This is a genomic window from Aeromicrobium sp. HA, from assembly GCF_027171405.1.
Taxonomy (GTDB): Bacteria; Actinomycetota; Actinomycetes; order Propionibacteriales; family Nocardioidaceae; genus Aeromicrobium; species Aeromicrobium tamlense.
On the sequence record NZ_CP114372.1, the window covers coordinates 731,860 to 843,673 of the forward strand.

Annotated in this window: 113 protein-coding genes, 1 tRNA gene and 1 other RNA gene (1 of these 115 cut by a window edge); 76 read left to right on the forward strand and 39 right to left on the reverse strand. The window is 71.3% G+C overall.

Annotated elements, in window-relative coordinates:
• On the reverse strand, positions 1–919 hold the 5' end (the start) of the coding sequence (gene cofG, locus O3S82_RS03540) for a 7,8-didemethyl-8-hydroxy-5-deazariboflavin synthase CofG (protein ID WP_269305563.1). The gene continues 1,277 nt to the left of window position 1, outside the view; only the first 919 of its 2,196 coding nucleotides appear in the window; the start codon lies at positions 917–919; its stop codon lies off the left edge, out of view.
• A 187-nt stretch (positions 920–1,106) separates the two neighbouring features.
• On the opposite strand from cofG, the gene ftsE reads away from it, so the two are divergent.
• The 6 genes from ftsE (at position 1,107) to ssrA (ending at position 5,981) form a co-directional block, all read left to right on the forward strand.
• Entirely contained in the window at positions 1,107–1,796 is a 690-nt protein-coding gene (ftsE, locus tag O3S82_RS03545; RefSeq protein ID WP_179426068.1) for a cell division ATP-binding protein FtsE, read from the forward strand.
• 5 nt (positions 1,797–1,801) lie between these two features.
• Positions 1,802–2,716 (forward strand): permease-like cell division protein FtsX, encoded by a 915-nt coding sequence (gene ftsX / locus O3S82_RS03550; protein WP_179426066.1) that lies wholly within the window; start codon positions 1,802–1,804, stop codon positions 2,714–2,716.
• Between the two features lie 120 nt (positions 2,717–2,836).
• Positions 2,837–4,147, forward strand: coding sequence for a peptidoglycan DD-metalloendopeptidase family protein (locus O3S82_RS03555; protein ID WP_269305567.1), 1,311 nt, complete (start codon positions 2,837–2,839; stop codon positions 4,145–4,147).
• Positions 4,148–4,197: 50 nt separating this feature from the next.
• Positions 4,198–4,671: an SsrA-binding protein SmpB gene (smpB, locus tag O3S82_RS03560; RefSeq protein ID WP_179426062.1), complete on the forward strand. Its 474-nt coding sequence runs from the start codon at positions 4,198–4,200 to the stop codon at positions 4,669–4,671.
• Positions 4,668–5,540, forward strand: coding sequence for an amidohydrolase family protein (locus O3S82_RS03565; protein ID WP_269305570.1), 873 nt, complete (start codon positions 4,668–4,670; stop codon positions 5,538–5,540). Before smpB ends, O3S82_RS03565 begins: the two co-directional genes overlap by 4 nt.
• Before the next feature lie 70 nt (positions 5,541–5,610).
• Positions 5,611–5,981: a transfer-messenger RNA gene (gene ssrA, locus O3S82_RS03570) on the forward strand.
• 77 nt (positions 5,982–6,058) lie between these two features.
• Here ssrA and O3S82_RS03575 read toward each other — a convergent pair.
• On the reverse strand, positions 6,059–7,138 hold the full coding sequence (locus O3S82_RS03575) for an NADH:flavin oxidoreductase (RefSeq protein WP_269305571.1): 1,080 nt from the start codon (positions 7,136–7,138) through the stop codon (positions 6,059–6,061).
• A gap of 64 nt (positions 7,139–7,202) precedes the next feature.
• On the opposite strand from O3S82_RS03575, the gene O3S82_RS03580 reads away from it, so the two are divergent.
• Both O3S82_RS03580 and O3S82_RS03585 read left to right on the forward strand, forming a co-directional pair.
• Positions 7,203–7,604: a pyridoxamine 5'-phosphate oxidase family protein gene (locus O3S82_RS03580; RefSeq protein WP_179426052.1), complete on the forward strand. Its 402-nt coding sequence runs from the start codon at positions 7,203–7,205 to the stop codon at positions 7,602–7,604.
• Positions 7,605–7,608: 4 nt separating this feature from the next.
• Positions 7,609–8,394, forward strand: coding sequence for an MBL fold metallo-hydrolase (locus O3S82_RS03585; protein WP_269305573.1), 786 nt, complete (start codon positions 7,609–7,611; stop codon positions 8,392–8,394).
• A 74-nt stretch (positions 8,395–8,468) separates the two neighbouring features.
• On the opposite strand, the gene O3S82_RS03590 is transcribed toward O3S82_RS03585, so the two are convergent.
• The 3 genes from O3S82_RS03590 to O3S82_RS03600 form a co-directional block, all read right to left on the reverse strand.
• Positions 8,469–8,672, reverse strand: a complete 204-nt coding sequence (locus O3S82_RS03590; RefSeq protein WP_179426048.1) for a cold-shock protein — start codon at positions 8,670–8,672, stop codon at positions 8,469–8,471.
• Positions 8,673–8,846: 174 nt separating this feature from the next.
• Positions 8,847–9,830, reverse strand: coding sequence for an NYN domain-containing protein (locus tag O3S82_RS03595; RefSeq protein ID WP_269305576.1), 984 nt, complete (start codon positions 9,828–9,830; stop codon positions 8,847–8,849).
• Positions 9,831–9,861: 31 nt separating this feature from the next.
• A complete protein-coding gene (locus O3S82_RS03600; RefSeq protein WP_269305578.1) occupies positions 9,862–10,995 on the reverse strand; it encodes a cation:proton antiporter in 1,134 nt (377 codons plus the stop codon).
• 160 nt (positions 10,996–11,155) lie between these two features.
• Between O3S82_RS03600 and O3S82_RS03605 the strand changes: the two genes are divergently transcribed.
• The 10 genes from O3S82_RS03605 to O3S82_RS03650 all read left to right on the forward strand — a co-directional run bounded on the left by O3S82_RS03605 (position 11,156) and on the right by O3S82_RS03650 (position 20,837).
• Complete coding sequence (locus tag O3S82_RS03605) at positions 11,156–11,317, forward strand: Flp family type IVb pilin (RefSeq protein ID WP_269305580.1); 162 nt, start codon at positions 11,156–11,158, stop codon at positions 11,315–11,317.
• Between the two features lie 228 nt (positions 11,318–11,545).
• Positions 11,546–11,728 (forward strand): Flp family type IVb pilin, encoded by a 183-nt coding sequence (locus O3S82_RS03610; RefSeq protein ID WP_218845863.1) that lies wholly within the window; start codon positions 11,546–11,548, stop codon positions 11,726–11,728.
• 119 nt (positions 11,729–11,847) lie between these two features.
• Complete coding sequence (locus tag O3S82_RS03615; RefSeq protein ID WP_223303439.1) at positions 11,848–12,237, forward strand: TadE family protein; 390 nt, start codon at positions 11,848–11,850, stop codon at positions 12,235–12,237.
• Positions 12,228–13,412: a TadE/TadG family type IV pilus assembly protein gene (locus O3S82_RS03620; protein WP_179426038.1), complete on the forward strand. Its 1,185-nt coding sequence runs from the start codon at positions 12,228–12,230 to the stop codon at positions 13,410–13,412. The genes O3S82_RS03615 and O3S82_RS03620 overlap by 10 nt, the downstream gene beginning before the upstream one ends.
• 26 nt (positions 13,413–13,438) lie before the next feature.
• Positions 13,439–14,113: a Flp pilus assembly protein CpaB gene (gene cpaB, locus O3S82_RS03625; protein ID WP_269305583.1), complete on the forward strand. Its 675-nt coding sequence runs from the start codon at positions 13,439–13,441 to the stop codon at positions 14,111–14,113.
• On the forward strand, positions 14,110–15,309 hold the full coding sequence (locus O3S82_RS03630; protein ID WP_269305585.1) for an AAA family ATPase: 1,200 nt from the start codon (positions 14,110–14,112) through the stop codon (positions 15,307–15,309). The genes cpaB and O3S82_RS03630 overlap by 4 nt, the downstream gene beginning before the upstream one ends.
• Positions 15,306–16,667: a CpaF family protein gene (locus O3S82_RS03635; protein WP_179426032.1), complete on the forward strand. Its 1,362-nt coding sequence runs from the start codon at positions 15,306–15,308 to the stop codon at positions 16,665–16,667. The genes O3S82_RS03630 and O3S82_RS03635 overlap by 4 nt, the downstream gene beginning before the upstream one ends.
• A complete protein-coding gene (locus O3S82_RS03640; RefSeq protein ID WP_269305587.1) occupies positions 16,664–17,614 on the forward strand; it encodes a type II secretion system F family protein in 951 nt (316 codons plus the stop codon). Before O3S82_RS03635 ends, O3S82_RS03640 begins: the two co-directional genes overlap by 4 nt.
• On the forward strand, positions 17,614–18,501 hold the full coding sequence (locus O3S82_RS03645; RefSeq protein ID WP_269305589.1) for a type II secretion system F family protein: 888 nt from the start codon (positions 17,614–17,616) through the stop codon (positions 18,499–18,501). Before O3S82_RS03640 ends, O3S82_RS03645 begins: the two co-directional genes overlap by 1 nt.
• Before the next feature lie 56 nt (positions 18,502–18,557).
• Complete coding sequence (locus O3S82_RS03650) at positions 18,558–20,837, forward strand: hypothetical protein (RefSeq protein ID WP_269305591.1); 2,280 nt, start codon at positions 18,558–18,560, stop codon at positions 20,835–20,837.
• Between the two features lie 68 nt (positions 20,838–20,905).
• Here O3S82_RS03650 and O3S82_RS03655 read toward each other — a convergent pair whose 3' ends face one another.
• The gene (locus tag O3S82_RS03655; protein ID WP_269305593.1) at positions 20,906–21,511 is read right to left on the reverse strand and encodes a vitamin K epoxide reductase family protein; all 606 of its coding nucleotides are present in this window, start codon (positions 21,509–21,511) and stop codon (positions 20,906–20,908) included.
• Between the two features lie 145 nt (positions 21,512–21,656).
• Between O3S82_RS03655 and O3S82_RS03660 the strand changes: the two genes are divergently transcribed.
• On the forward strand, positions 21,657–23,132 hold the full coding sequence (locus O3S82_RS03660; RefSeq protein ID WP_269305595.1) for a flavin-containing monooxygenase: 1,476 nt from the start codon (positions 21,657–21,659) through the stop codon (positions 23,130–23,132).
• A gap of 43 nt (positions 23,133–23,175) precedes the next feature.
• Positions 23,176–24,204: an NAD(P)/FAD-dependent oxidoreductase gene (locus O3S82_RS03665; RefSeq protein ID WP_269305597.1), complete on the forward strand. Its 1,029-nt coding sequence runs from the start codon at positions 23,176–23,178 to the stop codon at positions 24,202–24,204.
• Positions 24,205–24,282: 78 nt separating this feature from the next.
• Here O3S82_RS03665 and O3S82_RS03670 read toward each other — a convergent pair whose 3' ends face one another.
• Both O3S82_RS03670 and O3S82_RS03675 read right to left on the reverse strand, forming a co-directional pair.
• A complete protein-coding gene (locus tag O3S82_RS03670; RefSeq protein ID WP_269305599.1) occupies positions 24,283–25,104 on the reverse strand; it encodes a DNA-formamidopyrimidine glycosylase family protein in 822 nt (273 codons plus the stop codon).
• Entirely contained in the window at positions 25,097–29,629 is a 4,533-nt protein-coding gene (locus tag O3S82_RS03675; RefSeq protein ID WP_269305601.1) for an ATP-dependent helicase, read from the reverse strand. The genes O3S82_RS03670 and O3S82_RS03675 overlap by 8 nt, the downstream gene beginning before the upstream one ends.
• Positions 29,630–29,774: 145 nt before the next feature.
• Between O3S82_RS03675 and O3S82_RS03680 the strand changes: the two genes are divergently transcribed.
• The gene (locus O3S82_RS03680; RefSeq protein WP_269305603.1) at positions 29,775–30,764 is read left to right on the forward strand and encodes a DUF3048 domain-containing protein; all 990 of its coding nucleotides are present in this window, start codon (positions 29,775–29,777) and stop codon (positions 30,762–30,764) included.
• 3 nt (positions 30,765–30,767) lie between these two features.
• On the opposite strand, the gene O3S82_RS03685 is transcribed toward O3S82_RS03680, so the two are convergent.
• Positions 30,768–31,532, reverse strand: coding sequence for a MerR family transcriptional regulator (locus tag O3S82_RS03685; protein WP_269305605.1), 765 nt, complete (start codon positions 31,530–31,532; stop codon positions 30,768–30,770).
• Positions 31,533–31,579: 47 nt separating this feature from the next.
• Here O3S82_RS03685 and O3S82_RS03690 point away from each other — a divergent pair, with 47 nt between their 5' ends.
• From O3S82_RS03690 to O3S82_RS03710, 5 genes are read left to right on the forward strand one after another with little or no spacing between them, the layout of a single operon-like run.
• Positions 31,580–32,131 carry a YqgE/AlgH family protein gene (locus O3S82_RS03690; RefSeq protein ID WP_179426003.1) on the forward strand — a complete coding sequence of 184 codons (552 nt, stop codon included), beginning with the start codon at positions 31,580–31,582 and terminating at the stop codon, positions 32,129–32,131.
• Between the two features lie 54 nt (positions 32,132–32,185).
• Positions 32,186–32,461, forward strand: coding sequence for a DUF3039 domain-containing protein (locus O3S82_RS03695; protein WP_179426001.1), 276 nt, complete (start codon positions 32,186–32,188; stop codon positions 32,459–32,461).
• Entirely contained in the window at positions 32,458–34,149 is a 1,692-nt protein-coding gene (locus O3S82_RS03700; RefSeq protein ID WP_179425999.1) for a DEAD/DEAH box helicase, read from the forward strand. Before O3S82_RS03695 ends, O3S82_RS03700 begins: the two co-directional genes overlap by 4 nt.
• A 45-nt stretch (positions 34,150–34,194) precedes the next feature.
• Positions 34,195–35,160: an alpha/beta hydrolase gene (locus tag O3S82_RS03705; protein WP_269305608.1), complete on the forward strand. Its 966-nt coding sequence runs from the start codon at positions 34,195–34,197 to the stop codon at positions 35,158–35,160.
• Complete coding sequence (locus tag O3S82_RS03710; RefSeq protein WP_269305610.1) at positions 35,157–35,984, forward strand: oxygenase MpaB family protein; 828 nt, start codon at positions 35,157–35,159, stop codon at positions 35,982–35,984. The genes O3S82_RS03705 and O3S82_RS03710 overlap by 4 nt, the downstream gene beginning before the upstream one ends.
• A 98-nt stretch (positions 35,985–36,082) precedes the next feature.
• On the opposite strand, the gene O3S82_RS03715 is transcribed toward O3S82_RS03710, so the two are convergent.
• On the reverse strand, positions 36,083–37,114 hold the full coding sequence (locus O3S82_RS03715; RefSeq protein WP_269305612.1) for an aminotransferase class V-fold PLP-dependent enzyme: 1,032 nt from the start codon (positions 37,112–37,114) through the stop codon (positions 36,083–36,085).
• Between the two features lie 54 nt (positions 37,115–37,168).
• Here O3S82_RS03715 and O3S82_RS03720 point away from each other — a divergent pair, with 54 nt between their 5' ends.
• The gene (locus O3S82_RS03720) at positions 37,169–38,197 is read left to right on the forward strand and encodes an LLM class flavin-dependent oxidoreductase (RefSeq protein WP_269305613.1); all 1,029 of its coding nucleotides are present in this window, start codon (positions 37,169–37,171) and stop codon (positions 38,195–38,197) included.
• 7 nt (positions 38,198–38,204) lie between these two features.
• On the opposite strand, the gene O3S82_RS03725 is transcribed toward O3S82_RS03720, so the two are convergent.
• A complete protein-coding gene (locus O3S82_RS03725) occupies positions 38,205–38,765 on the reverse strand; it encodes an isochorismatase family protein (RefSeq protein WP_442864726.1) in 561 nt (186 codons plus the stop codon).
• On the reverse strand, positions 38,762–40,051 hold the full coding sequence (locus O3S82_RS03730; RefSeq protein ID WP_269307025.1) for a nicotinate phosphoribosyltransferase: 1,290 nt from the start codon (positions 40,049–40,051) through the stop codon (positions 38,762–38,764). Before O3S82_RS03730 ends, O3S82_RS03725 begins: the two co-directional genes overlap by 4 nt.
• A 65-nt stretch (positions 40,052–40,116) precedes the next feature.
• Here O3S82_RS03730 and clpS point away from each other — a divergent pair, with 65 nt between their 5' ends.
• From clpS to O3S82_RS03760, 6 genes are all read left to right on the forward strand, one after another.
• Positions 40,117–40,413 (forward strand): ATP-dependent Clp protease adapter ClpS, encoded by a 297-nt coding sequence (gene clpS, locus O3S82_RS03735; protein ID WP_179425985.1) that lies wholly within the window; start codon positions 40,117–40,119, stop codon positions 40,411–40,413.
• Positions 40,410–40,973, forward strand: coding sequence for a DUF2017 domain-containing protein (locus tag O3S82_RS03740; protein WP_179425983.1), 564 nt, complete (start codon positions 40,410–40,412; stop codon positions 40,971–40,973). The genes clpS and O3S82_RS03740 overlap by 4 nt, the downstream gene beginning before the upstream one ends.
• A gap of 78 nt (positions 40,974–41,051) precedes the next feature.
• Positions 41,052–41,531: a Mov34/MPN/PAD-1 family protein gene (locus tag O3S82_RS03745; protein WP_179425981.1), complete on the forward strand. Its 480-nt coding sequence runs from the start codon at positions 41,052–41,054 to the stop codon at positions 41,529–41,531.
• Entirely contained in the window at positions 41,531–41,809 is a 279-nt protein-coding gene (locus tag O3S82_RS03750) for a MoaD family protein (protein WP_179425979.1), read from the forward strand. Before O3S82_RS03745 ends, O3S82_RS03750 begins: the two co-directional genes overlap by 1 nt.
• A 2-nt stretch (positions 41,810–41,811) precedes the next feature.
• Positions 41,812–42,759 (forward strand): PLP-dependent cysteine synthase family protein, encoded by a 948-nt coding sequence (locus tag O3S82_RS03755; protein WP_179425977.1) that lies wholly within the window; start codon positions 41,812–41,814, stop codon positions 42,757–42,759.
• A 39-nt stretch (positions 42,760–42,798) separates the two neighbouring features.
• Positions 42,799–43,773, forward strand: coding sequence for a ribose-phosphate diphosphokinase (locus O3S82_RS03760; protein WP_179425975.1), 975 nt, complete (start codon positions 42,799–42,801; stop codon positions 43,771–43,773).
• A 3-nt stretch (positions 43,774–43,776) separates the two neighbouring features.
• Here the strand turns inward: O3S82_RS03760 and O3S82_RS03765 are convergent, their stop codons facing one another.
• Positions 43,777–44,214 (reverse strand): MarR family winged helix-turn-helix transcriptional regulator, encoded by a 438-nt coding sequence (locus O3S82_RS03765; RefSeq protein ID WP_179425973.1) that lies wholly within the window; start codon positions 44,212–44,214, stop codon positions 43,777–43,779.
• Positions 44,215–44,266: 52 nt separating this feature from the next.
• On the opposite strand from O3S82_RS03765, the gene O3S82_RS03770 reads away from it, so the two are divergent.
• Positions 44,267–44,683: an organic hydroperoxide resistance protein gene (locus tag O3S82_RS03770; RefSeq protein WP_179425971.1), complete on the forward strand. Its 417-nt coding sequence runs from the start codon at positions 44,267–44,269 to the stop codon at positions 44,681–44,683.
• Positions 44,684–44,780: 97 nt separating this feature from the next.
• Here the strand turns inward: O3S82_RS03770 and O3S82_RS03775 are convergent, their stop codons facing one another.
• Together O3S82_RS03775 and O3S82_RS03780 are read right to left on the reverse strand one after the other, a co-directional pair.
• Positions 44,781–46,001 (reverse strand): MFS transporter, encoded by a 1,221-nt coding sequence (locus O3S82_RS03775; RefSeq protein WP_269305620.1) that lies wholly within the window; start codon positions 45,999–46,001, stop codon positions 44,781–44,783.
• Complete coding sequence (locus tag O3S82_RS03780) at positions 45,998–47,326, reverse strand: GH1 family beta-glucosidase (RefSeq protein WP_179425968.1); 1,329 nt, start codon at positions 47,324–47,326, stop codon at positions 45,998–46,000. The genes O3S82_RS03775 and O3S82_RS03780 overlap by 4 nt, the downstream gene beginning before the upstream one ends.
• Positions 47,327–47,453: 127 nt before the next feature.
• Between O3S82_RS03780 and murI the strand changes: the two genes are divergently transcribed.
• The 7 genes from murI (at position 47,454) to dapE (ending at position 54,589) form a co-directional block, all read left to right on the forward strand.
• Complete coding sequence (murI, locus tag O3S82_RS03785; protein WP_269305622.1) at positions 47,454–48,260, forward strand: glutamate racemase; 807 nt, start codon at positions 47,454–47,456, stop codon at positions 48,258–48,260.
• The gene (locus O3S82_RS03790) at positions 48,257–49,018 is read left to right on the forward strand and encodes an MBL fold metallo-hydrolase (RefSeq protein ID WP_179425964.1); all 762 of its coding nucleotides are present in this window, start codon (positions 48,257–48,259) and stop codon (positions 49,016–49,018) included. Before murI ends, O3S82_RS03790 begins: the two co-directional genes overlap by 4 nt.
• Positions 49,019–49,138: 120 nt before the next feature.
• Positions 49,139–51,331, forward strand: coding sequence for an immune inhibitor A domain-containing protein (locus tag O3S82_RS03795; RefSeq protein WP_269305624.1), 2,193 nt, complete (start codon positions 49,139–49,141; stop codon positions 51,329–51,331).
• A gap of 119 nt (positions 51,332–51,450) precedes the next feature.
• Complete coding sequence (rph, locus tag O3S82_RS03800; RefSeq protein ID WP_179425962.1) at positions 51,451–52,170, forward strand: ribonuclease PH; 720 nt, start codon at positions 51,451–51,453, stop codon at positions 52,168–52,170.
• A complete protein-coding gene (gene rdgB / locus O3S82_RS03805; RefSeq protein ID WP_269305626.1) occupies positions 52,167–52,781 on the forward strand; it encodes an RdgB/HAM1 family non-canonical purine NTP pyrophosphatase in 615 nt (204 codons plus the stop codon). Before rph ends, rdgB begins: the two co-directional genes overlap by 4 nt.
• Before the next feature lie 46 nt (positions 52,782–52,827).
• Positions 52,828–53,490 carry a VOC family protein gene (locus tag O3S82_RS03810; protein WP_269305627.1) on the forward strand — a complete coding sequence of 221 codons (663 nt, stop codon included), beginning with the start codon at positions 52,828–52,830 and terminating at the stop codon, positions 53,488–53,490.
• A 34-nt stretch (positions 53,491–53,524) separates the two neighbouring features.
• Positions 53,525–54,589: a succinyl-diaminopimelate desuccinylase gene (dapE, locus tag O3S82_RS03815; protein WP_269305629.1), complete on the forward strand. Its 1,065-nt coding sequence runs from the start codon at positions 53,525–53,527 to the stop codon at positions 54,587–54,589.
• A gap of 1 nt (position 54,590) precedes the next feature.
• Here dapE and O3S82_RS03820 read toward each other — a convergent pair whose 3' ends face one another.
• The gene (locus tag O3S82_RS03820) at positions 54,591–55,484 is read right to left on the reverse strand and encodes an SGNH/GDSL hydrolase family protein (RefSeq protein WP_179425953.1); all 894 of its coding nucleotides are present in this window, start codon (positions 55,482–55,484) and stop codon (positions 54,591–54,593) included.
• Positions 55,485–55,614: 130 nt separating this feature from the next.
• Between O3S82_RS03820 and O3S82_RS03825 the strand changes: the two genes are divergently transcribed.
• The 3 genes from O3S82_RS03825 to O3S82_RS03835 all read left to right on the forward strand — a co-directional run bounded on the left by O3S82_RS03825 (position 55,615) and on the right by O3S82_RS03835 (position 56,731).
• Positions 55,615–56,127, forward strand: a complete 513-nt coding sequence (locus tag O3S82_RS03825) for a hypothetical protein (RefSeq protein WP_179425951.1) — start codon at positions 55,615–55,617, stop codon at positions 56,125–56,127.
• Between the two features lie 91 nt (positions 56,128–56,218).
• The gene (locus O3S82_RS03830; RefSeq protein WP_078700305.1) at positions 56,219–56,380 is read left to right on the forward strand and encodes a DUF3117 domain-containing protein; all 162 of its coding nucleotides are present in this window, start codon (positions 56,219–56,221) and stop codon (positions 56,378–56,380) included.
• A 24-nt stretch (positions 56,381–56,404) separates the two neighbouring features.
• The gene (locus tag O3S82_RS03835) at positions 56,405–56,731 is read left to right on the forward strand and encodes a hypothetical protein (protein ID WP_269305635.1); all 327 of its coding nucleotides are present in this window, start codon (positions 56,405–56,407) and stop codon (positions 56,729–56,731) included.
• A 12-nt stretch (positions 56,732–56,743) separates the two neighbouring features.
• Here O3S82_RS03835 and O3S82_RS03840 read toward each other — a convergent pair whose 3' ends face one another.
• Positions 56,744–57,373, reverse strand: a complete 630-nt coding sequence (locus O3S82_RS03840) for an O-methyltransferase (protein WP_179425947.1) — start codon at positions 57,371–57,373, stop codon at positions 56,744–56,746.
• 150 nt (positions 57,374–57,523) lie between these two features.
• Here O3S82_RS03840 and O3S82_RS03845 point away from each other — a divergent pair, with 150 nt between their 5' ends.
• Positions 57,524–58,084: a sigma-70 family RNA polymerase sigma factor gene (locus O3S82_RS03845; RefSeq protein ID WP_269305637.1), complete on the forward strand. Its 561-nt coding sequence runs from the start codon at positions 57,524–57,526 to the stop codon at positions 58,082–58,084.
• 6 nt (positions 58,085–58,090) lie between these two features.
• Here the strand turns inward: O3S82_RS03845 and O3S82_RS03850 are convergent, their stop codons facing one another.
• The 4 genes from O3S82_RS03850 to O3S82_RS03865 are packed head-to-tail and all read right to left on the reverse strand — an operon-like array spanning position 58,091 to position 61,378.
• On the reverse strand, positions 58,091–58,402 hold the full coding sequence (locus O3S82_RS03850; protein WP_269305639.1) for a sec-independent translocase: 312 nt from the start codon (positions 58,400–58,402) through the stop codon (positions 58,091–58,093).
• 10 nt (positions 58,403–58,412) lie between these two features.
• Positions 58,413–59,564: an Mrp/NBP35 family ATP-binding protein gene (locus O3S82_RS03855; RefSeq protein ID WP_179425943.1), complete on the reverse strand. Its 1,152-nt coding sequence runs from the start codon at positions 59,562–59,564 to the stop codon at positions 58,413–58,415.
• 43 nt (positions 59,565–59,607) lie between these two features.
• Positions 59,608–60,153, reverse strand: a complete 546-nt coding sequence (locus tag O3S82_RS03860) for a DUF1003 domain-containing protein (RefSeq protein WP_179425941.1) — start codon at positions 60,151–60,153, stop codon at positions 59,608–59,610.
• Positions 60,146–61,378: a magnesium transporter MgtE N-terminal domain-containing protein gene (locus O3S82_RS03865; RefSeq protein WP_269305641.1), complete on the reverse strand. Its 1,233-nt coding sequence runs from the start codon at positions 61,376–61,378 to the stop codon at positions 60,146–60,148. The genes O3S82_RS03860 and O3S82_RS03865 overlap by 8 nt, the downstream gene beginning before the upstream one ends.
• 217 nt (positions 61,379–61,595) lie before the next feature.
• Between O3S82_RS03865 and O3S82_RS03870 the strand changes: the two genes are divergently transcribed.
• The 12 genes from O3S82_RS03870 to O3S82_RS03925 all read left to right on the forward strand — a co-directional run bounded on the left by O3S82_RS03870 (position 61,596) and on the right by O3S82_RS03925 (position 70,792).
• Positions 61,596–62,477, forward strand: coding sequence for a DMT family transporter (locus O3S82_RS03870; RefSeq protein WP_269305644.1), 882 nt, complete (start codon positions 61,596–61,598; stop codon positions 62,475–62,477).
• A gap of 83 nt (positions 62,478–62,560) precedes the next feature.
• Entirely contained in the window at positions 62,561–63,754 is a 1,194-nt protein-coding gene (locus O3S82_RS03875) for an acyl-CoA dehydrogenase family protein (protein WP_179425935.1), read from the forward strand.
• Between the two features lie 74 nt (positions 63,755–63,828).
• Entirely contained in the window at positions 63,829–64,305 is a 477-nt protein-coding gene (locus O3S82_RS03880; RefSeq protein WP_179425933.1) for a general stress protein, read from the forward strand.
• A gap of 109 nt (positions 64,306–64,414) precedes the next feature.
• Entirely contained in the window at positions 64,415–65,719 is a 1,305-nt protein-coding gene (locus O3S82_RS03885; protein ID WP_269305647.1) for an endonuclease/exonuclease/phosphatase family protein, read from the forward strand.
• Between the two features lie 46 nt (positions 65,720–65,765).
• The gene (locus tag O3S82_RS03890) at positions 65,766–66,800 is read left to right on the forward strand and encodes a MaoC family dehydratase (protein ID WP_269305649.1); all 1,035 of its coding nucleotides are present in this window, start codon (positions 65,766–65,768) and stop codon (positions 66,798–66,800) included.
• A 4-nt stretch (positions 66,801–66,804) separates the two neighbouring features.
• Complete coding sequence (locus O3S82_RS03895; protein ID WP_269305651.1) at positions 66,805–67,410, forward strand: histidine phosphatase family protein; 606 nt, start codon at positions 66,805–66,807, stop codon at positions 67,408–67,410.
• Positions 67,411–67,420: 10 nt separating this feature from the next.
• Positions 67,421–68,245: a PHP domain-containing protein gene (locus O3S82_RS03900; protein ID WP_269305653.1), complete on the forward strand. Its 825-nt coding sequence runs from the start codon at positions 67,421–67,423 to the stop codon at positions 68,243–68,245.
• 86 nt (positions 68,246–68,331) lie between these two features.
• Positions 68,332–68,760, forward strand: a complete 429-nt coding sequence (locus O3S82_RS03905) for a hypothetical protein (RefSeq protein WP_269305655.1) — start codon at positions 68,332–68,334, stop codon at positions 68,758–68,760.
• Positions 68,757–69,041, forward strand: coding sequence for a transcriptional regulator (locus O3S82_RS03910; RefSeq protein ID WP_269305657.1), 285 nt, complete (start codon positions 68,757–68,759; stop codon positions 69,039–69,041). Before O3S82_RS03905 ends, O3S82_RS03910 begins: the two co-directional genes overlap by 4 nt.
• A 179-nt stretch (positions 69,042–69,220) precedes the next feature.
• On the forward strand, positions 69,221–69,679 hold the full coding sequence (locus O3S82_RS03915) for a hypothetical protein (RefSeq protein ID WP_269305659.1): 459 nt from the start codon (positions 69,221–69,223) through the stop codon (positions 69,677–69,679).
• A complete protein-coding gene (locus tag O3S82_RS03920; RefSeq protein WP_269305660.1) occupies positions 69,676–70,152 on the forward strand; it encodes a hypothetical protein in 477 nt (158 codons plus the stop codon). Before O3S82_RS03915 ends, O3S82_RS03920 begins: the two co-directional genes overlap by 4 nt.
• 4 nt (positions 70,153–70,156) lie before the next feature.
• A complete protein-coding gene (locus tag O3S82_RS03925) occupies positions 70,157–70,792 on the forward strand; it encodes a TetR/AcrR family transcriptional regulator (protein ID WP_269305662.1) in 636 nt (211 codons plus the stop codon).
• 137 nt (positions 70,793–70,929) lie between these two features.
• Here O3S82_RS03925 and O3S82_RS03930 read toward each other — a convergent pair whose 3' ends face one another.
• The 4 genes from O3S82_RS03930 to O3S82_RS03945 are packed head-to-tail and all read right to left on the reverse strand — an operon-like array spanning position 70,930 to position 75,029.
• Complete coding sequence (locus tag O3S82_RS03930; protein ID WP_269305664.1) at positions 70,930–71,763, reverse strand: alpha/beta fold hydrolase; 834 nt, start codon at positions 71,761–71,763, stop codon at positions 70,930–70,932.
• Between the two features lie 4 nt (positions 71,764–71,767).
• On the reverse strand, positions 71,768–72,526 hold the full coding sequence (locus O3S82_RS03935) for an SDR family NAD(P)-dependent oxidoreductase (protein ID WP_179425919.1): 759 nt from the start codon (positions 72,524–72,526) through the stop codon (positions 71,768–71,770).
• A gap of 17 nt (positions 72,527–72,543) precedes the next feature.
• Positions 72,544–74,124, reverse strand: a complete 1,581-nt coding sequence (locus O3S82_RS03940; protein WP_269305667.1) for an ABC transporter permease — start codon at positions 74,122–74,124, stop codon at positions 72,544–72,546.
• Positions 74,121–75,029: an ABC transporter ATP-binding protein gene (locus tag O3S82_RS03945; protein WP_269305669.1), complete on the reverse strand. Its 909-nt coding sequence runs from the start codon at positions 75,027–75,029 to the stop codon at positions 74,121–74,123. The genes O3S82_RS03940 and O3S82_RS03945 overlap by 4 nt, the downstream gene beginning before the upstream one ends.
• Positions 75,030–75,118: 89 nt before the next feature.
• On the opposite strand from O3S82_RS03945, the gene O3S82_RS03950 reads away from it, so the two are divergent.
• On the forward strand, positions 75,119–75,877 hold the full coding sequence (locus O3S82_RS03950; protein WP_179425915.1) for a ParA family protein: 759 nt from the start codon (positions 75,119–75,121) through the stop codon (positions 75,875–75,877).
• Between the two features lie 86 nt (positions 75,878–75,963).
• On the forward strand, positions 75,964–76,647 hold the full coding sequence (locus tag O3S82_RS03955; protein ID WP_269305670.1) for a L,D-transpeptidase: 684 nt from the start codon (positions 75,964–75,966) through the stop codon (positions 76,645–76,647).
• A 106-nt stretch (positions 76,648–76,753) separates the two neighbouring features.
• Here O3S82_RS03955 and O3S82_RS03960 read toward each other — a convergent pair whose 3' ends face one another.
• Complete coding sequence (locus O3S82_RS03960) at positions 76,754–78,214, reverse strand: DEAD/DEAH box helicase (RefSeq protein ID WP_269305672.1); 1,461 nt, start codon at positions 78,212–78,214, stop codon at positions 76,754–76,756.
• A 170-nt stretch (positions 78,215–78,384) separates the two neighbouring features.
• Here O3S82_RS03960 and O3S82_RS03965 point away from each other — a divergent pair, with 170 nt between their 5' ends.
• Positions 78,385–79,083 carry a ferritin-like fold-containing protein gene (locus O3S82_RS03965; protein WP_179425909.1) on the forward strand — a complete coding sequence of 233 codons (699 nt, stop codon included), beginning with the start codon at positions 78,385–78,387 and terminating at the stop codon, positions 79,081–79,083.
• Positions 79,084–79,096: 13 nt separating this feature from the next.
• Here the strand turns inward: O3S82_RS03965 and O3S82_RS03970 are convergent, their stop codons facing one another.
• Both O3S82_RS03970 and O3S82_RS03975 read right to left on the reverse strand, forming a co-directional pair.
• A complete protein-coding gene (locus O3S82_RS03970) occupies positions 79,097–79,333 on the reverse strand; it encodes a DUF3107 domain-containing protein (RefSeq protein WP_317628336.1) in 237 nt (78 codons plus the stop codon).
• Positions 79,330–79,965: a TetR/AcrR family transcriptional regulator gene (locus O3S82_RS03975; protein ID WP_269305675.1), complete on the reverse strand. Its 636-nt coding sequence runs from the start codon at positions 79,963–79,965 to the stop codon at positions 79,330–79,332. The genes O3S82_RS03970 and O3S82_RS03975 overlap by 4 nt, the downstream gene beginning before the upstream one ends.
• A gap of 171 nt (positions 79,966–80,136) precedes the next feature.
• On the opposite strand from O3S82_RS03975, the gene moeZ reads away from it, so the two are divergent.
• The 5 genes from moeZ to nudC are packed head-to-tail and all read left to right on the forward strand — an operon-like array spanning position 80,137 to position 88,865.
• Positions 80,137–81,309, forward strand: coding sequence for an adenylyltransferase/sulfurtransferase MoeZ (gene moeZ / locus O3S82_RS03980; RefSeq protein WP_179425905.1), 1,173 nt, complete (start codon positions 80,137–80,139; stop codon positions 81,307–81,309).
• A 41-nt stretch (positions 81,310–81,350) separates the two neighbouring features.
• The gene (locus tag O3S82_RS03985; RefSeq protein WP_179425903.1) at positions 81,351–81,641 is read left to right on the forward strand and encodes an MGMT family protein; all 291 of its coding nucleotides are present in this window, start codon (positions 81,351–81,353) and stop codon (positions 81,639–81,641) included.
• Between the two features lie 49 nt (positions 81,642–81,690).
• Positions 81,691–84,873 (forward strand): ATP-dependent helicase, encoded by a 3,183-nt coding sequence (locus tag O3S82_RS03990; protein ID WP_269305678.1) that lies wholly within the window; start codon positions 81,691–81,693, stop codon positions 84,871–84,873.
• The gene (locus O3S82_RS03995; protein ID WP_269305680.1) at positions 84,870–87,998 is read left to right on the forward strand and encodes an ATP-dependent DNA helicase; all 3,129 of its coding nucleotides are present in this window, start codon (positions 84,870–84,872) and stop codon (positions 87,996–87,998) included. Before O3S82_RS03990 ends, O3S82_RS03995 begins: the two co-directional genes overlap by 4 nt.
• 3 nt (positions 87,999–88,001) lie before the next feature.
• Entirely contained in the window at positions 88,002–88,865 is an 864-nt protein-coding gene (gene nudC, locus O3S82_RS04000; RefSeq protein WP_269305682.1) for an NAD(+) diphosphatase, read from the forward strand.
• Here the strand turns inward: nudC and O3S82_RS04005 are convergent, their stop codons facing one another.
• Genes O3S82_RS04005 through O3S82_RS04015 form a run of 3 tightly spaced genes read right to left on the reverse strand, consistent with a single transcriptional unit; the run spans position 88,866 to position 89,785 of the window.
• Entirely contained in the window at positions 88,866–89,261 is a 396-nt protein-coding gene (locus tag O3S82_RS04005; RefSeq protein ID WP_269305683.1) for a type II toxin-antitoxin system VapC family toxin, read from the reverse strand.
• A complete protein-coding gene (locus O3S82_RS04010) occupies positions 89,258–89,494 on the reverse strand; it encodes a type II toxin-antitoxin system VapB family antitoxin (RefSeq protein WP_269305685.1) in 237 nt (78 codons plus the stop codon). The genes O3S82_RS04005 and O3S82_RS04010 overlap by 4 nt, the downstream gene beginning before the upstream one ends.
• A gap of 45 nt (positions 89,495–89,539) precedes the next feature.
• The gene (locus tag O3S82_RS04015) at positions 89,540–89,785 is read right to left on the reverse strand and encodes a mycoredoxin (RefSeq protein WP_269305687.1); all 246 of its coding nucleotides are present in this window, start codon (positions 89,783–89,785) and stop codon (positions 89,540–89,542) included.
• A gap of 151 nt (positions 89,786–89,936) precedes the next feature.
• Here O3S82_RS04015 and O3S82_RS04020 point away from each other — a divergent pair, with 151 nt between their 5' ends.
• Positions 89,937–91,928 carry an ATP-dependent helicase gene (locus O3S82_RS04020; protein ID WP_269305689.1) on the forward strand — a complete coding sequence of 664 codons (1,992 nt, stop codon included), beginning with the start codon at positions 89,937–89,939 and terminating at the stop codon, positions 91,926–91,928.
• A gap of 3 nt (positions 91,929–91,931) precedes the next feature.
• On the opposite strand, the gene O3S82_RS04025 is transcribed toward O3S82_RS04020, so the two are convergent.
• The 3 genes from O3S82_RS04025 to O3S82_RS04035 form a co-directional block, all read right to left on the reverse strand.
• Positions 91,932–93,293, reverse strand: coding sequence for an ABC1 kinase family protein (locus O3S82_RS04025; protein WP_269305691.1), 1,362 nt, complete (start codon positions 93,291–93,293; stop codon positions 91,932–91,934).
• Between the two features lie 36 nt (positions 93,294–93,329).
• On the reverse strand, positions 93,330–94,121 hold the full coding sequence (locus O3S82_RS04030) for a hypothetical protein (RefSeq protein ID WP_179425888.1): 792 nt from the start codon (positions 94,119–94,121) through the stop codon (positions 93,330–93,332).
• Positions 94,122–94,217: 96 nt separating this feature from the next.
• Complete coding sequence (locus O3S82_RS04035; RefSeq protein WP_179425886.1) at positions 94,218–94,376, reverse strand: DUF5679 domain-containing protein; 159 nt, start codon at positions 94,374–94,376, stop codon at positions 94,218–94,220.
• A 291-nt stretch (positions 94,377–94,667) separates the two neighbouring features.
• On the opposite strand from O3S82_RS04035, the gene O3S82_RS04040 reads away from it, so the two are divergent.
• The gene (locus tag O3S82_RS04040) at positions 94,668–95,174 is read left to right on the forward strand and encodes a M48 metallopeptidase family protein (RefSeq protein WP_269305694.1); all 507 of its coding nucleotides are present in this window, start codon (positions 94,668–94,670) and stop codon (positions 95,172–95,174) included.
• On the opposite strand, the gene O3S82_RS04045 is transcribed toward O3S82_RS04040, so the two are convergent.
• Complete coding sequence (locus O3S82_RS04045; RefSeq protein ID WP_269305696.1) at positions 95,098–95,670, reverse strand: NUDIX hydrolase; 573 nt, start codon at positions 95,668–95,670, stop codon at positions 95,098–95,100. The two genes, O3S82_RS04040 and O3S82_RS04045, sit on opposite strands and share 77 nt — an antisense overlap.
• Positions 95,667–96,971, reverse strand: a complete 1,305-nt coding sequence (locus O3S82_RS04050; RefSeq protein ID WP_269305698.1) for a zinc-dependent metalloprotease — start codon at positions 96,969–96,971, stop codon at positions 95,667–95,669. The genes O3S82_RS04045 and O3S82_RS04050 overlap by 4 nt, the downstream gene beginning before the upstream one ends.
• A 68-nt stretch (positions 96,972–97,039) precedes the next feature.
• On the opposite strand from O3S82_RS04050, the gene O3S82_RS04055 reads away from it, so the two are divergent.
• The 3 genes from O3S82_RS04055 (at position 97,040) to O3S82_RS04065 (ending at position 101,620) form a co-directional block, all read left to right on the forward strand.
• A complete protein-coding gene (locus O3S82_RS04055; protein WP_269305700.1) occupies positions 97,040–98,110 on the forward strand; it encodes a YlbL family protein in 1,071 nt (356 codons plus the stop codon).
• Positions 98,103–98,648, forward strand: coding sequence for a PPA1309 family protein (locus tag O3S82_RS04060; RefSeq protein ID WP_218845860.1), 546 nt, complete (start codon positions 98,103–98,105; stop codon positions 98,646–98,648). Before O3S82_RS04055 ends, O3S82_RS04060 begins: the two co-directional genes overlap by 8 nt.
• Positions 98,649–98,785: 137 nt before the next feature.
• The gene (locus tag O3S82_RS04065) at positions 98,786–101,620 is read left to right on the forward strand and encodes a UPF0182 family membrane protein (protein WP_269305703.1); all 2,835 of its coding nucleotides are present in this window, start codon (positions 98,786–98,788) and stop codon (positions 101,618–101,620) included.
• A gap of 19 nt (positions 101,621–101,639) precedes the next feature.
• Here the strand turns inward: O3S82_RS04065 and O3S82_RS04070 are convergent, their stop codons facing one another.
• The gene (locus O3S82_RS04070) at positions 101,640–102,107 is read right to left on the reverse strand and encodes an aminoacyl-tRNA deacylase (RefSeq protein WP_179425874.1); all 468 of its coding nucleotides are present in this window, start codon (positions 102,105–102,107) and stop codon (positions 101,640–101,642) included.
• Positions 102,108–102,126: 19 nt separating this feature from the next.
• Positions 102,127–103,842: a ubiquinone-dependent pyruvate dehydrogenase gene (gene poxB, locus O3S82_RS04075; protein WP_269305705.1), complete on the reverse strand. Its 1,716-nt coding sequence runs from the start codon at positions 103,840–103,842 to the stop codon at positions 102,127–102,129.
• A 195-nt stretch (positions 103,843–104,037) separates the two neighbouring features.
• Between poxB and O3S82_RS04080 the strand changes: the two genes are divergently transcribed.
• Both O3S82_RS04080 and O3S82_RS04085 read left to right on the forward strand, forming a co-directional pair.
• A complete protein-coding gene (locus tag O3S82_RS04080) occupies positions 104,038–104,244 on the forward strand; it encodes a hypothetical protein (protein ID WP_269305707.1) in 207 nt (68 codons plus the stop codon).
• Positions 104,241–105,197: a TerC family protein gene (locus tag O3S82_RS04085; RefSeq protein WP_269305709.1), complete on the forward strand. Its 957-nt coding sequence runs from the start codon at positions 104,241–104,243 to the stop codon at positions 105,195–105,197. Before O3S82_RS04080 ends, O3S82_RS04085 begins: the two co-directional genes overlap by 4 nt.
• A 9-nt stretch (positions 105,198–105,206) precedes the next feature.
• Here the strand turns inward: O3S82_RS04085 and O3S82_RS04090 are convergent, their stop codons facing one another.
• A complete protein-coding gene (locus tag O3S82_RS04090) occupies positions 105,207–106,106 on the reverse strand; it encodes a LysR substrate-binding domain-containing protein (protein ID WP_269305711.1) in 900 nt (299 codons plus the stop codon).
• 81 nt (positions 106,107–106,187) lie between these two features.
• Here O3S82_RS04090 and O3S82_RS04095 point away from each other — a divergent pair, with 81 nt between their 5' ends.
• From O3S82_RS04095 to O3S82_RS04110, 4 genes are all read left to right on the forward strand, one after another.
• Positions 106,188–109,619: a bifunctional proline dehydrogenase/L-glutamate gamma-semialdehyde dehydrogenase gene (locus O3S82_RS04095; RefSeq protein ID WP_269305713.1), complete on the forward strand. Its 3,432-nt coding sequence runs from the start codon at positions 106,188–106,190 to the stop codon at positions 109,617–109,619.
• Between the two features lie 69 nt (positions 109,620–109,688).
• Positions 109,689–109,765, forward strand: a tRNA-Met gene (locus O3S82_RS04100).
• A gap of 176 nt (positions 109,766–109,941) precedes the next feature.
• On the forward strand, positions 109,942–110,169 hold the full coding sequence (locus tag O3S82_RS04105) for a helix-turn-helix transcriptional regulator (RefSeq protein ID WP_269305715.1): 228 nt from the start codon (positions 109,942–109,944) through the stop codon (positions 110,167–110,169).
• Between the two features lie 16 nt (positions 110,170–110,185).
• Positions 110,186–111,403: a tyrosine-type recombinase/integrase gene (locus tag O3S82_RS04110; protein WP_269305716.1), complete on the forward strand. Its 1,218-nt coding sequence runs from the start codon at positions 110,186–110,188 to the stop codon at positions 111,401–111,403.
• The last annotated feature ends 411 nt before the right edge of the window (positions 111,404–111,814 follow it).

Consider the following 111,814-nt stretch of genomic DNA (forward strand, 5'->3'; position numbering starts at 1 on the left):
CGAGGAGGGAGAGCTCGGCGGGATCGGAGAGGTTCGGAGGCGCCTGGATGCGGGCGTCGGGGCCCAGCACGATGCGCGCGGTGGCGACGGCGGCGATGTAGGCATCGGTCTCGGCGTCGGCGACGCCCTGCATCGCGGTGGCGGGCTTGGCGCGGAAGTTCTGCACGATCACCTCCTGCACGTTGCCGTGGCGGTCCGACAGGTCGCGCAGCGCGAGGATCGAGTCGAAGCGCTCCTCGACCGTCTCGCCGATCCCCACGAGGATGCCGGTGGTGAACGGAATGCGCTGGCGGCCGGCGTCCTCGAGCACCTGCAGCCGCAGCGCCGGGTCCTTGTCGGGGGAGCCGAAGTGCGCCTGGCCGGGCTCGGCGAACAGCCGGTGACTGGTGGTCTCGAGCATCATCCCCATCGACGGGGCGGTGGGGCGCAGGACCCGCAGCTCCTCGGCGGTCATGACGCCGGGGTTGAGGTGCGCCAGCAGGCCCGTCTCGGCGGTGATCCGCCGGGCCAGGTGGCCGACGTAGTCGAGCGTGGACGCGAAGCCGTGCGCGTCGAGCCACTCGCGCGCGACGTCCCAGCGGTCCTCGGGACGGTCGCCGAGGGTCAGCAGCGCCTCCTTGCAGCCGAGCGCCGCTCCTTGGTGGGCGATCGCGAGCACGTGGTCCTCGGAGAGGTACGGCGCGATGCCCTTGCGCTCGAGCTTGGCGGGGGTGTCGACGAAGACGCAGTAGTGGCAGCGGTCGCGGCACAGCGTGGTGACGGGCACGAACACCTTGCGCGACCACGTGATGACGCCGGGCCGGCCGGCGCGGGAGAGGCCCTCGTCGCGGATTCGTCCGGCCTCGCGGACGAGCTCCTCCAGGTCGGTGCCCCGAGCCGAGAGCATCGAGGCGGCGGCCTCGACTGCATGCAGACTCATGTGAACTCCCGGCGTGCTGACTCGCTCTCACCCTAGCCGCCGCGACCACGGCAGGTCGCGCCGGAGGAACGCCCCTCGGACGGCCCTGCCCCGCGTTCGAGGGCGCATCCGCAGTGAGGCACTCCTCACGGGAAACGGGCCCGGCGGCTGCCGGGTTTCCTCAGGTCACACACCTACACTCAATCGGGTGATTCGCTTCGACAAGGTCACCAAGACCTACCCCGGCCAGAAGCGCGCCGCCCTCGACCGGCTCGACCTGGAGATCACGAAGGGCGAGTTCGTCTTCCTCGTGGGCGCCTCCGGCTCCGGCAAGTCGACCTTCCTGCGCCTGATCCTGCGTGAGGCCCGTCCGACCTCGGGCCACGTCTACGTCGCGGGCAAGGAGATCAACAAGCTCTCCAGCTGGAAGGTGCCGAAGCTGCGCCGTCAGCTGGGCACCGTCTTCCAGGACTTCCGGCTGCTGCCGAACAAGACCGTGTTCGAGAACGTCGCGTACGCGCTCGAGGTCATCGGCAAGCCGCGCGAGGAGATCAAGCGCCTCGTCCCCGAGACCCTCGACCTGGTCGGCCTCGACGGCAAGGGCCACCGCCGGCCCGACGAGCTCTCCGGTGGCGAGCAGCAGCGCGTCGCCATCGCGCGGGCCTACGTCAACCGGCCGATGATCCTCATCGCCGACGAGCCCACCGGCAACCTCGATCCCAGCACCAGCGTCGGCATCATGAAGCTGCTCGACCGGATCAACCGCGAGGACACCACCGTCCTGATGGCCACCCACGACTCCTCGATCGTCGACCAGATGCGCAAGCGCGTCATCGAGCTCGACGAGGGGCGCGTCGTGCGCGACGAGGCCCGCGGCATCTACGGCTACGAGAACTGAGACCCATGCGAGCGATCCTCAACGAGCTGCGCGCCAGCCTGACCCGCAACACCTCCATGACGATCTCGCTGATCGTCACGATGAGCGTGTCGCTGCTGCTGGCCTCCCTCGGCCTGCTGATCCAGGCCCAGGCCGAGCGCACCGAGCAGTACTTCGGCGACCGCCTGCAGCTGCAGGTGAACCTGTGCACCAAGAACTCCCCGGCGGCCACGTGCGTCGGCGGTGCGGCCACCGACGAGCAGAAGCAGGCCGTCCAGGACGCCCTCACCGACAACCCCGAGGTGCGCGACTTCACCGTCCGCAGCCCTCAGGAGAACTACGCCCAGGCGCGTGAGCTCCTCGGCCAGACCGACACGGGCCGCAAGCAGCTCGAGACCCTCGGCGTCGACTCGTTCCCCGAGTCGTACTTCGTCACGCTGAAGGACCCACAGCAGTTCGACGGCGTCGTCAGCGAGGTCTCGGGCATGGACGGCGTGGGCAACGTCAACTCGCTCCGCGACCTGCTCGGGCCGCTGTTCGAGATGCTCGACAAGATGCAGTGGGCGGCGCTCGCGACAGCGGGCCTGCTGATCATCGCGGCGATCCTGCAGGTCTCCAACACGATCCGGATGACGGCCTTCGCGCGGCGCCGCGAGATCGGCATCATGCGGCTCGTCGGCGCCTCCAGCTGGCACATCCAGGCGCCGTTCGTCCTCGAGTCGCTCGTCGCGGCGTTCATCTCGGCGGCCCTCGCGGCGGGTGGCCTCGCGGCGTTCATGCACTTCGTCGTCTACGGCTACCTGCGCGACACGCTCGGCCGGATCACCACGTGGGTGCGCTGGGAGGACGCGTTCCTGGTCATGGGCATGACCACGGTCCTCGCCCTGCTCCTCGCGCTCGTGCCGACGTTCGTGATGACCCGCAAGTACCTCGACGTCTGAGGTCCGGCGGCGACACGCGCGGCGCGGAGCGCCCACCAAACCCTCAACCTGAGGCGTAGAGTCACTCGAGTCACATCGCACGATTCCGTCCTGACGGACACTTCCCCGGATTCGAGGCACATGACGAGATTGCGCAAGCCGCTGCTCGCCCTCGCCCTCAGCGCCCTGCTGGTGGCCGGATTCAGCGCGCCCACCTTCGGTGACGAGAAGGACGACGTCAAGCGCGAGCAGCGCGAGAACGACAAGCGCCTCAAGGACGCCAAGAACGACGTCCAGGAGTCCACGAAGGCCGCCCGCGACGCGAAGCTCGCCTTCATCAACGCCAACACGAAGCTCGCCGACGCGCAGTCCCAGCTGGGGCAGACGCGCGGCCGGCTCGCGGTCGCCCAGGCCGAGGACGCGCGCCTGCGCGCCGCCCTGGACAAGGCGGAGGCCGAGCTCTCCGCCGCCGAGGCCCGCCTCGAGCGGGCCGAGAAGGAGCTGCGTCAGTCGCGCGGCGCCGTGGAGTCCTTCGCCGTCGAGTCCGTCATGGCCGGCGACGCCGGGCTGAAGGCCTTCGGCGACCTCCTCCGCGGCTCCGACCCCGGACTGTTCTCCGAGCAGATGAGCGCCAAGACCTCGATCGGCGACGCCCAGATCGCCGTCATGCAGGAGCTCGCGGCCTCCGAGGTCATGCTCGGCATCGAGCGCGACAAGGTCGAGGAGCTCCGCGACCAGGTGGCGAAGCAGAAGCAGCAGGCCGAGGCCGTCGTCGTGCAGATGCAGGAGCTGACCGCCCAGGCCGAGGCGCAGGCCGCCTCCGTGGCGAAGCTGGTCACCGCTCGGGCCGGTGCCAAGCGCACCGCCGACGCGACCCTCGCCGAGGACCTGGCCCTCCAGGCCGAGCTCGAGGCCGACCGTCGTCGCCTCGAGAGCCAGATGGCCGAGATCGTCCGCAAGGAGCTCGAGGCCGCCGAGCGCGCCCGCAAGGAGAGGGAGAAGAAGGGCGGCGGCGGTGGAGGCGGCGGCGACGGCGGTGGCACCACCGGCGACTCCGGTGGCGCCCTGAGCCGCCCGGTCAACGGCCCGATCACCTCGCCCTACGGCATGCGTCGTCACCCGATCACCGGCGTCTACAAGCTGCACGACGGCACCGACTTCGGCGTCGGCTGCGGCGTCCCGATCCGCGCGGCCGCCGGCGGCACGATCGTGTCGCAGTACTACAACGGCGGCTACGGCAACCGCGTCATCCTCAACAACGGCGTCAAGCGCGGCAAGAGCGTCATCACGACCTACAACCACCTGTCGCGGTTCGCCCGCAGCAGTGGCGCGAAGGTCAAGCGTGGCGAGGTCATCGGCTACGTCGGCTCCACCGGCTACTCCACGGGCTGCCACCTGCACTTCATGGTGCTGGTCAACGGGTCGACGACGAACCCGATGAACTGGCTCTGAGCGTCCGGTCGCCCCCAGCTGACGCTCGCCCGACCTGACACAATGGTCGAATGGCCAAGGAGACCGGTCGCAAGCTGATTGCGCAGAACAAGAAGGCGCGGCACGACTATCACATCGAGGACACCTTCGAGGCGGGTCTGGTGCTGACCGGCACGGAGGTCAAGTCGCTGCGCCAGGGCCGGGCCTCCCTCGTCGACGGGTTCGGTGAGATCGACCGCGGCGAGGCCTGGCTGCTGCAGGTGCACATCCCGCAGTACGACAACGGCACGTGGACCAACCACGAGACGCGCCGTCGCCGCAAGCTGCTGCTCAACCGGCACGAGATCGAGCGCATCGAGCACCGCACGCAGTCCAAGGGCCTCACGATCATCCCGCTGAGCCTGTACTTCAAGGACGGCCGCGCCAAGGTCGAGATCGCCCTCGCCCGCGGCAAGAAGGCCTTCGACAAGCGCCACGCCATCGCCGAGCGCCAGGCGTCCCGCGACGCCGAGCGCGAGGTCGGTCGCCGGCTCAAGGGCATATGACCTGGCAGGACGCCGACCTCGCCGCGTACCTCGAGCGGCTGGGCGTGCCGGGGATCGTCGACGTCCACGTGCACTTCATGGCGCCGCAGGTGCTGGCGAAGGTCTGGGCGTACTTCGACTCCGCAGGCCCGAAGCTGGGCCGCGCGTGGCCGATCCACTACCGCACGAGCGACGAGGAGCGCGTCGAGACGCTGCGCTCGCTCGGCGTGAGGCGTTTCACCGCGCTGTCCTACGCGCACAAGCCGGGCATCGCCCCGTTCATGAACGAGTGGCTCGCCCGGTTCGCCCAGCGGGTGCCCGACTCGGTGCCGTCGGCCACGTTCTTCCCCGAGCCCGAGGCGGCCGAGTACGTCCCGGCCGCCCTCGCGTCGGGCGTGCGGATCTTCAAGGCCCACCTGCAGGTGGGGGAGTTCGCCGCCGACGACCCGTTGCTCGACCCCGTCTGGGCGGCGCTCGAGGAGGCGCAGGTCCCGATCGTGCTGCACGCCGGCTCCGGGCCGGCGCCCGGTCCGCACACGGGCCCGCGCGGCGTGGCCGCCGTGCTGGAGCGCTTCCCGCGGCTGCCGCTCGTCATCGCCCACCTCGGCATGCCCGAGGTCGATGCGTTCTGCGACCTTGCCGAGCAGTACCCGAACGTGCGGCTGGACACGACGATGACCTTCGTCGACTTCTTCGACGACCCGCCGCCGGTGGACCCGAAGCGGCTGTTGGCGCTGCAGGACCGGATCGTCTTCGGGAGCGACTTCCCGAACATCCCGTACCCCTACGCGCACCAGGTCGAGGCCCTCGACCGTCTCGGCCTCGGCGACGACTGGATGCGCTCGGTGCTGTGGCACAACGGCGCCGACCTCGTCGGCCCCGTCGACTGACCGCTCGCGAGCCCGACGGGAACAATTCGCACCGGCAGCCGGTTAGAATGGGTGCATTGACAATTTCAGAGGGGCTGATCGGTTTCGACTGTGGTCGTTCGATCCAAGAGAAGCGGGTAGAGAAGGCAACGTCATCTCTCAAACGATCGTTGCAAACCCATAAGTGCCGATTCCAAGCGCACTGACTTCGCCCTCGCTGCCTGACAGCGACCTGCGAAGGGTGGACCCGGGAGCGTCCTCGTCCCGGATCGTCCATCTCATCTAGAGGACTTGCTGGTCTGACCGCGTAGCGAGGTCAGATCGGGACTTCTCCGCTACTGAGCCTGTCGGTGACGCGTTCGTCCGAGCACCGGGGCCGAGAAAAGCGCCAGACGAACTGCACCCGGAGAAGTCTTGGTTCAGCGTCATAGGACCCGGGTTCGATTCCCGGCAGCTCCACCAGCCCTCATGAGTCAACGCGACAGGGCCACCCCGCACACGGGGTGGCCCTGAGTCGTTCCCGGGTGTCGTTCCCGGGATCAGGCGACGAAGTCGTCCCAGCCGTCGGCGAGGTAGTCGATGAAGTCGCGGCCGAGGTGCTCCTGCTCGAGGCGGCCGCGGCTGAAGGGCTGCGGCTCGCTGACGAAGCCGGGCGTCGTGGCCACGAGGCGCGGGAGGTCGTGGTGGATGATCGCTGCGGTGCCCACCGTGACGAAGTCGGCACCGCGCTCGAGGCACCAGTCGGCGTCCTGTGCCGCCAGGATCTTCCCGGCCACGCCGAGGCGAGTGCCGTGACGCGGCAGATCGACGTACTGGTCGATCAGCAGGCCGTCCACCGCGGTGTCGCGCGGCTCCTTCGCGACGTCCCACAGCGACAGGTCGACGTAGTCGGCGTCGCCCGACGCGAGGATCTGCTCGACGAGGGCACGCGAGTCGGCGACCGTGATGCCGTAGCCCTCCGGTGAGACCCGGACGCCCACCTGGAAGTCCGCGCCGGTGGCGGCGCGGATCCCGATCAGGACCTCGCGCAGCGGTCGGCTGCGACCCTCGAGCGAGCCGCCGTACCCGTCGGTGCGGTGGTTCTTGCGCGCGTCGAGGAACTGGCACAGCACGTACCCGTGGGCGCCGTGGATCTCGACGCCGTCGAACCCGGCCTTCTCGGCGCGGACGGCGGCGGCCACGAAGTCGTCGATGACGCGCTGGACGTCGCTCGTCGAGAGGGCGTGGACGCCGCGGTCGGGGTCGTCCCACGGCGCGACGAGCGGGTGGCCCGAGATCGACGCGTCCGCGCGCATGCCGCCGTGGTGCAGTTGGATCGAGGAGACGGCACCGAGCTCGCGGATGCCGTCGGCGAGCCGTCGCAGGCCCGCGTCGTGCCGGTCGTCGCTGATGCCGAGCTGCCCCTTCCAGGCCTGGCCCTCGGGCGAGACGTAGGCGGCGCAGGTCATCACGAGGCCGAAGCCACCGCGGGCCCGCGCGACGAGCCACTCGTACTCGTCGTCCGACAGGGTGCCGTCGGCGTGGCTCTGCTTGTTCGTCAGGGGAGCGAGCGTCCAGCGGTTCGGCCAGGCGGGACCGTGGGCGAGCTCGAGGGGCGCGGCGGGGTTCGGGGTCGACACGTCCTTCACCCTACGATCCGGCACCCGAGCGGGAGCGCGGGCGCCCGCCCGCGATGATGGACCCATGACCGACGTCTGGCTGCCCGAGGGCGACTTCCTGACCGATCGCCACCTCGCGACCCTGTCCACGATCGGACCCGGCGGACGGATCCACGTCGTCGCGGTGGGCTTCACCGTGCACGAGGGCATCGTGCGGATCACCACGATGGACGGCAGCCAGAAGGTGCGCAACGTCGAGCGAGACCCGCGCGCCACCGTGGCCCAGGTGGCCGGACCGCAGTGGCTGAGCATCGCCGGCACCGCCGAGATCCTGCGCGACCGCGAGTCGATCACCCTGGCCGAGCAGCTCTACGCGCAGCGCTACCGCCAGCCGAAGGAGAACCCGCGCCGCGTCGTCATCGCGATCACGCCCGAGAAGGTCATGTGCTCGCCCGGCCTGCGCGGCGAGGCGCCGGCGCACGACTGAGCCCGTGGAGGTCCTGCTGCTGGGCACCGGCTCGGCCGACGGGTGGCCGTCGCCGTTCTGCCGCTGCGCCTCGTGCACGACGATGGGCGAGCGCGGCGAGCTCCGGACGCCCACCAGCGTGCTCGTCGACGGGCGGCTCTGGATCGACCCCGGTCCCGAGGCCGCGCGGCAGGCCCTGCGCGCCGGGGTCGACCTCGTCGATGTCGACACGGTGCTCGTGTCGCACGCGCACTCCGACCACCTCGACCCGGCGTTCCTGCTGCACCGCGGCTGGGTCAGCGAGCGGCCACTCACGGTCTTCGGACCGGCGCCCGCGATCGCGCGGTGCCGCGACTGGCTCGCTCCCGGCCAGACCGCGGTGCGGCTCGTCGAGGTGACGGCGGGCGACGCGGTCGAGGCGGGACCGTTCGGGATCACCGTGGTGCCCGCGGCCCACGAGGCCCTCGGGGAGGCCGTGCTCTACCGCGTCGACGCCGCCGGCAGCCTGCTCTACGGCTGCGACACGGGGCCGTGGGCGCCCGGCGCCTTGGAGGCGATCGGGGCGCGGCGGCTCGACGTGGTGCTGCTGGAGCAGACGTTCGGCGACCGGATCGACCTGGCGGGGGAGCGGCACCTGGGACTCGCGACCTTCGCGGACGCGGTCGAGGCGTTGCGGTCGGCCGGCGTGGTGGACGCGGCGACGCAGGTCGTTGCGGTGCACCTCAGTCACCACAACGACCCCGACGTCGAGCAGCGGCTCGCGGCCCTCGGCGCCGCCGTCGGGCGCGACGGTGACCGCCTCCGCGTCTAGCAGGGAGACCCGGAAAAGCGGAAAGCCCCCGCCAGTGGCGGGGGCTTTCCGGGGAGTTCTCGCGTTGCGAAAGCTCAGATCGCGCGGATCTTGGCGGCCTGCAGGCCCTTCTGGCCCTGCGTCACCTCGAACTCGACCTTCTGGTTGTCCTCGAGCGAACGGTAGCCGTTGCCCTGGATCTCGCTGAAGTGCGCGAACAGGTCCTCGCCGCCGTCGTCGGGGGCGATGAAGCCGAAGCCCTTCTCAGCGTTGAACCACTTCACAGTTCCGGTAGCCATGTTGTCTCCTTGGGAGTTGTGCGCACTCGTGAGTCGCGTGCGGCTGGATGTCACGCGTCACTACCAACCAAAGAGAAAACCGATAAGCCTCGAAGAGAGGCTCGACCATCAATCTGCTGAGTCATGCCATGCAACGTGTCCAGTCTAGGGCATAAGTCCCACGCGGGGCCAATCTCAGTGGCCGGGTCGCAGCCGAACCTTGCGCGTCTGGCCGGACTCGTCGACCTCGACAGCGGACTTGCGCGACTTGAGGAAGTCCGTGAACGACTTGAATCCCAGGTCCTTCTCGTTGAACGAGGAGTCCATGCGCTTCATCTGGCTCTTCACGGTCCCCGAGTGGACCCACTCGTCGTCCGAGTCCTTCTCGCCCAGCAGGCGCATCGCCCGCAGCAGCAGGCGGGTGGCCTGGCGCGCCAGCGCGCGCTCGTCGTCCTGCTCGTCGTCGGAGTCGGGGGCGGCGGCCACGAAGATCGGCTTGAGCGCGACGGCGGGCGTTTGAGCGGGCTCGGGATCGGCCTCGGGATCGGCCTCGGGAGCCGCCTTCGTGGACTTCCTGGCCGTCTTCTTCGCGGCCTTCTTCGCCGGGGGCGCGGTCTCCTCGACCTCGTCTGAGCCCTGCGAGAGACCCGGCAGGCTGTCGTACGTGAGCAGCTCGTCGCACGCGGCGGCCAGCGAACGGCTGGTGGCGCCCGCGACGCCGACGGCCACGACGTAGCGCCCCATCCGCTTCAGGCGCTGGGCCAGCGGGATGTAGTCGGAGTCGCCCGCGGCCAGCACGACCGTGCCGACCTGCGGCATCCGTGCCATGTCCTCGAGCGCGTCGACGGCGAGCCGGATGTCGGCGCCGTTCTTCGAGCCCGACGCGGGGAAGAGCTGGATGAGGTCGATGGCGCGGTCGACGAGCTGCTTCTTGTAGCGGGTGTTCACCGGCATCGACCAGTCGGCGTAGGCGCGCGTCAGTGCGAGCCGCCCGAAGGAGGAGGCGTAGTCGAGGATCGCGTGGACGTCGACCTCGGCCGCCTTGAGCCTGGCGTCGTCGAAGCCGGCGTCGCGGTCGCGCCAGAAGGACTGCTTGCCGTGCACCTGGTCGTACCGCGAGATGACGATGTTGTCGAAGTCCAGGTAGACGGCGACGGCGGAGTCGCTCGAGCTGTTCATGGGTCCAGTCTGCCGGTCGGGGTGGGCACGGTCAGTCCGCCGGGGTCGGGGAGGGCAGGAAGCGCGCCGCGACCGACACCGCCGCCACGGTGAGGAGTGCCCCAAGGATCAGCGCCGCCGGCAGCCCACCCTCGAGCTCGCCGGTCTGCGTGCCGATGGCGGCAGCGGCGACGGGCACCCCGACCTGGCCGGCCGTCAGCACCGTGAGCGGCACGGGCAGCCCGGTCAGCCGCACGACGAGGTGGGTGAGCAGCGCGCCGAGACCGAGGCAGACGCCGAGGGCGATCAGTCCGGGCTCGTCGAGCAGGCCCGTGAGGTCGAGGGAGGCGCCCAGCCACACGAAGAACACCGGGCCGAGGAAGCCGTCCGCCAGGGCGAACAGCTGGCGTGCGAGTCGCCGCGGGGGACCGACGGCGGCGATCGCGAGCCCGCACACGAAGCCGGCGAGCATCACGGTGACGTGCGTGGCCACCGCGAGTGCCGCGATGGCGGTCAGCACGATGAGGCTGAACCGCAGTTCGACGGCGAACCGGCGCTCCTTGCTCTCCTCGTGCACGGCCTCCCAGATGCCGCGAGCCTCCAGCGTGCGCAGGGCGAGGAACAGGGCCACCCCGGCCACCACGACGAACAGCGAGCCGAGCGCGGCCTCCGCGGCCCGGTCCGGCGCGATGGCCAGCGGCAGCGCGAGGATGCACGCCACGTCGGCAACGGCGATCTGCGTGAGCATCGGGACGAGATGGGGTCCGTCGAACTCCTCGTCCTCGAGGACCGGCATGGCCAGCGCTGCCGACGACGAGGCCATGAGGACCGCGAACACCGCGGGGTGAGGGGAGTCGAACGCCCAGGCCAGCGTTGCGCCGGCCACGGCCGCAGCGACGCCGACGAGCGCCGCCCGGCCCGCCCCGACGACGAGCGCCGACCTCAGTCCGCGCTCGGGGATCGGCACCCGCGTGCCGACCACGAACATCGTCATGGCGAAGCCGAGCTCGGCCAGGAACGTGAACGTCTCGTCGCCGGGATCGAGCCAGCCGGCGCCACTCGCGCCGACGACGAGCCCGCCGATCAGCTCGCCGACCACCACGGGGATGCGCCAGGTCGACGGCACCGCCAGCAGGGGCCCGAGCAGACCGATCACGCAGATGAGCGCGAGGGTCTGGAAGTCCATCCTTCGATTGTCTGCCGGTTCGTCCGCGGGCGCGGCCGGAAAGGCCTGCGGTTTCTCGGTGAAACCGGCGCGGCCGGGTCGGGGGTGGACTACCTTCAGCCCCAAGCGTCACAGCGGCCCACGTCTCGGGGACGGGCGCGACGATCCCCAGGAGACGACCATGCACCAGCAGCAGCCCACCCCGCGCCGGGGAGAGCGTGGCGCGAGCGCCACGGAGTACGCGCTGTTGATCAGCGGCGTGGCGATCATGCTCGTCGCGATCATCGTGATGTTCGGCGACTCGCTCGCCGCGAACTGGCTGCGCTTCGCCGCCCTGTTGTGACCAGTGAGACGTGGTTGATCCGGGCCATGCGGCTGATCCGAGTTAGCCCTGCCGTCCCAGACACAAATCACATCAGTCACATGAGCCTCAGTAGTCCCAAAGAACCATTTTCTGAACTTCGGCGTGTTTGTTTCTCAGAAAGCAACACCGATGCGATACAGCCCCACTAGTTTTCGATCTGTGACTTGCAGTATGCGAGCTCACCACGACACACAGAGGAGAAAACCCATGCTGCAGATCTTCAGCTTCCTGACCGCCGTCCTGTCCGAGCGTGACGAGAAGGGCGCCACCGCGACCGAGTACGCGCTCATCATCGCCGGCATCGCCGTCGCGATCGTCGGCGCCATCGCCGTCTTCGGTGGCGAGCTCACCGGCTTCTGGAACGGCCTCGGCGGCCAGCTCGGTCTCTGAGTCCGAGCGGTTCGCACGACGAACCGACCTGGGGTGTGCCGCGTCGCGAATCGCGGCGCGGCACACCCGTCCCCGGGGCACCGACGCCCCACCCACGAGTCCTTGAGGGAGGAGACGTGATGCTGCACTTCACGACCTGGACACGACGTTCGCGCCGCGAGCGCGAGCGCGGTGTTGCGGCCGTGGAGTTCGCCCTCGTCGTCCCCATCCTGATGACGATCATCATCGGGATCGTCGAGTTCGGCATGGCGTTCAACTACCGGACCCAGCTGAACAACGCGACGCAGATCGCGGCCCGGAACTACGCGGTCGACCGCAACTGGAACACGGCACGAGCCAACGTGACCGGGATGGCCCCGACGGCCAACGTCACCCGGAACATCGACTGCACGACCGCCACGGCCGGCCAGGCGGTCACCGTGACGACCACGGTCACCCGACCCACCTACACCGGTCTCTTCGGTGCCAGCTTCACCTACCGCGGAAAGGGCGTGGCGCAATGCAACTGACGACTCGTCCCCGGTCGCGCCGGTTCGGGCTCCGCAAGAAGGAGAAGGGCGCCACGATCGTCCTGGTGACCCTCTCGATGGTCGCCCTGCTCGGCATGGCCGCCGTCTCCATCGACTTCGCCGTCGCCTCCAGTGAGAAGGCCGCGGTGCAGAACGCCGCCGACCAGGCCGTCCTGGCGCTGGCCACGGACTGCTCGCTCAAGAAGACCTCGTCATGCAACCCCAGCACCGCGACCTGGTACGCCCAGCAGAACGCCGGCGCCAGCGTCTCGGCCCAGACGCTCAAGGACGGAGTGACGAAGAGCCCCGTCTTCGACGACGGCAAGGTCACCGTGCGCGTCTCGAAGAATGTCAACCACACCTTCGCGCGCGTCCTGGGCGACTCGGCCAGTACGGTCCGGGCCGAGGCCACTGCGTCGTGGGGCACCGTGCCGTTGGTCGGCACGAAGCTGATCCCGATGGGCCTGCCCTACTGCGACTGGCTGGCGGCCCAGCCGGGCTCGGCGACGTCGCCCGGTGCGATGCGCACCTATCTGTGGGCCCGCTACAGCACGAACGAGTCCAGCTGCCCGGGTACGGGCGCGACGGCGGCCACGGTCTACGGCAAGCGCGGCTCGGCCTCGGGCTACACCTCGGTCGGCCAGGCCATGTACTTCACGCGCTCGTTCTTCCCGGGCGTCAACACGAACTGCGACTTCAGCGCCAACCTCTGGGATGTCTACCGCAACATGCTGGACGACTGGTCGCTCATCACCGCCGACACGTGCATGGAGAGCAAGCTCGCCGGCGTCGGTAACGGCAGCGTCGTCATGATGCCGATCTACGCGGTGGAGAAGAAGTCGGTCTTCTGGGGCTCGGTGACCTACCCGAGCCGCCTGGTGATCCTCGGCTTCGCGCCCTTCAGGGTCGACAAGTGGGTCAACTACCCGTTCATCTACTTCGGCGTGCAGCCCAGCTTCTCGGCGCTCAGCTACACCAACAACTGCGACATGAAGTTCAACTTCGCCACCATCGGCGGCGGGTGCGCCGGCGTCCGCGGGCAGTTCGTCCGCTCGTCCGAGGGCGCCCTCTTCAACGGCTTCACCCAGTACGGGTCGTTCTACAACAACACGGGCTCCGGCCTCAGCGGCGAGGCGCCCAACCTGGGCCTCGCCAGCGTCAAGCTCGTCGACTGACACTCACTACCTGAAGGACACGGTTCATGAACTCTCGCGTGATCGCCGCCATCGCCGCCGCTCTGTTCGCGATCATCGGCATCGGCGCTGTCGTCGCGTACGCGGCGAGCGCCAAGAACCGCGCGTTCGAGGGTGCCGAGATGGTGGAGGTCTACCGGGTCGCGAACGACATCAGCGCGAACGCCGACGCTGCGACCGTGAAGGACAACGTCGAGCTCGTCCAGCTGCCCAACGCCGCCACCGCGAAGGGTGCCATCAACGACCTCAAGAAGATCGAGGGTCTGAAGTCCACCGTCCCCCTCGTCGCGGGCGAGCTCCTGCTGGAGTCTCGCTTCGACGAGAAGGGTGCCAAGGCCGCGTCGCAGGCGGACGTGCCGGACGGCCTGCAGGAGATGTCGGTCTCGCTCGACGCCGCGGCCGGCGTCGGGGAGCGCATCGAGGAAGGCGTTCGCGTCGGTGTCATCGCCACCGTCGAGCAGGACAAGGACAAGCGCAGTCGCATGATCGCGCAGAACGTCCTGGTCACGAACGTCAAGTCCAACGAGGACAACACCATGGTGGTCACCCTCGCGGTGAACACCTCCCAGGCCACACAGGTGGCTGCCGCTGCCCAGTTCGGACAGGTCCGTCTCACCGTGCAGAACGAGAAGACCAACCGTGACGGTGCCTCGGCCGTGGATGTGGGGACACTCTTCAAGTGAGCATCATCGTCGTCATCACCGAGTCCAGCCCCTACGCGGGAAGGCTGCGGCGCGTCGCAGACCGTCAGGTCGTGGGCCTCAAGCCCACGTTCACCGAGCACGCGCTCAACTCCATGCTGGGCACGATGAGGGCGATCGACCTCGTGGTCATCTGCGAGGACGTCGATGACGAGCAGTCCATGGAGCTGGCCGACATCGTCCATGACCACCAGCTGGACGTCCCCGTCGTGCTGGTCCGAGAGTCCCCTGAGCCGCTGTCCTCCGAGCAGCGGCAGTTCGGCGTCGTGGAGGCGGTTGCGGCGATCTCCTCCGACCTCGAGATCGAGCGGCTGCTGGCCCGTCACATCGGCTCGGCCATGCCGGGCGCGACCAGTGAGCGCGACGCGACTCCGCCGGTCCCCGCGGCGCCCGTCGTCAAGATCGACCCCGACGAGCACCGCGTGGTCGTGGTGCTGTCGCCCAAGGGCGGGGTCGGCAAGACCACCATCTCCACGAACCTCGCGATCGCCCTGTCGCGGCGCGCCCCGCTCGACACGGTCATCGTCGACTTCGACTCCCAGTTCGGCGACGTCGCGAGCGTCCTGAACATCAGTGCCCAGCACACCCTCGAGGACGCGTTCACCGAGGAGGCCGTTCATCCGCCCCTCGTGGTGAAGGGCCTGCTCAACGCCTTCGACGAGAAGCTGCTCGTGCTGGCCGCCTCCGAGTCGCCGGCGGCCCTGGAGAAGATCTCGCCGCACCAGGAGAGCAACCTGCTGCGCCAGCTGTCCACGGACTACGCGTTCGTCGTCGTCGACACGGGCTCGGGCCTCACCGACGAGACGATGGCCGCGCTCGAGGTCGCAACCGACGTGATCATGGTGACGACGATGGACGTGTCGAGCGTCAAGGCGCTGCGTCGTGCCGCCGACCTGCTCGACCGGATCGACCTGCTGCCGCGGAACCGCCACCTCGTGGTCAACATGACCGAGTCCGGCACCGGCCTGGAGATCGACGACATCGCCCAGGCGATGCGGATGCCGGTCGACGTGTCGATCGCTCGCTCGGTCGACATCGCGCTGTCGGTCAACACCGGCAGGCCCCTGGCGCAGGCGAAGCGCTCGGCCGAGCTCTCCGGAGCCGTCGACGCGCTCGTGGCGAAGCTGCGCGGCGAGACCGCTCGCCGCCGAGGTGGACTGTTCAGGAGGGACGAATGAGCATCACCGACCGGCTCTTGGCCGCCGAGAAGGTCTCCGACACCGCCAACCGCCCCACGACCGTCCTGCAGCGCTCCGCGGTGCTCGACGACCTGAAGAAGCGCTCGGTGGAGTCGCTGTTCCGACGCATCGGCTCGCGCATCAACGACGCCTCGCTGACCGACCTGCAGCTGCGTGACTTCGTCCGCTCCGAGCTCGAGCTCATCCTGCAGGAGGAGCACGTCCAGCTCGGTGCCTCCGAGCGCGCGCAGCTCATGCGCGAGATCGAGGACGACGCGCTCGGCCTCGGCCCCATCCAGCGCCTGCTCGACGACGACGACGTCAGCGAGATCATGGTCAACCACCCGGAGCAGATCTTCGTCGAGCGCAAGGGCAAGCTGACGCTGGCCGACGAGTCCTTCAGCTCCGAGGACCAGCTGCGGCGCGTCATCGAGCGCATCGTCGGCAAGGTCGGCCGCCGCATCGACGAGTCCTCGCCGCTGGTTGACGCCCGCCTGACCGACGGCTCGCGCGTCAACGCCGTCATCCCGCCGCTGGCCGTGCGCGGCTCGTCGCTCACGATCCGCAAGTTCGCCAAGAAGGCGCTCAGCATCCAGGACCTCATCAACTACGGGTCGATGAGCCCGCAGCTTGCCGAGCTGCTCGAGCTGTGCGTGCGCGGTCGCCTCAACATCCTGGTCTCGGGCGGTACCGGCACCGGCAAGACCACCCTGCTCAACGTGCTCTCGTCGTTCATCCCCGAGGACGAGCGCATCGTCACGATCGAGGACGCCATCGAGCTCAAGCTGCAGCAGACGCACGTCGTCCAGCTCGAGGCTCGGCCCGCGAACATCGAGGGTCGCGGCGAGGTCACGATCCGCGACCTGGTCAAGAACTCGCTGCGCATGCGTCCCGACCGTGTCGTCATCGGCGAGTGCCGCTCGGGAGAGGCGCTCGACATGCTGCAGGCGATGAACACGGGTCACGACGGCTCGATCTCCACCCTGCACGCCAACTCGCCGCGCGACTGCATCGCGCGTCTCGAGACGCTCGTGCTGATGGCCGGCATGGACCTGCCGCTGCGCGCGATCCGCGAGCAGATCGGCTCGGCCGTCGACATGATCGTCCAGATCTCGCGCCTGCGCGACGGCTCGCGCCGCATCACCTACGTCACCGAGCTGGTCGGTGTCCAGGACGACGAGCCCGTGCTGCGTGACCTCTACCGCTTCGACTTCGGTGCCGGCTACGACGAGGACGGCCACCCCCGTGGCACCGTCAAGGCCGTCGGCGACGGCGCCCACCTGGTCGACCTGCTCGAGGAGCGCGGCATCCACGTGCCGCCGCACCTGCTCACCGCACGCGAGGAGTCCGCTTCATGACCGGTCTGCTGTCGATCGGCGTCGTGTCGATCCTGGTCGCCGTCGCGGCGTTCGGCTACGCCATGCTGCAGCCGGACCTGGCCAACCTGCGCTCCGAGCAGATGAGGGCCGAGGCCGCCGGCGGCGTGGCCACGGAGGGTCAGCGGATCCAGACGTCGACCCCGGTCTACGACCTCATCGACAAGGTCCTCTCGACGTTCGGCCTCAAGCCGTTCTCGGAGGAGGAGCTGGCGCTGGCCGGGATCAAGTCCAGCGTCACCTCGGTGGTCGCCACGACGCTGCTGATCGCGTTCGTCGCGTTCACGGCGGGCCTCGCGCTGACGAGCTCGCTGTTCTTCGGTGTCATCCTGCTGCTGGCGGCTCCGTTCCTGGTGAAGATGTACGTCGGCGTGAAGACCTCGCGCCGCCGCGAGAAGTTCGGCCAGCAGATGTCCGAGACCATGTCGCAGTTCAGCTCGGCGCTGAAGTCGGGCATGAACGTGCCGAATGCGCTGGGCAGCGTCGCCGCCGAGATGGACGAGCCGATGGGCGAGGAGCTCGCCCGGATCGTCAACGAGACCCGCTTGGGTCGCGATCTGATCGACGGCATGAAGGACACCGCCGAGCGGATGCAGAGCGCCGACTTCATGTGGGTCACCGAGGCCGTGGCGATCCAGCGTGAGTCGGGCGGTCGCCTGAGCGAGATCCTCGACCGCGTCACCGAGACGATCTCGCAGCGCAACGAACTGCGGATGAAGGTCGAGTCGCTCGCCGCCGAGGGCAAGGCATCGGCGCTCATCCTGATGAGCCTGCCGGTGGCCGTCGGCCTGCTGTTCCTGCTGGTGAACAGGGCCTACATGATGCCGCTGTTCAACACCGGCGCGGGCAAGATCCTGCTGATCATCAGCCTGGTGTTCTACACGCTCGGTGGCCTGTGGCTCCGGTCCATCACGAAGGTGAAACTCTGATGCTCCTCATCGGTATCGTCTCGATCTTCATCGCGCTGGGCCTGCTGTTCAAGGCGCTCGGCGTCTTCGGCAAGCAGGAGTCGGCGGCCGCCGCGCGCCTGCGCGAGCTGACCGAGTCCGAGGTCGTCGTCGGAGGCTCGGCGAAGGACCTGCACCAGGGCACGACGAAGAGCGGTCTCGGCTACCGACTGACGCCGCGCTCGATCGTGGACAAGGCCGAGCGCAACTACATGCTCGCCGGTCGCCCCGAGGGCTCGAGCGTCGCCAAGATCCTCCTGCAGAAGGTCATCTTCGGAGCCTTCGGCGTGGGCGTCGGCATCATGATCTTCTCGGGCCAGGGCGGCCTGCTCGGCTGGATGCTGCTGATCGGCGCGCCGGTCATGGGCTACTTCGCGCCCGACATCATCATCAACGGCAAGGCGGTGCGGCGCCAGGAGGAGATCCAGTACGCGCTGCCCGACATGCTCGACCAGATCACCATCTCGATCGAGTCCGGCACGAGCTTCGAGAACGCGCTCGCCCGCACCGGACAGACCGGCAAGGGCCCGCTGGCCGACGAGATCGTCCGCACGGTCCAGGACATCAGCCTGGGCCTGCCGCGCCGCGAGGCCTACGAGTCGCTCGTCGCCCGCACCGACGTGGACGAGCTGCGCAAGTTCGTGCGCTCGATCCTGCAGGGCGAGGAGTTCGGCGTCCCGGTGTCGGACATCGTGCGCGACCAGGCCAACGAGATGCGCATGGGCCGACGCCTGCGCGCGGAGGGTGTCGCCAACCAGATTCCCGTCAAGATGCTGCTGCCCCTCATGGGCACGATCCTGCCGGTGCTGTTCATCATCGTCATCGGTCCCGCGATCATCGCGGCGATCGCTCAGTTCAAGGCTGCATGACCCGCCGCCGGGGAACTGCACCCGGCGTCGGCTTTTCGGATCAGAGGGGACATCCAATGCGCAGGTACACCAGCCCGGTCATCGCGGGCACGCTGCTGGGCGGACTGCTCGCGGCGTCGTCGGTGGGCACCGCCCACGCTGACGCGTCCGACGCCGCCCTGGCGACCGCACTCGATCTGCCGGCCGGCATCACGGTCACGCAGGCGGGCGACCCGCGGGGCTTCGGCGTCCAGACCCGGAAGTTCAACGACTTCCCGAGCCGGTTCGGCAACGCGCAGTACGCGGTGCTCTCGACCGGTCTGGCGTCCGACCTGTTCAACATGAGCGTGCCGGGCCTCCAGCCGTCGACGAACCTGGACGGTGACGACGACAAGGTGTCGCTGACGTTCGACGTCGCATCCGCGTCGGCGAACGAGTGCCTGCTGGTCGACGTCGCGATGGGCACCGAGGAGCGCGTCCACACGTACGCCGAGACGGTGCCGGGCGACACGATCTCCTTGAAGCGTGCCGGCGACGAGACCGAGTACGCGATGCACACCGGTGTCCGTTACTTCAGTCAGATTGTCCAGGACCGGCCGAACGACTCGCGCTACCTCGAGCCCAAGCCGATGAACGTCAACGCCGTCAAGTACTGGCACGGCATCAACCAGGAGTTCGAGCGTCAGCCGGAAGATCAGTCCGCTCCGCTGCTCCCGGACGTCACGCCCTTCAACCACTTCACGTCTGTGGAGACGTTCGAGGTGCCGCTCGCGGGCCAGTCGTCGGTCACGCTGTCGATCGCGGACGCCGGGAACAACTCGCTCGACTCCGTCGCGCTGGTCGACCGCGTGCGCAAGACGACGTGCTCGACGTCGTCCGCCGCGGAGACGGGCCTCATGCCGCTCCAACCGTCCGTCGTCGTCGGCCACCGTGGGGTGCAGAACATCCTGACGGTCGACCTCAAGCCCGACACCCCGCAGATCGAGCGCTACGACGCAGCGGACAACGGTTGGCACCCCGGAGGGGTCGACCTGCGCTTCCGCTGGTACCGGTACTGGATCGAGACGCCGAACTGCAACGACCCGATCATGAAGAACTGGCAGTTGATCCCCGACGCCGACCGTCAGTCCTTCGCGCCGACGATCGACGAGAAGGGCCACTGCCTGATGGCGGTGGTCACCGGCAAGAAGGACGGCTACCGGTCGGAGACCTTCCCCAGCCCCGCCTCGGCCCAGTGGACCCCCACGCTGCCCATCCAGGACGGCGTCTTCACGAACAACGCGGTGCCGACGATCACCAAGCCGCGAGCCGACATCCAGGTCAACGACACGCTGAGTGCCTCCACGGGCAGCTTCTCGCCCCGACCGGACTCCTTCTCCTACCAGTGGTGGATGGACAACCAGCCGATCTCGGGCGAGACGGGTGAGACGTTCAAGGTCACCGCTGCGCAGGCGGGCAAGGTCATCCGCGTTCGGGTGACCGCGCGTCGGCTCAACTTCGACGACATGACCATCGAGAGCTCTCCCACGGTCCCCGTGACGAATCTCGACTTCACCTCCACCCCGACTCCTCGCATCGAGGGATCGGGCGTCCAGGGCAAGCCCCTCACGGCTGTTCCTGGCACGTGGACGCCGCTGGCCGACAAGTTCGAGTACGAGTGGTTCGCCGACGGTGTGAAGATCCCGAGTCAGACGCGCGCCACCTTTACGCCGACCTCGGGGCTGATCGGTTCCGACGTGCACGCCGTGGTCAAGGGCATCCGTGCCGGTTACAACCCCAAGTCGTTCGCCACCCCGACCGTCAGGATCACGGGTGCCTCGTTCACCGGGGGCAAGGTGGCGGTGACCGGCACGCTGCGCGTGGGTCAGCGCCTGACGGCCAGTGCGACGGGATGGACTCCGGTCTCGCCTGCGACGCGTCGCTACACGTGGCTCGTCGGCGGACGCATCGCGCAGGAGGGCACCTCGACGATGTACACCGTTCCTGCGAGCGCGGTGGGCAAGTCGATCGTCGTCCAGGTCCGGGGTGAGCGCACGGGGTACGCGCCGATCACGATCTCGAGCCCGGCGACCCGTGCGGTGGCCCGTGGCGTGCTGACGACGAACACGCCGCGTGTGTTCGGCTCGGCCCGCTACAAGGGCACGTTGCGAGCCTCGGCGTCGTGGCGTCCGGCTCCGGTCACGTACCGCTACCAGTGGTACGTGGGCTCGAAGCGGATCTCGAAGGCGACGAAGTCGAGCTACAAGATCCCGAAGAAGTACCGCGGCAAGAAGATCCGCGTGCGGATCACCGCGTACAAGTCGGGGTACACCACGGTGTCCCGGTACTCCGGATTCACGAAGATCGCCAAGAAGTAGCACCAGAACGACGACGGCCCGGCTGGATCACCAGCCGGGCCGTCGTCGTTGCGTGGGGGAGAAGGGCGTCAGGCCCAGAGGGTCTCGCCGAACTCGAACCAGATCGTGGCCACGACGGCGACGATCCACAGGGCCGAGATCAGAACCGCCCAGTTCTTGAGGAAGCGGCTGCCGGTGACGCGGCCGGCGACCACGACGAACATCGGGATCATCATCGCCCAGACGACCATGCACCAGGGGCAGAGCTTCCCGATTTCGAAGATCGCCTGGTACTGCAGCCAGGTGACGAAGCCGATGCCGAACAGCGTGCCGAGTCCGAGGCCGACCCAGATCCAGCGCGGGAACACCACGCCGGAGGCCAGCAGGACGCCCAGCGTCACCACGACGCTGAAGCCGACGATGCCCATGAACGTGTTCGGGAAGCCGAACGCCTCGGACTGGTCCGAGCTGACGACGCTGCTGCAGCTGACGAACGCCGACAGGTCGCAGCCGAGCTCCTTCGCGGTGCCCGCGGCCTCGCCCTTGAGCAGCGAGATCTTATCGTACGTGAGGATCAGCGACGACCACAGCGCGATGGCTCCGGTCACGACGAGGAAGATCCCCAGTCCGCGATCGGAGCGCGGGGAGTCTTCGGCAGGTGCCGGCGCAGGCGCGTCGGAGGCAACGGCGGTCATGCCGCACATTCTAGAGGGGCACGGGTCATGGCTCCGGCGCTGAACGGGCTCACGAGCCGCTCCGCAACTCCGAGTGACGCGAGCCGGTGACGTGCGCCACACGTGCTGCTAATGTGACATCACCAATGTCACATAGGAGTGTGCAATGACCGAACACGTCGACGTCCTCATCGTCGGTGCCGGCCTGTCGGGCATCGGGGCCGCCTACCGCCTCCAGGAGCGAGCCCCGGGCAAGTCGTACGCCGTGCTGGAGCAGCGTGACGCGATCGGCGGCACCTGGGACCTCTTCCGGTACCCGGGCGTCCGGTCCGACTCCGACATGTACACGCTGAGCTTCCCGTTCGAGCCGTGGACGCACCCCAAGGCGATCGCGGACGGCGACGACATCCGCCACTACCTCGAGACCACGGCCGCCAAGCACGGCATCGCCGACCGGATCCGGTTCGGGCGTCGCGTCACCACCGCCGAGTGGTCGAGCGACGACGCCACCTGGACGGTCACCAGCACGGTGAAGGACGGCTCCACCGAGGTCGTCACCGCCTCGTTCCTCTATCTCTGCAGCGGCTACTACTCCTACGAGGAGGGCTACACGCCCGACTTCCCGGGCCTCGAGGACTTCGAGGGGGAGGTCGTGCACCCGCAGTTCTGGCCCGAGGGCCTCGACCACGCCGGCAAGAAGGTCGTCGTGATCGGCTCGGGCGCCACGGCCGTCACGCTGCTGCCGTCGATGGCCAAGGACGCCGAGAAGGTCACGATGCTGCAGCGCACGCCCACCTACGTCCTGAGCCAGCCCGGCAGCGACCCGGTCGCCAACGCGGCCCGCAAGGTGCTGCCCGCCGGCCTCGTCCACCGGGTCGCGCGACTGCGCTACGCCGTGATGACCGTGGGCTTCTACATGTTCTGCCGCGCGTTCCCGCGGGCGTCGCGGTCGATCCTGCTGGGACTCACCGGCAGGTCGATGCCCGGCGTCGACCGCGACAGCCTGACGCCGCCGTACAAGCCGTGGGACCAGCGGCTGTGCGTCGTGCCCGGCGGCGACCTCTACCAGGCGGTGCGCGCGGGCAAGGCCGAGATCGTCACCGACCGGATCACCGAGCTCACGCCGAAGGGCGTCGCGCTGGCGTCCGGCGAGCACCTCGACGCCGACATCGTCGTCACGGCGACGGGCCTCAAGCTGGTGGCGCTGGGCCAGATCGACGTCAGCATCGACGGCACCAAGGTGAACCCGCACGAGCTCTACACCTACAAGGGGCAGATGTTCAGCGGCGTGCCCAACCTGGCGTGGTGCGTCGGGTACACGAACGCGTCGTGGACACTGCGGGCCGACCTGACCTGGAAGTACGTGGCCGACTACCTGAACCATCTCGACGCGAAGGGCTACGCGTACGGCATCCCCGACCCGGACGCCGACTTCGGCCACGACGCGCGACTGCTCGACCTGTCCTCGGGCTACATCGCACGCGCCGACGAGCTGCTGCCGAAGTCGGGCGCCCGCACGCCGTGGAAGGTGCGGCAGAACTGGTTCCTCGACAGCTGGGACGCGCGGCGCACCGACCTCGACGAGGACATGGTGTGGGTGCGTCGCGCCGACCTTCCGGCCACGCGCTCCGGCGTGGCCTGACGGTTCACCCGCCGTTCCCGCGCGGGTCGGCCATGATGGGTCGATGGACGTCATCGTCATCGGCGGCGGGATCTCCGGCGTCGCCGTCGCGTACGAGCTGGCCGCCGACCGCGAGGTCCTCGTGCTGGAGGCCGAGCGGTCGCTGGCCGTGCACACCACCGGCCGGTCGGCCGCGACCTGGATCGGCAGCTACGGCCCACCCGTGGTCCGCGAGCTGACCACCGCCTCCCGCGACTACCTGATCGACCCGCCGTTCGACGTCGACGGGCCCGTCGCGTCGCCGATGTCGTGCCTGTGGCTCGGGGTGAACGGGCGCGACGCCGAGGTCGAGCGGCTCGCGGCCGAGACGCAGGCGCACCTGATCGACGGCGCCGAGGCCGAGCGGCTGTGCCCCGTGCTGAGGCCCGGCGAGATCAGGGTCGCCGCGTGGGACGAGACGGCGCTGGCCCTCGACGTCATGGGCCTGCACCACGCCTACGCCCGCGCGTTCCGGGCGCGCGGCGGCACGATCGCGACCTCGGCCCGGGTGGCCTCGGCGCTGCGCGAGGGCTCGGAGTGGGTGGTCACGACGACCGCTGGCGACGTGTTCCGTGCCGACGTGGTGGTGAACGCCTCGGGCGCCTGGGGCGACGTCGTGGGCGCGCTGTTCGGCGCCGAGCGGCTGCGGCTCGAGCCGCGGCGCCGCACGATCTTCCAGTCCTCGACGAACGCGTCTCTGGACGGCGTGCCGTTCACGGCGGGCATCGACGACGGCTTCTACTTCAAGGCCGAGGGCGGTGCGGTGCTGTGCTCGCCGCAGGACGCATCGCTGCACGAGCCGGGCGACCCCAAGCCGGACGAGCTCGAGATCGCGCGCGCCATCGAGGCCGTCAACGCGGTGACCACGCTCGGTCTGCGCAGCGTGCGCACGGCCTGGGCGGGGCTGCGCACGTTCGCTCCCGACGGCAACCCCGTGGCCCGCTGGGACGCCAAGGCTGACGGCTTCTTCCACTACGTCGGCCAGGCCGGCTACGGCATCCAGATGGCCCCGGCCCTGGCCCAGCTGGCCGCCCCGCTGATTCGCGAGCGCTGACCACGGCCCCGGCCGCGCGAGATCTGTAGCGGTATCCACCCTTTTTCGTCGGTTGAGTCCGAGAAAGGGTGGACAGCGCTACAGATCTGGCCCGCCGGAGGCGGGGGAGGGGGCCTGACAGTTCGGGCAGAAGTAGACGCGGCGCTCCTGGGTGGGAGGGCCGAGGGCGATCTCGCGGATGGTCGTGCCGCAGCGGTGGCACGGACGGTCGGTGCGGCCGAAGACCCAGTGCAGCTCGCCGGGGCGCAGGCTGCCGGTGAACGAGCGCTCGGTGCGGTCGCGGTTGAGGCGGATGAGCTTCACGCCACGGTCGACCACGCGGCCGAGGTCGACGTCGGCGACCGGGGTTCGGGGGTCGACGGCCGACAGGAACAGCATCTCGTTGACGAACTCGTTGCCGAAGCCGGCGAGGTCCCGCTGGTCGTGCAGCGCCACGAAGATCGGCCGGTCGGGCTGGCGCGCGAGGTTCGCCAGCGCCAGCTCGCGGTCGAAGTCGGGATCGAGGACGTCGGGTCCGAGGTGACCGACGACGGTGTCCTCGTCCTCGCGTCGCAGCACCTCGACGACGCCCAGGCTGAAGCCGACCGCCGACCACTCCTCGGTGCTGACGATTGCGCGCACCGTGTGAGCCGGACGCCGCAGCCCGCGCCCGCCGCGGCGCAGGGTGGCGGGGCGGTAGAGGTGCCACGAGCCCTCCATCTTCAGGTGCGAGTGGATCGTCCAGTCGTCGGTGCGCATCAGCAGGTGCTTGCCGCGCGGCACGACCTCGCGCAGGACCTGGCCGGCGAGGTCGGTGGTGGCGTAGCGCGGCACCCGGAACTCCGTGGACGTCAGCACGTGCCCGGCCATCGCCTCGTGGAGGTGGTGACAGGCACGCCAGACGGTGTCGCCCTCAGGCATCGAGTCGCAGCCCCTTCAGGTGGGCCTCGAAGCCGGCCGCGGCCAGCGCCTCGCCCAGCGGCGTGGACGCCACCGGCTCGCCGTCGGCGGTCTGCACCGTGACCCGACCGAGGCGGCCCCGCCGCACGGTCTGCACGAGGGACTCGGCCGCGGCGGCCAGCGCGACGGGCTCGTCGCTGAAGGTGAGCGCCGACTTGCCGCCGCGCTCGAGGTAGATGACCGGCCGGCCGTCGTGGATGACCACGAGGGAGCCGGCCTTGCGCGCCGGGCGGTGGCCGTCGCCACCGCGATCGGGCCACGGCAGCGCCGCGCCGAACGGGTTCGCCGGATCGGTGGCCGCGAGCGTGACCGCGGGGGAGTCGGCGGGCTCGTCGGCGTCGCGCACGAACGAGCGCAGCCGGTCGACGACGCCCGGCGCCGCGAACTGGGCGGCCCCGAGCGAGTCGACGAAGTAGCCGCGCAGGGCCGTGCCGTTCTGCTCCATCTCGCGCAGGACGCGGTAGGCGGCGGCGAAGCCACCCGGGGTCTGCTCGGCCTGCACCGAGCCGCGCGTGACGACCCCGTACCGGTGCAGCAGGGTCTCGGCCCGGGCGATGTGCTCGGCCGTGGTCTGCCCGCCGAGTGGGACCGAGAACCAGCGGCCCGAGGCGATCGGAGGCACCACGGCACGGGGCGCGCGCATGCGCCCACCCACCATCCGCGCCCGTGGAGCCTGCCGCTTCGTGCGGTGTGAGCCGCCACCCGCCACGAGGCTGCGGACCGGGGCGAAGGTGTCGTTGCTGACCTGGCCGCTCCAGACCAGCTCCCACAGCGCCTCGACCAGACCTTCGCGCTCGCCCTCCACGCGGTCGGCGAGCTCGCCGAACAGCCAGGCGCCCGAGTCGCCGAGGACCTCGAGCAGGCGCCCGGCGGGGGTGTCGGAGCCGGCCTCGACGAGCTCGCCGGTGGCGGGCCCGGCGGTGTCGCCCGGCAGCAGCCGGATCCAGCCGTCGCGGCCGGGCAGGGTGCCGGCGCCGGTCCACGTGACCTCGCCCGCGGTGGTCAGCTCGTCGAGCATGGCGGGGGAGTAGTCGCTGATGCGCGAGGGCAGCACGAGCGACTCCCACGCGCTGGCGGGCAGCGCGGCGCCGGCCAGCTGCTCGACCACGGTGAGGACGCCGTCGACGCCGCGCAGGCGCGAGCCGACGTGCTGCCAGGCCGGCAGGAAGCGCGCGAACGCGGCGGAGTCGACCGGCTCGACCTGCTTGCGGGCCGCGGCCAGCGAGCGGTTCCGCAGTCGTCGCAGCACCTCGGTGTCGACCCACTCGGCCTCGCCGGACGCGACCGGCAGGAACTCGCCGCGGGTGACCCGGCCGGACTCGCTGAGGCGCTGCAGCGCGTCGCGGACGACGGCCCGACCGAGTGCGAGGCGCTGCGAGACGTGCTCGCCGGTGAACGGGCCGTGGGTGCGGGCGTAGCGCGCCACGAGCTCGCCGAGCGGGTCGGCACCGGTGGCGAGGTGGGCCTCGGCGACACCGAGCGGCAGCGCGGTGCCCAGCGCCTCGCGCAGCCGGCCGGCGTCCTCGATCGCGGCCCAGCGCGCCTGCCCGCCGACCTGCACCTCGATGGCGCGCCGCGACTCGCGCAGCTCCTTGAGCCAGCCGCCGGCCTGCAGTCTCACGTCCTCACGGGTGCGCTCGGCGACCTCCTCGACCGAGAGCGGTCCGAGCAGGCGCAGCAGATCGGCCACGCCCTCGAGGTCCTTGGCGTGCCGCTCGGGGACGAGGCGCTGGAGCTCGGCCTCGGTCTGCGCGACGACCTCGGGATCGAGCAGCTCGCGCAGGTCGGCCCGCCCCAGCAGCTGACCCAGCAGCTCGGGGTCGAGCGTGAGCGCGGCCGCGCGCCGCTCGGCCAGGGGCAGGTCGCCGTCGTAGAGGAACGCGCCGACGTAGCCGAACAGCAGCCGCTGGGCGAACGGCGAGGCGTTGTCGGTGCCGACCTCGACCAGGGCGACCTCGCGCGAGCGGATCCGCCGGGCGAGCGTGACCAGCGCGGGCAGGTCGTAGACGTCCTGGAGCACCTCGCGCGCGGTCTCGAGCAAAATCGGGAAGTCGGGGTACTTGCGCGTGACGTCGAGCAGCATGGAGGCGCGCCGGCGCTGCTGCCACAGGGGCGCGCGGGCGCCGGGATTCCGCCGCGGCAGCAGCAGCGCCCGCGCCGCGCACTCGCGGAAGCGCGCCGCGAACAGCGCCGAGCCGCCGACGAGCTCGGTGACCTGGGGCTCGAGGTCGTCAGGGTCCTCGAGGTCGAACAGCTCGGCACCCGGCGGCTCGCCACTGACGTCGGGGACGCGCGCGACGATGCCGTCGTCGGAGGCCACGACCGCGCCGTCGACGCCGTAGCGCTGCTCGATCCGGCGGCCGACGACGAGCGCCCACGGCGCGTGCACGGCACGGCCGTACGGCGAGAGCAGCACGAGCCGCCAGTCGCCGACCTCGTCGCGGAACCGCTCGACGACGAGCGTGGTGTCGGTGGGCAGCTGGCGCGTGGCCTCGTACTGGTCGGCGACGAGGGCGGACAGGTTGCCCACGGCGTAGGCGTCGAGGCCGACCTCCTCGACCCGCCGGCGCTGCTTCGCCGGCGACATCGCGCTCAGCTCGCGCAGGAACGCGCCCATCGCCTCGCCGAGCTCGTAGGGACGCCCCATCGCGTCGCCACGCCAGAACGGCAGCCGCGCGGGCAGGCCGAACGCGGGCGTGACGATGACCCGGTCGGCCGTGATCTCCATGATCCGCCAGCTGGTGGCGCCGAGGGCGATCACGTCGTTGATGCGCGACTCGTAGACCATCTCCTCGTCGAGCTCGCCGACGCGGCGCCCGGCCGTGCCCTCCTCGCCCGCCAGCACCACCGAGAACATGCCGCGGTCGGGGATCGTGCCGCCGCTGGTGACTGCCAGGCGCTGGGCGCCCGGCCGCCCGGTGAGGGTGCCGGCGTGACGGTCCCACACGGCGCGCGGGCGCAGCTCGGCGAACTCGTCGGACGGGTAGCGCCCGGCGACGAGGTCGAGCGTGGCCTCGAAGGCGGCGTGCGGCAGGGTGGCGAAGGGCGCCGAGCGGCGCAGGGTCTCGAACCACGCCTCGACGTCGATCGGCTCGAGGGCGCACGCCGCGATGGTCTGCTGGGCGAGGATGTCGAGCGGATTGGCCGGCACCGCGAGGCGCTCGATCCGCCCCGCCAGCATCCGCTCGACCGTGACCGTGGTGGACAGCAGGTCGTGCCGTCCCGTGGGGAACACGAGCCCGCGCGAGACCTCGCCGACCTGGTGCCCGGCGCGACCCACACGCTGCAGACCCGAGGCGACCGACGGCGGCGCCGAGACCTGAATGACGAGGTCGACCGCACCCATGTCGATGCCGAGCTCGAGGCTGGAGGTGGCCACGACGCAGCGCAGCCGGCCGGACTTGAGGTCGTCCTCGATGAGCGCCCGCTGCTCCTTGCTGACCGAGCCGTGATGGGCGCGCGCCAGCACCGGCTCGACCCCCGAGGAGACCCCCGAGAGTCCACCCATCTGCGCGGGGTTGCGGGTGTCGGGCTGGGGACGCTCGCCCGTGGTGCGCTCGACCCAGACCTCGTTGAGCCGCTGGGTGAGCCGCTCGGCCACGCCGCGGCTGTTGGCGAACACGATCGTGGTGCGCGCCGACTCGATCGCGTCGACGATCGCCTCCTCGACGTGGGGCCAGATCGTGCCGCCCGCCTCCTGGGGGCGGGACTCGTCGAGGCCGCGGGCGGCGCTGCCCTCACGCGGCCCCTCGTGCCGCGGCGGCATCTCGGTGAGGTCCTCGACCGGCACCCGCACCGACAGCTCGAGCCGCGAGGGCGCGTCGGGCGCGACGACCTCGACCGGCGCGCGCCCGCCGAGGAACCGCGCGACCTCGTCGTGCGGGCTGACCGTGGCCGACAGGCCGATGCGCTGGGCGGGGGAGTCGAGCAGGTCGTCGAGCCGCTCGAGCGACACCGCCAGGTGGGCGCCGCGCTTGGTGCCCGCGACCGCGTGGACCTCGTCGACGATCACGGTGTGGACGCCGGCGAGCATCTCGCGTGCCGCGGAGGTGAGGACCAGGAACAAGGACTCGGGCGTGGTGATGAGGACGTCGGGCGGGTGCGACTGGAGCCGTCGCCGCTCGGCCGGGGGCGTGTCGCCCGTGCGCACGCCCACGGACACCGGCGCGAGCTCGTGACCCAGCCGCGCCGCCACCCCGGAGATGCCCACGAGCGGCGAGCGCAGGTTGCGCTCGACGTCGACCGCGAGCGCCTTGAGCGGCGAGATGTAGAGGACCGAGGTGCCCCGCGGCTCGGCCTCGGGGTCGCGGTGCAGCAGCCGGTCGATCGCCGACAGGAACGCCGCGAGGGTCTTGCCCGAGCCCGTGGGCGCGACGACGAGCGTGTGGCGGCCGTTCTCGATCGCGTTCCACGCGCCGGTCTGCGCGCCGGTGGGTGCGGTGAACGACTCGTCGAACCACGTCTGGGTCGCGGGGCCGAAGGACATGGACCCATCGTGGCACCGGACTCCGACACTGGCCCTGCGAGCCGGAGGAGGGCAGGGTAATCACGGGGATTCCAAGCCGGGACGCGCCCCCGGGACCGGCGTGCCGTGGCCGGCCGCCCACACCCCCTCAGGCATGCTGGGGGGCATGAAGTTGCGGATGCTGTCGGTGACCTGTGCCCTCGTGCTGTCGGTGGGCGCGTGCTCGAACGGAGGCGAGGAGAAGGAGTCGCCCGCCCCGAAGGAGCCTGCGAAGACCACGGCTGCGAAGGTCGCGGCGATCAACCCGCTGACCGGCGGCACCCTGAAGAAGACGCCTGCGAACCCGGTCTTCGTCGTCAAGGTCGACAACACCCCGGCCTCGGCCCCGCAGACCAGCATCGACCAGGCCGACCTGGTGGTCGAGCAGACCGTCGAGGGCGGCATCACGCGCCTCGCCGCGCTCTACTACACGCGCCTGCCCGGCGACGTCGGCCACGTTCGCTCGATGCGCGCCACCGACATCGGCATCGCGAAGCCGGTGCGCGGCCAGGTCGTCGCCTCCGGCGGTGCCGGCAAGACGATCTCGCGCATCAAGGACGCGGGCATCCCGATCCACTCGCAGGACGCCGGGTCGCCCGGCCTCTCGCGCGACGCCGGCTACGCGCCGTACAACGTCGTCGTCGACCTCGGCCGGCTCAACAAGGACGTCAAGAACGAGCAGCCCGAGCGCCCCTACTTCCAGTGGGCCACCGACGCCGCGGCGCCGAAGGGCCCGCAGGTCACCGGCGCCACCGTGACGTTCTCCCGCAGCCACACCACGTCGTGGAAGTTCAACGGCAAGACCTGGAAGCGCACCAACGGCACCAGCGCGAAGGAGTTCGGCGCCAGGAACCTCGTGGTCCTGTGGGCCGACGAGAAGGACGCCGGCTACACCGATCCCGCCGGGAACCCGGTGCCCGAGACCACGTTCCAGGGCGGCGGCAAGGCGGTCGTCTTCGTCGGCGGAACCCGTGTCAACGCCAAGTGGAGGAAGGCGAACAACGCCTCCACGATCGTGCTGACCACGCGCGACGGCCAGGCGATGAAGCTGCCCAAGGGCAAGACCTGGATCGAGCTGCTGAGCAAGCGGGAGTCCACGGCGCTCAGCGCGCAGTAGTCGTCAGGGGGACGGCTGGTCGCTCTCGGCGGCCAGCTCCTCCAACTTGTGGCCGATCTCGACCTCGATCGCCTCGCGCAGCACGCTGCGGAACATCGCCACGACCACCTGGCTCGCGATGGGGATCAGCTGGTCGATCCTCTCGAAGACCGTGGGCCACTCCTCCTGGGGCAGGCCGGCGTCGAGGAACGGCTGCGCGACGTCGCGGCTGACGTGGTGGACGAACCGGTCGGAGATCTGCTCGAGGTGCTCGCGCATGTGCGGCACGATGTCGACCACGCTGTCGGGGCTCAGGCCGAGGGCGACCGACGCGGCCCCCTGACGCACGACGCTCGGGTTCAGCATGCGCACCGTCTGGTCGTCGACGTGCTCCAGCAGCCCGAGCTCGATCATCTGGTCGATCAGCTTGTGGTCGGGACTCACGTTCGACAGCGAGGCCAGCTCGGCCCGGCTGATCACCTCGGTGGGGTCCTGGGCGTCGTCGACCTCGAAGATGTTCAGCAGGTCGAGCGCCACGTGGGAGGCGGTGGACGGCGACTTCAGGATCGCGTCCTCGACCGCCGCCAGGGTGAAGCCACGACCCAGCAGGGTGCGGATGAGGACGAGGCGCTGGAGGTGCTTCTGCGTGTAGTACCCGGTGCGTCCCTCGAGGCGTGGCGGGTCGATCAGTCCACGCGTGGAGTAGGCGCGCACGTTGCGCACCGTCATGCCGGCCCGCTCGGCGAGCACGTCGACGGTGAACTCCTCGTCGCGCGCCGCGTCCGTCATGCCGCAAGTCTAGGTGAGCGTGACCGCGGATCCGGCATCATGGGGGTATGGCAACGGTGCGAGGCCAGCTCCTGGTCGCCACCTCGGCGATCGACTCCGGCCCCTTCCGGCGAAGCGTCGTGTACGTCCTGGACCACGACGAGGACGGCGCGCTGGGCGTGATCGTGAACCACCCCCTCGAGTCCGACCTCGACGAGGTCCTGCCCGGGTGGGCCGAGTCGGCCAATGCGCCCGGCTGCCTGTTCGAGGGCGGCCCCTGCGCGATGGACTCCGCGCTGGCGGTGGGCGTCGTCAGCGACATGGAGTCGCGCCCGATCGGCTGGCGCCAGATGGCCGGCCGCGTCGGGATCGTCGATCTCGAGGGACCCGTCCCGGTGGGCGGCGAGCTGCTCGGCCTGCGCGTGTTCGCGGGCTACGCCGGCTGGTCCACGGGCCAGCTGGAGGAGGAGATCGCGGAGGGCGCGTGGCTCGTGGTGCCGGCCCGGGACGGCGACCTGATCTCGCCCGATCCCGACCGCCTGTGGAGCGAGGTGCTCCGGCGTCAGGCGGGCGACACCCGCTTCTGGTCGACATTGCCCGACGACCCCGGGCTGAACTGAGGTCGTCGGCGTGGACCGGTCCTCGGCGTCGGATCCGTCGCCTACGATGGAGGCGTGGGATTCTTCGGCCGCGGCACCCAGACCGTTCAAGACGAGCGCACCGAGCAGCGCCTCGACAACGGCGACCACGAGCGCTTCAGCCACTACGTCCCGAAGGACAAGCTGACCGAGGCCATGGTCATGGGCACGCCCGTCGTGGCCCTGTGCGGCAAGGTCTGGGTCCCCAGTCGCGATCCGCAGCGCTTCCCGGTCTGCCCGGAGTGCAAGGACATCTGGGAGAACTTCAACCCCGGCGACGACGACGAGTCCGGGAGTGACTCCGACCAGTGAGCGCGGGCCTGTCGCTACGGGCCTGGCAGCGTGAGGCGTTCGAGCAGTACGTCCGCACGCAGCCGGCCGACTTCCTCACCGTCGCCACGCCCGGCGCCGGCAAGACCACCTTCGCGCTGACGATCGCGGCCGACCTGCTGCACCGTCGCGTCGTCGAGCGGGTCGTCGTGGTCACCCCCACCGAGCACCTCAAGTCGCAGTGGGCGCAGGCCGCCGCGCGCTCGGGCATCGCGCTTGAGCCGAACCTGTCGGGGGCGCTCGGCGCCCGCTTCGACGGCTACTGCGTCACGTACGCCGGTCTGGCCACCAACCCTGTCGGCCACCGCGTGCGCATCGAGCGCAGCCGCACCTTCGTGATCCTCGACGAGGTCCACCACGCCGGCGACGCGCTGTCGTGGGGCGACGCGGTGCTGGAGGCGTGCGAGCCGGCGATCCGCCGCCTCTCGCTCACCGGCACGCCGTTCCGCTCCGACGACAACCCGATCCCGTTCGTCACCTACGCGCCCGTCGGCGACGGCTCGATCTCGTCGGTGGCCGACTACGCCTACGGCTACGGCGAGGCCCTCAAGGAGGGCGTCGTCCGACCGGTCCTGTTCATGGCCTACTCGGGCGAGATGCAGTGGCGCACCAGCGCGGGCGACGAGGTCTCGGCCCGGCTCGGCGAGCCGCTCACGCGCGACCAGACCGCGCAGGCCCTGCGCACCGCGCTCGACCCCACGGGCTCGTGGGTGCCGGCCGTGCTCGAGGCCGCCCACAAGCGTCTCGTCGAGGTCCGCCGCGACATCCACGACGCGGGTGGCCTCGTGATCGCCAGCGACCAGACCTCGGCGCGGGCCTACGCCGCGCTGCTCAAGGAGCTCACGGGGCAGTCGCCCACGCTGGTGCTCTCCGACGAGGCCGGCTCGAGCGCCAAGATCGCCGAGTTCGCCGCCGGGAACGACCCGTGGATGGTCGCGGTCCGCATGGTCAGCGAGGGCGTCGACGTCCCGCGTCTCGCGGTCGGCGTCTACGCCACCACGATCGCCACCCCGCTGTTCTTCGCCCAGGCGATCGGCCGCTTCGTGCGTGCCCGGCGCCGCGGCGAGACCGCGTCGGTCTTCCTGCCCAGCGTGCCGGGCCTGCTGAAGCTCGCCGCCGACCTCGAGGCCGAGCGCGACCACGTCATCGGCCGCCCCGTGCACGACGAGTCCGACCTGTTCGCCGCCGAGGAGGCGCTCATCGCGCGCGCCAACGCGTCCGAGGGCGCCAGCGACGAGCTCGGCAACCAGTACGCCGCGATCGGCAGCGAGGCGCTGTTCGACCGCGTGGTCTACGACGGCGACGAGTTCGCGCCGATCGACTACGAGATGGTGGCCGGCGACTCCGAGGAGCTCGACTTCCTCGGCATCCCCGGCCTGCTCGAGCGCGACCAGGTGGCCGAGCTGCTGCGCAGCGCGCGCACCCGCAAGCGCGAGGACGCCCCGGCGCGCGCCGAGGCTGACGTCGAGTACGAGCGCCGCGCCCAGCTGCGCCGCGACCTGAACTCGCTCGTGGCCGCCTGGCACCATCGCACGGGCACGCCGCACGGCGTCACCCACAACAAGCTGCGCCAGGAGTGTGGTGGCCCGGCCGCCGCCCAGGCCACCACCGCGCAGCTGCAGCACCGCATCGACATGCTGCGCGACTGGGCCCTGCGCGCCTCGGGCTGAGCCGACGGGTGACCCCGGTCACGCCCGACCCCTAGGCTGTGCCCCGTGAGTGCCCCACTGCCGCCGCGGACCCGTGCGTTCGCCGCCCTCATGAAGCGCCTGGCCACCCCGGTCGAGGAGGCCACCGACTACGCCGAGCTGCGCGCCCAGCGGCTGCGGCTCATGGAGTCGCCGCCCGGCCGGCTGGTGTTCGGCCGCCCCGATCGGCGCGTGCGGACCGAGGAGATCGAGATCCCGCTCAAGGGCCGCACCCTGCGCGCGATCGTGCACCGCCCGACGGGGGTCGGGGGCCTGCGCCCCGCGGTCGTGAACTTCCATGGCGGAGGCTGGGTGCAGGGTTCGCCCGAGCAGTCGGCGTGGCTCGCCTCGCGGCTCGCCGCGGGCAGCGGCGCCGTGGTGGTCTCGCCGTCGTACCGGCTGGCGCCCGAGCACCCGTACCCCGCGGCTGTCGAGGACACGTGGGAGGCGCTGGGCTGGATCGCCGCACGCGCCGACGGCTTCGGGCTCGACGCCGACCGGCTCGCCGTGATGGGCGACAGCGCCGGCGGCAACCTCGCGGCCGTCGCGGCACAGCGATCGGTGAGCGAGGGCGGGCCGGCGCTGCGCGCCCAGGTGCTGATCTACCCCGCGGTGGAGATGTACGACAAGTTCGCCTCCGAGCTGCGGATGCCCGACGAGCCGGTGCTGTCCTCGGCCAACATGAGCGCCTTCGCGCACCTCTACATGGGCGACGCCTACGGCACCGAGGACCCGCTCGCCTCGCCGCTGCGGGCCACGTCCTTCGACGGGCTCCCGCCGGCGTTCATCCTGACGGCCGACCACGACCCGCTGCTCGACAACGGCGTTCACTACCGCGAGGCGCTGCAGCGCGCGGGTGTTCCGGTGCGCTACCGCGAGTACCCGGGCACGGTGCACGGGTTCGTCAGCCTGCCGGGCGTCTCGCCGGCCGCGACCGACGCCGCCTCCGACATCGTCGACTTCGTCGCCGCGCACGTGGTGGTGCCGAGGTGACCCGCCGGGTCCGCTCGGACGGCCTCGATCCCGAGGTCGACTACGAGGAGATCGCGCGGCTGTTCGGCCAGTACGACTTCCCGTGGGACCTCGAGCAGGCCCTGAGCTTCGCGCTGTTTCGCACGTACGCGGTCCCGTCGATCGGGCGGCTGCTGTACGAGACCGGGCACTTCGGCACCGACACCCAGCGGCGCCACGACGACACGGCGCTGCTGCTGGGCGAGATCGTCGACCAGGGACTCGAGAGCACGCCTGGTCGCGCCGCGATCCGACGGATGAACCAGATGCACGGCCGCTACGACATCAGCAACGACGACATGCGGTACGTGCTGGCGACCTTCGTCGTGATGCCGAACCGCTGGGTCAACCGCTACGGCTTCCGTCGCACCACGCCCATCGAGGACGTCGCGGGCGTGAACTACTACCGCCGCCTCGGGCGCCTGATGGGGATCGCGGACCTGCCCACGGACCTCGCCGGGTTCGAGCGCCTGCTCGACGACTACGAGGCCGAGCACTTCCGCTTCGACCCGCGGTCGCGCGCGGTGGCCGATGCGACGCTCGACCTGCTGACCACGTTCTACCCGCGTCCGCTCGCCCCCGCCGTCCGCCGCTTCAGCATCGCGATCATGGACCCGCACCTGCGCGAGGCCTTCGGCTACGAGCACCCACCGGCCTGGTTCGAGCGCCTCAGCCACGGTGCGCTGGGCCTGCGCGGCCGTGTGGTGCGACTCCTGCCCGAGCGCACCGAGCCGCGCCGGGTCCGCGACTCGAGCCGCATCAAGAGCTACCCCGGAGGCTTCCTCATCGAGAACCTCGGGACGTGACCCAGGTCGCACTTTCCCCAAAGTTGTGCGAACGTACAATTCAGGGTTCCTTCGGGAGGTGACGCCCGGCTCGGCATCCTCGGGGTGCCGACCGGGCGTCAGGCACGCAGGGCGTCGACCACGCGGTCGAGGTCCTCCTCGTCGTTGTAGAGGTGGAACGCGATCCGGGCCGCGCCCTGGCGCACCGAGGCGCGCAGCCCCGCGTCCTGCAGGCGTGTGGCGGCGTGCTCGATCGGGATCGAGACGATCGCCGAGTCCAGCGGCGGCAGGTCCAGCGCGGCCCGCGCCCGCCCGGCGAGGTCGAGGTTGTGCGCGGTGACGGCGGCGAGGTCGAGCGTCGCCATCCACGCCAGGCTCGTGGCTGCGCCGACCACCGGGAACCACGAGGGGGAGATGTCGAACCGGCGGGCGTCGTCGGTGAGCCGCAGCGGCAGCCCGTAGGTGGTCTGCCACGGCGCGCCCCCGGCGTAGCGGTTGGCGTGGTGGGGGACGAGCCGCTCGACCATCCGCTCGGCGTAGGACGCCCAGGCGATGCCGGTGGGCGCCAGCAGCCACTTGTAGCTCGAGCTCACCACGACGTCGGCCCACGCGAGGTCGAGCCGGAGCCAGCCGAGCTGCTGCGTCGCGTCGAGGATCACGAGGGTCTCCGAGCCCTCGGTGGCGGCTCGCAGCGCGGCGAGGTCGACCTGCGCGCCGTCGGCCGACTGCACGGTGGACACCGCCACCACGTCGTGATCGGCGGCCAGCTCGGGCACCCGCTCGAGCGGCACCTCGGTGACGGTCACGCCGCGGCCGTCGTGGGCGGCGAACGGGAAGCTGACCGACGTGAACTCGCCCTCGGGGACCAGCACGCGCGAGCCGTGGGGCAGGGCGGAGGCCACCGGGCCGAGCAGCGCCGCGACGGACGAGCCCATCGCGACGGACTTCACCGGGACGCCGGCCAGGGTCGCGAACGCCGCGCGACCCGCCGCGATGTCGGCGTCGAAGTCGGGTCCCGCGACGGTGCCCGCGGCCCAGCCGCGGTGGACCCGTTCGAGGGCGTCGACCGTGGCCTTCGGTGGCAGCCCGTAGGCCGCCGTGTTCAGGTAGCCCTCCGGCCCGACGAACGTGGCCCCGAATGCCTCTCGCATGATTCGACGCTAGCGCGTGGGAATCGAACCGGTCCCTCCCGGGTTGAACCCGGTGTGAAGCTCTCGGTCCTGGATCTCGTCCCTGTCCGTACCGACCAGACCAGCGGTGATGCCGTCGCGGCCGCCACCGAGCTGGCGCAGACCGCCGACCGGCTCGGGTTCGAGCGGTACTGGGTCGCCGAGCACCACAACATGCCCGCCGTGGCGGCCACGTCGCCGCCGGTCCTGATCGCCCTGCTGGCGGCGGCGACCGAGCGCATCCGGCTGGGCTCGGGCGGCGTCATGCTGCCCAACCACGCGCCGCTCGCGGTGGCTGAGCAGTTCGCCCTGCTCGAGGCCGCCTTCCCGGGTCGCATCGACCTCGGCATCGGTCGCGCGCCCGGCTCGGACCCCGTCACCTCGTGGGCGCTGCGCGGCGCCGCGGGTCGTGACGACTCCGACATCGAGAACTTCCCGCGGTACCTCGACGACGTCGTCGCTCTCATGGACGGCCGCGGCGTGCGCGTGCCGATCCCGAACCAGCAGTACGTGCTGAAGGCGACCCCGGCCGCCGTCGGCGCCCCGAACCTGTGGCTGCTCGGCTCGTCGATGTACTCGGCGCACCTCGCCGCCGCGAAGGGCCTGCCGTACGTCTTCGCGCACCACTTCAGCGGGCACGGCACGGCGGAGGCGCTCGAGGTCTACCGCAGCGAGTTCCGGCCGAGCGACGTCTGCGACCGGCCCACGACGTTCCTCACCGTGAACATCGTCGTGGCCGACACCGCCGACGAGGCCACCGCGCTCGCGCTGCCGAACCTGCAGAACATGGCACGCCTGCGCACCGGCAAGCCGCTCGCGCCGATCGACCTCGTGGAGGACGCGGAGGCGCTCGACCTCGACCCGGGCATGGACTCGCTCGTCGACTCGGGCCTGGCGCGGATGGTGGTCGGCGACCCCGACACCGCGCGCAAGGAGCTCGAGGCGCTCGCCGCCCAGTTCGACGTGGACGAGGTCATGCTGCACCCGGTGGCGTCCGCGCGCCGCGGTGCCGACCCGCGCTCCACGCCCGGCCGCGTCCGCACCCTCGAGCTCGTCGCCGGCTGACCTCGGGTCAGGCCGTGGTGACGCCCGCGGCGGACCACTCCTGCCGCACGCGGTTGAGGCTCTCCGGGGTCACGGCCGCGGTGAGGTCCTCCAGCACCCTGACGCGGAAGCCCTCGGCTGCCCCGTCGAGCGCGGTGGCGCGCACGCAGTGGTCGGTCGCGATGCCGCACACGTCGATCGCGTCGACGTCGCGCTCGCGCAGGAAGTCGGCGAGGGTGCGTCCATCGGCGTCGGCGCCCTCGAAGCCCGAGTAGGCGGCCTCGTAGGCGCCCTTGTCGAAGATGGCGGCGAAGAGGTCGTCCGTGAGCGGCTCGTGCAGCTCGGCGCCGGGCGTGCCGACCACGCAGTGCGGCGGCCACGAGTCCACGTAGTCGGGCGTCTCGCTGAAGTGCGGGCCGGGGTCGACGTGCGCGTCGCGGGTGGCCACCACGAGCTCGTAGTCGCCCGCGGCGATCAGGTCGGCCACGGCCTGCGCGACGGCCGCGCCGCCGGCGACGGCCAGCGAGCCGCCCTCGCAGAAGTCGTTCTGGACGTCGACGACGACCAGGGTGCGGGGTCCGCTCATCAGTCCTCCTCGTAGATCGTCGCGAGGGCGGGATCGCCCTTGGAGAGGCGTCGCGCCGACGCGGGCAGCTCGCGCAGCGACGCCTGGAGGCGGGCTCGCGAGTCCTGCAGGGTGGCCCGGTGCACCCGCTCGCCGGCCTCGACGAGCGGCACCATCAGCTCGCGGTCGTCGCCGTCGTCACGGGGCTTCACGTCGATGCCGACGACCTCGGCCTCGGCCACACCCTTGGCGCTGAGCCGGCGCAGCGCGGTCTTGCGGCCGCCGATCGACGTCTTGTCCTTGCTCTTCTTCGCGACGCCGAGCATCGCGCCGTCGGCGGTCTCGCGCGCGACCAGCTTGTAGACGAACCCGCTCGTGGGGGAGCCCGACCCGGTGACGAGCGAGGTGCCCACGCCGTAGCCGTCCACGGGCGCGGCGGCCAGGGCGGCGATCGCGTACTCGTCGAGGTCGCTCGTGACCGTGATGCGGGTGTCGGTGTTGCCTGCGGCGTCGAGCTGCGCCCGCGTGGCCCGCGCGACGTCGGCGAGGTCACCGGAGTCCAGGCGCACGCCGCCGAGGTGCGGACCGCCGACCTCGATCGCCGTGGCGACGCCCTGCGGCGTGTCGTACGTGTCGACCAGCAGCGTCGTGTCGTGCCCGAGCGAGCCGATCTGCGACGTGAACGCGTCGCGCTCGGAGTCGTGCACGAGCGTGAACGCGTGCGCGGCGGTGCCGGCGGTGGGGATGCCGTAGCGGCGTCCGGCCTCGAGGTTCGACGTGGCGGCGAACCCGCAGATGTAGGCGGCCCGCGCGGACGCGACGGCGGCCTCCTCGTGCGTGCGGCGCGTGCCCATCTCGATGCACGGCCGGTCGCCCGCGGCCATCGTCATGCGCGTCGCGGCCGAGGCGATGGCCGAGTCGTGGTTGAGGATCGACAGGATCAGCGTCTCGAGGATCACGCCCTCGCCGAACGTGGCGTCGACCCGCAGGATGGGCGAGCCGGGGAACCACAGCTCGCCCTCGGGGTAGCCCCAGATGTCGCCGGTGAAGCGGTAGTCCGCGAGCCAGTCGCACGTGACGTCGTCGACGACCTTCGACAGTCGCAGGAACTCGATCTCGGACTGGTCGAACCGGAAGTTCGCCAGTGCGTCGAGCACGCGCCCGGTGCCGGCGACCACGCCGAACCGTCGCCCGCCGTTGAGCCGCCGTCCGAACACCTCGAACACGCTGCGCCGTGAGGCCGTGCCGTCGGCCAGCGTGGCCTGCAGCATCGTCAGCTCGTAGTGGTCGGTCAGCAGCGCGGTCGACACCATGGGTTCAGCGTAGGACCACGCCGACCTTCGTGCGGGGGAGCGCGGGCAGGCACAATGGGGTCGTGACCACCCCCACCCCCGTCGAGACCGAGAAGCCGGACGCCGACCTCGTCGTCCAGCTGGAGGACCCGTGGGTGACCATCGTCTGGAACGACCCGGTCAACCTCATGTCGTACGTGGCGTTCGTCTTCCGGACGTACTTCGGCTACACCGAGGAGAAGGCCACCCAGCTGATGCTCGCCGTGCACGAGGAGGGCCGGGCCATCGTCTCCAGCGGCCGCCGCGAGGAGCAGGAGCGCCACGTGCAGGCCATGCACGAGTACGGACTGTGGGCCACGCTCGAGCGGAGCGACGCGTGAAGCCGTTCCGCCGCCGCCGGCGCGGCACCGTCACGGCCACGTTCGAGCTCAACGAGGCGCAGCTGCTGGTCAACCTGGCCAGCCAGGTCGTCGAGCTGCTCCAGGACCGCAACGGTCCCAGCGAGTCCGAGCCCGACCCGCTGGCGCAGCTGATCGGCATGACCGGCCCGGTGCAGCCGCCCGAGGATCCCGTGCTGGCGCGCCTGCTGCCCGACGCCTACCGCGACGACCCGGTCGAGGCCGCGGAGTTCCGCCGCTTCACCGAGCAGTCCCTCTCGTCCGTCAAGGTCGACAACGCGCGCGCGGTGATCGAGAGTCTCGAGGCGGGCGGGCTCGCCGAGAGCGCCAAGCACGTCGAGGTCGAGCTGGACGACGCGGCAGTGATGTCCTGGCTGCGCGCCCTGACCGACATCCGCATCGCGCTCGCCGTGCGCCTGGGCATCGAGACCGAGGAGGACGCCGAGCGCCTCGCCGAGTCCGACGACGAGGCCACGCTCGCGATGGGCGACGTCTTCGACTGGCTCGGCTTCGTGCAGGAGACCCTCGTCCACGTCGCCTGACCGGGTGCCGGCAGGGTCGGTGTCCGCACCACGGATGGGTGGATCGGGCGTCGGGACGCCTCGATAGACTCGGGAACCGTGTTGACCATCCTGCGCGAGCACGTGGAGGCGATCGTCGCCCACGCGCGCCGCGACCACCCCGACGAGGCGTGCGGCGTCATCGCCGGGCCCTACGGCTCCGACCGCCCCGAGCGGCTCATCCCGATGCTCAACGCCGCCATGTCGCCCACGTTCTACGAGTTCGACTCCGGCGACCTGCTGCGCCTCTACCGCGAGATGGACGACCGCGACGAGGAGCCCGTCGTCATCTACCACTCGCACACCGCCACCGAGGCCTACCCGTCGCGCACCGACCTCAACCTGGCCTCCGAGCCGAACGCGCACTACGTGCTCGTGTCCACCCGCGACGGCGCCCACGAAGCCGGTGAGGTCGACTTCCGCTCCTACCGCATCGTCGACGGAACGATCACCGAGGAAGAAGTTCGCGTCGTCGACCGTTACACCGAAGACAGCACGACTGCGGGTCCCGCAGTCCCCCCAACCGAAGGTGACATCTGATGGCCGTCGAGGTCCGCATCCCCACGATCCTGCGCCCCTACACGGGTGGTGAGCGCGCCGTCGAGGCCGACGGCACCAGCCTGTCCGCCCTGATCGACGATCTCGAGGCGAACCACGAGGGCATCAAGGAGCGCCTGCTCGACGGCGCCGAGCTGCGTCGCTTCGTCAACGTCTACGTGAACGACGAGGACGTGCGCTTCACCGGCGGCCTCGCGACCGAGCTGTCCGATGGCGACACCGTCGTCATCCTGCCCGCGGTCGCGGGCGGCGCGGCCTGACGATGCGCTATGACTCGCTCGTCGACTCGGTCGGCCACACGCCCCTGGTGGGGCTGCCGAGCCTCTCGCCGAGCGACGACGTGCGGCTCTGGGCGAAGCTGGAGGACCGGAACCCCACCGGCTCGATCAAGGACCGCGCGGCACTGTCGATGATCCTGGCGGCCGAGGCCGACGGCACCCTCACGCCCGGCTGCACGATCCTCGAGCCCACCAGCGGCAACACCGGCATCTCGCTGGCGATGGTCGCGCGCCAGCGCGGCTACCGGCTGATCTGCGTCATGCCCGAGAACACCTCGGTCGAGCGGCGCCAGCTGCTCACGATGTTCGGCGCCGAGATCATCAGCTCGCCCGCGGCGGGCGGCTCGAACGAGGCCGTGCGGGTGGCCAAGGGCCTCGCGGCCGAGCACCCCGACTGGGTCATGCTCTACCAGTACGGCAACCCCGCGAACGCCGATGCGCACTACCGCGGCACCGCGCCCGAGCTGCTCGAGGACCTGCCCACGATCACGCACTTCGTGGGCGGACTGGGGACCACGGGCACCCTCATGGGGATTGGACGGTTCTTCCGCGACCACAAGCCCGACGTGCGGATCGTCGCGGCCGAGCCGCGCTACGGCGAGCTCGTCTACGGCCTGCGCAACATCGACGAGGGCTTCGTCCCCGAGCTGTACGACGCCTCGCTGATCGACTCTCGCTTCTCCGTCGGCCCGCGCGACGCCGTGCGGCGCGTGCGCGAGCTGATCGACGCCGAGGGCATCTTCGCCGGCATCTCGACGGGCGCGATCCTGCACGCGGCGCTGGGTCAGGCGACCAAGGCGGTCAAGGCGGGCGAGCGCGCCGACATCGCGTTCGTCGTGTGCGACGCGGGCTGGAAGTACCTGTCCACCGGGGCGTACGAGGGCACCATCGACGAGGCGGAGGACCGCCTCGAGGGCCAGCTCTGGGCCTGACCTGTTCAGCGCGCCCCGCGACCCGTTAGCCTTCGAGCCGTGAGCGACATCGTCGTGTTCTCGGGCAGTGCACACCGGAAGCTGGCAGAGGAGATCTGCAGCAACCTGGGCGTCGCCCTCAGCCCCTCGGACACCCAGCGGTTCAGCAACGACTGCCTCCAGGTCCAGCTCCTCGACAACTGCCGCCAGCGCGACGTCTACATCGTCCAGCCGCTCGTGCCGCCCACGCAGGACCACCTCATGGAGCTGCTGCTGATGGTCGACGCGGCGCGCGGTGCGTCCGCGGCGTCGGTCACCGTGGTGGTCCCGCACTACGCGTACGCGCGCTCGGACAAGAAGGACGCCTCGCGCATCTCGATCGGCGGCAAGCTGGTGGCCGACATGATGGCCACGGCGGGCGTCAACCGCGTCGTCACCATGACCCTCCACGCCCCGCAGGTGCACGGCTTCTTCTCGATGCCGGTCGACCACCTCACGGCTCTCGGCGAGCTCGCCGAGCACTACCGGGCGCAGGACCTCAGCAACGCGATCGTCGTCTCGCCCGACTTCGGCAACGCCAAGACGGCCTCGCAGTTCGCCCGCCTGCTGGGCCTGCCCGTGGCCGCCGGCAGCAAGCAGCGCAAGGCCGACGACAAGGTCGTCATCGACACCATCGTGGGCGACGTCGCGGGCAAGCGAGCGATCGTCCTCGACGACGAGATCGCCACGGGCGGCTCGATCATCGAACTCATGGACAAGCTGGCCGAGTCCGGTGTCACCGAGGCCTCCGTCGCCTGCACCCACGGCCTCTTCGCGGGCAAGGCGGTCGAGCGACTGCGCTCGCACCCCGCGATCACCGAGGTCGTCACGACCGACACGGTCCCGGCGCCGGCCGACTGGCCCGAGCTCACGGTGCGCTCGGTGGCGCCGCTGTTCGCCGAGGCCATCGCGCGCATCCACGCGGGCGAGTCGGTCTCCAGCCTGTTCGACGGGGTGGATCCGGCGCACGCGCCGCCGCAGCCCAAGCTGTTCTGAGGCTCAGCCCTCCAGCTCGGCGATGAGGCGGTCGAGCAGTCCGCGCAGGGCACGACCGTCGGCCGCCGACATCCCCATGCCCTCCACCAGGCGGGCGGGCACGTCGGCCACGCGCTCACGCAGCGCCCAGCCCTGCTCGGTGGCGGAGACGAGCACGCGACGCTCGTCGGTCCGATCGCGGGCGCGGGTCACGAGCCCGGCGGCCTCCAGGCGCTTGAGCAGGGGAGTGAGGGTGCCCGAGTCCAGGTGCAGACGGGCGCCGAGCTCCCCGACGCCGAGCGGCGCGTCGGACTCCCACAGCGCCAGCAGGCACAGGTACTGCGGGTAGGTGAGGCCCACCTCGGCGAGGAGGTCCGTGTAGCGACGGGTCACGGCGCGGGAGGCGGCGTACAGCGGCAGGCAGAGCTGCTGGTCGAGCGCGAGCTGCGGGTAGTCGTCCACGAGTCCAGACTAGACCTTGCGGCAATCAATTGCGCGCAATACAGTTGTGGACATGAAACCTCTCTACACCGCCAGCGCCGTCGCGACCGGTGACGGCCGCAACGGCCACGTCGAGTCCACCGACGGCATCCTGATTGCCGACGTCCGCGCCCCCAAGGAGCTCGGCGGAGCCGGAGGGGCCACGAACCCCGAGCAGCTCTTCGCCGCCGGCTACGCCGCGTGCTTCCACTCCGCCCTGCGCACGGTCGCCAAGCGCTCCGGCGCCGACGTCACCGACTCCGAGGTCGTCGCCGACGTCTCGATCGGCGAGAACGGCACGGGCGGCTTCGGCCTGGCCGTGGCCCTCGAGGTCACGCTGCCGAACGTCAGCCGCGAGGAGGCCGAGAAGCTCGTCGAGCAGGCCCACCAGGTCTGCCCGTACTCCAACGCCACGCGCGGCAACGTCGAGGTCGACCTCAGCGTCGCCTGACCGCCGCCGCTTTCCGCCCCCACCTCTGGAACGGGATGCACGCCTTCGCTCCGCGAAAACGTGTCAACCGTTCCAGAAGTGGGGGCGTCCGTGCGTCTCAGCGCACGCCGCGGATGCGCACGACGGCCAGAGCGCCGGCGAGTCCGACGAGGGCGGCCGTGACGTAGAGGGTCGTGTAGCCGCCCAGCGAGGTCACGATGACCGCGGCGACCACGGGCGCGAGCACCTGCGGCAGGGCATTGGCGATGTTGATGACGCCGAGATCCTTCGCGAACCCCGCCTCGTCGGGCAGGACCTCGGTGATGATCGCCAGGTCGACGGCGATGAACGCCCCGAAGCCCACGCCCAGCACCACGGCGGCCACGAGCACGCCGGGCCACGTCTGCCAGAACGCCAGCAGCAGCGCGGCCACCGCCATCACGACGCCGGCCCACACGACGAAGACCTTGCGGCGCTCGACGCGGTCGGACCAGCGCCCGGCGACCACGGCCGAGATCGCGACCACCACTGAGTTCACCGCGATGACGACGAAGACGCCGCCGTCCGGGTCCTCCACGCCGACCGCGTCCTGCAAGAAGTAGAAGAGGTACAGCGTCGCGATCGCGTTGCCGAGGTTGACGACGAAGCGGGTCAGCCACGCCCACGCGAAGTCGGGATGCCGGCTGGGGGAGATCCAGAACGACCGCGCGAACGCGCGAGTCGACCACGGCACGCGCTCGGGGCGCGGCTCGTCGTGGCTGCGCACGAGGTACGGCAGGGCGCTCAGCAGCAGGAAGGCGGCGCACGCGAGGTAGCCCGCGCGGGTGCCGCCGAAGGCGATCGCGAGCCCCGCACCGACGAGGATGCCGAGCGTCTGGCCCAGCCCGACGAGCCCGCCGGCCCACGCGCGCTGGGCGACCGGCACCCGATCGGGCAGGGTCGCCGTGATCGAGGCCAGCGAGGCGTTGACCGAGGCCTGCACGAGGCACCACCCGACGACGACCTGCCAGAACTCGCTGGCGCCGGACAGGATCGTCAGGCCCAGCGCGCCGACCACCGAGCCGGCCGTGATCCACGGGACCCGCCGGCCGAAGCGCGACCGGGTGCGGTCGGACAGCGCGCCGAACAGGGGATTGGCCACCATCGAGATCGCCGCGCCGATGCCCGTGACGATCGCGAGCGCCGTCTCCTTGCCGTCGCCGACGATCGCCTCTGTCTGCTGGGGCAGCAGCACCGCAAGGGGGCCGAAGAACGCGACGTACGTGCCGAGGTTGACGACCGCGACCGACAGCAGCCACGGCAGGCGCACGGGCGCCCGTCGCTCGACGGGCGTGGTCATCGATCCCGCTGCGCGTCGATCACCGACCGGTACCAGGCGAACGAGTCCTTCGGGATGCGCTGCTGCGTCTCGTAGTCGACGTACGTGAGGCCGAAGCGCTGCGAGTACCCCTCGGCCCACTCGAAGTTGTCCATGAACGACCAGTGGAAGTAGCCGCGCACGTCGACCCCGGCGTCGATCGCGTCGTGCAGGGCGCCGAGGTGCGCGGCGGTGTAGTCGATCCGGCGCTGGTCGCGGACCCGGCCGTCCTCGCCGGGCGTCTCGTTGAACGCGCCGCCGTTCTCGGTGATGAGGATCGGCGGCAGCGCGTCGCCGTAGGTGTCCTTCAGTCCCGTCAGCATCCGCGTGAAGCCCTCGGGGATGATCGGCCAGCCGAAGTCGTTGTACTCCAGCCCCTCGGGCGTGACCATCTCGAACGGGATCTCGGCACCGGGCTCGGCCGCGGCGACGTACTGCGGGTTGTACGAGTTGACGCCCAGGAAGTCGATCGGCTGCGAGATCAGCTCGAGGTCGCCGTCCTGCGCGACGGGGTCGACGATCCCGGCCAGCGGCCACGTGCCCCGCAGGATCGGGTCGAGGAACGCGCGGTTGTAGATCAGGTCGAACAGGCCCGCGGCGTCGCGGTGCTCCGGAGTGTCCTCGATCGGCAGCACCTCGCAGTGGTTGTTCGCCGGTCCCACCTGCTGCGCCCCGGCCGCGCGCAGCGCCTGCACCGACCGGCCGTGGGCGAGCAGCTGGTGCCAGGCGACCTGGAGCGCGCCGAACCCGAGCTCCTTGCCCGGCGCGTGGATGCCGGTGGCGTGACCGAGCAGGGTGAACACCACGGTCTCGTTGAGCGTGAACCAGCGCGTGACGCGGTCGGAGAGGCGCTCGCCGACGATCCGCGCGTACTCGGCGAACCGGTCGGCGATGTCCCGGTTCTCCCAGCCGCCGCCCGCCTCGAGCGCCAGCGGCGAGTCCCAGTGGAACAGCGTCGCGCTGGGCTCGATGCCGTGCTCCAGCAGGGTGTCGACGAGCCGGTCGTAGAAGTCGAGCCCGCGTGGCTCGACCGTCACGCCGTCGGGCTGGATCCGCGGCCAGGCGATCGAGAAGCGGTACGCGTCCACCCCGAGGTCGGCCATGAGAGCCACGTCCTCGCGGTAGCGGTGGTAGTGGTCGCAGGCCACGTCGCCCGTGTCGCCGTTCAGGATGCGGCCGGGAGTGTGGCTGAACTCGTCCCACACCGAGCGCCCGCGGCCGTCCTCGTCGACCGCCCCCTCGATCTGGTACGAGGCGGTCGAGACGCCCCAGGTGAAGTCGGGTCCGAAGTGAGGCAGATCACGCATGCGCCCATCCTGCACCGAAACCTGCACCCGCGGGGGACCCTCGGCGACACCGTCGTCTCGCCGTGATGACGGACCTCACGCCCGTTCGATTGCCCGTCGGGGCGGCGAGGTGTCTACCCTCTGACGTGTGAGCGACGCACCCATCGGCATCTTCGACTCGGGCTTCGGAGGCCTCACGGTCGCCCGGGCCGTGCTCGACCAGCTGCCGCACGAGCCGATCGTCTACCTCGGCGACACGGCCCGGCAGCCCTACGGGTCGAAGCCGATCTCCGAGGTCCGCGAGTACGCCCTCGAGTGCCTCGACCACCTCGTCGCGCTGGGCGTGAAGGCCCTCGTGATCGCGTGCAACTCCGCGAGCGCCGCCGTCCTGCGCGACGCGCGCGAGCGCTACGACGTCCCCGTGGTCGAGGTGATCCTGCCCGCCACGCGCCGCGCCGTGAACGCCACGCGCAACGGCCGGGTCGGCGTCATCTGCACCGCCGCCACCGCCACGTCGGGCGCCTACGACGACGCGTTCGCCGCCAATCCCGGCATCGACCTGCACACCAGCACGTGCCCGCGCTTCGTCGAGTTCGTCGAGGCCGGCATCACCGGCGGGCCCGAGCTGATCGCCGTCGCGCAGGAGTACCTCGCGCCCCTCCAGGAGGCCGGTGTCGACACGCTCGTGCTCGGCTGCACCCACTATCCGCTCCTGACGGGCGTCCTCGCGTACGTGATGGGCGATAGCGTGACCCTCGTGTCCAGTGCGGAGGAGACCGCGAAGGACGTGTACCGCCTGCTGGCGTCGCACGGCCTCGAGCGCGACGGCGCGCTGCCGTCGCCCGAGCACCGCTTCCTCACCACGGGGCATCCCGCCGAGTTCGCCGACCTCGGCCGTCGCTTCCTCGGTCCCGAGGTCGAGTCGGTCGACCAGTTCGCCTGGGTGGCCACGTGAGGCTCACGATCGTCGGCTGCTCCGGCTCCTTCCCCGGACCCGAGTCGGCCGCCAGCTGCTACCTCGTGGAGGCCCCGTTCGAGGGCCGCACGTTCCGGCTGCTGCTCGACCTCGGCTCCGGCGCCCTCGGGCCGCTGCAGGACGTCATCGACCTGCGTGACATCGATGCGATCAGCCTGTCGCACCTGCACGCCGACCACTGCTTCGACATGAGCGGCCTCTACGTCGTGCGCAAGTACCACCCGTCGGGCCCGCCGCCGAAGATCCCGGTCTACGCGCCGCCCGGCAGCGACTGGCAGCTGTCCAACGCCTACGGCACCACGGCCCCCAACGGGATGACCCTGCCGTTCGAGTTCCACGAGCTGGCCGACGGCCTCGAGACCACGATCGGGCCGTTCACGCTCAAGGCCCGGCGCACCCCGCACCCCGTCGAGGCCTACGCCGTCCGGATCGAGCACGAGGGCAGCGTCCTGGTGTACTCCGGCGACACCGGACCCGACGACGACCTGGCCGACTTCGCCTCCGGCGCCGACGTGTTCCTGTGCGAGGCGTCGTTCGTCGAGTCGGCCGAGAACCCGCCCGACCTGCACCTCACCGGCGCCGACGCGGGCCGCCTCGCCACCAAGGCGCAGAGCGCGCGACTGCTGCTGACGCACATCCCGCCGTGGACCGACCGCGCCGAGGTCGAGGCCGACCTGCTCACCACCTACACCGGCGACTACACGCTCGTGCGATCGGGTGACGTAGTCGAGTTGTAACTCTCCGGGGCATTGCCCTGGTGGGGCGCCAGAGGGTTAAGTGACTCTCGGTGCCCAGCCACCGTGCCATCAGGGCACGGCGTGTGCGTCCGGGGGGACGGGCACCAAGAGAGGTAGATCGTGAAGATCTCATGGAAGCCACTCGCCGTGTCCGCAGCACTCGCGGCCTCGGCACTGACGGGGCCGGCGATCGCCGGCAGCACGGCCACTGCGGCCGCGCCGACCTCCGCGAAGGCCGCCGATCCCCAGCCGTTCCACCCCGACCTCGACCTGAAGGACCTCACCTTCCAGGGCAAGAAGGTCGACACCACCACGCAGTACAAGGCCGGGAAGCGCGCCCAGAGCCGCTCGGCCGCCCCGGCGGGCGAGACCCCGCCCGTCGGCACCGTGCGCGAGTGGCTCGCGCTCGACGACGTGCAGGGCTCGATCTACTACAAGGACTACACACTGCGCGGGTCCGGCGACAACATCGAGGTGTGGGTCGCCAACGACATCGCGTTCCCCGAGGGCGACTGCCGCGGTGACGACGCCACGGTCGTGACCGACGCCCAGGTCGAGAGCCTGGTCGAGGAGTTCGACTCGAACATCTACCCGAAGGAGTCCGAGGCGTTCAGCACGCCGCCGGCCCGCGACGGGTCGAACGCGCTCATCGAGGGCGACTTCAGCGGCGGCGGCGAGAAGATCGTGACGCTCGTCGACAACGTCCGCGACGACAACTACTACGACTTCCCGGCGGCTCCCACCTACATCGCGGGCTTCTTCTGGTCGATCTTCAACGAGTACATGGACCGCAACATCATGACGATCGACGCGTTCGACTGGGAGCACCGCACCGGTGCCGACCCGGCCGACGAGCCGACCGGCGACGTGTGCACCAGCCGTCCGGCGCGCCCGCACCTCTACGAGGGGACGTTCGCGCACGAGTACCAGCACCTGCTGCAGTACTACACCGATCCCGGCGAGAGCATCGCCGTCAACGAGGGCCTGTCCGACTGGGCGCAGACCCTCGTGGGCTACGTCGACGGCACGAAGACCGTCTACGACAAGGGCGGCGACGGCCACCTCTACTGCTTCCAGGGCTACGGCACCGTCCAGACCCCGTACAACACGAACCCGCGTGACTGCGGCGGCCCCGAGAACTCCTTCAACCTCTGGGACGAGGGCAACACGTCCTCGGGCGTCCTGGCGGACTACGGCCACGCGTACCAGCTGATGCTGTACCTGGGCGACAGGTTCGGCGAGGACTTCATCTCCGAGCTGCACCGCGACGGCGAGGCCCAGGGCATCGCCGCGATCGACAAGCAGCTCAAGGCGAAGGGCACCAGCTTCCGCAAGGTGTTCCACGACTTCCAGTCGATGACGCTGCTCGACCAGCTGGTCGGCGACGCCAAGAAGGCGCTCATCGTGGGCACGACGAAGTCGAAGGTCACCACGCCGAGCCTGCGCTCGTCGGTGAACCTGGACAACCCCGCCGCCTATGCGACGCCGGGTGCGGCCCCGAACGGCGCCGACTACGTCCCGCTCACGGTCAAGGGCAAGCAGATCACCGGCGCCCAGCTGCGCAGCGCGACGTTCGAGGGCGCCAAGACGCTCCCGGCCCAGCCGCTGCGCTGGACCTCGGTGACCGACGACAGCGATCGCCCCGGCGACGCGGTCCTGTTCTCGGGCAACGAGAACAGCCTCGACGTCGCGGCGGTCACCCCGGTGACGGTCCCGGCGGGCTCGCCCACGCTGACGCTCGACGCCAAGTACGGCGCCGAGGAGGGCTACGACTACGGCTACGTGCAGGTGTCCACCGACGGCGGCGCCACCTACACGTCGCTCGCCGGCGACAAGACCGTCGACGGCCCGCAGGGTCCGGCGCTCGCCGGCACCACCGACGGCTTCGAGCCGCACACCTTCGGTCTCTCGGCCTACGCGGGCCAGGAGATCCTGCTGTCCTTCCGGTACATCTCGGACGGCGGCGTGAACGAGGGCGGCCTGAAGATCGACAACGTGGTCGTCGGTGACACGACGATCAGCGACGGCTCGAACCTCGACGACTTCCAGTCGCCGACGCAGATCCGTCCGACGCCCGTCGAGAACTGGCACGTCAAGCTGGTCGGCATCCGCCCGGGCAAGGTCCCGTACGTGGCCCAGGTGGCCTCGGACGGCAAGAGCTCGGTCAAGCTCGACAAGCTCTCGCTGATCGCGCTCAAGCCGGCCAAGCAGATCGTGGCGATCGTCAGCTACGACGACTCCACCGAGATGGTCCAGCAGTACGCGCCGTACAAGCTGACCGTCAACGGCGAGCTGCAGCCCGGCGGCAGCTGAGCCGACTGACGGATTCCCCGGTTAAGTGGGGAAACTCTCACTTCGCGAGGTTTGCAAACCTCGTTCAGTGACAGGAAACCCACTTAACCGGGGAAACTGCGGGCCGCTACCGTGGCGGGGTGACCCGAGAAGACGGCAGGACCCCCGACGAGCTGCGACCGATCACGATCACCCGAGGCTGGCTCGACCACGCCGCGGGCTCGTGCCTGATCGAGTTCGGCAAGACCCGCGTGCTGTGCGCCGTGGCCGCCACCGAGGGCGTGCCGCGTTGGCGCAAGGGCTCGGGCATGGGCTGGCTCACCGCCGAGTACGCGATGCTCCCGCAGGCCACCCACGACCGCTCCGCCCGTGAGTCGGTCAAGGGCAAGGTCGGCGGCCGCACGCACGAGATCAGCCGTCTCGTCGGGCGCTCGCTGCGCGCCGCGGTCGACCTCTCGCAGCTCGGCGAGAACACCATCGCGATCGACTGCGACGTCCTCCAGGCCGACGGCGGCACCCGCACCGCCGCGATCACCGGCGCCTACGTCGCGCTGGTCGACGCGATCGCCCAGCTGAAGTCCCAGGGCGCCGTGAAGGGCGACCCGCTCGTCGACTCCATCGCCGCCGTCAGCGTCGGCATCATCGACGGCACCCCGATGCTCGACCTGCCCTACGTCGAGGACGTGCGCGCCGAGACCGACATGAACGTCGTGATGACCGGATCGGGGAAGTTCATCGAGGTCCAGGGCACCGCCGAGGGCGCGGCCTTCGACCGCTCCGAGCTCGACGCGCTACTCGGCCTGGCCGAGAAGGGCTGCGCCGACCTGACCCGCCTGCAGCGCGAGGCGCTCGCCTCGTGACCCGCGTCGTCCTGGCCTCGGGCAACGCCAAGAAGCTCGACGAGCTGCGCCGGATCCTCGAGCCGCTCGTGCCGGGCGTCGAGGTGCTGGGCCTGGCCGATGTGGAGCCCTACGACGAGCCGGCCGAGACCGAGCCGACCTTCGAGGGCAACGCCCTCATCAAGGCGCGCACGGCCGCGCAGGTCACCGGCCTGCCCGCGCTCGCGGACGACTCGGGCATCTGCGTCGACGCGCTCAACGGCATGCCCGGCGTGCTGTCCGCGCGCTGGTCCGGCGTTCCGAAGGACCAGGGTGGCGACGCCGCGAACAACCGACTGCTGCTGGCCCAGCTGGCCGACGTCCCCGACGAGCGCCGTGGTGCCACCTTCCGGTGCGCGATGGCGTTCGTGCTGCCCGACGGCACCGAGGTCGTCGAGATCGGCGAGATGCCCGGCCGGGTGCTGCGCGAGGAGCGCGGCGCGGGCGGCTTCGGCTACGACCCGCTGTTCGCCGCCGAGGGCCACGAGGCGTCCACCGCCGAGCTCTCGCGCGAGGACAAGGACGCGATCAGCCACCGCGGTCGCGCCCTGCGCGCGATCGCGCCCGTGGTCGCCGAGGCGCTCACGTCCTGACGCGCTCGGGGTGACGCCGTCGGTGGTCGCCCCTAGCGTGGGCTCCATGGCACTCGTGGAGTTCAAGGACCTGGTGATCGACGTCGAGGACCCGGCGGCCGCCGCCGAGCGGTGGGGGCGCTGGCTGCACCTGCGCGGCGAGACCGACGAGGTCGGCGCCGTGCTGCGTGGCGACGACCCGGGGCGGACGATCTGGATCAACCCCGCCGAGCCCAAGACGGTCAAGGACCGCGTCCACCTCGACATCGTCGCGCGCGACCTCGCGCCCTTCGAGGGTCTGGAGCGCCTCACCGAGCCCGGCCAGTTCAGCTGGACGACCTTCCTCGATCCCGAGGGCCACGAGTTCTGCGTCTTCGAGGGCGGCGAGCGTCCCGACGGCCTCAAGGACGTCGTGGTCGACGCGATCGACCATGCCGCCATCGGCGCGTGGTGGGCCGACGTCTTCGGCGCCACCTACAGCAGCGACGACGAGTACTCGTGGGTCGACGACATCCCGGGCTCGCCCACCGAGTCGTTCGACTTCGTCACGGTGCCCGAGCCCAAGACGGTCAAGAACCGCATCCACTGGGACGTCAGGCTGGTCGGCGACGCCACGGTCGACGACCTCGTGGAGCGCGGCGCCACGGTGCTGCTGCCACCCGGCGACGACCGCCGCTGGACCGTCATGGCCGATCCCGAGGGCAACGAGTTCTGCGTCTTCGACGCCTGATCCGCCGCGCGGGCGGGGGCCTAGGGTGGAGGGCGTGAGCCTGGACCTGAGCGCCGACATCGTCACCCTGACCCGCGCCGTCGTGGACGTGCCGTCCGAGAGCCTCGACGAGGCCGTCCTGGCCGACGCGGTCGAGGCCGCGCTGCGGTCGCACGACCATCTCGAGGTGGTTCGCGACGGGCACACGATCATCGCCCGGACGAACCTCGGGCGGTCCGAGCGCGTCGTCATCGCCGGTCACCTCGACACCGTGCCCGAGAACGGCAACATGCCCTCGCGGCTCGAGGGCGACATCCTGTGGGGCCTGGGCACGTGCGACATGAAGGGCGGCGTCGCGATCGCGCTGAGCCTCGCCGCGGCCCTCGCCGAACCGGTCCGCGACGTCACGTGGGTGTTCTACGAGGCCGAGGAGATCGCCGCCGTCCACAACGGCCTCGGCCGCATCGCGCGCGAGCACCCCGAGTGGCTGGCGGGCGACTTCGCGATCCTCATGGAGCCGTCCAACGCGGGCGTCGAGGCCGGCTGCCAGGGCACGATGCGCGTCGACGTGCGCACCACCGGCGAGCGCGCCCACTCGGCCCGCTCGTGGATGGGCCACAACGCGATCCACGACCTCGCGCCCGTGCTGGCCACCCTCGCGACCTACGAGCCGCGCACGGTCGACATCGCCGGACTGACCTACCGCGAGGGACTCAACGCGGTCGGCATCCGCGGGGGAGTGAGTGGCAACGTGATCCCCGACGAGGCGGTCCTCACCGTGAACTACCGCTTCGCGCCCGACCGCGACGAGGAGGCCGCGCTGGTCCACCTGCGCGAGGTCTTCGACGGCTTCGAGCTCACGGTCACCGACTCGGCGCCCGGCGCCCTGCCCGGCCTCGAGCGACCGGCCGCAGCCGCGTTCGTCGACGCCGTCGGCGGCGAGGTGGGGCCGAAGTTCGGCTGGACCGACGTCGCGAAGTTCACCCTGCTCGGCGTCCCGGCGGTCAACTATGGTCCCGGCGACCCGATCTACGCGCACAAGGCCGACGAGCAGGTCCCGGTCGAGCACCTGCGCCGCGTGCACGACCGCCTGCGTCGCTGGCTCAGCGGCGACGCGTGAGTCAGGACCGCAGCGCCCCCTCCACGAGCCGCGCGATCACGGTGTGGCCCGCGCTCGTGGGGTGGATGTCCCCGAGCGCGCAGTAGTAGGTGAGGGCACAGATGTCCTCGGCGCGCGCGGGGATCGTCCCGAAGTCGGGGGACACCACCGTCGCGTCGGGTGAGGCGTAGGCCCCGAACTCCTCGGTGACGTCGACGAACGCCGCATCGTGCTTGGCGTAGACCGCGCGCAGCGCCGGGTTGAGGATCGTGCGGAACATGTCCACGGTCTCGTCGGCCACGGCGCGGGCGACGTCGGAGTCGGGCCGGCGCACCGGCTCACCGGTCCAGAAGGCGGGGTAGGTCAGCCCGACGATCGGCACGTCGGCGCCCACGCGCTCGCGGATCTGCCCCAGCAGCGCATCGATGGCGGCGGTGGTCTCGGGAACGGCCGCCTGCACGCACGAGCGCAGCTCGGCGTCCAGCGAGCAGCCTCGCAGATCGTTCGCCCCGAGCACCACCGTGACGAGCCTCACGTCGTCGCCGTAGCGGTCGAGGTGACGCACCACCGCGTCCGCGGGGGACCCGCCGTCCAGCGGCGGCGCGTCGGGTCCGCGCAACTCCTCGTCGCACGTCTCGCCCCCGACGAACGCGACCGCCGTGATCCCCGCGCAGCTGACGTTCACGAGCTCCAGGTCGCGGTCGCGCGCGACCTTCCAGGCGAACCCCGAGGTCGTGTTCTGCGCGGGCTCCCCGTCGAGAGCGGGCCGGTAGCCGGCGGCGTAGGAGTCGCCGATGGCGAGGTACTGCGGCCGTGCGTCGGAGGCCGGGGGAGCGACCCGGGTGGAGCAGGCGGTCAGGGCCGAGAGGGCGAGGGCCAGCGCGCAGGCCAGCCGCAGCGTCGTGGAAGATCGCACCCGTCCCACCGTAGTGTTCGGCGCCGCGACGTCCACTCGGAGCAAGCCTCAGGCTTCACCTGAAAGTTTGTCGGACCGCCGTCGGCGTGCCGTCACGAGTCCACCTCGCGCCCCGCCTAATCTGGGCCGCATGTCCAGCCGCACACTTCCCCGCTCGCTGCGCGTGACATCCGCCGCGATCGTGCTCGCTCTGGCCGCCGTCGTCGTCATCGCCGCTGTCGCGATGCAGACGATCCCGGCCCTCATCATGGCCTCCTGCGTGGCCCTCTCGGCCGGCATCACGTCGACCGTTCTCATGTCCGAGGAGATCCGCGAGGTTCGCCAGAAGTTCGCGAAGGACCGCGTGCGCGACGCGCGCGTCATCGCCGAGCGCGAGCGCGAGCACCTCGACGTCGACGCGTCGTTCCGTCGCGCCGTCTCCGAGCGCCTGCGCGCGAGCGAGGCCGAGATCTCCCGCCTGCGCGCCGACCTGGCCGCCGGCAGCGCCCAGATCGACGAGCTCGAGGAGCGTCTGGCCACCGAGCAGGAGCTCGTCGCGATGCTCGGTGTGCGCCCCGAGATCGACCCCCGCATCGTCACCCCGGCCGCCGAGGCCGAGGGCGCGGAGCGGGGCGACGCGTCCGGCGAGCTGCGCTCCGCCTGACGCTTTCGCCCCCTTGGCGTGATTCCGTCGTCGCGATGCGCGATAATGGATCCCGGCCCGAAAATTCGGGCGACCAACGAGAGGGGTACAGATGGCCGCCATGAAGCCTCGGACCGGCGACGGACCGATGGAGGTCACCAAGGAGGGACGCTGCATCGTCATGCGCGTCCCGCTCGAGGGCGGCGGACGTCTGGTGGTCGAGCTCAACAACGACGAGGCCGCCACGCTCGGTGACGCCCTCAAGGCCGTCTGAGCACGCTGGATGTACGGACTCTCCGTGCGTTGGCCCCTGGCCGACGCGCCTGACGGCGTGCTCGAGCAGCTGCACGAGTACGTCGAGTCCGAGTCCCACGCGAAGTTCGCGGGCCTGGCCGGCCTGCGCTTCAAGACGTGGCGAGCCCGCGAGGGCGAGTGGTTCGAGGGCACCTACGTCTTCGTCAGCGACGAGGCGCGAGCCGCCTTCCAGGCCGACTTCGAGACCCGGGCGGCCGACGCCCCAGGCACCGCGCTGATCGGCGCCCTGCCCGAGATCGAGCCGTTCGAGGTCGTCGCCGTCGTGCGCGGCCCGGCGGGCTTCCGCTCCTCCGCGCGCTTCGAGGGCTGACCGACCGCCGCGTCAGTGCGGCTTCTGCAGCACCAGCAGGCCGTCGCCGAGCGGCAGCAGCAGCGAGGACAGGTCCTCGTCGGCGCCCACCCGCTCCACGAGCTCGCGGATGGCCACGGTCTCGGGGTCGCGTTGCGAGGGGTCGGCCACGCGGTCGTGCCACAGGGCGTTGTCGAACACCACGAAGCCGCCGGCGCGGGTGAGGCGCAGCGCCTCGTCGAGGTACTCGCCGTACTCGACCTTGTCGCCGTCGCAGAACACCAGGTCGTAGCCGCCGTCGTTGAGCCGCGGCAGGACGTCGAGCGCCGACCCCGTGATGAGTCGGAAGCGCGTGGGGGAGATGCCGGCGGCGAGGAAGACCTGGCGGGCCAGGCGCTGGTTCTCGGCCTCGAGGTCCACCGAGGTCAGCACGCCGTCGGGCAGCATGCCGCGCAGCAGGGCGAGTCCGGAGACGCCGGTGCCCGTGCCGATCTCGGCGATGCTCTTGGCGCCGGCGGCGCCGGCCAGGAAGGTCAGCGCGGCGCGCGCGCCGGGCAGGACGGGGACCACGCCGACGGTCTCGGCGTGCTGGCGCGCAGTGCGCAGGTGGTCGTCCTCGGACCGGTACTGCTCGACGTAGGCCTGGCTGGCTTCGGAAGTCATCGTCCCCTCGCAATCGTTCGGCGGGTGGGTCCAGCCTATCGACGCGGAGCCCCGGGAGCGCAGGGGACGCGCGGGTCAGGGCCCACCGGACTTCGCCAACCGTCAGGGCGTTCTTCGACTGCTCTCAGGTTGAGGGTCGAGGATCGTGGCATGCCCGACGGGAAGCCCACGCTGCAGGACCAGGCCGAGATCTACGCCCAGCACGGGACCCAGGTCCGTCGCCTCGCCACGCGCCTCACCGGGAACCGTCAGGACGCCGAGGACCTCACGCAGGACGTGTTCGAGCGCGTGTTCACCTCGCTCGACCGCTACGAGGCCCGCAACCTGGCCGGCTGGCTCCACCGGATCACCACGAACCTCTTCCTCGACCGGGCCCGCCGCGCGGGTCGTCAGCCCACTGCGGCGTTGACCGACGCGCACGAGTCGCGCCTCGTCGACGACGGCGACCTGCCGCACGACCTCGTCCACGACGCCGGTTTCGACCCCGACATCGAGGCGGCGCTCGCGACGCTGCCCAGCCAGCTGCGCGTGGCCGTGGTGCTGTCCGACGTCGAGCAGCTCGAGCACACGGAGATCGCGCTGCTGCTGGGCGTCAAGCCCGGCACCGTGCGCACGCGCGTGCACCGAGGCCGCGCCGCGCTGCGTCGCGAGCTGGCCCACCGCGAGCCCCGCGCGGGCCGCACCCGCGTCCTCGGCGCCCTCGGCATCTGACCGGAATCAGGTCGCCTCGGAGTCGAAGGGCGGGATCTCGCCCGGGCGCAGGATGCGCACGCTCGGGACGGGCGGGGGAGTCGTGTCCGAGAGGATCACGTCGCGCACCGCGGCCCGCGGGTCGAGGTCGCGCAGGTTGATGTCCTTGAACTCGTCGCCGAGCTCCTTGCCCAGCTCGGACTTGGCACTCTCGGCCATCTGGCGCACGGTCTTGACGAACTGCGCCGCCTGACGCGCCAGACCGGGAAGCCGGTCGGGTCCGAAGACGATGACGGCGACGACGGCGATCGCACCGATCTCCATCCAGCCCAGGCCCACGGGCGCGACCTTACAGTCGGCCGGCGGGGGCGAGGCCGAGCTGCATGCCGGCCAGGCCACGGGAACGGCCGCTGAGGCCGTCGGCGATCTGCTGGAGCACCTTGGCGCTCTCGGCGTCAGGATCCTCGATCACGATCGGGGAGCCGCTGTCGCCGCCCTCGCGCAGCTTCTCCTCCAGCGGCACCTGGCCGAGCAGGGAGATGTCGTAGCCCAGGCGCGCGGTCAGCGTGGTGGCCACCTCGGCGGCGCCGCCCGAGCCGAAGACCTCGAGCTTCTCGCCTGAGGGCAGCTGCAGCCACGACATGTTCTCGATGACGCCCACGACGCGCTGGTGCATCATCGAGGCCATCGTGCCGGCGCGCTCGGCCACCTGGGCCGCGGCCTGCTGCGGGGTCGTGACGACGACGACCTCGGCGTTGGGCAGGTGCTGCCCGAGGCTGATGGCCATGTCGCCGGTGCCCGGCGGGAGGTCGAGGAAGAGGGCGTCGAGGTCGCCCCAGTAGACGTCGGCCAGCATCTGCACGAGCGCGCGGTCGAGCATCGGGCCGCGCCAGGCGACGACCTGGTCCTTGCGGGGCTTGAGCATGCCGATGCTCATGACCTTCAGCGACACGTCGCCGACCTGGGCCGGGACGGGCATGATCATGTCCTCGACCTGGGTGGGGCGCTGGTCGCCCACGCCGAGCATGTCGGGGATCGAGTGGCCGTAGATGTCGGCGTCGACGACGCCGACCTTGAGGCCGCGCTTGGCCATCGCGACGGCGAGGTTCACGGTGACGGACGACTTGCCGACACCGCCCTTGCCCGAGGCGATCGCGTAGACCTTGGTGAGCGAGCCGGCCTGGGCGAAGGGGATCTCGCGCTCGGCGCGGCCGCCGCGGAGGTGCTCCTGCATCGCCTTGCGCTGCTCGTCGGTCATGACGCCCATGTCGACGCGGACCGTGTGGGCCGGGGCGACCTTGGCCACGGCGGCGGTGACGTCGCGCGTCAGCGTGTCCTTGAGCGGGCAGCCGGCGACGGTGAGCAGGAGGCGGACGACGATCTCGGTCTCGCCGATCGTGACGGTGTCGACCATCCCCAGCTCGGTGATCGGGCGCTTGATCTCGGGATCGTTGACGGTCGAGAGCGCCTCGGTGATCTGGTCCTGGGTGACGTCAGCCATGCCGTGAAGTCTACGGGGCCCTATCGAACGTCCGGGGGTCGCGTCAAGGTCCGGACGGTGAGGGCCGGTCGGGCCGGGTCCGGTCCTGCTCGTCGGGCTCCTCGTCCTTGTCCAGCTCGGCCAGGAAGCCGCGCAGCTCGCTGCGCAGGAAGTCGCGGGTGGCGACCTCGCCGAGGCCGATCCGCAGGCTCGCCACCTCGCGCGCCAGAAACTCCATGTCGGCGTGCGAGCGGCTGGCCGCCTCGCGGTCCTGCTCGGCGGCGATGCGGTCGCGCGCCTCCTGCCGGTTCTGCGCGAGCAGGATCAGCGGCGCGGCGTACGACGCCTGCAACGACAGGATCAGCGTGAGGAAGATGAAGGGGTACTCGTCCCAGCGCGGACGGTCGGGGCCGTACGGCACGTTCCACACGATCCACACGAAGATGAACAGCGTCATCCAGGCGATGAACGTGGCGGTGCCGAGGAAGCGCGCGGCGGACTCGGCGAAGCGGCCGAAGCGCTCGGGATCGGCGTCCTTGCGGGCGGCGAGGTTGCGGCGCAGGCCCCGGCGCAGGTCGCGCGGCTGGTCGAGGCGTTCGCGGTCAGCCATGCTCACGCCATCCCTTCGGGAGCAGGTGGTCGAGCACGTCGTCGATCGTCACGACGCCCAGCAGGTGCTGGTTCTCGTCGACGACCGGGACGGCGACGAGGTTGTACGCCGCCAGCAGGCCCGCGACCTCGGCCAGCGAGGCCTCCGGGCGCGGCCAGTCGATGTCGTTGACGATGATCTGGCTGACCAGCGTGGAGGGCGGCTCGCGCAGCAGCGCCTGGAAGTGAGCAGCGCCCAGGAAGCGGCCGGTGGGGGTCTCCAGCGGCGGCCGGCACACGTAGACCATCGAGGCCAGCGCGACGCTCAGCTCGGGCTCGCGGACCAGGGCCAGCGCGTCGGCGATCGTGGCGCTCGGGTCGAGGACGACCGGCTCGGTGGTCATCATGCCGCCGGCGGTGCGCTCCTCGTAGGAGAGAAGGCGTCGGACGTCCTCGGCATCGTCGGGCTCCATGAGGCCGAGGAGCTCCTCGGCGGTCTGCGCGGGCAGCTCGCCGAGCAGGTCGGCCGCGTCGTCGGGGTCCATCTCGCCCAGCACGTCGGCGCCGCGGCTCGGGTCGAGGATCCCGAGCACCTCGACCTGCAGGGCCTCGGGCATCTCCTCGAGGACGTCGGCGAGGCGCTCGTCGCCGAACTCGCGCACGATCTCCATGCGGCGCTTGGGCGGCAGGTCGCGCAGCGCGTTGGCGATGTCGGCCGGGCGCATCTCGTCCATCATCGCGAGCAGGTGGGTGGCGCCCTGGGCGGCGGTCTCGCTGGCCAGTCCGCGGACCTCGTCCCACTCGACGACGTGGCTGGTGCCGCGGCGGCCGAAGCGCTTGTGGGGCTCGGCGACGGCGACGGTGGAGACGTACCAGTCGCGGCGCGGGTCCTGCTCGATCGCGATGTCGTAGAGGGCGGCCGGCGTGCCGTCGGCGAGCGTGACCTGGCGGTCGAACAGCTCGTGCACGGCGAGGGTCTCGGTGGAGCGCTGCTGGAAGCGACGGAGGTTCAGCACGCCCGTGGTGATGACCTGACCGGAGTCCATCGAGGTGACCCGGGTGATCGGCAGGAACACGCGGCGCCGGCCGAGGACCTCGACGACGAGGCCGAGCACGCGCGGGCGCTGGGTGGCGCTGCGGACGGCGACGACGACGTCGCGCAGCTTGCCGACCTGGTCGCCCACGGGGTCGAAGACGGCCTGCCCGACGAGACGGGACACGAAGATCCGGGTCGGCTGGCTGCTCACGGGTCCGAGGCTACCGGCCGGGGGTCGCCCGCCGCTGGGGGCTGGTGGGGCGGTGAGTGGTCAACCCTACGGTCGGCGGACGGCTGGTGGGCGGTGAGCCAGCAACCGGACCGAAGGCCGATGGGGTTCATGGCGCACCGCCCGAGCGAGGGAAGGGTTGAGGACTCACCGCCTCCCCAGCACGCGGGTCACGGGAAGGGCGGGGGACACTGACGCGGTGAACTATCTGCTGGCGCTCGTCGCGGTGATCGGCGTGTCGATGTCGGGTCCGCTGATGGCGGCCACGGCGGCGCCTGCGCTCGCGATCGCCTTCTGGCGCAACGCCATGGCCACGGGCCTGCTGGCGCCGATCGCGCTGACCCGGCACCGCACCGCGATCACGGGACAGGACCGGCACGGCTGGACCCTCGCGATCGTCGCCGGCGCCGCGCTGGCCGCGCACTTCGCCTGCTGGGTCGGCTCGCTCAAGCTGACCTCGGTCGCGGCGGCCACGGCGCTGGTCTCGATGCAGGTCCTCTTCGTCATCGCGATCGACGCGCTGCGGGGCCGCCGCGCCGCGCCCGCCGTGGTCGCCGGCTCCCTCCTCGCCGTGGTCGGCGTGGCCGCGATCTCCGGCGTCGACCTCTCGCTGTCGAAGGAGGCGCTGTGGGGCGACGCGCTGGCGCTGGCCGGCGGCCTGTTCGCCGCGATCTACGTCGTGGTGGGCGCCCGCGTGCGCGAGACGCTCTCGACGACCGCCTACACCTTCACCTGCTACGGCATCTGCTCGGCGATCCTGCTCGTCGTCTGCCTCGTCGCCGGCGTCCCGCTGGGCGGCTGGTCGGCCCGGGCCTGGGTGATGATCGTGGCGGTCATGGTGTGCGCGCAGCTGCTCGGGCACTCCGTCATCAACCACCTGCTGGCCGTCATGTCGCCCGTGGTCGTGTCGCTCATGCTGCTGCTCGAGGTGCCCGGGGCGGCCCTGCTGGCCGCGGCGTTCCTGGGCGAGTCGCTGCCGTGGCTGACGTACGGCGGCATCGTGCTGATCCTCGCCGGACTCGCCGTGGTGACCGCGTCCACCGGGCGGGCGCGCCGGGCCGAGACCCTCCTCGCCGACTGAATCCGCGCGGTCCCCACCCGGTGCCCGGCAGCGCGCCACTGTAGGCTCGCCCCGATTCCCACCGAGATTCGAGGAGCACCGTCATGGGGCGTCTTGTCAGCACCGAGGGCCTGACCGAAGAGCAGGTCGAGATCCTCAAGGTCGTTCGCCAGTTCGTCGAGAAGGAGATCATTCCGGTCGCGACGGACCTGGAGCACAAGGACGAGTACCCGACCGACATCGTCGAGGGCCTCAAGGAGCTCGGCATCTTCGGCCTGATGATCCCCGAGGAGTACGGCGGACTCGGCGAGTCGCTGCTGACCTACGCGCTCGTGGTCGAGGAGATCGCGCGCGGCTGGATGAGCGTCTCGGGCGTCATCAACACGCACTTCATCGTCGCCTACATGCTGATCCAGCACGGCACCGACGAGCAGAAGCAGAAGTACCTGCCGAAGATGGCCACCGGCGAGGTCCGCGGCGCCTTCAGCATGAGCGAGCCCTCGCTCGGCTCCGACGTCTCGGCCATCTCCACCAAGGCCACCAAGCAGGACGACGGCTCGTACGAGATCACCGGCCAGAAGATGTGGCTGACGAACGGCGGCTCGTCCACGCTCGTCGCGGTGCTGACCAAGACCGACGAGGGCTCGGACAGCGTCTACAAGAACATGACCACCTTCCTCATCGAGAAGGAGCCGGGCTTCGGCGAGACGGCCCAGGGCGTCACGGTGCCCGGCAAGATCGAGAAGATGGGCTACAAGGGCATCGACACCACCGAGATGATCCTGGAGAAGCACCAGATCTCGGCGGACCAGATCCTCGGCGGCACGCCCGGCCAGGGCTTCTACCAGATGATGGACGGCGTCGAGGTCGGCCGCGTCAACGTCGGCGCCCGCGCCGTCGGCATCGCGAACCGCGCCTTCGAGCTGGGCATCGCGTACGCGCAGCAGCGCGAGACGTTCGGCAAGCCGATCGCCCAGCACCAGGCCATCCTGTTCCGCCTGGCCGAGATGGCCACCAAGGTCGAGGCCGCCCACACGATGGTCGTGCGCGCCGCGCGCCTGAAGGACTCGGGCAAGCGCATGGACGTCGAGGCCGGCATGGCCAAGATGCTCGCGAGCGAGTACTGCAACGAGGTCGTCGAGGCGTCGTTCCGCATCCACGGTGGCTACGGCTACTCCAAGGAGTACGAGATCGAGCGGCTCTACCGCGAGTCGGCCTTCATGCTGATCGGCGAGGGCACGTCCGACATCCAGAAGATGATCATCGGGCGCAACCTGCTCAAGGACTACAAGCTCTGAGTCGCGCGACGAGAACCCCGCATCCACTCCGTGGACGCGGGGTTCTCGTGCGTTCACGGGTCTAGGCTGGCCGCATGGCCCAGATCTTCTCGTTGGAGTACCCGCAGTCCCTCGGCGTCTACGACGACTACGACGCGGCGCAGAAGGCCGTCGACCACCTCTCCGACCACGACTTCCCGGTCGAGAACGTGCTCATCGTCGGCACCGAGCTCAAGCAGCTGGAGCGCGTCACCGGGCGCCTCACGTGGGGGCGGGTGATCCTCAGCGGCGTGCTCGGCGGCGCCTGGTTCGGCCTGCTCATCGGCCTGCTGCTGGGCATCTTCGCCGCGGAGGGCGACTGGCTCGCGGCGGTCCTCACCGGCATCCTGCTCGGCGTCGTGTGGGGCGCGATCATCGCGGCGGTGGGCTACGCCTCCACCCGCGGGCAGCGCGACTTCAGCAGCGTCAAGACGATCCTGCCGAGCAAGTACGAGCTGCTCGTCGAGCACAAGCACCTCGCGCGGGGCCAGGAGCTGCTCGCGGGCCTGCCCGGCGCCACCCCGACGTTCTGACGCGCGTCCGCTGCGGCGGATGTGACGGTTTTTTGTTGGAGTGACGCGTGGGAACGTAGGATGGGAGACCGTGCGACCGGGTGGGTCGCACGTCCTCCGGAGGTCTCCCGTGCGTTCCCCTCGTGCTGCCCTGGCGCTGGCCCTCGCCGTCGCCGCCGGCCTGCTCGTCGCCCCGCTCGCCGCCGTCGCGCCCGCGTCGGCGGCCAACGCGCGCTGCGCGGCGTACCACGACGTGGTCCGCGAGACCTCGGCCGGCGGAGTGCTCGCCGGGCGTACGCCGCTGCTCGCGGCGTCGTACAACATCGCGGGCTACAACGCCTCGGCCGGCACGATGCCCGGCTGGGAGTCGCGCGCCGACCGCGTGGTCGGCATGATCATGCGCTGCTCGCCCGACGTGATCGGCCTGCAGGAGGCCTCGGAGGCCTGGATGCAGCGCCGCCCGGCCGGCTCGCGCAACCACGCGCAGTTCGAGCACGTCGTCGACCTCATGAATGCGCGCACGCCCGGCGCGCCGTACCGCGTCACCAACACGTACCGGAAGTCGTGCCCGACCACCGGCCCGAACCCCGCCGTCTGGAACGGCACGTGGCGCGGCGAGCGCGCCCCGTGGCGCACGTGCACGACCTCGGCCTCGGCCAGCTCCTCGGACAACCGCACCGTCTACGACTCGCGCGTCCTCGAGGTCGTGCGCCACGGCTCGCGCCCGCTGTCCAGCGCCACCAGCACGAAGCGCACGCTGGACTGGACGATCTTCCGCGTCCGCGCCACCGGCAAGCAGTTCCTCTTCGCCAACACGCACCTCGACGCCCGCTACCGCGGCAAGGCCATCACGACCTCGGCGTCGAACTCGTTCCGCCGCAAGCAGGCGGCCCAGGTGCTCGCGACCGTCAAGCAGCTGCGCGCGGGCAGCCTGCCGGCCGTCCTGGTGGGCGACCTGAACAGCAACGGCCGCACCCGCAGCACGACCGCCGTGGACGACTTCACGCGCGCCGGCCTGGTCGACCTGCTCGGCACCGACCGCCGCGTCTACCGCTCCAAGAGCGCGAAGTGGCGCGGCTCCTGCAAGTCCGTCGGCGTGACCTCGTCGCTGTCCGCCACCCGCTTCGCCCGCGTGCCGCTGCACGTCAAGCGACGCATCAACGTCTCGTACAACTCGTCCAACGCCGTCGCGGGCAAGGGCCCGGGCAGCGCGAAGAACACGTGCATGTACCGCGACAAGAAGCTCAAGCGTCCGCGCGGCTCGACGCCGGCGGCGTACTACAAGCACCAGGGCACGCGGATCGACTACGTGCTCGCGGCGGGCATCCGAGCGCGCGGCTGGGAGACGGTCGTGGACGCCAACCTGCGCACCGCGCGCTACCGCGCGACCCCGCCGTCGGACCACCACATGGTCGCGGCGACGCTCGCGTTCTGACGATCCGCCATGATGGTCCCGCACCATCGGCGACAGTGAGGACGACATGAGCAAGACGAACCCGGGCAACTTCTTCGAGGACTTCACGCTCGGACAGGTGATCCAGCACGCCACGCCGCGCACGATCACCGAGGGTGACCGCGCCGTCTACGGCTCGCTGTACCCCACGCGGTTCGCGGTGCCCTCGTCCGCGGCGTTCGCCGCCTCGGTGGGCCTCGACGCTCACCCGGTGGAGGACCTCATCGGGTTCCACGTCGCGTTCGGCAAGACCGTGCCCGACGTCTCGCTCAACGCGGTCGCGAACCTCGGCTACGCGGAGTGCCGCTTCCACGCGCCGATCGTCCCGGGCGACACGATCTCCACCTCGTCGGAGGTCATCGGCCTGAAGCAGAACTCCAACGGCAAGTCCGGCGTCGTCTACGTGCGCTCCACCGCCACGAACCAGCGCGACGAGGTCGTCCTGGACTGGGCGCGCTGGGTCATGGTGCACAAGCGCGACGCCGAGGCCGCCGCGCCCGAGACCGTGATCCCCGAGCTGGCGCCGTTCGTGGCCCCTGAGCACCTCGTCGTCCCGCAGGGGCTCGACTTCACCGGGTACGACTTCGTCGCCGCCGGCGAGCCGCACCGGTTCGACGACTACGAGGTCGGCGAGCGGATCGATCACGTCGACGGCGTCACCCTCACCGCCTCGGAGCACCAGCAGGCCACGCGCCTGTGGCAGAACACGGCCAAGGTGCACTTCAACGTCGAGGCGCGTCCCGACGGCAACAACCTCGTCTACGGCGGCCACGTCATCTCGCTGGCGCGCGCCCTGTCGTTCAACGGTCTCGCGAACGCCCAGCTGATCGCCGCGATCAACGCCGGCGCGCACACGTCGCCCGCGTTCGCCGGCGACACGATCTACGCGTGGAGCGAGGTGCTCGACAAGGCCGAGACCTCCGCGCCCGGCGTCGGCGCGCTGCGGCTGCGTCTCGTCGCCACCAAGGGCCGTGACGAGTCGATGACCCTCAGGGGCGAGGACGGCACGTACGCGCCGGGCGTGCTGCTGGACCTCGACTACTGGGTCCTCGTGCCACGCTGAGTCCATGAGCGCCGAGCAGGAGCCCGAGACCGCCGAGCTGTGGCTCGTCCGTCACGGCGAGACGGAGTGGAGCCGCTCGTGGAAGCACACGTCGGTCACCGACGTCGAGCTGACCGACCTCGGGCGCGAGCAGGCCGAGGCGCTGCGCCCGCAGCTGTCGGGCGTGCGGTTCGACCGCGTCTGGAGCAGCCCGCGGCGTCGCGCGCTCGTGACGGCCGAGCTGGCCGGCTTCGAGCCCGAGGTGATCGAGGACGTCGTCGAGTGGAACTACGGCGAGTACGAGGGCATCACGACGCAGCAGATCCGCCAGACCGTGCCGGACTGGACCGTGTGGTCGCACCCGACGCCCGGGGGAGAGACGGCCGAGCAGGTCGGCGCGCGCCTCGACCGCGTGGTGGAGCGGGCGCGGTCGCTCGGCGGGCGCACGCTGGTGTTCGCCCACGCGCACTCGCTGCGCGTCCTGGCGGCGCGCTGGCTGGGCCTCGAGGTGGCCGACGGGCGGGTGTTCGCGATCGACACGGCGACCTACTCGGTGCTCGGCGACGACCGGGGTCAGCCGGTGGTCCAGCAGTGGAACGTCCAGCAGGGCGGTCGCGCGAGCAGGGCCTAGTCTTCTGAACGTGCGCATCGACCTCCACACCCACTCGACGCGGTCCGACGGCACCGACACGCCCGGCGACCTCGTGCGCAAGGCGAAGGCCGAGGGACTCGACGCGATCGCCCTCACCGACCACGACGCGACCGAGGGCTGGGCCGAGGCGCAGGAGGCCGCCGACGAGGTGGGCCTGCGGCTCATCCGCGGCATCGAGATCTCCACGCAGTTCGAGGGGCTCAGCGTGCACCTGCTGGGCTACGAGTTCGACCCGACGTACGCGCCGCTCGTGGAGGAGCTGGAGCGCGTGCTGGGTGGCCGCAACCAGCGCCTGCCGCGGATCCTCGACAAGCTCGCGGCGCTGGGGATGCCGCTCACCGAGCAGGAGGTGCTGGCGGTGGCCGGCGACGCCGCCGCGTGGGGGCGCCCGCACGTGGCCGACGCGATGATCGCCAAGGGCTACATCCAGGACCGCGACGAGGCGTTCCGCGACTGGCTCGTTCCCGGCAAGCCCGCGTACGTCGCGCGCTACGCCGCGAGCCTCTTCGACGCCGTGCGGCTCGTGCGCGAGGCGGGCGGACGGCCCGTGATCGCCCACGCCTGGGCGCGCGACAGCCGCGGCAAGGTCACCCCCGGCCTGCTGGCCGAGCTCGCGGAGGTCGGCCTCGCCGGCATCGAGGTCGACCACCCCGACCACGACGCCCGCGCCCGCGCCGAGCTCGCGGCCATCGCCGCCGACCTCGACCTCGCCCGGACGGGCTCCAGCGACCACCACGGCACCGGCAAGGGCTCCGCGTTCCACCTCGGCGCGAACCTCACCGATCCCGAGCAGCTGGAGCGCCTCCTCGGCTGACTTTCCGTATCGGCTTGCCGTAGTGGCTTGCCACAATGGAAAGTCAAGGTCTAGACTTTCCGTGTTGGCAAGTCGACGGAGGCATCATGACGGAACGGGACGAGGCGCGCGAGGCGCTCGAGCAGATCGCCGCCACGCGGCGCGAGACGGCGCACCGGGCCGCGAGCCCTCGCGGCTACTACGCGGTGGCGGGCTTCGGGATGGGGCTCGTGATCCTCGGGTTGGGGCTCGACGGCTGGGTCCGCTGGCTGCTCTACGCGGTCGGCCTGGCGACGGCCTTCGGCGCGATGACCTGGTACACGAAGCACACCGGCATCGTCACGTTCGCGACGCTGCGCGAGCCGGGCGCCTGGCGCGCGTGGCTGATGGTGGCCGTCTCGCTGGTCTCGCTCGGCCTGGCGTTCCTCGGGCCCGTGGTCGCGGCCGTGGCCGCGCTGGTGACCACCGCGACGTGGGCCGTGCTCGGCCCGCGCTGGGACGCCGACTGGGTGCGCAGCATCGAGGAGCAGCCGTGAGCTCGGACGGATTCGACCCGCTGATCCACGCCCCGCACCGGCTGCAGATCTGCGCGATCCTCGACACCGTCGACAAGACGGAGTTCGCGCTGCTGCGCGAGCGGCTCGACGTGAGCGAGTCGGTGCTGAGCAAGCAGGTCAAGGCGCTCGAGGACGCCGGCTACGTCAAGGTCACCAAGGCCACCCGCGCCGGTCGGGTCCGCTCCTGGGCCGCCTTCACCAAGGCAGGCCGCGCCGCCTACGGCGGCCACGTCGAGGCCCTCCGCGCCATCGTCGGCTGACCCCACCGCACCAACAGCCGCCCGCCCCTGACCGCGAGTGGCGCGAAAACGCCCGCCACTCGCCGAGTGGCGGGCGTTTCTGCGCCACTCGCGACCCCGGTTCGCGCCTCTCGGCGAGGTGAGGGTCGGGCGGTGCTATCGTTGTTATTGAGCAGACGCTCAAATACGGGAGGGTCCCAGTGCGACAGGTCGACGTGTTTGGCGCGGGTCTGCTGGCATCGGCCGTCGCCGGCGCCCTGTGCTCGCTCGGCTTCCTGCTGATGGGAGGGGACGCCGAGCTGTGGGGGACGGAGGGCCTCGTCGGGCTGCTGGGCGTCTGGCTGGGGGTCGTGGTCTGGTACGGACTAGCTGCCGGGCTCGTCCTCGGGATCGTGCCCGCCGCTGTGGCCATGAACGCGTGGCCGGCGCTGGTGCGCTCGGTTGGCGAGGTCCGTGCCGTCCGCTGTCTGACGGTCCTGGTCACGGCCATCGCCTGTGCCGAGCTGCTGGTGGCGGCGGGCGGCGTATCCGTCGGAGGGCCCTCGGCGATTCTCCTGGTCCTGGGAGGGACGACCGTGTGCGGCGTCGTCGCCTGGCTCCATCTGATCGGAGCGCGTCGGATCGCTCACCGGCGCCTCGATGGATGGAGCAGGGCGTGACTCGCCTCCAGATCGCATTGCGGACGATCGTGGCCGCGCTCTTGGCGGGAGCGCTGTGTGCGCTCGGCCCTCTCGGGGCGGGATACGTCAGCCACCTCGTTCACGACGGTGAAGAGCCTGGCGCCACGCTCGGCTGGCTGCTGGTCGTGTGGCTGTTCTACGGCGTGCCGCTCGGCGTCGTGGTCGGGTCGGTCCTCGGTGCGGCACCCGTGGTCGTGAGCGTCACGATGTGGCCGGCACTGCAAGGACGGCTCGGGACCGAGAAGGCGATCGAGACGACGGTGCTGGTGGTGGGTGGGATCGTCGCCCTCGAGATGCTCGTCGTCATGTGGGCGGGCGGATTCGGACCGTTCGTGACGATCGCATGGACCTTCGGTATCGCGGTGGTGTGCACATTGATTCTGCGGGGGATCCTGCGCGGCGGGTGGCGCCACCACCAGCGCTGGCTCGCACGGCACGGCGCGACATACTGACCTCGTGCCGCCGAAGTCAGCCGAGGAGTCCAAGCGCCGACTGATCGTGGCCGCGATCGAGGTGATGACCTCCGACGGCATCGCGGCCGTGTCGGCGCGTGCGGTGTCGCAGCGGGCCGGGCTCGCCCAGGGGCTGGTCTTCTACCACTTCGGATCCGTCGCCGATCTCGTCGCGCAGGCGTGCGTCACCGCGACGAGGGAGAGGGTCGAGCTGCACCGGGAGCGATTCGATGCGGCGACGTCGTTCACCGATCTCGTCCAGCTCGCTCGCGACGTCCAGGAGACGGAGCGCGGAGCCGGGCACGTCTCGGTTCTGGGCCAGGCTCTCGTCCTGGCCCAGGCAGATCCCGATCTGGGATCCGCAGCGCGTGAGGCGCTCGGACTCTGGCGCGAGCCGCTGCACGACGTCGCCGGGCGGCTTCTCTCGTCGGGCTCACCGTTCGACGGCGTCATCGACCCCGAGGCCTTCACCGACCTGCTGATGGCGGCGTTCATCGGCTTCGAGCTCACCGACCCGGTGCGCACGGAGGCGGACTCCGACCGCTCGTTCGATGCCGTCACGGCGATGGCGGGTGCCTTGGACGGACTCGGCCCCGTGGCACGGCGCGCGGTCGCGGCCACGCTGCGTCGCCGTCGCTGACCCCGCCCTGGCCAGCCCCGCGGCCCTCTGCCGCCGAGTGGCGCAAACCGGAGTCGCGAGTGGCGCAGAACAGCCCGCCACTCGGCGAGTGGCGGGCGAAAATGCGCCACTCGCGAAGAGCGACGGTGATGCGCGCGTCAGTGGGCGAGCAGGAAGCCGCGCCAGTCGTCGACGAGCTCCTCGGGGGCCTCGACGGCGGGGGAGTGGGCCGCGGAGGGCAGCACGACGATCTCGGTGCCCAGGCGCTCGGCCATCTCGGCCTGCGCGTCGTGGGGCCAGGCGTCGTCGGTCTCGCCGCGCGCGACCCACACGGGCACGCCGGTGGCGGCGACCTCATCCACCCGGTCGGGGGCGTCCAGCAGGTGCTGCGTCATCGCCTTGAGCGAGGCCGGCGCGTTGGCCGTGAACCGCTTCGCGAGGAAGGCCGTGATCTGCGCGGGGCGCTTGATGCCCTGCTCGCGCAGCTGGTGGATGTCGAGCAGCGGCACCTTGCCGATCGCCGCGGCGATCCGCTGCAGCGGCCGGGTGGGGGAGTCGCCGAGCGCGCCCGGGCCCGTGCACAGCAGGCTGAGGCTGCGGACCCGCTGCGGGTGCGCGATCGTCAGGGTCTGCGCCACGAGCCCGCCGAACGAGTGGCCCAAGAGGTGGAACCGCTCGTCCTCGAGAAGGGTGTCGGCGACGGCGAGCGCGTCCTCGGCGAGCGCGTCGAGCGAGTAGTCGTCGAGCGGGTCACCGGGCGACTCGTACTGCCCGCGCTGGTCGAAGGCGACGACGTCGTACCCGAGCGCCGCGAGCAGCGGCAGGACGGGCGTGAAGTCCTCCTTGCTGCCGGTCCAGCCGGGCACGAGCAGGATCGAGCCGAGCCGCTCGCCGGTGGCGCGGGCCAGGTGCACGGCGTGCTCGGTGCGGGACGTCTCGGCGCGGAGGACCTCGACGCCCTCGGGGAGGTCGAGGGTCTTGGGAACGCTCACCGGGTCATCGACCCCGCTGCGCGATCTTCGCGACCACCGTGGCCGGAGCATGGCGGGCGATCGCGGCGAGGACCTTGTACCGCGCCGACGGCACGGAGATCGCCTTGCCGCGCTCGAGGTCGCGCAGCGAGCCCTTGACGACGGCGTCGGCCTTGAGCCACATCCACCGCGGCACGTCGCCGATCTCGGCGCCCATCCGCTGGTGGAACTCGGTGCGGGTGAAGCCCGGGCACAGCGCCTGCACGGTGATGCCCACGTCGGAGTAGTGCCAGTTGGCCCACTGGGAGAGGTTCACGAGCCATGCCTTGTGCGCGGAGTAGGCCCCCCGCGGGGTGAACGCGGCGACGCTGGCGACGTTGATGATCCCGCCCTGTCCGCGTCCGGACATCGACTTGATGGCGGCGTCCATGAGGTGCATCGGGGCTCGCACCAGCAGGTCGAGCTGGCGGTCCTCGTCGGCGATGTCGGTGGTGCCGAACCAGCCGGCGAGCGAGGCGCCGGCGTTGTTGACCAGCAGGTCGATCGGGCGGCCGGACTCGGACAGGCGGTCGGCGACGCGATCCATGCCCTGCAGGGTGGTGAGGTCGGCGGTGATGACCTCGACCTCGACCCGGTGCGCGTCGGTCAGCTCGGCCGCGACCTGCTCCAGCCGGACGGTGTCTCGGGCGACGAGGACGAGGTTCGTCCCCCGTCGCGCCAGCTGCCGGGCGAACGCGTTTCCGATGCCGGCGGTGGCGCCGGTGATCAGGGCCGTGCGGGTCATGGGGCCCAGCATGCCAGTCACGCGAGGTCCCGGCCCCGGTAGGCCCACCAGCCCACCCCGAGGAGGGCGGCCGCGACACCCGAGAGAGCCAGCGTCGACACGGGATCGGCGCCCTCGAGCGGGAGGTGGGGGACGTGCGTGAAGGGCGACAGCCACAGGGCGGCGTCGGGCAGGCCGAGGAGCTCGCCGATCTGTCCCAGCGTGCCGAAGGCGACGAGGACGCCCCAGCCGACCACGGCCCAGCGGGCTCGGAACGCGAACAGCAGCACCCCGACGGCCACCGTGACCCAGGCGGCGGGCGCCTGTCCGAGGGCCGCCTCGACGATCCGGGCCGGGGAGTGGTCGGTGCCCTGCCGGACGCCGAGTGCCAGGGCGAGCCCCGCGACGAGCAGCAGCCACGTGACGCCGCCCAGCGCGAGCGTCACGACCGACCAGTACGCGCGGGCGCGGGTGACCCGCGTGGACAGGACCATCTCGGTGCGCCCGTCGCGCTCGTCGTCCGCGGCGTGGGTCAGGACCGTGATGCCGAAGCAGCACACGATGAGCGCCGCGATCGAGGCGATCGACGCGATCATCGTGTCGCGCAGGGCACCCGTGCCGCCGAGCCCCTCCAGCAGGCGCTCGGTCTCGTCGGACAGGATGCCGTCGAGGTTCGGCGAGATCGCGCCGAACAGCAGTCCCATCAGCGCGACCGCGGTCGTCCAGCCCCACAGCGGCGCCACGTGGGACCTCACGCCGAGGGCGAGGGGACCGGCGAGCCAGCCCGGACCTCGGGCCGGACCCGGCCGCGGCGCGAGCAGGCCCGCGCCGAGGTCGCGCCGGGCCGCGAGCGCGACCGCGACGGCGGCCGCCGCGACGGCCAGCGCGACGTACAGGCCCAGCACCCACCACCGGGTGTCCCCGTAGGCCTGCAGGCGCGTGTTCCACCCGAACGGCGACAGCCAGCTCAGCCACTCCGCGCCGGAGGCGTCACCGGCGGCCCTGGCGACGAACAGGACCGCGAGGACCGCGGCGGCGAGCCCGGCGCACGTGCGGGCGCTCGCCGAGACCTGGCAGCACACGGCGGTGATCGCCGCTCCCACGAGTCCCGTCCCGGCCCATGCCGCGCCGAACGCCACCGAGCCGGTCCGCGGCAGGCCCGCGAGGGCGTTCGTCACGGCGACGAGCAGCCCGAGGAGGGCGGAGACCACGGCCGCGAAGCCGAGCGCGGTGACCAGCGGCGCGAGCCGTCCGACGCCGGCGCCGCCGAGGAGCTCGGCGCGACCGGTCTCCTCCTCGCTCCGCGTGTGTCGGCGGACGAGGAACAGCGTCATCACGGCGACCAGGACCGAGTAGGTCACGGTCATCTTGGTCATCGCGAGCTCGCCGAGGCTCGTCGGGTCGAGGACGGGTCCGTAGAGGGCGACGATGCCGGCGCTCGCGTTGAGACCGGCCGCCGCGGCCACCCGGTCGGCCTCGGTCGGGTAGAGGCCCGGGGTGACCACCGCCGACGTGCCGCACATGAGCGTCAGGACCGCGAGCCACGCGGGGATCGACCACCGGTCGCGTCGCACCGCCAGCCGCAGCAGCGTGGGCGCGCCGGCCAAGGTCTGGCTCATGGGACCTGCTCGGCCGGGGTGGACTGGTAGGCGTCGAGGAACAGCTCCTCCAGCGTCGGCGGCGTGCTGGTGAGCGACTCGACCTGGGCCCCGGCCAGGGCGCCCAGCAGCGGTGTCATCGCCTCGGCATCTACGGTGCACGACACGGTGCAGCCCTCGACGCGGACGTCGTGCACGCCGTCGAGCCGCAGCCCCGCGACCGCCTCGGGCCGGGCGACGGTCGCCGTCACGCGGCTGCGGCGCAGGTGACGCAGGTCGGCCAAGGCGCCGCTCTCCACGGTGCGGCCCTCGCGGATGATCGTGACGCTGTCGGCCAGTCGCTCGACCTCGCCGAGGACGTGGCTCGACAAGAGCACGGTGGACCCGGCCGCGCGGTGCTCGGCCACGCAGCCGACGAACACCTGCTCCATCAGCGGGTCGAGCCCGGACGTCGGCTCGTCCAGGAGCAGCAGGTCGCTGGGCGCGGCCAGGGCGGCGACCAGCGCCACCTTCTGCCGGTTGCCCTTAGAGTACGCGCGGGCCCGCTTCGCGGGGTCGAGCTCGAACGCGTCGACCAGCTCGTCCCGGCGCGTGCGGCGCGGCTCGAAGCCGCGGGTCCGCAGCAGCAGGTCGACGATCTCGCCGCCGGTCAGGTTCGGCCACAGCACGACGTCGCCCGGCACGTACGCCAGTCGCCGGTGCAGGGCGACCGTGTCGCTCCACGGGTCCAGCCCGAGCACCGTCGCGGTGCCGGCGTCGTGACGCAGCAGGCCCAGCAGGCAGCGGAGCGCCGTGGACTTGCCGGCCCCGTTCGGGCCGAGGAACCCGTGCACCTCGCCCGCCTTCACGGTCAGGTCGAACGCGTCCAGCGCGCGGAACGATCCGAAGGTCTTCACGAGACCGCGCACGGCCACCACGTCGTCCATGCCGCCACGCTAGGCAGCCGGCGGGTTCACGTGGCGGACGCGCGCTCGTCCGCGTCCCCGCGGTCGCCCGTCGATGGCACAATTGCCGCGTGACCACCACCGTGGCCCTCGCCAACCAGAAGGGCGGCGTCGCCAAGACCACCAGCGTCGCGTCGCTCGGGGCCGCGCTCCTCGAGGAGCGACAGCGCGTGCTCCTGGTCGACCTCGATCCGCAGGGCAGCCTCACGTTCTCCCTCGGCATCGACCCCGAGGAGCTCGACGTCACGATCGCCGAGGTGCTGCTGGGCAAGGCGCCCGCCGGCGACGCGATCGTCACCACCGAGGAGGGCCTGGACCTGCTGCCGGCGAACATCGCGCTGGCCGAGGCCGAGGAGAACCTCGTCACGCGCACCGGCCGCGAGCAGCGGCTGCGGGTCGCGCTGGCGAAGATCGCCGACGACTACGACTGGATCCTGCTGGACTGCCCGCCCGCGCTGGGCGTGCTCACGGTGGGCGCGCTGTCGGCCGCCGACGAGGTGGTCATCCCGCTGCAGGCCGAGACGCTCTCGCACCGCGGCGTCGGCCAGCTGCTCGACACCATCCACGACGTGCGCCAGTTCATCAATCCCGATCTGGTGATCCGCGGCGTGCTGGCCACGATGTACGACGGCCGCACCGCGCACGCGCGCAACGTCCTGGCGGCGATCGGCGACACCTACGACCTCGAGGTCCTCGAGCCCCCGATCCCCAAGACCATCCGCTTCGCCGAGGCGCCCGCCATCGGCCGCTCGATCCTCAGCACGGCGCGTGCCCACAAGGGGGCCGACGCCTACCGCGCCGTCGCCCGCGTCCTGGTCGGGGCCCGATGACCGGACCCGACGGGCCCGGCGAGTCCGCCACGCGCACACCGCGCGAAGTCGGCCATCGGCGCAAGGTCGCGCCTACCGTGGAGGACATGGCTTCCCCGCCCCGTGTCCGTCTCGGCCGCGTCGCCGCGCTCATCGGCGCCGTCGCGCTCACCGCCACCGTCTCCGCGGTCTCGCTCGTGCGCGAGCCCGCGACGTCCGCCACCGCCGGAACTGGCGCCGCCGTCGTCGAGACGGTGGCTCCCGTGATCACCGCCGCCGGCGAGCAGGCGCACACCACGCGCGAGCTCGCCCTCCAGACCCAGCGCACGAAGGCCCTGGCCGAGAAGAAGGCGAAGCAGCAGGCCGCGAAGGCGAAGGCCAGCCCGCCGCCCCCGGCGAGCTCCGGTGAGGGACGCCGCATCGTGTTCGACCAGTCCGACCAGCGGGTCTGGCTGATCGAGGCCGACGGGACCGTCGACCGCACCTACCTCGTCTCGGGGAGCCGCTTCGACAACCTCCAGCCGGGCAGCTACGCCGTGCAGTCGCGCACGCGGCACGCCACGAGCTTCGACTACACCGGCACGATGGAGTACTTCGTGCAGTTCACGACCGGCCAGAACGCGCCCATCGGCTTCCACTCGATCCCGGTCTACAACAACGGCAAGCCGGAACAGGCCATCGAGCAGCTGGGCCAGGCCCTTTCGGCGGGCTGCATCCGCCAGGAGAAGTCGGACGCCAAGTACCTCTGGGACTGGGCACCCGACGGCACTCCGGTCGTCGTCACGGCGTGACGGCGACGAGCCCGGCCACTTCACGAGGTTTCCTGTCACTTCACAGGGTCGCAAACCTCGCTCAGTGACAATTTCCCCAGTAAACCGGGGAAACTGTCACGTCGCGTCAGGACGCGGAGGCGGGGGTGGAGCCCGAGGCCTGCTCGCCCGAGGGACGGCGGCGACGGCGGCGGCGACGCGCCTGGCCCTCGCCGGCCGGCTTGTCCTCGCCCGAGGTCGCGGAGGCCGTATCGGCCGCGGGACGCTCGGCGCCCTCGACGGGCTGGCCGCCGCGGGTGCGCTGACGGCTGCGGCTGCGGTTGCGGCTGCCACCGTCGCGACGATCGCCGTCGCGCTTCTGGCCGTCGCGGCCGCCCTCGGAGCGGGGCTCCTTCGGCGCCGGCGGCTTCAGACGACCCTTGACGTTGCGGTCGATGCCGAGGTCGTGGAACAGGTGGTCCGACGTGGAGTACGTCTCCTGCGGCTCGTCGTAGGGCAGGTCGAGCGCCTTGTTGATGAGCTTCCAGCGCTGGATGTCGGCCCAGTCGACGAACGTGACCGCGGTGCCGGTCGCGCCGGCGCGACCGGTGCGGCCGATGCGGTGCACGTAGGTCTTGTCGTCCTCGGGGCACGTGTAGTTGATGACGTGGCTGATGTTCGCCACGTCGATGCCGCGGGCGGCGACGTCGGTGGCGACCAGGATGCTGACCTTGCCCTCGCGGAAGCCGTCGAGCGCCTTCTCGCGGGCCTTCTGGGCCATGTCGCCGTGCAGCGGCGAGGCCGGGAAGCCGCGGTCGGCCAGGTCGTCGGCCACGCGCTGCGCCTGGCGCTTGGTGCGCGTGAAGATCACGACGCGCTCGACGTCGTCGGCCTGCAGGATGCGGGCGACGACCTCGGGCTTGTCCATGTCGTGCGCCTGCCAGACGAACTGGCTCGTGGCGGGCACGGTCTGGCCGGCCTCGGCCGACTCGGCACGGATGTTCATCGGGTGGCGCATGTGCTTGCGCGCCAGGGTGACGATCGAGGACGGCATCGTCGCGCTGAACAGCATCGTCTGGCGGGTCTCGGGCGTGCGCGCGAGGATCGACTCGACGTCGGGCAGGAAGCCCAGGTCGAGCATCTCGTCGGCCTCGTCGAGGACGAGCGACTTGACGTGGCTGATGTCGAGCGCGCCGCGGTTGACGAGGTCGAGGATGCGGCCCGGGGTGCCGACGACGATGTCGACGCCGGCCTCGAGGGCCTCGAGCTGCGGCTCGTAGGGCACGCCGCCGTAGATGGTGAGGTTGCGCGTGCCGCGATTCTTCGAGGCCGTGGCGACGTCGCCGGCGACCTGGATCGCGAGCTCGCGCGTCGGCGCGACGATGAGGGCCTGGGGCTTGCCCGGCTCGACCAGCTGGTCGTAGTCGGGGTCGTGCGGCGCCACGGTGCGCTGGATGACGGGGATGGAGAAGGCCAGCGTCTTGCCGGTGCCGGTGCGGGCCTGTCCGATGAGGTCGGTGCCCACGAGGGCGACCGAGAGGGTCATCTCCTGGATGGGGAAGGCCTCGATGATGCCCTTGTCGGCGAGGGCGTCGGCGATCTCGGGCATGACGCCCAGTTCGGTGAAGGTAGTCAGGGGTCTGCTCTGGTTTCTGTGCGCGATCTACTGTCAGCGGATCTGAAATGGCTTGGATCCTGTGGCGACAGGATCGGCGAATACCCCTCCACTGTAACGTCGCGTGCCTCGGGCCGGGCGGACGCCGCGCTACAGTCCCGATCATGAGCTCCGATGCGACCCCCGGTGGACCCCTCGACGACCCCGACTACCGTGCGGGCGTGGTCGAGCTGCTGGCCCTGCTCAGCTACGGCGAGCTCAGCGCCGTGGAGCAGCTCAACCAGGACGCCCAGGAGGCGCCCGACCTGCGCACCAAGGTCGCGATCCAGACGATGGCCGCGTCGGAGTGGAGCCACTTCGTGCAGCTGCGCGACCGCCTCGTCGAGCTGGGGGAGGACCCCTACGCGGTGATGGACTCGTTCCGCACCACGTTCAGCCGCTTCCACGGCAAGACCGAGCCGTCGGACTGGCTCGAGGGCCTGCTGAAGGCCTACGTGGGCGACGGGCTGGCGGCCGACTTCTACCGCGAGATCGCGGCGTTCCTCGACGCCGACACCCGTCAGCTGGTGCTGGAGACGATGAGCCAGACGGGCAACAGCGAGTTCGTCGTCGACCAGGTGCGCGAGGCGATCGCGGCGGACCCGCGCGTGGCGGGACGGCTGGCGCTGTGGGGCCGGCGACTGATGGGCGAGGCGCTCAGCCAGGCCCAGATGGTGGTGGCCGAGCGCGACGTGCTGACGGCCGTGGTGGTCGGTGCCGCGGATCGACCGGGCGGCTTCGACCTGGCCTCGATCGGGCGCATGTTCACGCGCATCACCGAGGCCCATGCCGAGCGCATGGCCCGCCTCGGGCTGGACGCCTGAGGCGGGCGCCGGCTCAGGAGCTCGTGAGGCCGAAGCCGACCTTGCGGCCGCTGTCGGCGTTGAAGTACAGGTAGGCGACCTTGTCGGCCGGCACGGCCACGGTGTGACCCTTGCTGTCGGTCAGGGTGAACAGCGAGTCGTCCTTGAGGGCGTCGTTCAGGGTCGCCAGCACCTTGTCGGGCTCGACGTCGGTGTCGACGGACAGCTCACGGGCGGCGTTCTGCACGCCGATCTTGACCTCCACGGTCACTCATCTCCTTGGTTGGTGGGCTTGGGGAACCCGCCGATCCCGCGCCAGGCGAGAGTCGAGGCGAGCGTGACGGCGTCGTCGCGCGACAGGCCCGACGCGCCGGAGAGCCAGGCGCGGGCGCCGACGTGGCCCATGCCGACGAGGCCGGCCGCGAGCAGCTCGGCGGCGCCTCGTGACAGGCCGGTGTCCTCCACGATCACCTCGGCGATCGCGGCGGCGGACTCGGAGGTGACCCGGTCGACCAGCTCGCGGACCTCGGGGTCGCTGGTCAGGTCGGACTCGAAGACGAGGCGGAACGCCTTCTCCTGGTCGGCGACGCTGTCGTACCACAGGCGCATGCTGGCCTGGACGCGCTCGCGGTTGTCCTGGGTGGAGGCGAGGGCCTCGCGCACGCCCTCGATCACCGTGTCGACGGCCGAGGAGACCAGCGCGGTGTAGAGGTCGAGCTTGCCGGGGAAGTGCTGGTAGAGCACGGGCTTGGAGACGCCCGCGCGCTCGGCGATCTCGTCCATCGAGGCCGCGTGGTAGCCCTGCTCGACGAACACGTCGAGGGCCACGTCGAGCAGTTGGGCCCGCCGAGCGGTGCGCGGCAGCCGTCCAGCGCGGGGCCGAGCCTCAGGGGTCTGGGTCACGCCCCAACCCTAGCGGTCGGTTACCCACCGGTCGCTTGCAGCGCGGCGTTGCGGGCCGTGTGGCGTGCTGTCCACCCAGCGGACGGGCCGCCACATGCTGGGACCGGACGGGAACAATGGTCGTCGGCGCCGGGTTGAGCCCGGTGAGCCCCGCAATCGAAGGAGAAGCCCGTGGTCGCGCCCCTGGTCGAGCCCGCCGACGAACTGACGATCGACGAAGTCCGTCGGTACAGCCGTCACCTGATCATTCCCGACGTCGGGATGACGGGACAGAAGCGCCTCAAGAACGCGAAGGTCCTCGTGATCGGCGCGGGCGGTCTCGGCAGCCCCGCGCTGCTGTACCTGGCCGCCGCCGGCGTCGGCACGCTGGGCATCATCGACGACGACGTCGTCGACGAGTCCAACCTGCAGCGCCAGATCATCCACGGGCAGTCCGACATCGACAAGCCAAAGGTGCAGAGCGCCGCGGAGGCGGTCGCGGAGGCCAACCCCTACGTCAACGTCATCACGCACCACGTGCGCCTGGACAACGACAACGTGCTGGACATCTTCAGCCAGTACGACCTGATCCTCGACGGCACCGACAACTTCGCGACGCGCTACCTCGTGAACGACGCGGCCGTCATCCTCAACAAGCCGTACGTGTGGGGCTCGATCTACCGCTTCGAGGGCCAGGTCTCGGTCTTCTGGGCGCAGGAGGGTCCGCAGTACCGCGATCTCTACCCCGAGCCGCCGCCGCCGGGCATGGTCCCGTCGTGCGCCGAGGGCGGCGTGCTGGGCGTCCTGTGCGCCTCGATCGGCTCGATCATGGTCACCGAGGCGATCAAGCTGATCACCGGCATCGGCGATCCGCTGATCGGCCGCCTCATGGTCTACGACGCGCTCGAGATGCGGTACACGACGCTCAAGGTCCGCCGCGACCCGAACGGCGTGCTGCCGACCGAGCTGCTGGGCGACTACGAGGCGTTCTGCGGCGCGATCAGCGACGAGGCCGCCGACGCCGCGGCCGACTCGACGATCTCGGTCGCCACGCTCGAGAGCTGGCTCAAGGAGCGCGGCGACGGTGGTCGGGACTTCGTCCTGGTCGACGTGCGCGAGCCGAACGAGTACGAGATCAACCGCATCCCCGGATCAGTCCTGATCCCCAAGGGCGAGGTCCTCGCGGGCCGTGCCTTCGACCAGCTGCCGCAGGACAAGCAGGTCGTCCTGCACTGCAAGTCGGGCGTCCGCTCGGCCGAGGCCCTCGCGGTGCTCAAGGGCGCCGGCTACTCCGACGCCGTGCACGTCGGCGGCGGCGTCGTGGCCTGGGTCAACCAGATCGACCCGAGCCAGCCCAACTACTGACCGCTCGTCGTGGCCCCGGTCCTGCTGACAGGATCGGGGTCATGGACGAGGAGTTCACCGAGGCCGTCCTCGAGGTCGTCGAGCAGATCCCGCCGGGGTGCGTCGCCACCTACGGCCTGATCGCCGAGCGGCTGGGGCGCGGCGGCGCGCGTCAGGTCGGACGCGTGATGTCGCTCGAGGGTGGCGGCGTCCCGTGGTGGCGCGTCGTGCGCGCCGACGGCTCCCTGCCCGCTCATCTCGTGATCGACGCCCAGCAGCACTGGCGCGACGAGGGCACTCCCGTCCGCAGCGGCCGGGTGATCGTGAAGGACGCCCTCGCGCCGGACTTCTGACCCTCCCCGGCTCCCGAGGACTGTCGGCGGGGTCTGGTTCCATGGGCGTGTGCCACCCGAGTTCGTCCTGCAGCGGCCCGAGCCCGTGCGCGCCGACGCGCCCGCGCTCGACGCGTCGCAGCGCTCCGTCGTCGACCACCGCGGCGGCCCGCTGCTGGTCCTCGCGGGGCCCGGAACGGGCAAGACCACCACGCTGGTCGAGGTCGTGGTCGACCGCATCGAGTCGGGCGAGCTCACTCCCGACCAGATCCTCGTCCTGACCTTCAGCCGCAAGGCCGCCGGCGAGCTGCGCGACCGCATCGGGCGCCGGCTGTCGGCGACGTCGGGCACGGTTCCGGCGATGACCTTCCACGCGTTCTGCTACGCCCTCGTGCGCGAGTTCAGCGACCCCGAGGCCTTCGCCGCACCGCCCGAGCTGATGACCGCGCCCACGCGCGACGCGGTGGTCGCCGACCTGCTCGGCGGGCACGACGCGTCGTCCTGGCCCGCGTCGCTGCGCGAGGCGCTCGGCACCCGCGGCCTCGCGGCCGAGCTCCAGTCGTTCATGGCCGCCGCGGTCACCCGGGGTCTCGGTCCCGACGACCTGCGTGCCCTCGCCGCCACGCGCGAGCGGCCGGAGTGGGCCCGCGTCGCCCACGCGATCGAGGAGTACCACCAGGTCATCGACTTCCAGAACCGCACGGACTACACCGACCTCGTCACGCGTGCCGCCGCCATCGCGGGCGACCTCGACCACCGCCGCGCGCTGCGCGACCGGTACCGCCTCGTGGTCGTGGACGAGTACCAGGACACCGATCCGCTCCAGGTGCGGCTGCTGCACGACCTCGCCGGCGACGGTCGCGACCTCGTGGTGGTCGGCGACCACGACCAGGCCATCTACGGCTTCCGCGGCGCCGATCCGAGTGCGATCACGCGGTTCCCCCAGCAGTTCGGCGCTGCCGACCGGCCGGCCCCCACGGTCGCCCTCACCACCACGCGTCGCTTCGGACCGCGGATCCTCGCCGCGGCCGGAGTCGCGCTGGGCAGCCCGCCGGTCCCGCCCGGGCTCGACGCACGCGCTGCCGGCCAGCACCGCAACCTGCACTCGGCCGCCCGTGAGGAGGGCCGGGTCGAGGTCGTCACCTACGCCTCCGCCACGGCCGAGGCCGAGCACATCGCCGGGGTGCTGCGCCGCGCCCACCTCGACGACGGTCTGGCGTGGTCCGACATGGCCGTCCTCGTGCGCACGGGCGCCGACCTCACGCGTCTCCAGCGCGTCCTGGGTCCGGCGGGTGTGCCGGTCGAGGTCGCGGGCGACGAGGTGCCCCTCGTCGCCCAGCCGTCCGTCCGCACCCTGCTGCTGGCGCTCGAGGCCGCCGACCGGATCGCGCGCGAGGAGCCGCTCGACCCCGAGATGGCCGAGGCCCTGCTGACGGGTCCGCTCGCGGGGCTCGACGGACCCGCGATGCGCCGGCTCGGACGCGCGTTGCGCCGCCGCGACCCCGAGACGCCCTCGACCGACCTCGTGGCCGCCTCCCTGCACGACCCCACCGCACTGGGCGTCGACACCTCCGACCCCTCCACCGCCGACGCGGTCGGCGCCGCCCGCGACCTCGCGGCGCTGCTGGGGCGTGCCGCGGCCGTCCTGCGCCGTGGTGAGCCGCCCGAGCAGGCGCTGTGGCTGCTGTGGGACGGCACTCGCTGGCCCGCGCGCCTGCGCGAGCAGTGGGGCACCGTCGAGGGCCGCGTCCACGCCGACCGCGACCTCGACGCCGTGTGCGCGCTGTTCCGGCACGCGGCGCGCGCCGAGGAGGGCGGTCGTCGTCGCGACACCGTGAACTTCGTCGCCGAGCTGCGCGCCCAGCAGATCCCGGCCGACCAGCTCGAGTCCAGCGCCGCGCGACCCGACGCGGTCCGACTGATGACCGCGCACCGCTCGAAGGGCCTCGAGTGGCCGCTCGTCGTCGTTGCCGGCGTCCAGGCCGACCGCTGGCCCGACCTGAGGTCGCGCGGCAGCCTGCTCCGCTCGGAGCACCTCGACGGGCCGGTCGGCCCCGGCGCCCGGGGCGAGCAGCTGCGCGAGGAGCGCCGGCTGTTCTACGTCGCGTGCACCCGCGCCACCAGCCGCCTCGTCGTCACCGCCGTGCAGACGCCCACCGACGACGGCGACCAGCCCTCGCGCTTCGTCACCGAGCTGATCGCCGCGGGCTTCGGGGTCGATGCCGACCTGCCGCTGGGCCGTCCCGCCCGTCCCGTCTCGCTGCGCGGCGTCGTGGCCGAGCTGCGCCGCATCGGCGAGCAGTCCGACGACGAGACCGTGCGCGACGAGGCCGCCGCGATGCTCGCCGAGATCGTGCGCGCCGACCTCGCCCTCACGCGCGCCGCCGACCCCGCCCGCTGGTGGGGTCTGGCCGAGCCCACGCAGGCCGAGTCGCCGTGGCGCCCGGCGGACCAGCCGCTCGCTCTGTCGGGCTCGGCGGTCGAGGGGATCACGGCGTGCTCGCTGCGCTGGTTCCTCGGACGCGAGGCGCACGGCGAGTCCGCGTCCACCTCGGCGCAGGGCTTCGGGTCGATCGTCCACGCCCTCGCGGCCGACGTCGTCCAGCGCGGCGTCGAGCCCGACGAGATCGCGATGGCGGCACGCCTCGACGAGATCTGGCACCGGCTCGACCACCAGGCGGCCTGGCTGGGCGAGCGCGAGCGGCAGGCCGCGCACGAGACCCTCACCCGCTTCGCGCGCTGGCACCGCGCCAACCCGCGCACGCCGCTCGCGGCCGAGCACGCCTTCACCACCACGCTCGTCGTGGGCGGCGAGGAGGTGCTGCTGCGCGGCTCGATGGACCGGGTCGAGATCGACGCCCAGGGCCACGTCCACGTCGTCGACTTCAAGACCAGCCGCAACGCCCCCGGCCCGCGCAAGATCGCCGAGCACGCACAGCTGGGGATCTACCAGGTGGCCGTCGAGCACGGCGCCGTCGCGTCGCTGGGCGTCGAGGAGGCCCGCTCCGGCGGCGCCGAGCTGGTCCAGCTGCGCACCCCCGCCGGTGCGAAGGACCCCCACTCGCCGAAGGTGCAGCCGCAGGCCCCGCCCGCGCCCGACGAGGCGTTCTTCGCCCTCGACCTGCTGGCCGAGTCCGCGCGCGCGGTCCGCGACGAGCGCCTCGTGGCCCGCCCGAACGACCATTGCGGCTTCTGCGACTTCCGCACGCTGTGTCCCGTGCTCACCGGTCCCACGATCGGAGGTGCCGAGTGACGCCGCTCGTGCGCGACACCGACCACCTGCGCGAGGTGCTCGGCATCCCCTTCAGCGAGGCGCAGCTGGCCGCGATCACCGCCGACCCGGCGCAGCCGCAGGCGATCATCGCCGGCGCCGGTGCCGGCAAGACCGCCGTGATGGCCGCACGCGTCGTGTGGCTCGTGGGCCACCTCGGCTACGCCCCCGACCGGCTGCTGGGACTGACCTTCACGTCGAAGGCCGCGGCCGAGCTGGCCGGCCGCGTGCGCGAGTCGCTCGAGCTCGTCGGCGACTTCTCCGAGTTCGGCGAGCCGACCGTCTCCACCTACCACGCGTTCGCCGGCACCCTCATCGCCGAGCACGGCCTGCGGATGGGGATCGAGCCCGACCTGCGCGTGCTCGCCGACGCCACGCGCTTCCAGATCGCCGCCCGCACCGCCCGGCGTCACGAGGGCCCGCTGCGCCACGTCTCGGCGTGGCTGCCCACCGTCATCGGCGATCTCCTCGAGCTCGACGGCCAGCTGTCGGAGCACCTCGTCACCACCGACGAGCTGCGGGAGTTCGACCGCGCCACGATCGAGCGCGCCCAGTCCGCCGAGAAGCAGCTCAAGTGGCACGAGGAGATCGTCGCGGCCTGCCTCAAGCGCGACGAGCTGGCCGACCTCGTCGACGAGTACCGCGCCGCCAAGGCCGACGCGGGGGTCATGGACTTCTCCGACCAGATGGCCTGGGGCGCCCAGCTGGCCACCCTGCCCGAGGTCCAGCAGGTCCTGCGCGAGCGCTTCGACGTCGTCCTGCTCGACGAGTACCAGGACACCTCGGTGGCCCAGCGCGACCTGCTGCAGGCCCTGTTCGCGGGCCGGCCCATCAGCGCCGTCGGCGACCCGGCCCAGGGCATCTACGGCTGGCGCGGCGCCGCCTCGGGCAACCTCACGGCGTTCCTCGACGACTTCCCGGGCGCCGGCGGCGCGAAGGGACGGCTGTTCAGCCTCGACGTCACCCGCCGGTGCGCGCCCGAGATCATCGACCTCGCCGGCCACGTCGCCCGCGACTACTACGGCTCGCCGGGCGTCGCCGAGATCGTCACGCCACTGAAGGCCGCGCCCGAGAATCCGTCGGGCGAGGTGTCGGTCGCGCTGCACCAGGGCGTCGCCGAGGAGATCGAGGCGCTCGTGGACCTCGTGGTCGACTCGGTCGAGCGCGGCACCGAGCGTCGTGAGATCGCCGTCCTGGTGCGCACCACCAACGAGAACCCCGAGATCGTGCGGGCACTGCGCTCGCGGGGCCTGCCCGTCGAGATCGTGGGCCTCACCGGCCTGCTCCAGCAGCCCGAGGTCGTCGACGTGCTGTCGGTGCTGGCCGTCCTCGACGACGTCACGGCCAACCCCGCCGTCCTGCGCCTGCTCACCGGCGTGCGCTGGCGGATCGGCGAGCGCGACCTCGCCCTGCTGGGCCGTCGCGCCGCCGAGCTCGGCCGCCAGTGGCGCGACGGGGGAGACGTCGACGCCAGCGACCCCGACGCGCTGCTGCAGGCGGCGCTCGACGAGGCCACCACCGGCGTCGACCCCACCGAGATCGTGTCGCTGGCCGAGGCGATCGAGGACCCGGGCGACGCCGCCTACTCCGACGAGGCGCGCTCGCGATTCGCCGACCTCGCCGCGATGCTGCGACGACTGCGCCGTCACGCGCACGAGCCGCTGCTCGACCTCGCCCGCCGCGTCGTCACCGAGCTCGACCTCGACGTCGAGCTGCCGGTCGCGGGCGTCCCCACCGACAACCTCGCGCTGCTGCTCGACGCGATCGGCGACTACGCCCAGCACGACCGCTACGCCTCGCTGCCGGGCCTGCTGGCGCACCTCGACGCCGAGCGCGAGTACAACGAGGGCATGGAGCTCAGCGCTCCGTCCGACGCCGACTCGATCAAGCTGCTGACGATCCACCGTGCGAAGGGCTTGGAGTTCGAGGAGGTCTTCGTGCCCTTCGTCTCGGGCACCGTCTTCCCTTCCGGTCGCGGGCGCTCGCGCTGGCCCACGGTCGCCAAGGCGCTGCCGGCACCGCTGCGTGGCGACGTCGACTTCGTCCCGCAGGTCACCGAGCTCACCAGCCCGGCGAAGAAGGCCTTCGAGGACGACACCCGCCGCGACGCGCTGATGGAGGAGATCCGGCTGGCCTACGTGGCGTTCACGCGCGCCAAGCGGCGCCTGCACGTCAGTGGCCACCGCTGGGGCCGCACCCAGCTGAGGCCGCGCGCCGAGTCGCAGTTCCTCGTCGACGTCCGCGACTGGCTCGCCGAGCACGGCATCGACCCCGTGGTGTGGGCCGAGGCGCCCGCCGACGACGAGCAGAACCCGCACCTGGTCGACCAGACCGTCCCGTGGCCGGTCGCGCTGACCTCGTTCGACCGCCGCCGCGAGCTCGCCGCCGCCGTCCGGCACCACCTCCAGAACGAGGAGGCGCCTCCGGTCGAGGGCGACGAGCGCCTCGCCGAGCTGCGCACCGACCTCGACCTGCTGCTGGAGGAGGCCCGGGCCCGCGCCGAGAGAGCCATCCACGTCGAGCTCCCGGCCTCGCTGTCGGCCACGTCCGTGCTCGCGCTGGCCGAGGACGAGGAGGCGTTCGTCCGGGCGCTGGCACGGCCGATGCCGCGCCAGCCCTCGGCGGCGGCCCGCTTCGGCACGCGGTTCCACGCCTGGATCGAGGCCCGGTACGGCCAGCAGACGCTGCTCGACCCCGACGAGCTCCCGGGCCGCGGCGACGCCGAGGTGATGGACGAGTCCGACCTCGAGGCGCTCAAGGAGGCCTTCGAGTCCGGACCGTTCGCCGGACGCGAGCCCGTCGCGATCGAGGCGCCGTTCACGCTGCGCCTCGGCGGGCAGCAGGTGATCGGCCGGATCGACGCCGTCTTCGCCACCGAGCTCGCCGACGGCACGGCCGGCTTCGAGGTGGTCGACTGGAAGACCAACCGCACGCCCGACGCCGACCCGCTCCAACTCGCGCTCTACCGCCTCGCGTGGGCCGAGATGCACGACCTCGACCCGCGTCTGGTCGTGGGCACGTTCCACTACGTCCGCCTCGGTCGGTCGCACACGTTCGACGACCTGCCCGAGCGTGCGGCGCTCGAGACGCGGCTCGGGTTACGGTGAGGCGTGGATTTCGCGTTCGAACGGGCCCGGCACGACCGAGCGGGAAACCTGCGAGGCAGCGATGAGCTGTGGCGGACCCCCGACACGCGGGTGCTGGTCCTGGGCGGCGAGCACGTGGCCACGATCGACGGGCCCGCGCTGCGCTGGGTGCCGGTCGACGAGGCGCCCGACGGCGAGTGGATCCTGCTCGGCGACCAGAACGGCACGCGTCACGCGGCCGTGGCGGTGCAGCGGGTCCCGCGCGAGCTGAACCCGGTGAGCGTCCGGGTGCTGGCGCCGCTGCTCGACCCCGACGAGCTCTCCCTGGCGATCCACGCGGTGGGGCTGGCGCGCTGGCTGCAGTCGCACACCTACTGCTCGCGCTGCGGCGAGTACCTCTACAGCGCCCAGGCGGGCCACCTGCGCGTCTGCCCGTCGTGCGGCACCGAGCACTACCCGCGCACGGATCCCGCCGTGATCATGCTGGTCACCGACGCCGACGACCGCGCGCTGCTGGCGCGGAACCCGAACTGGCCCGAGGGTCGCTTCTCCACGCTCGCGGGCTTCGTCGAGCCGGGGGAGACCCTCGAGGACGCGGTGCGCCGCGAGGTGGCCGAGGAGGTCGGCGTGCAGGTGGAGCGGACGAGCTACCTCGGCAGTCAGCCGTGGCCGTTCCCGCAGAGCCTCATGCTCGGATTCAACGCCGTCGCCGAGTCCACCGAGCTCGTGCTCGACCCGAAGGAGATCGCCGAGGCGCGCTGGTTCACCCGCGAGGAGCTGCTCGCGGCCGTCGAGTCCGAGCAGGTCGTGCTGCCGCCGCCGAAGGTCTCGATCTCGCGCTGGCTCGTCGAGCAGTGGTACGGCGGCGAGCTCCCCGGCGCCTGGTGATCAGACCAGGACGGGAGTGAGGTCGGTCGCGGCGAAGTCGTCGCCGACGTACAGCAGAGGCTCTCCGGATTGGCTCGCGAGCGCGTAAGCGAAGCAGTCCCCATAGTTGAGTCGCGCTCGGTGTCCCGAGCCGCGGCCGTAGTCGCGGTACGCCTCGCGGGCGATCCGCGCGTGCTCGGCCGTCACGGGCTCGATCTCCACGCTCCAGTCGCGCAGGAGCGCGTCCACGAGGCGCGACAGTTCGGGGTCGCGTGCCTGGTCGACGACGATGCCCAGCTCCAGCTGCGTTCCCGCCGACATGCGCGGCGTCGTGGCGGCGGCGAGGGCGCGGTCGATCGCCTCCCACCCGGCCTCGCGCTTGATGACCGCCACGACGGCCGAGGTATCGACGATCACCGGGGGAGTCCGGCCTCGTCGTACAGGTCCTCGGCGTCGAGGTCCGCGTTCACGGCGAGATCTTGGACGTGCTCAATGCGCTGGCGCCGAGCGATGGCGGCAGAGGAGTCACCAAGGTTGGCCAGCAGTCTCTCCAGGGCGAACTCGATCGCGCTGGTCTGGGTACGCCCGGTGCGCTGAGCCACCTCGCGTGCAAGCGCATGCACGCGCTCGTTCTTGATGTTGAGAGCCATGGTGGAATTCTACCCCAGTGAGTTAGCGTTACACCATGCTCGCTTTCAGGCGCCGAGCTGGGCCTTGACCTGCGCGACCGAGGGGTTCGTGAGGGCGGTGCCGTCGGCGAAGACGAGCGTGGGGACGGTCTGGTTGCCGCCGTTGGCCTGCTCGACGATCAGGGCCGAGTCCGGATCCTGCTCGATGTCGACCTCGGTGAACTCGATGCCCTCGCGCTGCAGCTGCGACTTGAGGCGGTGGCAGTAGCCGCACCACGGCGTGGAGTACAGGACGAACGATGCGTCGGACATCGGGACCCTCTCGGTCGATCGATTGCTTCTGTCATGGTCAACGTGCCCGTCGATCGTCCCATTCCCCGGCGGCCTGTGTGCGACCGCCGATCGTGTCGCCGGGCGCGGCTACGCTGGTCGCTGCCCACCCCCGCACACGATCTGGGAGACCATGTCTGACGCCGACGACCTGCTCAACGGACTCGACCCCGAGCAGCGAGAGGTCGCGACCACGCTGAGGGGCCCGCTGTGCGTCATCGCGGGCGCCGGCACCGGCAAGACCCGGGCCATCACCCACCGCATCGCCTACGGCACCGCCACGGGCGTCTACAAGCCCACCGAGGTCCTCGCCGTCACGTTCACGGTCAAGGCGGCGGGTGAGATGCGCGAGCGGCTGCGCACGCTGGGCGCCGCGGGCGTGCAGGCGCGCACGTTCCACTCCGCCGCCCTGCGCCAGGCGCGCTACTTCTGGCCGCGCGTCTACGGCACCGAGTTCCCGCAGATCCTCGAGTCCAAGTTCGCCTTCGTCGCCGAGGCCGCGCGACAGGTCGGCGTGCGCGCCGACCAGGCGCTGCTGCGCGACCTCTCGGCCGAGGTCGAGTGGGCCAAGGTGTCCAACGTCCGCCCCGACGACTACGGCGCCGAGGCGATCCGCCGCCAGCGCACGGTGGGCGACATCGACCCGGGCGAGGTCGGCGCCGTCCTGCGCGCCTACGAGCAGGTCAAGCGCGACCGCGGCCGGATCGACATGGAGGACATCCTGCTCATCACCGCCGCGATCCTCGCCGACGATCCGGCCATCGCGGCCGAGATCCGCCGGCAGTACAAGTGGTTCGTCGTCGACGAGTTCCAGGACGTCAACCCGCTCCAGTCCACGCTGCTCGACCTGTGGCTCGGCGGGCGCGACGAGGTGTGCGTGGTCGGCGACCCGCGCCAGACGATCTACACGTTCGCCGGCGCCTCGGCCACGATCCTCGGCGACTTCACCACGCGCCGGTTCCCCGACGCTCCCCGCATCGAGCTCGTGCGCAACTACCGCTCCACGCCCCAGATCGTCGCCGCCGCCAACGAGGTGTTCGCCGGGCGCGGCCCCTCGGTCACGCTCGGCGTGCGGCTGCAGTCGCAGAACTCGCCCGGCCCCGCCGTCGACTACCGCCCGTTCGCCGACGAGCCCGCCGAGGCCGACGCGATCGCCGACCGCATCGTCGCGCTGCACCGCCAGGGCGTGCCCTACCGCGAGATGGCGGTGCTCTACCGGATCAACGCCCAGTCCGAGGTCTACGAGGAGGCGCTAGGCCGCCTCCAGATCCCGTACTCGATGCGCGGCGGCACGGGCTTCTTCCAGCGGCCCGAGGTGCGTCAGGCGGTCACCCTGCTGCGCGGGTCGGCCCACGCGGGCGAGGGCTCGGGCTCGCTGGCCGACGACGTCCGGGCCGTGCTCGCGGCGATGGACTTCTCCGAGACCCCGCCGGAGGGACGCGGCGCCGTCCGCGACCGCTGGGAGTCGCTGCAGGCGATCCACACGATGGCTGCCGACCTGGCGCAGGAGCAGCCGCAGGCCGACCTCGCCGCCCTCGTCGCCGACCTCGACCGCCGGGCCGACCAGGCGCACGCCCCGTCCACCGACGGCGTCACGCTGTCCACCTTCCACGCGGCCAAGGGCCTGGAGTGGGACGCCGTCTTCCTCGCTGGCGCCCAGGAGGGCACGCTGCCGTACGTCGCCACGATGGACGACCCGGCCTCGGTCGAGGAGGAGCGTCGGCTGTTCTACGTCGGCCTCACCCGCGCCCGGCGCCACCTCATGGTGTCGTGGTCGGCCGCGCGCAGGGCCGGGGGCCAGGCGCGCCGCAAGCCCAGTCGCTTCCTCGACCGCCTCCTGCCCGAGGAGGTCCAGGTCTCGCGCGCGCCCCAGCGCAAGGTCAAGCTGCCCACCCCCGATCTCGACTACGACGAGGCGCTGTTCGAGCGTCTGCGCGCGTGGCGCAAGGAGGTCTCGCAGGAGGAGAGCAAGCCGGCGTTCACCGTCTTCAACGACGCCACCCTCAAGGCCATCGCGGCGCTGCGACCCAGCAGCGGAGACCAGCTCCTGCAGGTCTCGGGCGTCGGCCAGTCCAAGCTCGAGAAGTACGGCGACGACGTGCTGGCCGTGGTGGCCGGCTCCTGAGGCTCAGGCGGCGTCGAAGCCCGGCAGCGCCTCGGCCACGATCCCGCGGAAGCGCGCGGTGGCGCCCAGCTGGCACAGCACGCCCACGCCGCCGGCCCACACGCGGTGGATCAGCAGGTAGCTCGGCGGCACGGTGAGCTTGAGCGCCGTGCCCATGCCCTCCGCGCCCGGTGACGACAGACGCTGCCCCTGGCGGCGCAGCCAGTCGCGGTCGAACGTGAACGCCTCGACCGCCACGGGCTCCACGATCGGACCGAGGTAGCGGCCCAGCACGTCGGGGTCGACGGTGCTGCCCTGGCGCACGAAGCCCTCGCGGCGCAGCCCCTCGGCCACCGTGACGTAGTCGCCGTCGGCGGCGGCCCGCAGCAGCGGGCCCATCGGCGCGGGCAGTCCGTCGGGCAGTCGTGCCACGGCACCGTAGTCCACCACGCCGAGTCGCCCGTCGGGCAGCACGCGGAAGTTGCCCGGGTGCGGATCGGCGTGCAGGAGCCCGGCGCGCGCCGGTCCCTCGAACAGGAAGCGCACGTAGGTCTCGCCCAGCCGGTCGCGCTCCTCGGGTGTGCCGTCGGTGATGACGTCGGCCAGCGAGCGGTCGCCGGGCAGCCACGTGGTCACCAGGGCGCGCTCGGTGTGCGCGAGCGGTCGGGGCACGACGATGTTCGGGTCGTTCGCGAACGCCTCGGCGAAGCGGGCCTGGGCGTCGGCCTCGAGGGAGTAGTCGAGCTCCTCGGCGACCCGCTCCTGCAGCTCGCGCACCAGCGCCTTCACGTCGACGCCCGGCATCATCGTGCCGAGCAGGCGTGCCAGCCGGCCGATCTGGCGCAGGTCGGAGTTCAGCGCCTCGGCGGCCCCGGGGTACTGCAGCTTGACCGCGACCTCGACGGGCTCGGCGCCCGGCTCGGCGACGAAGCCGCTGCGGTGCACCTGGCCGATCGAGGCGGCGGCGGCCGGCGTCATCTCGAAGTCGGGGAAGCGCTCGGGCCAGTCGGCGCCGAACTCGCGCTCCATGACGCGCCTGACGGTGGGCGAGCCCATGGGCGGCGCCGCGTCCTGCAGCTTCGTCAACGCCTCGCGGTACGGGGCGATGACCTCCTCGGGGAGCGCGGCCTCGAAGATGCTCAGCGCCTGGCCGAACTTCATCGCGCCGCCCTTGAGCTGGCCGAGGACGGAGAACACCTGGTCGGCGGTGCGGCGCTGGACGTCGGTCATCACCGCGGCGGCGGGGGCGCCGACGAGTCTGCGGCCGATGCCCCAGGTCGTACGAGCCGCGAAGCCGGCGGGAAGGCTGGCCAGGCGGGCCCCGCGTCGCAGGGCACTGCCGGTCAGGGGAGTGTCGGGAGCGTCGTCCGGGTCGGTGTCGGCCACGTGGTCAGGATAGTGGCGCCCGCCGCATCCGACCGGTCACGCGGCGAGCAGCCGGCACGCGCACTCGGTCGCGAACGGCACGTCCTCGACCTCGGGGGCGTCGTGCGGAGAGGCCACCGACACGACCCGCCCGAGCGCCGGCGGACGGGTGCCGTCCCGCAGGCAGTCGACCTGGTGCAGCACCTCGGCGGTCGCGCGGAACAGCACGCCCGGCGCCAGCCCGCACGCGAGCAGGCGTCCTCGCTCGAACTGGGGGACGAGGGCCCGCCACCCCGGGTCCGCTGCGGAGCGGTGCGCGTCGTGACAGCCCAGGCAGGGCGTGACGCCGGGCACGACGAGCGGCCCGATCCGCACGCGTCGCTCGTCGAGGACGACCGGCAGGTGGGCGACCCCCGCGCCGACGAGGTGCTCCACGGTCGAGCGGCCGGGCTCGCCCGCGCTGAGGAGGATCTCGAGCTCGGGCTCGGCGGTCGCCGATCCGAGGGAGTCGATCAGCAGCGCGGCGACGTCGGGTGTGGACCGGTCGTGGCGCACGGCCACGCGCGGACGGGGAGGTGCCGGGACGGGATCGACGACGGCACCCGCGGCACGGAGTTCGCGCAGCGTGGCGTGGAGATCGTCGGCGAACTCGGGCACGTCGCGCGCCACGAGGTCGGCGAGGACGGGCAGCGGCAGCGAGCCGTCGAGGAGGCGCAGCACGCGCGCCAGGCCCGGCCGGTCGCGGACGGGGACACCGGGGCTGGTGCCGATCTGGAGCGTGCGGGCATCGCGACGCAGCAGCAGGGCGCCCGGAAGGAGTCGAGGACCGCGGATCGGGGTGGGCGCCATCGGGCCATCGTGGCCCAGGTCAGCGGACGCGCGCCCGAGCGATCCACAGGGGAGGGGAGCGGCGGTGGGGGCGGCGGTCCGCCCCCACCGCGATGCTCAGGCCTTGCCGAGGATGCGGTTGAGCTTCGTCCCGCACACGGGGCACACACCCTTGGCCATGCGGGTGCCCTTCTCGCTGACCTGGACTTCGCCACTGGTCTCGCGCTTGTCCTTGCACTTCACGCAGTAGAACTCGCCGGTCCATGTCTCCGCCATAGCGGCCTCCTTGCCGATGTGTGCCGCCCAATGTGGCACAGGTCACGATCAGCCTAGGCGCAAATCGGCGCAAAGAGGCGGCAAGCAAGGGCGAAGCCCCACCCGGCGCGCCTTCCCCTTGCGCGTCGGAGCGGGGCTTCGACTGCGCTCAAGGTAGGCCGACTCCCGGGGCTCGGTCAATGGGTATGTCGGATCTCTGTCCACCGCCTGTGGATGAACCTGTGCACATCGTGTGGGGAACGCCGACGGAGGGTGTGGGGTTCGTGTGGACAGCCGTCTACCTTGGTGTCCATGCCCCGGATCGAGGTGCGCCGCAGCGCCCGCAGGACCCGCACCGTCTCGGCGCGCCGGGAGGGCGATCTGACGATCGTGATGATCCCCGCGACCATGTCCGCCCGCGAGGAGCGACGCGCCGTCGACGAGATGGTCGCGAAGCTCGACGCGCGCGAGCGGAGCCGCCGGGCGCCGCGCTCCGACGAGGCGCTCGCCCGTCGCGCGGCCGAGCTGGCCGACCGCTATGTGCCCGAGGCTCCGGAGCCCGCGTCGGTCCGCTGGGTCACCAACCAGAACACGCGCTGGGGCTCCTGCACGCCGGTGGACCGCACGATCCGGCTGTCGCACCGGCTCCAGGACATGCCGGACCACGTCGTCGACGCCGTGCTGGTGCACGAGCTGACCCACCTCGTCGTCTCGGGCCACGGCCCGCGGTTCGACGCGATCGTCAGGCGACACCCGCGGATGGACGAGGCGATGGGGTTCCTCGAAGGCGTGACCTGGCAGCGTCGACGAGAGCCCTGACCGAGTCGTCGGTCGGCTCGGGCAGCGCGTCGAGCGCGAACCAGCGCACGTCGTCGGACTCGTCCGAGCACTGCGGCTCGGCGCCCGCGGGCGCGACCGCCACGAACTGCACGTCGAGGTGGTGGCCGCCCTCGTGGCAGCGCACGGGGTGGCGCGACAGCAGCACCGGCTCGGGATCGATCGTGAGGCCGGCGATGCCGGTCTCCTCCTCGGCCTCGCGGCGGGCCGCATCGGCGAGCGACGGGTCGCCGGCCTCGCAGTGACCGCCCGTCTGCAGCCAGCGGCCGAACTTCGGGTGCAGCACCAGGGCCACACGGTCGTGCTCGGCCGAGACGACGAGGGCGCTCGCGGTCACGTGGTCGGGCGCGCAGGCGCGCGCTCCTGGCTCGTCATGCGCACCGGCGTACGCGGCGAAGAGGACGCGCAGGTGGTCCTGCTCGCCCGACGGCGCCGACCACTGCTCGAGGACGTCGCGGATGTCCGCGGTCAGGCTCACGCGCGGTCGTCGGGGGTGTCGTCCGCGTCGCCGGAGTCGTCGGACGACAGCAGCTCCTGCAGGGCGGCGTCGAAGTCGGCATCGCTCAGCTCGGCGGTCTGCCGCTCGCAGAAGCCCAGCGGGTCGTCGAGGTCGGCCGACGTCGGCAGCAGGTCGGGGTGACTCCACACGGCGTCACGCGCCTCGGCGCCCCGGCGGTCACGCAGCGCCGACCACAGGTTGGCGGCGTCGCGCAGGCGGCGGGGCCGCAGCTCGAGGCCGACGAGCGAGGCGAACGTGTCCTCGGCGGGGCCGCCGGTGGCGCGACGGCGACGCATCGCCTCCGACAGCGCGGGAGCGGCGGGCATGACGCCGGCGGTGGCCTGGGCGACGACCTCGTCGACCCAGCCCTCGATGAGGGCGAGCAGCAGCTCGAGGCGCTCCTTGGCGCGCTCCTGCTCGGGCGTGGGCGCGGGGTCGAACAGTCCGCCGGAGAGGGCCTCCTGCATCGCCTCGGGGTTGCCGGGATCGATCGAGCGCATCTGCTCCTCGATCGAGCCGACGTCGATGCGGATGCCGCGGGCGAAGTCCTCGATCGCGCCGAGCACGGCGCCGCGCAGCCACGTGGCGTGCGCGTAGAGACGGTGGTGGGCGGCCTCGCGCAGCATCACGTAGAGCAGCACGTCGGCCTGGCTGGCCTCGAGGTCGGTCGCGAACGCCGAGACGTTGTGCGGCAGCACGGCCGCGGTGTGCTCGGGACCGAGCGGCAGCCCGACCTCGGTGGAGGAGAGCACCTCGGTGGCGAGGGCCCCGATGGCCGAGCCGATCTGCTGGCCGAACATCGCGCCACCGGCCTGGTTGAGCATGCCCAGCAGCGGGCCGGCCATCGCCTTCGCCTCGGGCGGCATCGCGTCGGCCATGGAGGACACGACGTGCTGCGCCACGGGCTCGACCATGACCTGCCAGGTGGGCATCGTGTGCTCGACCCACTCGGCGCGGCTCCACGCCAGCGCGGAGGTGGCGGCGGCGGGCACGTCGGTGGCCTTGTCGAGCCACATCTCGGCCAGTCGGCCGGCGTCGGCGACGGCACCGGCCTGGCCGCTGTGGGGGCTCGGGTCCTCGCCCTCGGCGGCGACCGCGTGGCGGGCCACGTCGGCGGCGAGCTGGTAGTTGACGGTGCCCTCGTGCGGCTCGAACATCCGCTGCATCTGGGACATCATCTGGTTGAGGTCGAACTGACCTGCGCCCATCTGTCCGAACAGGCCCTCCAGGGGCGTGCCCTTGAAGGGGTTCTGGGGGTCCTCGCGCGGTTCCTCGGCCATGGAGCCAGCCTAGGCGCTCCGTCCTGAGGCGTGCCCCGGCGTTTCCCGCCCGGCTCTAGGGTGTCGGTGTGTCATCTCCGCTGCGCCTGAGCCGCCGCACCCTCACCCTCTCCGTGGGCCTGTCCGTCGTGACGGTGCTGACGTGCCTCGTGGCGTTCCTGCCGGTGCCCTTCGTGACGATGCGGCCCGGGCCGGTGTTCAACACGCTCGGCGAGCTGGACGGCACCCCGATGCTCACGTTCGGTGACGACGTGCGCACCTATCCCACCGACGGGCGCCTCGACTTCACGACCGTCTCGGTCACCCGCGCCGAGTCGCGGATGTCGCTGGCCGGCGCGATCGAGGGCTGGCTCGACCCCGACGTCAACGTCGTCCCGCACGACTTCGTCTACCCCGACCACCAGACGAACGAGCAGTCCACGGCCGAGGGAGCCGCGCAGCTGGCCAGCTCGCAGGACGCCTCGCGCGCCGCCGCGCTGCGAGCCGCGGGGATCACGGTCCCCGAGGTGCCGAAGGTGTCGGCCGTCGTCGAGGACGGTCCCGCGCAGGGCAGGCTCGAGGTCGACGACCTCATCCTCACCGTGGACGGCGAGAAGGTCGCCACGCAGGAGTCCGTCGGCCAGGCGGTCGGCGACCGCGAGCCGGGTGACGACGTCACGATCGGCTACCGGCGCGACGGCAAGGACGGCACCGTCACGATCCGCACCACCGCGATGGACGACGACCCCGACCGGGCGCGCGTCGGCATCGCCGTGGGCTCGACGTTCGAGTTCCCGATCGACATCGAGAACCACATCGGCGACCGCGTCGGCGGCCCGAGCGCCGGCACGATGTTCGCGCTCGCGATCTACGACTCGCTCACGCCCGGCGCCCTGACCGGCGGGCAGAACGTGGCCGGAACGGGCACGATCGATCCCGAGGGCACCGTCGGCTCGATCGGCGGCGTCCGCCAGAAGATGGCCGGGGCTGCCGAGGCCGGGGCCGACATCTTCCTCGTGCCGGCGGCCAACTGCCGCGAGGCGGCCGAGGGGGACGACTTCGGCATGACGTTGGTCAAGGTGGCCACGCTGCAGGACGCGATCGATGCGCTGGGCACGCTCGCGAAGGACCCGAAGGCGAAGGTGGCGAGCTGTGAGTGATCCGAAGCTGACCGTGACCGGTGGCGGCATGGGGGAGGACTCGCCCGTCCGCCAGGCCGCGCTCGAGGTCGAGGCCCACGTGAACGACGGTGGCTGGGACCAGCCGCCGCGGCTGTTCGCCCTCGTGCTGACGGGCGACCTGCTCGCCGCGCAGCCCGAGCTGGCCGACGAGCTGGGCGCCCCCGACTCGTACACGCCGATCGAGCAGGAGCTGCCCGCCGACCGCCAGGTCGAGGACCTGCTGGCCGAGATCGGCTGGCCCGAGGAGGTCGCCGGCTGTGCCGTCGTGGTGGAGCGGCTGACGCTGCCCGCCGAGGCCGAGGACGACCTCCCGGACGACCCGGCCGCCGCCGCGGAGTTCGCCGCGCAGCACCCCGACCGCCAGGAGATGCGCATCGTCGCGGCGGTGCTGCGCGAGGGCGCGGCACACGTCGCGGTGCGCCCGCGGGCACCCGAGGACGCGCCGCTGATCGAGGGCCCGGACCTCGTCCCCGGGCTGACCGACCTGGTCGCCGGGACGCTCGCGGACGACGCGTGAGTCCGCGGTTCTTCCACACCCCGTAGGCTTGCGCCACCAGACCCACACTGCTGTGAGCCAGGAGCACCGTGAGCGACATCTTCGGATCGACACCCCCTCGACGCGAGCCTGAACCGCGTTCCGACCGCGGGCGGAGGGTGCTGATCCCGACCATCGTCACGCTGGCGGCCCTGCTGGTCCTGGGCTCGCTGTTCGTGAGCCTGTGGACCGAGCGGCTCTGGTACGGCTCGGTCGACTTCCAGGGCGTCTTCACCACCGTCCTGCTGACGCGCTCGGCGCTCTTCGTGGTGTTCGCCCTGTTCGGTGCGCTCGTCGTGGGCGCCAACGTCTGGCTCGCGCACCGCAACCGGCCGAACCCGCTGGGCCTGCGACGCGACGACCCCGCCGCCCGTTACCGCATGGCGATCACGCCGATCGCGAAGTGGGCGCTGATCGCCGTCTCCGCCTTCGTCGGCTTCTTCTCCGGCATCATCGGCAGCAGCCGCTGGGAGACCTTCCAGCTGTGGCGCAACGGCGAGCCGTTCGGCACGAAGGACCCGCACTTCGGCAAGGACGTGGGCTTCTACGTCTTCGACATGCCGTGGCTGCAGTTCATCGTCTCGTTCGTGTTCGCGCTGCTGCTGATCTCGGCCATCGCGGTGGTCTTCGTCCACTACGTCTTCGGCGGCATTCGCCTGGGCAACAAGGGCCCGAGCTTCAGCCGCGCCGCGCAGGTGCAGGTCGCGGTCCTCGTCGGCCTCGCGATGCTCGTGCGCGCCGCCAACTACTGGCTCGACCGCTACGCGCTGTCCTACGACACGTCGGGTCTGTTCGACGGCATCACCTACACCGCCGCCAACGCCGAGATCCCCGCCAAGAACATCCTCATGGTCGTGGCGATCCTGTGCGCCCTGATGTTCTTCTCCACGATCTTCCTGCGCTCGTGGACCCTGCCCGCGCTGGGCCTGGGCCTGTGGTTCCTGACGTCGCTGCTGATCGGTGCCGCCTGGCCCGCGATCATGCAGCAGTTCCAGGTCAACCCGTCCGAGCCCGACCGCGAGGGCCCGTACCTGGAGAAGAACATCGACGGCACGCGCGAGGCGTTCGGCGTCGCCGACGTCGAGACGGCCGACTACTCGGCCAAGACCGAGCTGACGCCGCAGGAGCTCAACGCGTCGGCCGAGTCGCGCGTCAGCACCCGACTGCTCGACCCCACGCTCATCTCGCCGGCGTTCCAGCAGCTGCAGCAGGTGCGCGGCTACTACACGGTGCAGAGCACGCTCGACGTCGACCGCTACGCGATCGGCGACGACCCGCAGCCGCAGGACGTCATCATCGCGGCGCGCGAGGTCGACCTCGACGGCCTGCAGTCCACGCAGCGCACGTGGTCGAACGACCACACCGTCTACACCCACGGCTACGGCGTGATCGCCGCGTACGGCAACAAGCGCGGCTCCCAGGGCGAGCCCGTGTGGGTCGCGAAGGACATCCCGCCCACCGGCGAGCTGGAGTTCGAGAAGGCCCCGCGGATCTACTTCGGCGAGAAGTCGCCGTCGTACTCGATCGTGGGCCGTCCCGACGGCGCCAACCCGATCGAGGTCGACACGCCGCGCGGCGGCGGCTCCGACGAGGGCGACGGCACCGACGGCGACTCCACCGCCAACACGTACGACGGCAAGGGCGGCGTGGAGATGGGCTCGCTGTTCCGCCAGGTGCTCTACGCGTTCAAGTTCGCCGAGCCGAAGATCGTGCTGTCCGACCGCGTCAACAGCAACTCCAAGATCATCTACGACCGTCACCCGCGCGATCGCGTCCGCAAGGTGGCCCCGTGGCTGACGCTCGACGGCGACACGTACCCCGCGGTCGTCGACGGCCGGGTCGTGTGGATCGTCGACGGCTACACGACGAGCAACTCCTACCCCTACTCGGAGTCGCGCTCGCTCAACGAGGCCACCAGCGACACGCTCACCGACGGCGCCAGCCAGATCGCGCTGCCGACCGACCAGGTCAACTACATGCGCAACTCGGTGAAGGCCGTCGTCGACGCCTACGACGGCACCGTGAAGCTCTACGAGTGGGACACCGAGGACCCGATCCTCAAGACGTGGTCCAAGGTGTTCCCCGACGTCGTCGAGCCCAAGTCCGAGATCAGCGAGTCGCTGCTGCAGCACCTGCGCTACCCCGTGGACCTGTTCAAGGTGCAGCGCGACGTGCTCAGCCGCTACCACGTGACCAACGCCCAGACGTTCTACGAGGACGGCGAGCGCTGGAAGATCCCCGAGGACCCCTCGGCCTCCGGCAACACGAAGCAGCCGCCGTACTACCTCTCGATGAGCCGTCCCGGCGAGGAGGCCTCGCGCTTCAGCCTGACCAGCGTCTACCTGCCCAACAACCGGCAGAACCTGGCGTCGTTCATGAGCGTGAACTCCGAGGCGTCCGACACCGAGAACTACGGCAAGGTGCAGATCCTCGAGCTGCCGAGCGACACGCGTGTCGGCGGCCCGAACCAGATCGCGGCCCAGTTCGAGTCCGACGCCGGCGTGCGAGCGGCACTGCTGCAGTACGAGCAGTCGCAGAACACGCGGATCCTGCGCGGCAACCTGCTGACCCTGCCGGTCGGCGGCGCCATGCTCTACGTGCAGCCGATCTACATCCAGCGCGTGGGCGAGGGCTCGTACCCGGTGCTCCAGCTCATCACCGCCACGTTCGGCGACGGCGTGGGCGTGGGCCAGACCCTCGACGAGGCGCTGCGCTCGGCGCTGGGTCTGGAGCCGAACGCCACGCCTCCGCCGGAGGAGCCGGCGCCGGACGGTGACGCCGGTGGCGATGCCGGCGGCGAGACGAAGACGGCCGAGCAGTACCTGGCCGACGCGTCGCGCTTCTACGACCAGGCGCAGGCCGCGCTCGAGGACGGCGACCTGGCCACGTACCAGGCTCGCATCGACTCGATGGCCGAGGCCCTCGAGGCCGCGCAGCGACTCCTCGGGGAGTGATCGCCGGCTCCCCCACCGCTCAGGCGGTGGGGGAGTCGGTGACGTCGGCCACCGTCGCGTCGAGCGCGGCGATCACGTCGGCGGCCTCCACGGTCACGGCGACGCCGTGCGCGCCGGCACCGAGCGAGATCGTGCCCTGCACGGTCTCGTCCGCGATCACGGGCCAGGCGTGGCTCGCGCCGAACGGGGTGATGGTGCCGCGCTCGTAGCCGGTGGCCGCGAAGGCGTCCTCGGCCGGAGGCATCGAGAGCCGTGAGACGCCCAGCAGGCCGCGCAGCTTGGGCCAGCTGATCTGCCGGTCGCCGGGCACCAGGACGAACAGGTACTCGTCGCCGGAGCGGCGCACCACGAGCGTCTTGACGATGCGGTCGGGGTCGACCCCGCGTGCCGCGGCGGCCTCGGCGAGTGAGCCCACCTGCCCGTGTCGGGTGACGGTGTGGGCGACGCCCGCGGCGTCCAGGGCGGCGATCGCGCGTTCCTCGCTCATGTGCCGAGCCTAGGTCCGTTCAGAGCACCTGACGGAGGTTGGCCTTCGCGAGATCGACGATCTCGTCGCCGCGGCCGGACATCACCGTGCGCAGGGCGTAGAGCGAGAAGCCCTTCAGCTGCGAGGCCTTGACCGACGGCGGGATCGTGACCTCCTGGCGCTCGGTGATCACGTTGACCAGCGCGGGACCGTCGTGCGCGAAGGCCTCCTCGAGTGCGGGAGCGAGGTCCTCCGACCTCTCGACGCGGGCGCCGTGCATGCCGATGGCCCGGGCGACCTCGGCGAAGTCGGGGTTGCGCAGTCCGGTGCCCCAGTTGACGAAGCCGGCGGCCTTCATCTCCAGCTCCACGAAGTTGAGCGAGCTGTTCTCGAAGACGACGACCTTCACCGGCAGCTCCTCCTGCACGAGCGTGATGAGCTCGCCGAGCATCATCGTCAGGCCACCGTCGCCGGACAGCGCGACGACCTGGCGGCCCGGGTGCGCCGCCTGCACGCCGATCGCCTGCGAGACGGCGTTGGCCATCGAGCCGTGGCTGAACGAGCCGATCAGCCGGCGCCGGCCGTTCATGTGCAGGTAGCGCGCGGCCCACATGACGGGGGAGCCCACGTCGGGCAGGAAGACGGCGTCCTCGGCGGCCGCCTCGTCGATCGCGCGGGCGACGAACTGCGGGTGCTGGGCCCGCCCCTTCTTCACGGGCGTGGCGAGGTCGTCGAGCTTCTCGCGGGTCTTGAGGTAGTGCTGGCGCGAGTCCTCGAGGTGGTCGAGCTCGGACGTGCGGTTCAGCAGGGGCAGCAGCGCCTGCACCGTGTCGCGCACCGTGCCGACCAGGCCGAGGTCCACCGGGGTCCGCCGGCCGATCTGCTCGCCGCGCACGTCGACCTGGACGATCTTCGCCTTCGGCGGGAAGAAGTCGGGGTAGGGGAAGTCGGTGCCGAGCATGAGCAGGACGTCGCACGCCTCGATCGCGCGGTAGCCCGACGCGAAGCCGAGCAGGCCGGTCATCCCGACGTCGTACGGGTTCTCCCACTCGACGTGCTCCTTGCCGCGCAGCGCGTGCACGACCGGCGCGGCCAGGTGGTCGGCGATCGTGACGAGCTCGTCGTGGGCGCCCTCGCATCCCGCCCCGGCGAGGATCGTGACCTTCCCCTGGAGCAGGTGCGCCGCGCGCTGCAGCTCGGCGTCGGACGGGATGACGCGCGACTCGGACGGACGCAGCACGGTGATCGCGTCGTCCTGCGCCTCCATCAGCGCGATGTCGCCGGGGACCACCAGCACGGCCACGCCCTGCTTCTCGATCGCCGTCTGCATGGCGATGCGCATCATCCGCGGCATCTGCGAGGGGCTCGAGACGTGCTCGACGTAGACGCTGCACTCGCGGAACAGCTCCTGCGGGTGGGTCTCCTGGAAGTACGTGGTGCCGATCTCGGAGGTCGGGATGTGCGCCGCGATGGCCAGCACCGGCACGCGCGAGCGGTTGGCGTCGTAGAGGCCGTTGATGAGGTGGAGGTTGCCGGGCCCGCAGCTGCCCGCGCACACGGCGAGCCGTCCGGTGGAGGCCGCCTCGCCGGCCGCGGCGAACGCGGCGGCCTCCTCGTGGCGGACCTGGACCCACTCCACGCCCGACGTCCGCAGCGCGTCGGTGAAGCCGTTGAGGGAGTCGCCGGGAATGCCGTAGACGCGCTGGACGCCGTTGGCCTCGAGGGTGTCGACGATGTTCTTCGCGATGGTGGCCATGTCTCGACGCTAGGGCCGCGGCTCGGACCTCACACCTCGAGGGCGGCAGGGTTGGGCGACGGGAGCTATCCTGCTTGGCAAGGAAGGGGAGTACTCCTCCACCGCGTGGTCGTCACTACGGCTCAGACCCGGCGCGCGGGGCCCTCGCGGGCTGGAGAAGACCTTCATCGTGCAACGACTCGATGGAGGCTCGTGATGAGTACGTCATACCTGGAATCCCCCGGTACGTCCTGGTTCGCGCTGGACGGCGACCTCGGCGCCGTGGAGGCGATCGCCATCATCGGCGCGGTCGTCTGGGGCGGCGCAGTGGTGTGGATGGCGGTGGCCGACGTTCGTCGGTACCGCAGTCACCACGGGCGCCACCGCGCCCGCACGGGGCTCGACCGAGAGACACACCGATGACCGAGATCAGCGGCGTCACCTGGGCCGTGACGATCGCGGTCATCGTCGGCTTGCTGGCCCTGGACCTCGTCCGCGGGTGGCGCAAGCCGCACCACGTCGGGTTCCGCGAGGCGGCGGCGTGGTCGGCGTTCTACGTCGCCGTCGCGATCGCCTTCGGCGGGTGGTTCACCTGGGCGTACGGCACGACCCTCGGCACCGAGTACTTCGCCGGCTACGTGCTGGAGAAGAGCCTGTCGGTGGACAACCTCTTCGTGTTCGTCGTGATCATGTCCACCTTCGCGGTGCCGGACCGGCACCAGCACAAGGTGCTCACGTTCGGCATCATCCTGGCGCTCGTCATGCGAGCGCTCTTCATCCTCGCCGGGGCGGCCCTGATCTCGCTGTTCTCCTTCATGTTCCTGCTGTTCGGGGTCCTGCTGATCTACACGGCCGTGCAGATGTACCGCCACCACGGCGAGGACCCCGACATCGAGAACCAGGCCGTGGTGAGGCTCGCCCGGCGCATCCTCCCCGTCACCGACGACTTCGTCGACGGCAAGATCGTCACGCGGGTCGACGGGCGGACCATGGTGACCCCGATGCTGATCGTGCTCCTCGCGATCGGCAGCGTCGACCTGCTGTTCGCCCTGGACTCCATCCCGGCCGTCTTCGGGGTGACCCAGGAGCCGTACATCGTCTTCGTCGCCAACGCCTTCGCGCTGCTGGGTCTGCGGGCGCTGTACTTCCTGGTCAGCGGACTGCTGGACCGGCTCGTCTACCTCTCGGCGGGGCTGTCACTGATCCTGACCTTCATCGGCGTGAAGCTCATCCTGCACTGGGCGCACGTGGACGTGTCGGCCTCCGTCCCGGAGATCCCGACGTGGCTGAGCCTGATCGTGATCGCGGTCGTCCTCACCGTCGTGACGGTGGCCAGCCTGGTCAAGACGCGGCGCGACCAGGTGGTCACTCGATGACCGCTGGCGTCACCGGCCCTCCGCCACGGCGCGCGACAGCGCCTGGCGGGTGGCCGTGACGCCGGGGGAGTGGGCCGAGGCGCGGCGCGCCGACGTGAAGATCGTGCGGCGGGGCCGGCCCGCGAGCCGGTGCAGCGTGACCGGCGGCGTGCGGTTCAGCCACAGCAGGTCGGGCAGCAGTGCCACGGCGTGGCCCGACTCGATGAGGCTGATCTGGGCCTGGAGGTCGGCGGTCTCGTAGCGGACGTCGGGCTCGAATCCGGCGACCCGGCACGCCTGCTCGGCGAAGTGGCGCGAGGCGACCCCGGACGGCTCCATGACCCACGGCGCCCGCGCGGCCTCGGCGATCGAGGTGATGTCGCCGAAACGGCTGCCCGCGGGCGGCACGGCGAGCCGGACCTCGTCGGTGGTGAGGTCGACGGCGTCCAGCTCGGGGTGCCACGGCGTGTTGTGCCCGGGGTACTTCTCGGCGATCACGAGGTCGAACTCGCGCGCCCAGGTCTCGTACAGGGCGGATTCGGGCTCGCGCTGCGTCATCGTCACGCGCAGCCGCGGGTGATCGGTCTCGAGGATCGACAGCGTCGCCGGCATCAGCGCGAGCGCGACGGACTGGAACACGGCCAGCCGGAACGTGCCCGTCGCCTCGTCGAGCGAGGCCGCGAGGTCGGACTCGGCCCGCTCCAGCCGCTCCAGCACGGCCGACGTGTGCTCGACCAGGATCTCGGCCTGCGGCGTGAGCTGGACGCGGCGCCCGACCTTCCTCAGCAGCTCGACGCCGACCTCCTGCTCGAGCAGCGAGAGCTGCTGCGAGACCGACGACGGACTCTGGTGCAGGGCGGCCGCGACACTGGCCAGCGTGCCCCGGATCTGCAGCTCGCGCAGGAGGCGGAGGCGGCGTACGTCGAGCATGTTCATCCTTCACTGAATCTGACCGATATCCGTCACAAAAGATCGCTTTACCTTAACGGCCGGGCGACTCAGACTGGCGGCATGACCCCCGATCTCGCTCCCCCTCCGACCGACGCGCTGGCCGAGGAGTCGGTGGCGCTCGTGCGCCACTGGCTCGCCGAGGCGGCGAAGGTGCCCGCCGACAAGGCGGGCGCGCAGCTCGCCGGTCTGCTGAAGGACCCGAAGGGCCTGGACTTCACCGTGGGCTTCATCGACGGCGTGATCCGTCCGGAGGACCCGAGGATCGCGGCGCGGAACTTCGCCGTGCTGGCGTCCGACGTGCCGGCCTTCCTGCCGTGGCACCTGCGCAACGCCGTGCGCCTCGGGGCGTTCGCCGGCCGCTTCGTGCCGCGCCTGGTGATCCCGATCGTGCAGCGGGCGCTGCGCTCGCTCGTGGGTCACCTCATCGTCGACGCCACCGACGCGAGGCTCGGTCGCAGCATCGCCACGATCCGCGGCGAGGGCGTGCGCCTCAACATCAACCTGCTCGGCGAGGCCGTGCTCGGGGAGCGCGAGGCCGCCCGCCGCCTGAAGGGCACGCACGACCTGCTCGCGCGTCCCGACGTCGACTACGTGTCGATCAAGGTGTCGTCCACCGTGCCGCCGCACTCGCCGTGGGCGTTCGACGAGGCCGTCGACCACGTCGCCGAGAACCTCATGCCGCTGTACCGCCAGGCCGCGGCGGCCGCGACGCCGAAGTTCATCAACCTCGACATGGAGGAGTACCACGACCTCGACCTGACGATCGCGGTCTTCACCAAGATCCTCGACACCCCCGGCCTGGAGGACCTCGAGGCCGGCATCGTGCTGCAGGCCTACCTGCCCGACTCGATGCGCGCGATGATCCAGCTGCAGGAGTGGTCGGCGGCCCGCCGGGCCCGTTGTGGCGCGGGCATCAAGGTGCGCGTCGTGAAGGGCGCCAACCTGCCGATGGAGCGCGTCGACGCCTCGCTGCACGGCTGGCCGCTCGCGACGTGGTCGTCGAAGCAGGAGTCGGACACGAACTACAAGCGCGTCCTGGACTGGTCGATGCACCCCGAGCGCATCCGGAACGTGCGCATCGGCGTGGCCGGCCACAACCTGTTCGACCTCGCCCACGCGTGGCTGCTCGCCGGTCAGCGCGGCGTCCGCGACGGCGTCGAGATCGAGATGCTGCTGGGCATGGCGCAGAGCCAGGCCGAGGTCGTGCGCCGTGAGGTCGGCGGACTGCTGCTGTACACGCCGGTCGTGCACCCGAAGGACTTCGACGTCGCGATCGCGTACCTGATCCGCCGCCTCGAGGAGGGTGCGAGCCACGACAACTTCATGTCGGCCGTGTTCGAGCTGAACGACAGCACCGAGCTGTTCGAGCGAGAGAAGCAGCGCTTCCTCGCCTCGCTGGCCGCCCTCGACGACTCGGTGCCCGCGCCGAACCGCCAGCAGAACCGCCTCTCCTCGGTGGAGGAGACCCCGATCGGTGCGCCGTTCGAGAACACCCCCGACACCGACCCGTCGCTGCCGGCGAACCGCTCGTGGGGCCGCCAGATCCTCGCGAAGGTCGCCGACTCCGCCCTCGGGAAGGACCTCGTCGCCGAGCACACCGTGACCGACGCCGACGCCCTCGAGGCGATCGTCGCCGGCGCCGTCGTCGAGGGCCACGCGTGGGGTCGCCGTCCGGCCACCGAGCGCGCCGAGATCCTCGAGCGCGCCGCGCTTCGGCTGGAGCAGCGTCGCGCCGACCTGCTGGAGGTCATGGCCTCCGAGGCGGGCAAGACGCTCGACCAGGGCGACCCGGAGGTGTCCGAGGCGGTCGACTTCGCGCGCTACTACGCGCACCTCGCGCGCCGGCTGGACTCGGTGGACGGCGCCACGTTCGTGCCGTCGCGACTGACCGTGGTGACCCCGCCGTGGAACTTCCCGGTCGCGATCCCGGCGGGCTCCACGCTCGCCGCACTGGCCGCCGGCTCCGCGGTCGTCATCAAGCCGGCGCCGCAGGCCGCGCGCTGCGGCTCGGTGATGGTCGAGGCCCTGTGGGAGGCCGGGGTGCCGCGTGAGGTCCTGCACCTCGTGCACGTGGAGGAGTCCGACCTCGGCCAGCGTCTCGTGGCCGACCCGCGCGTCGACCGCCTGATCCTGACGGGCGCCTACGAGACGGCCGAGCTGTTCCGCAGCTTCCGTCCCGACCTGCCGCTGCTGGCCGAGACGAGCGGCAAGAACGCCATCGTCGTGACGCCGTCGGCCGACTTCGACCTGGCCGCCAAGGACATCGCCGCGTCGGGCTTCGGCCACGCGGGCCAGAAGTGCTCGGCTTCCTCGTTGGTCATCCTGGTCGGCTCGGTCGCCACGTCGAAGCGCTTCCGCGAGCAGCTCGTCGACGCCGTGACGTCCCTGACGGTCGGCTGGCCCTCGGACCCGCAGACCCAGATGGGTCCGCTGATCGAGCCCGCGAGCGGCAAGCTGCTGCGCGGCCTGACCCATCTCGACGCGGGGGAGCGGTGGCTCGTCGAGCCGAAGAAGCTGGACGAGGCCGGTCAGCTGTGGTCGCCCGGCATCCGCGTCGGCGTGAAGCGCGGCTCGACCACGCACCTGACCGAGTACTTCGGGCCGGTGATGGGCATCATGACCGCCGAGACGCTGGAGGAGGCGCTGGAGATCCAGAACCAGGTCGACTACGGCCTGACCGCCGGCCTGCACGCCCTCGACCCGGCCGAGATCGCGGTCTGGCTGGACGGCGTCCAGGCGGGCAACCTCTACGTGAACCGCGGCACCACCGGCGCGATCGTGCGGCGTCAGCCGTTCGGCGGCTGGAAGAAGTCGGCCATCGGCGCCGGCACGAAGGCGGGCGGCCCGCACTACCTGTTCGGACTCGGCGACTGGGAGCGGTCCCGCTCGACCGTCAAGGCGAGCCTCGACGCACGCGCCGAGCGGCTGCTGCAGGCGGCCCGCGAGGCGCACCTGCCGGCGGACGACCTCGCGTTCCTGGAGCGTGGCTTCAGCAGCGACGCGGTGGCGTGGCGTGAGGAGTTCGGCGTCGCCCGCGACGTCTCGAACCTGTTCGCCGAGCGCAACATCCTGCGCTACGTGCCGACGCGGGTGCACGTCCGCCTGGCCGCCGACGCCCAGCTGGCCGACGGCCTCCGCGTGATCGGCGCCGGCCTCACCTCCGGCGCTCCGCTGCAGGTCTCGTCGGCGTTCGAGGTGCCCGACGCGGTCCGCACCGCGCTGCGCGCCTTCGGCGTCTCGGTGTTGGTCGAGGACGACGCGGCGTGGACCGCGATGGCCTCGCACCTCACCGACGGCCGGGTCCGCCTCGTCGGCGGCAGCCGCACGACGGTGGCGCAGCAGACCGGCGGCAAGCCCGACCTCGCGATCTGGGCGGCGCGCCCCACCGAAGCGGGCCACGTGGAGCTGCTCCCGTTCGTCCACGAGCAGGCCGTCAGCATCACCGCCCACCGGTTCGGCACGCCGAACCACCTGACCGACGACCTCATCTGAGGACGGCGAGGAGGGGAGGGACCCCGATTTGGGGTCCCTCCACCCCCTCCGGTAGAGTTGTCTGAGCAACGCGGGGTGGAGCAGTTCGGTAGCTCGCTGGGCTCATAACCCAGAGGTCGCAGGTTCAAATCCTGCCCCCGCTACCAATTGGGCCCGGAAATCCAACGGATTTCCGGGCCCGAAAGTTATAGAGATTTGATCAACTGCACGTTTACTGCACGCTTTGCGTGTCAGAGGCGAAAGATCGCCTCCCTCGTCGCAATCGACTCCCCGCCGCTGCTCGGCAGTTCTCGCCACGTCCTGTGCTCCGCACCTATCCGGCATGGAGACCAACACGAGAATCGACGGACTCGATCCGATGGTGGGGATCGAGGAGCTGGCGGCTTACCTGGGGTTGCCGGTCAAGACGCTCTACAAGTGGCGTCAGGACGGGACGGGGCCGGACTCGGTCCGGATCGGCCGGCATGTCCGCTACTTCGTGAGCGACGTCAGCGAATGGCTGCAAGACAAGCGGGAGTGCTCAGCACGCCGCGTAGAGGTCGGACACTGACCGCGGGAGATGTGTCATGACCCGCTCGCGTCTGGCCGTCGGGACGTTCGGCGAAATAAACTTCCAACGGACCGACAGCGGCCGTGTCCAGGCGCGCGTCCGGTACCGCGACCAAGACGGTCAGGTCCGGTTCGTCTCGGCCGTCGGTGCCACGAGGAACGACGCCGCTCGCCGACTCAAGGACGCCATCGCCGCGCGACCTGAGCACGGCGTGTACGAGGAGATCGGTCCAGACAGCCCGTTCGGACGGCTCGTGGAGGTGTGGCTCGACGACCTCGACCTCGAGGGCCGTCTCGCTCCCAACACACGTGCGCTCTACGAACGGAACATGCGCAAGCTCGTCATGCCGGCGTTCGAGAACTTCACTCTGAGGGAGATCACTACCGGTCGGGTCGATCGATTCCTGAAGACCTTGGCGTCGACCAGGAGCCACAGCATGGCGAAGCAAGCCAAGACCGTGCTGAGCCTCGCGTTCGGCCTGGCCGTTCGCTATGACGCACTTCAGCGCAACCCAGTGCGCGAGGTGTCTCGACTCCGTAAGCCACCAGCCCGGGTGGCCGCACTCAGCCTGGCCGAAGTGGAAGCCGTCCGGCGAGCCGTACGGGCATGGCGGCGCGAAGGAGGGCTTTCCGGACCCAAGCCTGACGGTCAACTGGAGCAGATCATCGAAGTCATGCTGGGAACCTCCGCGCGGATCGGCGAGGTCCTCGCGCTGCGACGTTGCGATGTCGACGTGACGAGCGCACCACCGACCGTCCGGATCTGCGGCACCATCGTCTCCCCACCCGGGCAGCCGACGCATCGCCAACCCGACCCCAAGACCTCGAAGTCGGTCCGTACCGTCTCTGTGCCGAGCTTCACGGCGGAGGCACTCCGCGAGCGACTGGTAGCCACGCCATCCGAGGATCCCGAACACTTGGTCTTCTTCACTCGAAACGGCACGCCGCTCACGACCAACAACGTGCGGCGTCGGCTGCGCCAGGTTCTGGACGAGGCCGGCTTGCCCAATGTCACGCCTCACGCGTTCCGGAGGACGGTCGCGACTGCGCTGCACCGTGCCGCGGGGTCCGAGTTGGCAGCGGAGATGCTGGGACACTCCTCGACGAAGATCACCGAGGAGCACTACATCGAACCGGACGAGATGGTGGACCCGGTGACCGCGGAGATCCTCGAAGCCCTCGCGCCCCATCGCAGCCAATTGGACGGGGAGAGCAACGGTCCGATCCGACCCTGATCGGGTTTCTCTGGCGCCGGGAATCTACGGGACTTGCTACGAGACCCAGGCCCGACGCGACCTCGCCATCACCGCCTCGGGAACCGCCCCACCTGACACGCATCGGGTGGGGCGGTCTGGTGCTCGGCAGTCCCCAAACTGCCGAACTGTGCAGCCTCTTCCCCGAGGCCGCGACCGCCGATTTTACTACATCCTAGGAACGATGTCGCCGGACTGGACGGATGAGTGAGGCCCGGGACGAGTGGGAGGGCCGCCCCGGGCCTCGCGCGACAGCGCCTGGGGGAGGGGTTGTCGCGCGCCGGTGTCTACACAGCAATTAGGATGATTCACGCGCAGTAGTATTTCTCGCGAGTAACCATCTCAACGTGTGAGCAAGGGTCTATCCCAGCCCTGTGCTATCGGGGACTCGGC

Bases quoted from the DNA above. Each gene is read 5' to 3' on its own strand.
- ftsX (WP_179426066.1), top strand. From the start codon at position 1,802: ATGCGAGCGATCCTCAACGAGCTGCGCGCCAGCCTGACCCGCAACACC.
- O3S82_RS03555 (WP_269305567.1), top strand. From the start codon at position 2,837: ATGACGAGATTGCGCAAGCCGCTGCTCGCCCTCGCCCTCAGCGCCCTG.
- smpB (WP_179426062.1), top strand. From the start codon at position 4,198: ATGGCCAAGGAGACCGGTCGCAAGCTGATTGCGCAGAACAAGAAGGCG.
- O3S82_RS03565 (WP_269305570.1), top strand. From the start codon at position 4,668: ATGACCTGGCAGGACGCCGACCTCGCCGCGTACCTCGAGCGGCTGGGC.
- O3S82_RS03580 (WP_179426052.1), top strand. From the start codon at position 7,203: ATGACCGACGTCTGGCTGCCCGAGGGCGACTTCCTGACCGATCGCCAC.
- O3S82_RS03590 (WP_179426048.1), bottom strand. From the start codon at position 8,672: ATGGCTACCGGAACTGTGAAGTGGTTCAACGCTGAGAAGGGCTTCGGC.
- O3S82_RS03595 (WP_269305576.1), bottom strand. From the start codon at position 9,830: ATGAACAGCTCGAGCGACTCCGCCGTCGCCGTCTACCTGGACTTCGAC.
- O3S82_RS03600 (WP_269305578.1), bottom strand. From the start codon at position 10,995: ATGGACTTCCAGACCCTCGCGCTCATCTGCGTGATCGGTCTGCTCGGG.
- O3S82_RS03605 (WP_269305580.1), top strand. From the start codon at position 11,156: ATGCACCAGCAGCAGCCCACCCCGCGCCGGGGAGAGCGTGGCGCGAGC.
- O3S82_RS03610 (WP_218845863.1), top strand. From the start codon at position 11,546: ATGCTGCAGATCTTCAGCTTCCTGACCGCCGTCCTGTCCGAGCGTGAC.
- O3S82_RS03615 (WP_223303439.1), top strand. From the start codon at position 11,848: ATGCTGCACTTCACGACCTGGACACGACGTTCGCGCCGCGAGCGCGAG.
- O3S82_RS03620 (WP_179426038.1), top strand. From the start codon at position 12,228: ATGCAACTGACGACTCGTCCCCGGTCGCGCCGGTTCGGGCTCCGCAAG.
- cpaB (WP_269305583.1), top strand. From the start codon at position 13,439: ATGAACTCTCGCGTGATCGCCGCCATCGCCGCCGCTCTGTTCGCGATC.
- O3S82_RS03635 (WP_179426032.1), top strand. From the start codon at position 15,306: ATGAGCATCACCGACCGGCTCTTGGCCGCCGAGAAGGTCTCCGACACC.
- O3S82_RS03640 (WP_269305587.1), top strand. From the start codon at position 16,664: ATGACCGGTCTGCTGTCGATCGGCGTCGTGTCGATCCTGGTCGCCGTC.
- O3S82_RS03645 (WP_269305589.1), top strand. From the start codon at position 17,614: ATGCTCCTCATCGGTATCGTCTCGATCTTCATCGCGCTGGGCCTGCTG.
- O3S82_RS03650 (WP_269305591.1), top strand. From the start codon at position 18,558: ATGCGCAGGTACACCAGCCCGGTCATCGCGGGCACGCTGCTGGGCGGA.
- O3S82_RS03655 (WP_269305593.1), bottom strand. From the start codon at position 21,511: ATGACCGCCGTTGCCTCCGACGCGCCTGCGCCGGCACCTGCCGAAGAC.
- O3S82_RS03660 (WP_269305595.1), top strand. From the start codon at position 21,657: ATGACCGAACACGTCGACGTCCTCATCGTCGGTGCCGGCCTGTCGGGC.
- O3S82_RS03665 (WP_269305597.1), top strand. From the start codon at position 23,176: ATGGACGTCATCGTCATCGGCGGCGGGATCTCCGGCGTCGCCGTCGCG.
- O3S82_RS03670 (WP_269305599.1), bottom strand. From the start codon at position 25,104: ATGCCTGAGGGCGACACCGTCTGGCGTGCCTGTCACCACCTCCACGAG.
- O3S82_RS03675 (WP_269305601.1), bottom strand. From the start codon at position 29,629: ATGTCCTTCGGCCCCGCGACCCAGACGTGGTTCGACGAGTCGTTCACC.
- O3S82_RS03680 (WP_269305603.1), top strand. From the start codon at position 29,775: ATGAAGTTGCGGATGCTGTCGGTGACCTGTGCCCTCGTGCTGTCGGTG.
- O3S82_RS03685 (WP_269305605.1), bottom strand. From the start codon at position 31,532: ATGACGGACGCGGCGCGCGACGAGGAGTTCACCGTCGACGTGCTCGCC.
- O3S82_RS03690 (WP_179426003.1), top strand. From the start codon at position 31,580: ATGGCAACGGTGCGAGGCCAGCTCCTGGTCGCCACCTCGGCGATCGAC.
- O3S82_RS03715 (WP_269305612.1), bottom strand. From the start codon at position 37,114: ATGCGAGAGGCATTCGGGGCCACGTTCGTCGGGCCGGAGGGCTACCTG.
- O3S82_RS03750 (WP_179425979.1), top strand. From the start codon at position 41,531: ATGGCCGTCGAGGTCCGCATCCCCACGATCCTGCGCCCCTACACGGGT.
- O3S82_RS03755 (WP_179425977.1), top strand. From the start codon at position 41,812: ATGCGCTATGACTCGCTCGTCGACTCGGTCGGCCACACGCCCCTGGTG.
- O3S82_RS03770 (WP_179425971.1), top strand. From the start codon at position 44,267: ATGAAACCTCTCTACACCGCCAGCGCCGTCGCGACCGGTGACGGCCGC.
- O3S82_RS03775 (WP_269305620.1), bottom strand. From the start codon at position 46,001: ATGACCACGCCCGTCGAGCGACGGGCGCCCGTGCGCCTGCCGTGGCTG.
- O3S82_RS03780 (WP_179425968.1), bottom strand. From the start codon at position 47,326: ATGCGTGATCTGCCTCACTTCGGACCCGACTTCACCTGGGGCGTCTCG.
- O3S82_RS03810 (WP_269305627.1), top strand. From the start codon at position 52,828: ATGGCACTCGTGGAGTTCAAGGACCTGGTGATCGACGTCGAGGACCCG.
- O3S82_RS03825 (WP_179425951.1), top strand. From the start codon at position 55,615: ATGTCCAGCCGCACACTTCCCCGCTCGCTGCGCGTGACATCCGCCGCG.
- O3S82_RS03830 (WP_078700305.1), top strand. From the start codon at position 56,219: ATGGCCGCCATGAAGCCTCGGACCGGCGACGGACCGATGGAGGTCACC.
- O3S82_RS03840 (WP_179425947.1), bottom strand. From the start codon at position 57,373: ATGACTTCCGAAGCCAGCCAGGCCTACGTCGAGCAGTACCGGTCCGAG.
- O3S82_RS03845 (WP_269305637.1), top strand. From the start codon at position 57,524: ATGCCCGACGGGAAGCCCACGCTGCAGGACCAGGCCGAGATCTACGCC.
- O3S82_RS03855 (WP_179425943.1), bottom strand. From the start codon at position 59,564: ATGGCTGACGTCACCCAGGACCAGATCACCGAGGCGCTCTCGACCGTC.
- O3S82_RS03860 (WP_179425941.1), bottom strand. From the start codon at position 60,153: ATGGCTGACCGCGAACGCCTCGACCAGCCGCGCGACCTGCGCCGGGGC.
- O3S82_RS03875 (WP_179425935.1), top strand. From the start codon at position 62,561: ATGGGGCGTCTTGTCAGCACCGAGGGCCTGACCGAAGAGCAGGTCGAG.
- O3S82_RS03880 (WP_179425933.1), top strand. From the start codon at position 63,829: ATGGCCCAGATCTTCTCGTTGGAGTACCCGCAGTCCCTCGGCGTCTAC.
- O3S82_RS03890 (WP_269305649.1), top strand. From the start codon at position 65,766: ATGAGCAAGACGAACCCGGGCAACTTCTTCGAGGACTTCACGCTCGGA.
- O3S82_RS03895 (WP_269305651.1), top strand. From the start codon at position 66,805: ATGAGCGCCGAGCAGGAGCCCGAGACCGCCGAGCTGTGGCTCGTCCGT.
- O3S82_RS03905 (WP_269305655.1), top strand. From the start codon at position 68,332: ATGACGGAACGGGACGAGGCGCGCGAGGCGCTCGAGCAGATCGCCGCC.
- O3S82_RS03935 (WP_179425919.1), bottom strand. From the start codon at position 72,526: ATGACCCGCACGGCCCTGATCACCGGCGCCACCGCCGGCATCGGAAAC.
- O3S82_RS03940 (WP_269305667.1), bottom strand. From the start codon at position 74,124: ATGAGCCAGACCTTGGCCGGCGCGCCCACGCTGCTGCGGCTGGCGGTG.
- O3S82_RS03945 (WP_269305669.1), bottom strand. From the start codon at position 75,029: ATGGACGACGTGGTGGCCGTGCGCGGTCTCGTGAAGACCTTCGGATCG.
- O3S82_RS03955 (WP_269305670.1), top strand. From the start codon at position 75,964: ATGGCTTCCCCGCCCCGTGTCCGTCTCGGCCGCGTCGCCGCGCTCATC.
- O3S82_RS03960 (WP_269305672.1), bottom strand. From the start codon at position 78,214: ATGCCCGAGATCGCCGACGCCCTCGCCGACAAGGGCATCATCGAGGCC.
- O3S82_RS03965 (WP_179425909.1), top strand. From the start codon at position 78,385: ATGAGCTCCGATGCGACCCCCGGTGGACCCCTCGACGACCCCGACTAC.
- O3S82_RS03985 (WP_179425903.1), top strand. From the start codon at position 81,351: ATGGACGAGGAGTTCACCGAGGCCGTCCTCGAGGTCGTCGAGCAGATC.
- O3S82_RS04010 (WP_269305685.1), bottom strand. From the start codon at position 89,494: ATGGCTCTCAACATCAAGAACGAGCGCGTGCATGCGCTTGCACGCGAG.
- O3S82_RS04015 (WP_269305687.1), bottom strand. From the start codon at position 89,785: ATGTCCGACGCATCGTTCGTCCTGTACTCCACGCCGTGGTGCGGCTAC.
- O3S82_RS04020 (WP_269305689.1), top strand. From the start codon at position 89,937: ATGTCTGACGCCGACGACCTGCTCAACGGACTCGACCCCGAGCAGCGA.
- O3S82_RS04030 (WP_179425888.1), bottom strand. From the start codon at position 94,121: ATGGCGCCCACCCCGATCCGCGGTCCTCGACTCCTTCCGGGCGCCCTG.
- O3S82_RS04035 (WP_179425886.1), bottom strand. From the start codon at position 94,376: ATGGCGGAGACATGGACCGGCGAGTTCTACTGCGTGAAGTGCAAGGAC.
- O3S82_RS04040 (WP_269305694.1), top strand. From the start codon at position 94,668: ATGCCCCGGATCGAGGTGCGCCGCAGCGCCCGCAGGACCCGCACCGTC.
- O3S82_RS04050 (WP_269305698.1), bottom strand. From the start codon at position 96,971: ATGGCCGAGGAACCGCGCGAGGACCCCCAGAACCCCTTCAAGGGCACG.
- O3S82_RS04070 (WP_179425874.1), bottom strand. From the start codon at position 102,107: ATGAGCGAGGAACGCGCGATCGCCGCCCTGGACGCCGCGGGCGTCGCC.
- poxB (WP_269305705.1), bottom strand. From the start codon at position 103,842: ATGGCCACCATCGCGAAGAACATCGTCGACACCCTCGAGGCCAACGGC.
- O3S82_RS04080 (WP_269305707.1), top strand. From the start codon at position 104,038: ATGAGTACGTCATACCTGGAATCCCCCGGTACGTCCTGGTTCGCGCTG.
- O3S82_RS04085 (WP_269305709.1), top strand. From the start codon at position 104,241: ATGACCGAGATCAGCGGCGTCACCTGGGCCGTGACGATCGCGGTCATC.
- O3S82_RS04090 (WP_269305711.1), bottom strand. From the start codon at position 106,106: ATGCTCGACGTACGCCGCCTCCGCCTCCTGCGCGAGCTGCAGATCCGG.
- O3S82_RS04095 (WP_269305713.1), top strand. From the start codon at position 106,188: ATGACCCCCGATCTCGCTCCCCCTCCGACCGACGCGCTGGCCGAGGAG.
- O3S82_RS04105 (WP_269305715.1), top strand. From the start codon at position 109,942: ATGGAGACCAACACGAGAATCGACGGACTCGATCCGATGGTGGGGATC.
- O3S82_RS04110 (WP_269305716.1), top strand. From the start codon at position 110,186: ATGACCCGCTCGCGTCTGGCCGTCGGGACGTTCGGCGAAATAAACTTC.